This window comes from Nonomuraea sp. NPDC050790 (genome assembly GCF_044456745.1).
Classification (GTDB): Bacteria; Actinomycetota; Actinomycetes; order Streptosporangiales; family Streptosporangiaceae; genus Nonomuraea.
In genome coordinates, this window is the sequence record NZ_JBITGF010000005.1 from 451808 (window position 1) to 564049 (window position 112242).

The 112242-nt window shown below is 71.9% G+C and carries 107 protein-coding genes and 1 riboswitch (2 of these 108 only partly in view); of the genes, 57 read left to right on the forward strand and 50 right to left on the reverse strand.

The features are described 5' to 3' along the window. The 8 genes from ACIBEJ_RS27315 to ACIBEJ_RS27350 form a co-directional block, all read left to right on the forward strand. Positions 1-153 carry the 3' portion of a DUF3040 domain-containing protein gene (locus tag ACIBEJ_RS27315; protein ID WP_397185667.1) on the forward strand. The gene continues 90 nt to the left of window position 1, outside the view, so 153 of the gene's 243 nt are visible here — the last part of the coding sequence; the start codon falls outside the window, past its left edge; the stop codon is at positions 151-153. A 110-nt stretch (positions 154-263) separates the two neighbouring features. Continuing rightward, on the forward strand, positions 264-1661 hold the full coding sequence (locus ACIBEJ_RS27320; RefSeq protein WP_397185668.1) for an amino acid permease: 1398 nt from the start codon (positions 264-266) through the stop codon (positions 1659-1661). Positions 1662-1676: 15 nt separating this feature from the next. Continuing rightward, complete coding sequence (locus tag ACIBEJ_RS27325; RefSeq protein WP_397185669.1) at positions 1677-2921, forward strand: arginine deiminase; 1245 nt, start codon at positions 1677-1679, stop codon at positions 2919-2921. A gap of 24 nt (positions 2922-2945) precedes the next feature. Beyond that, on the forward strand, positions 2946-3950 hold the full coding sequence (argF, locus tag ACIBEJ_RS27330) for an ornithine carbamoyltransferase (RefSeq protein ID WP_397185670.1): 1005 nt from the start codon (positions 2946-2948) through the stop codon (positions 3948-3950). Between the two features lie 5 nt (positions 3951-3955). Continuing rightward, positions 3956-4891: a carbamate kinase gene (gene arcC / locus ACIBEJ_RS27335; RefSeq protein ID WP_397185671.1), complete on the forward strand. Its 936-nt coding sequence runs from the start codon at positions 3956-3958 to the stop codon at positions 4889-4891. 51 nt (positions 4892-4942) lie between these two features. After that, positions 4943-6364, forward strand: coding sequence for an amino acid permease (locus ACIBEJ_RS27340; RefSeq protein ID WP_397185672.1), 1422 nt, complete (start codon positions 4943-4945; stop codon positions 6362-6364). Next, positions 6361-7227: a universal stress protein gene (locus ACIBEJ_RS27345; protein ID WP_397185673.1), complete on the forward strand. Its 867-nt coding sequence runs from the start codon at positions 6361-6363 to the stop codon at positions 7225-7227. Before ACIBEJ_RS27340 ends, ACIBEJ_RS27345 begins: the two co-directional genes overlap by 4 nt. A 299-nt stretch (positions 7228-7526) precedes the next feature. Next, entirely contained in the window at positions 7527-8021 is a 495-nt protein-coding gene (locus tag ACIBEJ_RS27350; RefSeq protein ID WP_026214021.1) for a transcriptional regulator, read from the forward strand. A gap of 418 nt (positions 8022-8439) precedes the next feature. Here ACIBEJ_RS27350 and ACIBEJ_RS27355 read toward each other — a convergent pair whose 3' ends face one another. Then, a complete protein-coding gene (locus ACIBEJ_RS27355) occupies positions 8440-8814 on the reverse strand; it encodes a protein-tyrosine phosphatase family protein (protein WP_397185674.1) in 375 nt (124 codons plus the stop codon). A gap of 627 nt (positions 8815-9441) precedes the next feature. Beyond that, positions 9442-9888: an SAV_6107 family HEPN domain-containing protein gene (locus tag ACIBEJ_RS27360; protein ID WP_397185675.1), complete on the reverse strand. Its 447-nt coding sequence runs from the start codon at positions 9886-9888 to the stop codon at positions 9442-9444. Positions 9889-10868: 980 nt separating this feature from the next. On the opposite strand from ACIBEJ_RS27360, the gene ACIBEJ_RS27365 reads away from it, so the two are divergent. Then, positions 10869-12647: a bifunctional metallophosphatase/5'-nucleotidase gene (locus tag ACIBEJ_RS27365; RefSeq protein WP_397185676.1), complete on the forward strand. Its 1779-nt coding sequence runs from the start codon at positions 10869-10871 to the stop codon at positions 12645-12647. A gap of 7 nt (positions 12648-12654) precedes the next feature. Here ACIBEJ_RS27365 and ACIBEJ_RS27370 read toward each other — a convergent pair whose 3' ends face one another. Together ACIBEJ_RS27370 and ACIBEJ_RS27375 are read right to left on the reverse strand one after the other, a co-directional pair. Then, entirely contained in the window at positions 12655-12843 is a 189-nt protein-coding gene (locus ACIBEJ_RS27370) for a ferredoxin (protein ID WP_397185677.1), read from the reverse strand. A gap of 10 nt (positions 12844-12853) precedes the next feature. Continuing rightward, positions 12854-14038, reverse strand: a complete 1185-nt coding sequence (locus ACIBEJ_RS27375) for a cytochrome P450 (RefSeq protein ID WP_397185678.1) — start codon at positions 14036-14038, stop codon at positions 12854-12856. A 70-nt stretch (positions 14039-14108) separates the two neighbouring features. Here ACIBEJ_RS27375 and ACIBEJ_RS27380 point away from each other — a divergent pair, with 70 nt between their 5' ends. Then, positions 14109-14702, forward strand: coding sequence for a TetR/AcrR family transcriptional regulator (locus tag ACIBEJ_RS27380; protein WP_397185679.1), 594 nt, complete (start codon positions 14109-14111; stop codon positions 14700-14702). On the opposite strand, the gene ACIBEJ_RS27385 is transcribed toward ACIBEJ_RS27380, so the two are convergent. Genes ACIBEJ_RS27385 through ACIBEJ_RS27395 form a run of 3 tightly spaced genes read right to left on the reverse strand, consistent with a single transcriptional unit; the run spans position 14699 to position 19097 of the window. Continuing rightward, entirely contained in the window at positions 14699-15817 is a 1119-nt protein-coding gene (locus tag ACIBEJ_RS27385; protein ID WP_397185680.1) for an ROK family protein, read from the reverse strand. The genes ACIBEJ_RS27380 and ACIBEJ_RS27385 overlap by 4 nt on opposite strands. Before the next feature lie 5 nt (positions 15818-15822). Beyond that, positions 15823-17055, reverse strand: a complete 1233-nt coding sequence (locus ACIBEJ_RS27390) for a Gfo/Idh/MocA family protein (protein ID WP_397185681.1) — start codon at positions 17053-17055, stop codon at positions 15823-15825. Further along, positions 17052-19097, reverse strand: a complete 2046-nt coding sequence (locus ACIBEJ_RS27395; protein ID WP_397185682.1) for an alpha-galactosidase — start codon at positions 19095-19097, stop codon at positions 17052-17054. Before ACIBEJ_RS27395 ends, ACIBEJ_RS27390 begins: the two co-directional genes overlap by 4 nt. Positions 19098-19168: 71 nt before the next feature. Here ACIBEJ_RS27395 and ACIBEJ_RS27400 point away from each other — a divergent pair, with 71 nt between their 5' ends. Both ACIBEJ_RS27400 and ACIBEJ_RS27405 read left to right on the forward strand, forming a co-directional pair. After that, positions 19169-20353: an ROK family protein gene (locus tag ACIBEJ_RS27400; protein WP_397185683.1), complete on the forward strand. Its 1185-nt coding sequence runs from the start codon at positions 19169-19171 to the stop codon at positions 20351-20353. Beyond that, positions 20354-22135 carry a glycoside hydrolase family 36 protein gene (locus ACIBEJ_RS27405; protein ID WP_397185684.1) on the forward strand — a complete coding sequence of 594 codons (1782 nt, stop codon included), beginning with the start codon at positions 20354-20356 and terminating at the stop codon, positions 22133-22135. Here the strand turns inward: ACIBEJ_RS27405 and ACIBEJ_RS27410 are convergent. The 6 genes from ACIBEJ_RS27410 to ACIBEJ_RS27435 are packed head-to-tail and all read right to left on the reverse strand — an operon-like array spanning position 22122 to position 28771. Beyond that, entirely contained in the window at positions 22122-22493 is a 372-nt protein-coding gene (locus ACIBEJ_RS27410) for a VOC family protein (protein ID WP_397185685.1), read from the reverse strand. The genes ACIBEJ_RS27405 and ACIBEJ_RS27410 overlap by 14 nt on opposite strands. Next, positions 22493-22879: a VOC family protein gene (locus ACIBEJ_RS27415; RefSeq protein WP_397185686.1), complete on the reverse strand. Its 387-nt coding sequence runs from the start codon at positions 22877-22879 to the stop codon at positions 22493-22495. The genes ACIBEJ_RS27410 and ACIBEJ_RS27415 overlap by 1 nt, the downstream gene beginning before the upstream one ends. Before the next feature lie 57 nt (positions 22880-22936). Further along, positions 22937-24508 (reverse strand): right-handed parallel beta-helix repeat-containing protein, encoded by a 1572-nt coding sequence (locus ACIBEJ_RS27420; protein ID WP_397185687.1) that lies wholly within the window; start codon positions 24506-24508, stop codon positions 22937-22939. A gap of 10 nt (positions 24509-24518) precedes the next feature. Then, a complete protein-coding gene (locus tag ACIBEJ_RS27425) occupies positions 24519-25694 on the reverse strand; it encodes a hypothetical protein (protein WP_397185688.1) in 1176 nt (391 codons plus the stop codon). Then, positions 25691-27013 (reverse strand): BNR-4 repeat-containing protein, encoded by a 1323-nt coding sequence (locus ACIBEJ_RS27430; RefSeq protein ID WP_397185689.1) that lies wholly within the window; start codon positions 27011-27013, stop codon positions 25691-25693. The genes ACIBEJ_RS27425 and ACIBEJ_RS27430 overlap by 4 nt, the downstream gene beginning before the upstream one ends. An 18-nt stretch (positions 27014-27031) precedes the next feature. After that, the gene (locus ACIBEJ_RS27435) at positions 27032-28771 is read right to left on the reverse strand and encodes a glycoside hydrolase family 97 catalytic domain-containing protein (protein ID WP_397185690.1); all 1740 of its coding nucleotides are present in this window, start codon (positions 28769-28771) and stop codon (positions 27032-27034) included. A 246-nt stretch (positions 28772-29017) separates the two neighbouring features. Here ACIBEJ_RS27435 and ACIBEJ_RS27440 point away from each other — a divergent pair, with 246 nt between their 5' ends. The 7 genes from ACIBEJ_RS27440 (at position 29018) to ACIBEJ_RS27470 (ending at position 35057) form a co-directional block, all read left to right on the forward strand. After that, entirely contained in the window at positions 29018-30448 is a 1431-nt protein-coding gene (locus ACIBEJ_RS27440; RefSeq protein WP_397185691.1) for an ABC transporter substrate-binding protein, read from the forward strand. Beyond that, complete coding sequence (locus tag ACIBEJ_RS27445) at positions 30448-31329, forward strand: carbohydrate ABC transporter permease (protein ID WP_397185692.1); 882 nt, start codon at positions 30448-30450, stop codon at positions 31327-31329. The genes ACIBEJ_RS27440 and ACIBEJ_RS27445 overlap by 1 nt, the downstream gene beginning before the upstream one ends. A 10-nt stretch (positions 31330-31339) precedes the next feature. After that, positions 31340-32221 (forward strand): carbohydrate ABC transporter permease, encoded by an 882-nt coding sequence (locus tag ACIBEJ_RS27450; protein WP_397185693.1) that lies wholly within the window; start codon positions 31340-31342, stop codon positions 32219-32221. Between the two features lie 3 nt (positions 32222-32224). Continuing rightward, on the forward strand, positions 32225-33193 hold the full coding sequence (locus ACIBEJ_RS27455; protein WP_397185694.1) for an aldo/keto reductase: 969 nt from the start codon (positions 32225-32227) through the stop codon (positions 33191-33193). A 181-nt stretch (positions 33194-33374) separates the two neighbouring features. Further along, a complete protein-coding gene (locus tag ACIBEJ_RS27460; protein WP_397185695.1) occupies positions 33375-33674 on the forward strand; it encodes a cupin domain-containing protein in 300 nt (99 codons plus the stop codon). Continuing rightward, positions 33671-34558: an aldo/keto reductase gene (locus ACIBEJ_RS27465; protein ID WP_397185696.1), complete on the forward strand. Its 888-nt coding sequence runs from the start codon at positions 33671-33673 to the stop codon at positions 34556-34558. Before ACIBEJ_RS27460 ends, ACIBEJ_RS27465 begins: the two co-directional genes overlap by 4 nt. Before the next feature lie 85 nt (positions 34559-34643). Beyond that, on the forward strand, positions 34644-35057 hold the full coding sequence (locus ACIBEJ_RS27470; protein WP_397185697.1) for a PPOX class F420-dependent oxidoreductase: 414 nt from the start codon (positions 34644-34646) through the stop codon (positions 35055-35057). Between the two features lie 9 nt (positions 35058-35066). Here ACIBEJ_RS27470 and ACIBEJ_RS27475 read toward each other — a convergent pair whose 3' ends face one another. Both ACIBEJ_RS27475 and ACIBEJ_RS27480 read right to left on the reverse strand, forming a co-directional pair. Then, the gene (locus ACIBEJ_RS27475) at positions 35067-36065 is read right to left on the reverse strand and encodes an aldo/keto reductase (RefSeq protein WP_397185698.1); all 999 of its coding nucleotides are present in this window, start codon (positions 36063-36065) and stop codon (positions 35067-35069) included. Next, the gene (locus ACIBEJ_RS27480; RefSeq protein ID WP_397185699.1) at positions 36062-36490 is read right to left on the reverse strand and encodes a PPOX class F420-dependent oxidoreductase; all 429 of its coding nucleotides are present in this window, start codon (positions 36488-36490) and stop codon (positions 36062-36064) included. The genes ACIBEJ_RS27475 and ACIBEJ_RS27480 overlap by 4 nt, the downstream gene beginning before the upstream one ends. A 94-nt stretch (positions 36491-36584) precedes the next feature. Between ACIBEJ_RS27480 and ACIBEJ_RS27485 the strand changes: the two genes are divergently transcribed. The 4 genes from ACIBEJ_RS27485 to ACIBEJ_RS27500 all read left to right on the forward strand — a co-directional run bounded on the left by ACIBEJ_RS27485 (position 36585) and on the right by ACIBEJ_RS27500 (position 42103). Beyond that, on the forward strand, positions 36585-37409 hold the full coding sequence (locus ACIBEJ_RS27485) for a helix-turn-helix transcriptional regulator (protein WP_397185700.1): 825 nt from the start codon (positions 36585-36587) through the stop codon (positions 37407-37409). Between the two features lie 223 nt (positions 37410-37632). Beyond that, positions 37633-39081, forward strand: a complete 1449-nt coding sequence (locus ACIBEJ_RS27490) for an ATP-binding protein (protein WP_397185701.1) — start codon at positions 37633-37635, stop codon at positions 39079-39081. 28 nt (positions 39082-39109) lie between these two features. Continuing rightward, the gene (locus ACIBEJ_RS27495; protein WP_397185702.1) at positions 39110-40384 is read left to right on the forward strand and encodes a hypothetical protein; all 1275 of its coding nucleotides are present in this window, start codon (positions 39110-39112) and stop codon (positions 40382-40384) included. 123 nt (positions 40385-40507) lie between these two features. Then, positions 40508-42103 (forward strand): hypothetical protein, encoded by a 1596-nt coding sequence (locus tag ACIBEJ_RS27500; protein ID WP_397185703.1) that lies wholly within the window; start codon positions 40508-40510, stop codon positions 42101-42103. A gap of 19 nt (positions 42104-42122) precedes the next feature. On the opposite strand, the gene ACIBEJ_RS27505 is transcribed toward ACIBEJ_RS27500, so the two are convergent. Together ACIBEJ_RS27505 and ACIBEJ_RS27510 are read right to left on the reverse strand one after the other, a co-directional pair. Next, entirely contained in the window at positions 42123-43274 is a 1152-nt protein-coding gene (locus tag ACIBEJ_RS27505; RefSeq protein WP_397185704.1) for an NAD-dependent formate dehydrogenase, read from the reverse strand. A gap of 100 nt (positions 43275-43374) precedes the next feature. After that, complete coding sequence (locus tag ACIBEJ_RS27510) at positions 43375-44337, reverse strand: LysR family transcriptional regulator (protein ID WP_397185705.1); 963 nt, start codon at positions 44335-44337, stop codon at positions 43375-43377. Between the two features lie 217 nt (positions 44338-44554). On the opposite strand from ACIBEJ_RS27510, the gene ACIBEJ_RS27515 reads away from it, so the two are divergent. Next, positions 44555-45235: an HAD family hydrolase gene (locus tag ACIBEJ_RS27515; RefSeq protein WP_397185706.1), complete on the forward strand. Its 681-nt coding sequence runs from the start codon at positions 44555-44557 to the stop codon at positions 45233-45235. A 245-nt stretch (positions 45236-45480) separates the two neighbouring features. Here the strand turns inward: ACIBEJ_RS27515 and ACIBEJ_RS27520 are convergent, their stop codons facing one another. Continuing rightward, positions 45481-46281, reverse strand: a complete 801-nt coding sequence (locus ACIBEJ_RS27520; protein ID WP_397185707.1) for a L,D-transpeptidase family protein — start codon at positions 46279-46281, stop codon at positions 45481-45483. A 97-nt stretch (positions 46282-46378) separates the two neighbouring features. Here ACIBEJ_RS27520 and ACIBEJ_RS27525 point away from each other — a divergent pair, with 97 nt between their 5' ends. From ACIBEJ_RS27525 to ACIBEJ_RS27535, 3 genes are all read left to right on the forward strand, one after another. Next, a complete protein-coding gene (locus ACIBEJ_RS27525) occupies positions 46379-46855 on the forward strand; it encodes a YbaK/EbsC family protein (RefSeq protein WP_397185708.1) in 477 nt (158 codons plus the stop codon). 10 nt (positions 46856-46865) lie between these two features. Further along, positions 46866-47510, forward strand: a complete 645-nt coding sequence (locus ACIBEJ_RS27530; RefSeq protein WP_397185709.1) for a GNAT family N-acetyltransferase — start codon at positions 46866-46868, stop codon at positions 47508-47510. 86 nt (positions 47511-47596) lie between these two features. Then, positions 47597-48712: an aminotransferase class I/II-fold pyridoxal phosphate-dependent enzyme gene (locus tag ACIBEJ_RS27535; RefSeq protein WP_397185710.1), complete on the forward strand. Its 1116-nt coding sequence runs from the start codon at positions 47597-47599 to the stop codon at positions 48710-48712. 77 nt (positions 48713-48789) lie between these two features. On the opposite strand, the gene metF is transcribed toward ACIBEJ_RS27535, so the two are convergent. Continuing rightward, entirely contained in the window at positions 48790-49713 is a 924-nt protein-coding gene (gene metF / locus ACIBEJ_RS27540) for a methylenetetrahydrofolate reductase [NAD(P)H] (RefSeq protein ID WP_397185711.1), read from the reverse strand. Positions 49714-49783: 70 nt separating this feature from the next. On the opposite strand from metF, the gene ACIBEJ_RS27545 reads away from it, so the two are divergent. Next, the gene (locus tag ACIBEJ_RS27545) at positions 49784-50836 is read left to right on the forward strand and encodes a polyprenyl synthetase family protein (RefSeq protein ID WP_397185712.1); all 1053 of its coding nucleotides are present in this window, start codon (positions 49784-49786) and stop codon (positions 50834-50836) included. 156 nt (positions 50837-50992) lie between these two features. On the opposite strand, the gene thiE is transcribed toward ACIBEJ_RS27545, so the two are convergent. Genes thiE through ACIBEJ_RS27560 form a run of 3 tightly spaced genes read right to left on the reverse strand, consistent with a single transcriptional unit; the run spans position 50993 to position 53174 of the window. Continuing rightward, a complete protein-coding gene (gene thiE / locus ACIBEJ_RS27550) occupies positions 50993-51637 on the reverse strand; it encodes a thiamine phosphate synthase (RefSeq protein ID WP_397185713.1) in 645 nt (214 codons plus the stop codon). Beyond that, a complete protein-coding gene (locus ACIBEJ_RS27555; protein ID WP_397185714.1) occupies positions 51615-51989 on the reverse strand; it encodes an Rv2175c family DNA-binding protein in 375 nt (124 codons plus the stop codon). The genes thiE and ACIBEJ_RS27555 overlap by 23 nt, the downstream gene beginning before the upstream one ends. Positions 51990-52019: 30 nt before the next feature. Then, a complete protein-coding gene (locus ACIBEJ_RS27560; RefSeq protein ID WP_397185715.1) occupies positions 52020-53174 on the reverse strand; it encodes an NAD(P)/FAD-dependent oxidoreductase in 1155 nt (384 codons plus the stop codon). A 59-nt stretch (positions 53175-53233) separates the two neighbouring features. Continuing rightward, positions 53234-53350, forward strand: a riboswitch (TPP riboswitch). Here ACIBEJ_RS27560 and thiO point away from each other — a divergent pair. The 5 genes from thiO to ACIBEJ_RS27585 all read left to right on the forward strand — a co-directional run bounded on the left by thiO (position 53341) and on the right by ACIBEJ_RS27585 (position 58463). Beyond that, positions 53341-54453, forward strand: coding sequence for a glycine oxidase ThiO (gene thiO, locus ACIBEJ_RS27565; protein WP_397185716.1), 1113 nt, complete (start codon positions 53341-53343; stop codon positions 54451-54453). Its footprint overlaps the riboswitch before it by 10 nt. 33 nt (positions 54454-54486) lie before the next feature. Beyond that, positions 54487-54687 (forward strand): sulfur carrier protein ThiS, encoded by a 201-nt coding sequence (gene thiS, locus ACIBEJ_RS27570; RefSeq protein WP_397185717.1) that lies wholly within the window; start codon positions 54487-54489, stop codon positions 54685-54687. Next, a complete protein-coding gene (locus tag ACIBEJ_RS27575; RefSeq protein ID WP_397185718.1) occupies positions 54680-55435 on the forward strand; it encodes a thiazole synthase in 756 nt (251 codons plus the stop codon). The genes thiS and ACIBEJ_RS27575 overlap by 8 nt, the downstream gene beginning before the upstream one ends. Before the next feature lie 81 nt (positions 55436-55516). Then, positions 55517-57424, forward strand: a complete 1908-nt coding sequence (gene pknB, locus ACIBEJ_RS27580; RefSeq protein WP_397185719.1) for a Stk1 family PASTA domain-containing Ser/Thr kinase — start codon at positions 55517-55519, stop codon at positions 57422-57424. 46 nt (positions 57425-57470) lie between these two features. Beyond that, positions 57471-58463 carry a hypothetical protein gene (locus ACIBEJ_RS27585; protein ID WP_397185720.1) on the forward strand — a complete coding sequence of 331 codons (993 nt, stop codon included), beginning with the start codon at positions 57471-57473 and terminating at the stop codon, positions 58461-58463. 51 nt (positions 58464-58514) lie between these two features. Here ACIBEJ_RS27585 and ACIBEJ_RS27590 read toward each other — a convergent pair whose 3' ends face one another. Both ACIBEJ_RS27590 and ACIBEJ_RS27595 read right to left on the reverse strand, forming a co-directional pair. Further along, positions 58515-59624, reverse strand: a complete 1110-nt coding sequence (locus tag ACIBEJ_RS27590; RefSeq protein WP_397185721.1) for a serine hydrolase domain-containing protein — start codon at positions 59622-59624, stop codon at positions 58515-58517. A 75-nt stretch (positions 59625-59699) separates the two neighbouring features. Next, on the reverse strand, positions 59700-60851 hold the full coding sequence (locus ACIBEJ_RS27595; RefSeq protein WP_397185722.1) for a winged helix DNA-binding domain-containing protein: 1152 nt from the start codon (positions 60849-60851) through the stop codon (positions 59700-59702). A gap of 224 nt (positions 60852-61075) precedes the next feature. Between ACIBEJ_RS27595 and ACIBEJ_RS27600 the strand changes: the two genes are divergently transcribed. From ACIBEJ_RS27600 to alc, 7 genes are all read left to right on the forward strand, one after another. Then, entirely contained in the window at positions 61076-61453 is a 378-nt protein-coding gene (locus ACIBEJ_RS27600) for a gamma-glutamylcyclotransferase (RefSeq protein ID WP_397185723.1), read from the forward strand. Then, positions 61450-62205 carry a hydroxypyruvate isomerase family protein gene (locus tag ACIBEJ_RS27605; protein WP_397185724.1) on the forward strand — a complete coding sequence of 252 codons (756 nt, stop codon included), beginning with the start codon at positions 61450-61452 and terminating at the stop codon, positions 62203-62205. The genes ACIBEJ_RS27600 and ACIBEJ_RS27605 overlap by 4 nt, the downstream gene beginning before the upstream one ends. Then, the gene (locus ACIBEJ_RS27610; protein WP_397185725.1) at positions 62205-63035 is read left to right on the forward strand and encodes an NAD(P)-dependent oxidoreductase; all 831 of its coding nucleotides are present in this window, start codon (positions 62205-62207) and stop codon (positions 63033-63035) included. The genes ACIBEJ_RS27605 and ACIBEJ_RS27610 overlap by 1 nt, the downstream gene beginning before the upstream one ends. Before the next feature lie 2 nt (positions 63036-63037). After that, positions 63038-64738 (forward strand): glyoxylate carboligase, encoded by a 1701-nt coding sequence (gcl, locus tag ACIBEJ_RS27615; RefSeq protein WP_397186099.1) that lies wholly within the window; start codon positions 63038-63040, stop codon positions 64736-64738. A 94-nt stretch (positions 64739-64832) separates the two neighbouring features. Beyond that, complete coding sequence (locus ACIBEJ_RS27620; RefSeq protein ID WP_397186100.1) at positions 64833-66032, forward strand: glycerate kinase; 1200 nt, start codon at positions 64833-64835, stop codon at positions 66030-66032. A 1-nt stretch (position 66033) separates the two neighbouring features. Next, a complete protein-coding gene (gene allB, locus ACIBEJ_RS27625; protein ID WP_397185726.1) occupies positions 66034-67347 on the forward strand; it encodes an allantoinase AllB in 1314 nt (437 codons plus the stop codon). After that, positions 67348-68295, forward strand: coding sequence for an allantoicase (gene alc / locus ACIBEJ_RS27630; protein WP_397185727.1), 948 nt, complete (start codon positions 67348-67350; stop codon positions 68293-68295). It begins immediately after the preceding gene. Positions 68296-68358: 63 nt separating this feature from the next. Here the strand turns inward: alc and ACIBEJ_RS27635 are convergent, their stop codons facing one another. After that, the gene (locus ACIBEJ_RS27635) at positions 68359-69612 is read right to left on the reverse strand and encodes a hypothetical protein (RefSeq protein WP_397185728.1); all 1254 of its coding nucleotides are present in this window, start codon (positions 69610-69612) and stop codon (positions 68359-68361) included. Between the two features lie 45 nt (positions 69613-69657). On the opposite strand from ACIBEJ_RS27635, the gene ACIBEJ_RS27640 reads away from it, so the two are divergent. Further along, positions 69658-70164, forward strand: coding sequence for a CGNR zinc finger domain-containing protein (locus ACIBEJ_RS27640; RefSeq protein ID WP_397185729.1), 507 nt, complete (start codon positions 69658-69660; stop codon positions 70162-70164). Here ACIBEJ_RS27640 and ACIBEJ_RS27645 read toward each other — a convergent pair. From ACIBEJ_RS27645 to uraD, 9 genes are all read right to left on the reverse strand, one after another. Further along, positions 70154-71335, reverse strand: coding sequence for an XdhC family protein (locus ACIBEJ_RS27645; protein WP_397185730.1), 1182 nt, complete (start codon positions 71333-71335; stop codon positions 70154-70156). The two genes, ACIBEJ_RS27640 and ACIBEJ_RS27645, sit on opposite strands and share 11 nt — an antisense overlap. 53 nt (positions 71336-71388) lie before the next feature. Beyond that, positions 71389-72795 carry an NCS2 family permease gene (locus tag ACIBEJ_RS27650; protein ID WP_397185731.1) on the reverse strand — a complete coding sequence of 469 codons (1407 nt, stop codon included), beginning with the start codon at positions 72793-72795 and terminating at the stop codon, positions 71389-71391. 125 nt (positions 72796-72920) lie between these two features. Then, positions 72921-75218 (reverse strand): xanthine dehydrogenase family protein molybdopterin-binding subunit, encoded by a 2298-nt coding sequence (locus ACIBEJ_RS27655; protein ID WP_397185732.1) that lies wholly within the window; start codon positions 75216-75218, stop codon positions 72921-72923. After that, entirely contained in the window at positions 75215-76594 is a 1380-nt protein-coding gene (locus tag ACIBEJ_RS27660) for an 8-oxoguanine deaminase (RefSeq protein WP_397185733.1), read from the reverse strand. Before ACIBEJ_RS27660 ends, ACIBEJ_RS27655 begins: the two co-directional genes overlap by 4 nt. Then, positions 76591-77064, reverse strand: coding sequence for a (2Fe-2S)-binding protein (locus ACIBEJ_RS27665; RefSeq protein WP_397185734.1), 474 nt, complete (start codon positions 77062-77064; stop codon positions 76591-76593). The genes ACIBEJ_RS27660 and ACIBEJ_RS27665 overlap by 4 nt, the downstream gene beginning before the upstream one ends. Then, positions 77064-77924: an FAD binding domain-containing protein gene (locus tag ACIBEJ_RS27670; protein WP_397185735.1), complete on the reverse strand. Its 861-nt coding sequence runs from the start codon at positions 77922-77924 to the stop codon at positions 77064-77066. The genes ACIBEJ_RS27665 and ACIBEJ_RS27670 overlap by 1 nt, the downstream gene beginning before the upstream one ends. Before the next feature lie 7 nt (positions 77925-77931). Further along, positions 77932-78807, reverse strand: a complete 876-nt coding sequence (gene pucL, locus ACIBEJ_RS27675; protein WP_397185736.1) for a factor-independent urate hydroxylase — start codon at positions 78805-78807, stop codon at positions 77932-77934. Next, positions 78808-79101 (reverse strand): hydroxyisourate hydrolase, encoded by a 294-nt coding sequence (uraH, locus tag ACIBEJ_RS27680; RefSeq protein WP_397185737.1) that lies wholly within the window; start codon positions 79099-79101, stop codon positions 78808-78810. Continuing rightward, a complete protein-coding gene (uraD, locus tag ACIBEJ_RS27685; RefSeq protein WP_397185738.1) occupies positions 79098-79595 on the reverse strand; it encodes a 2-oxo-4-hydroxy-4-carboxy-5-ureidoimidazoline decarboxylase in 498 nt (165 codons plus the stop codon). The genes uraH and uraD overlap by 4 nt, the downstream gene beginning before the upstream one ends. 131 nt (positions 79596-79726) lie before the next feature. Between uraD and ACIBEJ_RS27690 the strand changes: the two genes are divergently transcribed. Continuing rightward, a complete protein-coding gene (locus tag ACIBEJ_RS27690) occupies positions 79727-81223 on the forward strand; it encodes a PucR family transcriptional regulator (RefSeq protein ID WP_397185739.1) in 1497 nt (498 codons plus the stop codon). A gap of 75 nt (positions 81224-81298) precedes the next feature. Beyond that, positions 81299-82144 (forward strand): deoxyribonuclease IV, encoded by an 846-nt coding sequence (locus ACIBEJ_RS27695; RefSeq protein ID WP_397185740.1) that lies wholly within the window; start codon positions 81299-81301, stop codon positions 82142-82144. On the opposite strand, the gene ACIBEJ_RS27700 is transcribed toward ACIBEJ_RS27695, so the two are convergent. Then, on the reverse strand, positions 82141-83190 hold the full coding sequence (locus ACIBEJ_RS27700; protein WP_397185741.1) for a LacI family DNA-binding transcriptional regulator: 1050 nt from the start codon (positions 83188-83190) through the stop codon (positions 82141-82143). The two genes, ACIBEJ_RS27695 and ACIBEJ_RS27700, sit on opposite strands and share 4 nt — an antisense overlap. Before the next feature lie 61 nt (positions 83191-83251). On the opposite strand from ACIBEJ_RS27700, the gene ACIBEJ_RS27705 reads away from it, so the two are divergent. Further along, positions 83252-83440: a hypothetical protein gene (locus tag ACIBEJ_RS27705; protein WP_397185742.1), complete on the forward strand. Its 189-nt coding sequence runs from the start codon at positions 83252-83254 to the stop codon at positions 83438-83440. Positions 83441-83533: 93 nt separating this feature from the next. On the opposite strand, the gene ACIBEJ_RS27710 is transcribed toward ACIBEJ_RS27705, so the two are convergent. Next, positions 83534-84925, reverse strand: coding sequence for a helix-turn-helix domain-containing protein (locus ACIBEJ_RS27710; protein ID WP_397185743.1), 1392 nt, complete (start codon positions 84923-84925; stop codon positions 83534-83536). A gap of 89 nt (positions 84926-85014) precedes the next feature. On the opposite strand from ACIBEJ_RS27710, the gene ureA reads away from it, so the two are divergent. The 4 genes from ureA to ACIBEJ_RS27730 are packed head-to-tail and all read left to right on the forward strand — an operon-like array spanning position 85015 to position 90171. Further along, the gene (gene ureA / locus ACIBEJ_RS27715) at positions 85015-85578 is read left to right on the forward strand and encodes an urease subunit gamma (RefSeq protein ID WP_397185744.1); all 564 of its coding nucleotides are present in this window, start codon (positions 85015-85017) and stop codon (positions 85576-85578) included. Continuing rightward, a complete protein-coding gene (locus ACIBEJ_RS27720) occupies positions 85575-87281 on the forward strand; it encodes an urease subunit alpha (protein ID WP_397185745.1) in 1707 nt (568 codons plus the stop codon). Before ureA ends, ACIBEJ_RS27720 begins: the two co-directional genes overlap by 4 nt. An 11-nt stretch (positions 87282-87292) precedes the next feature. Continuing rightward, entirely contained in the window at positions 87293-88564 is a 1272-nt protein-coding gene (locus ACIBEJ_RS27725) for an MFS transporter (protein WP_397185746.1), read from the forward strand. Continuing rightward, on the forward strand, positions 88564-90171 hold the full coding sequence (locus tag ACIBEJ_RS27730) for an amidohydrolase (protein ID WP_397185747.1): 1608 nt from the start codon (positions 88564-88566) through the stop codon (positions 90169-90171). The genes ACIBEJ_RS27725 and ACIBEJ_RS27730 overlap by 1 nt, the downstream gene beginning before the upstream one ends. A gap of 41 nt (positions 90172-90212) precedes the next feature. Here ACIBEJ_RS27730 and ACIBEJ_RS27735 read toward each other — a convergent pair whose 3' ends face one another. Next, positions 90213-91544: an aminotransferase class I/II-fold pyridoxal phosphate-dependent enzyme gene (locus ACIBEJ_RS27735; protein WP_397185748.1), complete on the reverse strand. Its 1332-nt coding sequence runs from the start codon at positions 91542-91544 to the stop codon at positions 90213-90215. Between the two features lie 37 nt (positions 91545-91581). On the opposite strand from ACIBEJ_RS27735, the gene ACIBEJ_RS27740 reads away from it, so the two are divergent. Continuing rightward, positions 91582-92208 carry an FMN-binding negative transcriptional regulator gene (locus ACIBEJ_RS27740; protein ID WP_397185749.1) on the forward strand — a complete coding sequence of 209 codons (627 nt, stop codon included), beginning with the start codon at positions 91582-91584 and terminating at the stop codon, positions 92206-92208. 32 nt (positions 92209-92240) lie between these two features. On the opposite strand, the gene ACIBEJ_RS27745 is transcribed toward ACIBEJ_RS27740, so the two are convergent. Further along, on the reverse strand, positions 92241-92756 hold the full coding sequence (locus ACIBEJ_RS27745; RefSeq protein ID WP_397185750.1) for a hypothetical protein: 516 nt from the start codon (positions 92754-92756) through the stop codon (positions 92241-92243). Between the two features lie 135 nt (positions 92757-92891). Between ACIBEJ_RS27745 and ACIBEJ_RS27750 the strand changes: the two genes are divergently transcribed. Next, the gene (locus ACIBEJ_RS27750) at positions 92892-93557 is read left to right on the forward strand and encodes a sensor domain-containing protein (RefSeq protein ID WP_397185751.1); all 666 of its coding nucleotides are present in this window, start codon (positions 92892-92894) and stop codon (positions 93555-93557) included. Between the two features lie 85 nt (positions 93558-93642). On the opposite strand, the gene ACIBEJ_RS27755 is transcribed toward ACIBEJ_RS27750, so the two are convergent. Next, positions 93643-94209: a TetR/AcrR family transcriptional regulator gene (locus ACIBEJ_RS27755; RefSeq protein WP_397185752.1), complete on the reverse strand. Its 567-nt coding sequence runs from the start codon at positions 94207-94209 to the stop codon at positions 93643-93645. An 84-nt stretch (positions 94210-94293) separates the two neighbouring features. Here ACIBEJ_RS27755 and ACIBEJ_RS27760 point away from each other — a divergent pair, with 84 nt between their 5' ends. Beyond that, complete coding sequence (locus ACIBEJ_RS27760; protein ID WP_397185753.1) at positions 94294-95148, forward strand: NAD(P)-dependent oxidoreductase; 855 nt, start codon at positions 94294-94296, stop codon at positions 95146-95148. A gap of 320 nt (positions 95149-95468) precedes the next feature. Here ACIBEJ_RS27760 and ACIBEJ_RS27765 read toward each other — a convergent pair whose 3' ends face one another. The 5 genes from ACIBEJ_RS27765 to ACIBEJ_RS27785 all read right to left on the reverse strand — a co-directional run bounded on the left by ACIBEJ_RS27765 (position 95469) and on the right by ACIBEJ_RS27785 (position 99818). Next, complete coding sequence (locus ACIBEJ_RS27765; RefSeq protein WP_397185754.1) at positions 95469-96932, reverse strand: cation acetate symporter; 1464 nt, start codon at positions 96930-96932, stop codon at positions 95469-95471. Beyond that, positions 96929-97231, reverse strand: coding sequence for a hypothetical protein (locus ACIBEJ_RS27770; protein ID WP_397185755.1), 303 nt, complete (start codon positions 97229-97231; stop codon positions 96929-96931). The genes ACIBEJ_RS27765 and ACIBEJ_RS27770 overlap by 4 nt, the downstream gene beginning before the upstream one ends. After that, positions 97228-97965, reverse strand: a complete 738-nt coding sequence (locus tag ACIBEJ_RS27775; protein ID WP_397185756.1) for a LytR/AlgR family response regulator transcription factor — start codon at positions 97963-97965, stop codon at positions 97228-97230. Before ACIBEJ_RS27775 ends, ACIBEJ_RS27770 begins: the two co-directional genes overlap by 4 nt. Positions 97966-98031: 66 nt before the next feature. Further along, positions 98032-99171: a sensor histidine kinase gene (locus ACIBEJ_RS27780; RefSeq protein ID WP_397185757.1), complete on the reverse strand. Its 1140-nt coding sequence runs from the start codon at positions 99169-99171 to the stop codon at positions 98032-98034. 44 nt (positions 99172-99215) lie between these two features. Next, entirely contained in the window at positions 99216-99818 is a 603-nt protein-coding gene (locus ACIBEJ_RS27785) for a molybdopterin-dependent oxidoreductase (protein WP_397185758.1), read from the reverse strand. A gap of 211 nt (positions 99819-100029) precedes the next feature. On the opposite strand from ACIBEJ_RS27785, the gene aroF reads away from it, so the two are divergent. Next, positions 100030-101058 (forward strand): 3-deoxy-7-phosphoheptulonate synthase, encoded by a 1029-nt coding sequence (gene aroF, locus ACIBEJ_RS27790; protein ID WP_397185759.1) that lies wholly within the window; start codon positions 100030-100032, stop codon positions 101056-101058. A gap of 61 nt (positions 101059-101119) precedes the next feature. On the opposite strand, the gene thiI is transcribed toward aroF, so the two are convergent. The 3 genes from thiI to macS form a co-directional block, all read right to left on the reverse strand. Beyond that, the gene (gene thiI, locus ACIBEJ_RS27795) at positions 101120-102337 is read right to left on the reverse strand and encodes a tRNA uracil 4-sulfurtransferase ThiI (RefSeq protein WP_397185760.1); all 1218 of its coding nucleotides are present in this window, start codon (positions 102335-102337) and stop codon (positions 101120-101122) included. A 40-nt stretch (positions 102338-102377) separates the two neighbouring features. Further along, positions 102378-103022, reverse strand: a complete 645-nt coding sequence (locus ACIBEJ_RS27800) for a response regulator (RefSeq protein WP_397185761.1) — start codon at positions 103020-103022, stop codon at positions 102378-102380. 81 nt (positions 103023-103103) lie between these two features. Next, positions 103104-104207: a MacS family sensor histidine kinase gene (gene macS, locus ACIBEJ_RS27805; RefSeq protein ID WP_397185762.1), complete on the reverse strand. Its 1104-nt coding sequence runs from the start codon at positions 104205-104207 to the stop codon at positions 103104-103106. Between the two features lie 115 nt (positions 104208-104322). Here macS and ACIBEJ_RS27810 point away from each other — a divergent pair, with 115 nt between their 5' ends. After that, complete coding sequence (locus ACIBEJ_RS27810; protein WP_397185763.1) at positions 104323-105171, forward strand: MHYT domain-containing protein; 849 nt, start codon at positions 104323-104325, stop codon at positions 105169-105171. Between the two features lie 63 nt (positions 105172-105234). Beyond that, complete coding sequence (locus tag ACIBEJ_RS27815) at positions 105235-106053, forward strand: MHYT domain-containing protein (protein WP_397185764.1); 819 nt, start codon at positions 105235-105237, stop codon at positions 106051-106053. A 164-nt stretch (positions 106054-106217) separates the two neighbouring features. Here the strand turns inward: ACIBEJ_RS27815 and ACIBEJ_RS27820 are convergent, their stop codons facing one another. Continuing rightward, complete coding sequence (locus ACIBEJ_RS27820; RefSeq protein ID WP_397185765.1) at positions 106218-107243, reverse strand: 6-phosphofructokinase; 1026 nt, start codon at positions 107241-107243, stop codon at positions 106218-106220. A 98-nt stretch (positions 107244-107341) separates the two neighbouring features. Here ACIBEJ_RS27820 and ACIBEJ_RS27825 point away from each other — a divergent pair, with 98 nt between their 5' ends. Further along, positions 107342-108793, forward strand: coding sequence for an FGGY family carbohydrate kinase (locus tag ACIBEJ_RS27825; RefSeq protein WP_397185766.1), 1452 nt, complete (start codon positions 107342-107344; stop codon positions 108791-108793). A 52-nt stretch (positions 108794-108845) separates the two neighbouring features. Beyond that, complete coding sequence (locus ACIBEJ_RS27830; protein ID WP_397185767.1) at positions 108846-109580, forward strand: Clp protease N-terminal domain-containing protein; 735 nt, start codon at positions 108846-108848, stop codon at positions 109578-109580. Here ACIBEJ_RS27830 and ACIBEJ_RS27835 read toward each other — a convergent pair. Further along, complete coding sequence (locus ACIBEJ_RS27835) at positions 109575-110906, reverse strand: N,N-dimethylformamidase beta subunit family domain-containing protein (RefSeq protein ID WP_397185768.1); 1332 nt, start codon at positions 110904-110906, stop codon at positions 109575-109577. The two genes, ACIBEJ_RS27830 and ACIBEJ_RS27835, sit on opposite strands and share 6 nt — an antisense overlap. Before the next feature lie 47 nt (positions 110907-110953). Further along, on the reverse strand, positions 110954-111865 hold the full coding sequence (locus tag ACIBEJ_RS27840; protein ID WP_397185769.1) for a lactonase family protein: 912 nt from the start codon (positions 111863-111865) through the stop codon (positions 110954-110956). Between the two features lie 31 nt (positions 111866-111896). Between ACIBEJ_RS27840 and ACIBEJ_RS27845 the strand changes: the two genes are divergently transcribed. Beyond that, positions 111897-112242, forward strand: the beginning of a protein-coding gene (locus ACIBEJ_RS27845) for a GNAT family N-acetyltransferase (protein WP_397185770.1). It continues 572 nt past the right edge of the window; only the first 346 of its 918 coding nucleotides appear in the window; its start codon is at positions 111897-111899; its stop codon lies beyond the right edge, outside the window.

The following is a 112242-nucleotide window of genomic DNA, read 5'->3' on the forward strand; positions in this document are numbered from 1 at the left end:
GAGCACGGCGACGGCGTCGTGACCGCCGAGCGCATCCCGCGCGCCTGGGACGCCTGGCCGGTGGCGCTGATCGCGGTCTGCCTCGCGGTGTTCGCGGTCGTGCTGCTGCTCAGCGGTTCACCGTCCGATCTGCCGCATGCCGTGATCAGGTAATTTCCGGACAAGGCCCCGTGTCAGCCCGCTGAGAGCCGGGCACGTCACCGTGAGCCGCACGCGTCTCCGCCTGCGGCTTTCCGGGGGAATGACGTGCACGGGGGCACCGCATGGGGGAACCACGACCGCCTGAGGGCGGTGTCACGACCGCGACGCCCACCGAGACGACGCCCGCCTCCGGCGGGCTCGGGCTCGGCTCGGCCATCGCGCTCATCATCGGCAACGTCGTCGGCACCGGGATCTTCCTGCTGCCGGCCTCCCTGGCCGCCTTCGGCACCGTCAGCCTCATCGCCATGGTCGTGGTCACGATCGGCGCGATCGCCATGGCCGTGGTCTTCGGCAAGCTCGGCGAGCGCATCCCCGCGGGCGGCGGCCCGTACGCCTACGCGCGCAGCGCCTTCGGCGAGTTCGCCGGCTTCTGGAACGCCTGGTCGTTCTGGCTGACGGCGTGGATCGGCAACGCCGCGATCGCCGTGGCCTGGGTCGGCTACGTCCAGTACTTCGCCCAGCAGGTCTTCGGCCTCAACTGGAACAGCGTGCCGGCCGCCATCGTCATCGGCCTGGTCGGCCTCTGGATCCCGGCGGTGGTCAACCTCATGGGCGCCAGGAACATGGCCGCCTTCCAGCTCGTCACCGCGGTGCTGAAGTTCGCCCCGCTGCTGTTCGTCGGCATCGTGGGGCTGTTCTTCATCCAGGGCGCCAACTTCGGCGCCTTCAACGCCACCGACGGCAACTGGGTCGGCGCCATCTCGATGGCGGGCGCGGTCGCCCTGTTCATCTACTCCGGCGTCGAGAGCGTGTCCATCGCCGCGGAGAAGATCAGGAACCCCGAGCGCAACATCGGCAGGGCCAGCGTCATCGGCGTGCTCGCCTGCGCGGTGCTCTACATCCTCAGCACCGTCGCCGTCATGGGCACCGTCCCGCACGAGCGCCTGGTCAACTCCACCGCGCCCTTCGCCGACGCGCTCAACAACATGTTCGGCGGCTCGGCGGGCGGCATCCTCATGGCCGCCTGCGCGATCATCTCCGGCATCGGCGCCCTGAACGGCTGGACCATGCTCGTGGCCGAGATGCCGCTGGCCGCGGCCAAGGACGGCATGTTCCCGCCGGTCTTCGGCAGGGTCTCGCGCCGGGGCGTGCCCGCCGCCGGCATCCTCGTGGGAACCATCCTGACCTCGGCGATGCTGCTGGTCGGCTACGCCTCGGAGAACGCCTTCAACACCATCGTGCTGCTGGCCTCCTTCACCACGGTCATCCCGTACTTCTTCTCCGCCGCCGCCCAGATCTTCTGGCTGGCCACCGGAGGCCGCCTGGTCGACAAGCGCCGCCTGGCCAGGGACATGGTCATCGCGGTGGTCGCGCTGTTGTTCGCGTTCTGGATGGCCTTCGGCTCCGGCGCGGAGGCGGTCCTCGGCGGGACGCTCATGCTCCTGGTGGGCGTTCCCGTCTACATCTGGGTCAAGTCCAAGAGGGGCGAGTACGGCCCGCGTGACGCCCGCGTTTCCTGAGGGGATAGAGAAGAAATGACCTTTCACGTCGATTCCGAGGTGGGCAGGCTCCACCAGGTGATGCTGCACAAGCCCGAGCTGGCCCTGAAGCGCCTCACGCCCACCAACAAGGACGAGTTCCTCTTCGACGACGTCCTGTGGGTGCAGCGGGCGCTGGAGGAGCACGAGGAGTGGCAGCAGGTCCTGCGCGACCGCGGCATCACCGTCTACATGCTGGCCGACCTCCTGCGCGAGACCCTCGACATCCCCGAGGCGCGCAAGCACGTGCTGGAGCACGTGGTCGACGAGCGCTGGATCGGCCCGCTGGCCGTGGACGCCGTGCGCAACGTCCTGGACGCCATGCCCTCGGCCGAGCTCCAGCAGTTCCTGACCGGCGGCATCACCAAGGGCGAGCTGATGGAGCGCGGGGTCGATCCCAAGAGCGTCGCCTACCACGTGCTGGACGAGTCCGACTTCGTCCTGCCGCCGCTGCCCAACCACCTGTTCACCCGCGACACCTCCTGCTGGATCTACAACGGCGTCGCCATCAACGCCATGAAGAAGAAGGCCCGCCAGGCCGAGACGATCAACCTGGAGGCGGTCTACCGCTACCACCCGGTCTTCGCCGCCGGGTTCCGCCGTCCCGAGGCGGGCGGCTTCAACGTGTGGATGCCCGGCACCGCCGTCGCGCCGGCCACGATGGAGGGCGGTGACGTGCTGGTCATCGGGCGCGGGGCCGTACTCATCGGCATGAGCGAGCGCACCCAGCCGCAGGCGGTGGAGATGCTCGCGCGCAACCTCTTCAAGCACAACGCCGCCAAGAAGATCGTGGCGCTCAACATGCCGAAGGCCCGCGCCTTCATGCACCTCGACACCGTGATGACCAACGTGGACGTGGGCGTGTTCACCAAGTACGCCGGCCTCGGCATGCTGCCCTCCTACACGATCGAGCCCGGCGACAACGAGAAGGAGCTCAAGGTCACCGACCACCGCCCCGAGGACATGCACAAGGCGATCGCCCGCGCCCTGGACCTGGACGACATCAAGGTCCTGACCGCGCACCAGGACGTCTACGCCGCCGAGCGGGAGCAGTGGGACGACGGCTGCAACGTGCTGGCCGTCGAGCCCGGCGTGGTCGTGGCCTACGAGCGCAACACCACCACGAACAACTTCCTCCGCTCGGAGGGCATCGAAGTGATCACCATCAGGGGCAGCGAGCTGGGCAGGGGACGCGGCGGGCCGCGCTGCATGAGCTGCCCGCTCGAACGCGACGGCATCTGACATCTCTGGCTTTCGGGGGACTTCATGGCTTTCAACCTGCGCGGGCGCAGCTTTCTCAAGGAACTGGACTTCACGCCAGAGGAGTTCGGCTTCCTGCTGCGCCTGTCGGCCGACCTGAAGGCGGCCAAGTACGCCGGCGTCGAACAGCAGCGGCTCAAGGGCAAGAACATCGCCCTGATCTTCGAGAAGACCTCGACCCGCACGCGGTGCGCGTTCGAGGTGGCCGCCCACGACCAGGGCGCGCACGTGACCTACCTGGACCCGTCGGGCTCGCAGATGGGACACAAGGAGTCGGTCAAGGACACCGCCCGGGTGCTCGGCCGAATGTTCGACGGCATCGAGTACCGGGGCAGCGCCCAGGCCAACGTGGAGGAGCTCGCCCAGTACTCGGGCGTACCGGTCTGGAACGGTCTCACCGACGAGTGGCACCCCACGCAGATGCTCGCCGACATGCTCACCATGCAGGAGCACAGCGACAAGCCGCTGCACGACGTCTCCTTCGCCTACCTCGGCGACGCCCGCAACAACATGGGCCACTCGCTGCTGGTCACCGGCGCGATGTTCGGCATGGACGTACGCCTGGTCGCCCCCAAGTCCCTGCAGCCCGACGCCAAGATGGTCGTCAAGCCGGCCAAGGACGTCGCCAAGCAGACCGGGGCCACGATCACCGTCACCGACGACGTGGCCAAGGGCGTCAAGGGCGTCGACTACCTCTACACCGACGTGTGGGTGTCGATGGGCGAGCCCAAGGAGGTCTGGGACGAGCGGATCAAGCTGCTCAAGCCGTACCAGATCAACGACAAGGTGGTGAAGGCCACCGGCAACCCCAAGGTGAAGTTCATGCACTGCCTGCCGGCCTTCCACAACCGGGAGACGAAGGTCGGCGAGGACATCTACGAGAAGACCGGCCTGGACGCGCTGGAGGTGACCGAGAGCGTCTTCGAGTCGCCGCGCTCGATCGTCTTCGACCAGGCCGAGAACCGCCTGCACACGATCAAGGCCATTCTCGTGGCCACCCTCGGGGACTGAGCGCGGTGCGCGTCATCGTCGCCCTCGGGGGCAACGCGCTGCTGGAGCGCGGGGACCGGCCCGACGCCGAGACCCAGATCGCCAACGTCCACATCGCGGTCAAGACGCTCGCGAGGCTGGCCGCCGAGCACGAGCTGATCATCACCCACGGGAACGGCCCCCAGGTCGGGATGCTGGCGCTGGAGAGCGCCGCCGACACCAACCTGACCAGGGCCTACCCCTTCGACACGCTCGGCGCCGAGACCCAGGGCATGATCGGCTACTGGATGCTGCAGGCCCTGCAGAACGCCCTGCCCGGCCGCCAGGTCATGGCGCTGGTCACCCAGACGCTCGTCTCGGCGGTCGACCCGGCCTTCGAGAACCCGACCAAGTTCGTCGGCCCGGTCTACGAGCAGGCCGAAGCCGAGAAGCTGGCCAAGGAGAACGGCTGGGTGGTCCGGCAGGACGGCCAGTACTGGCGCCGCGTGGTGCCCTCTCCCGCGCCGCAGCGCGTGGTGGAGACCCGGCTGATCCGCAAGGCCGTACGCGACGGCGTCGTGGTGGTCTGCGCGGGCGGCGGCGGCATCCCGGTCGTGCGCGACGCCCAAGGACGGCTGTCCGGGGTCGAGGCCGTCATCGACAAGGACCTCACCGCCTCGATGCTGGCCGAGGCGCTGGACTGCGACGCGTTCCTGATCCTCACCGACGTGCCGCGGGTCATGAAGGACTTCGGCACGCCGCGGCAGAGCGAGATCGGCCACACCACCCCGTACGAACTGCGCTCCATCGACTTCCCGGCCGGCTCGATGGGGCCGAAGGTGGAAGCGGTGTGCAGGTTCGTGGAGACCACGGGTGACATGGCCGCCATCGGCAAGCTCGACCAGGCCGTCGAGATCCTCGCCGGCAAGGCGGGCACGATCGTCACGCCGAGCGCCACCTGGCCGCTGACCAGCACGCTCTAGTCCGTACGCGGGGCGCTCCGCCGGGGGCGTCCCATCACCGTGGAGGTGGCGGTGGCACTGCGACAGTTGTTCCGCATCAAGCCGACCGACGAGATCGTCTCGGAGGCGGGGCAGGGCGAGGGCGGCGAACTGCGCCGCACCATGGGCCTGTGGCAGCTGACCCTGTTCAGCGTCGGCGCCACGCTCGGCACCGGCATCTTCGTCATCCTCGGCCAGGCCGTGCCGAAGGCGGGCCCGGCGGTGGTGCTGGCGTTCGTGCTGGCCGCCGTCACGGCCCTGTTCTCCGCGCTGAGCTACGCCGAGCTGGCCGGGACCATCCCGGTGTCCGGCTCGTCCTATTCCTACGCCTACGCCACGCTCGGCGAGATCGTGGCCTGGGTGTGCGGCTGGTGCCTCATGCTGGAGTACGCCGTGTCGGTCGCGGCCGTGGCCGTCGGCTGGGGCGAGTACCTCAACACGTTCCTGCAGGGCCTGTTCGGCTGGCAGCTTCCCGCCGCCATCACCCACTCCCCCGGCGACAAGGGCGGCGTGATCAACCTCACCGCCATCCTCATCGTGCTGCTGGCCATGTGGCTGCTGCTCGGCGGCTCCTCCGAGTCGGCCACCGCCAACGTGGTGTTCGTGCTCATCAAGGTCGCGGTGCTGGCCTTCTTCTGCATCGTGGCGTTCACCGCCTTCCAGTCGAAGAACTTCACCCCGTTCGCGCCGCTCGGCGCCCTCGGCATCACCGCCGCCGCCTCGCAGGTCTTCTTCTCCTACATCGGCTTCGACGCCGCCTCCACCGCGGGTGAGGAGGCCAAGAACCCCAAACGCGACCTGCCCCTGGCGATCATCCTGTCGCTGGTGATCGTGACGACGATCTACGTGCTGGTCGCGGTCGCCGCCATCGGCGCCATGCCCTGGACCGACTTCGACCCCGAGACCACCGAGGCCAGCCTCGCCGTCATCGTCGACATGGCCACCGGCGCCACCTGGCCGGGACTGATCGTCTCCTTCGGCGCGGTCATCGCCATCGCCAGCGTCGTCCTCACCGTCATGTACGGCCAGACTCGCATCCTGTTCGCCATGTCGCGCGACGGGCTGATCCCGAAGATCTTCCAGAAGGTCAACCCGCGCCGCCAGGTGCCGGTGGCCAACACGCTGATCGTGACGCTGTTCATCAGCGTCCTGGCCGGGCTCATCCCGCTCGGACAGCTCGCCGAGGCCACCAGCATCGGCACCCTGTTCGCCTTCGCGATCGTCAACGTGGGTGTGATCGTGCTCCGCCGTACCCGGCCCGACCTGCCGCGCAACTTCAAGACGCCGCTGTTCCCGATCACGCCGATCCTCGGCGTGATCATGTGCGTGCTCGTGATGGCGGGCCTTCAGGGCGTCACGTGGCTGGCGTTCGCACTGTGGATGGCCGTCGGCCTCCTCTGCTATTTCCTGTACGGCTACCGCCACTCCAGGCTCCGCACGGAGGTGCCCCGATGAAGATCGAGAACGTGCTGACCGGGTTCATCGCCGAGCCTCGCGGGCTGGATGGGCTGGCGCTGGCCGTACTGCTGGCCCGGCAGGCGCGGGCGAAGCTGACGGTCGCGACCGTGCAGCCGCCCGTCTGGAACACGCCGGGACCGGCCAAAGCCGACGAGAGCGCCTGGCGCGCCTACCTGCGCGAGCAGGCGAACGCGACGCTGGACCAGGCCCGCGAGCTGGCCGGGGACGAGGCGGACTACGTCGTCCACACCAACAGGGGCAGCGGCCGCGGGCTGGTGGACCTGGCGCGCAAGCGCGAGGCGGACGTGGTCGTGATCGGCTCGGCGCCCTCGGGCGGCAAGGGCCGCATCTCGCTCGGCAGCACCGCCGACCAGCTCCTGCACTCCTCGTCAGTCCCGGTGATGCTGGCGCCGAAGGGCTGGTCGGAGGAGCCGCCGCCCGAGTTCGAGCGCCTCACGGTCGCCTACCGGCGCGGCCCCGGCTGCGACCACGCGGTCTCCGAGGCGGCGCGCGCGGCGGTGAGCCTCGACGTGCCGCTGCGGCTGGTCACGCTCGTCGTCAGCAGCGGCAGGAAGGCGAAGATCGAGCAGGAGATGGCCGAGCGGCTGCGCGAGCAGGCGGCGGCGGACCTGAAGGCGGCCGCGCGCGGGCAGCGCCGCAAACTCCAGGTGGACGTGGAGATCCTGGAGGGCAGGACCGTGGCCCACGCCCTGGGCGAGACCACCTGGCTGCCCGGCGAACTGATCATCTGCGCGTCCAGTAGTTCCGGCCCGCTGCGCCGGGTGTTTCTGGGCGACACCTCGATCAAAATCGTCAAGGCCGCCACGTGCCCGGTGATGATCCTGACTCGAGAGCCATAGCTGGATATCCCTCGTCAAACTATGACGAAGTACTGTTATCAACGGGACAAGAGGGGCGTTTGAGGCGATCCATGCCGGACCGGATTCGGCATCTTTTTTCCAATCAGCTTGACCTTCGGCTTAACCCCCTTTACCGTCACTGTGCGTAACCACTCTGCGCGGCGTTCCGGGGTAAACCCGGGGCCATGGCTACCGATGGTGCCGAGCTCGGCACCACACCCCCCGGTGACCCTGGCAATCGCCGCAAAGGCGCACAATCTACTGAGAGCAGTACATAACACGAGCCGGGGGGCCACACGATGCCGTCTGAGTACGCAAAGTCGCTGGGTGCACGACTCCGCGCGATCCGCACCCAGCAGGGGCTGTCCCTGCACGGAGTCGAGGAGAAGTCGCGCGGACGCTGGAAAGCCGTGGTCGTGGGCTCCTACGAGCGGGGCGACCGGGCCGTCACGGTGCAGAAGCTTGCCGAGCTTGCCGACTTCTACGGGGTGCCGGTGTCCGAGCTGCTGCCGGGCGGCGCCGCCCCCAGCCCGCTCGGGCCCACACCCAAGCTTGTGATCGACCTCGAGCGCCTGGCCACGCTGCCGAAGGAGAAGGCCGGGGCACTCGCCCGGTATGCGGCGACGATCCAGTCGCAGCGCGGTGACTACAACGGCAAGGTGCTCTCGATCCGGCAGGAGGACCTGCGCTCCCTTGCCGTGATCTATGACAAGTCGCCGAGTGAGCTGACCGAGGAACTGATCAGCTGGGGCGTACTCGACGCCGAGGCCCGGCGGGCGGTCGAGTCGTTCTGATCCGTGGTTGGTGAAGGGGCGCGCCTGGATGCTTCCGGGCGCGCCCTTCGCATGCTTACGGGTGATTGGGGTGCATCCGTACCGTGGGGTGGCTCAGTGCCCAGAGGACGCCCCTCAGGGGCACACGGGGCACCCGAGCACACACCGGGCTGAGGCAGACGGCCACCGCCCTGGGTTGAGGCAGACGGCCGTCAACCATCACACCTGGCTGAGGCAGACGGCCTTTGATCTCCGCTTCTGGCTGAGTCGGTGGGACGCGTGGCCGCCTGCTGTCCTGAGCGCGCGAGTTAGGGGCTGTTCTAGGCCACCGGGTGGCTTTTGCCGCTTGGCCGGGCAACCGGGGCCGTGGCGGCGGGAACCACGTCCGGCGTGAGAAGCGACCCCCACGATCGGCGCCCGCGCACGGCGGCGGGTGGCGTCAGGCCGGCTCTGCCGTAACGGAGAGAAACCGAGAGACCCACCGACGCTGCCAGGGGGTTTCGACGGCGCGCGGGTGGTGATGGGCGCGCGTCCAGGCGATGGCGTCGCCGGGCGCGAGCCCGGACAGCACGACGAGACACGACAGCACCGTCCCGGTACGCCCCACCCCGCCCCCACACGCGACCTCGGCCCGCTCGCCCGCCAGGAGCCGCTCGTGCAGCCCCCGAATCAGGCGGACCGCCTCGGGCGTGTCACGTGGCAACAGGAAGTCCGGCCAGTCGATCCAGTCGTGCGGCCAGGCGTGTTCGTGCGCGCGCCGCAGCTTGGCGGTGCCGAGGTACAGGCCGTAGCCGGGCTTGGGCCCCTCAGGCACGGGCTTACGCAACCCTCGCCCACGCACCCAGCCACCGTCCGGCAACTGGATCGCGCCAGTAAGTCGATCGTCCATCCGGCGACCATAGCCCCGCCCAACCGACCAGAACCTGCCCCAGCCACCGGAACCACCCTGCCCACCGCCACCCCCACCCACCCGGACCAGGCAAAGGACACCCACACCAGCCCGACTCGGCCCATAGCGAAACCACAACCACCCGCAGTGCGGTTGAGCGGCACACGAAGCTACGCGGATCTCCGAGGCCGTGTGTGGGCGATGCTTGGCGGCCAGGAACCCCGAGGCCGCGCCTGGGCCGGGGCGGAAGGAAAGCGGGGCGGGGCACGCTCGGCGGATCGGGACCCGAGGCGGAGTGTGCCGGGCGATGCTTGGCGGCCTAGGACACCCCGAGGCGGAGCGGGATGGCGCCAGGGTGTGGGTGGGCGGAGCCGGTGGTGGTACCGGTAGGCGGGGTGGAAGCCCCCTCGCCGCTGGCGGGAGCGGGGTGGGTGGTGGCAGGAGCGGGTGGGTGGAGCGGGGTGGGTGGTGCCGGGGGGTGGGTGGGGTGGGAGCCCCCTCGCCGGTGGCGGGAGCTTGCATGGGGGAAGGCCATGCCGTGTGGCGCTCGTGCTAGCCGGCGAGGGGGATGTCTATGGGGAGCTGGGGCTGGGCGGGGACGCCCAGGAGGGTCTCGGCGGTGGTGACGAAGGTTTCGGACTCGGCCAGGAGTTCGTCGGCGTCGGCGGCGGTGATGCCGCGGACCACGCCGGCCTCGGCAGCGGCGCGCTTGGCGGCGCTCTGCGCGAAGTAGGCGGCCCACGGGGCGAGGTCGGGTTCGGCTTCGGGCAGGAGCTCCCAGGCGCTGCGCAGGCGGCGTCTGCGGCCCTCCGTCGGCCTGGGGTGGGCGGCCAGGATCGCGGCGGACGCTCTCAGCGCCGCCAAGTGGGCCGCCACATATCGGGTCGCCGGGGTGCGGGCCGTCATCGCCTCGGCCAGGCAGGCACGTGCATCCGCCAGGTGTGCCCGCACCGCGGGCGACAGCCGGGGGCCGGTGTTGTCTGTCTGCCGTCGGGACATCTTGCGCGCCTCCTTCGGGTTATGGGGGCTGCCGGCGTTTCCACCGGTGGTGCTAACAATCTCAGAGCCCACCGACATTTCCGCCGGGCGGCCGGACGAGGAGCTTCCCCTCACCCCGTCCGGCCGGGACGCGCCCACTCGTCTCCGCCGACGACGAGGACACGCCCTTCGCCCGTGGACCCTGATCGCGGACCCCGCCATGGGGGAGGCGGTACGCCCGCGACCAGGACCTGCAGACGCGAGCCGCGAGCCTCACGTCCAGGATCGAACATAATTTCGATCACTCTGGATGTCAACCGATTCTGCGAACACGGGTTCGATCACCGGCCCCACCCTCCCCCGGCCAACCCGGGCCCGGTATGGGACACACCAAACCGCCTGGATACAGAGACAGGACACGGGCCAACACACGGCGATGGAGCGACGCAGCCAGACCCCGGAGGGCGGTACGGCGGGAGCGCACGCCAAGGCCAGAGCGCAGGCGGTGGGACGCGGAGAGGGGCAGCCAGGCCGAAGGCGCAGGGCTAGAGGCAGAGCACGGAGGAGGCGGGCAAAGCGTAGGGGCGAGGAGGCAGAGGGCAAGCCGGGGACGCGAGGCGGGAAGCGCGAGGGCGGCGCGGGGCCGGGCACACGGAACGGCGCAGACATGGACGGAGGCGGGGCGGGGCGAGAAAGGGCGGGCGGGGCCGGGGTGGGGCACGGGCGAGGGGCAGGCCGGGGTGGGGCAGGTCGGGGACGGGGACGCGAGACGAGGGCGCAGCACGGGGCGCGGGGGCCAGGGCGCGAGGAGAGAGGCGGAGGCGGGGGCGCGGGGTGAGCGGGCGGAACGGCGCTGGCATGGGGTGGAGGCGGGGTGAAGTGAGGAGGGGTGGGTGGGGAAGCGTTGGTGATCGTTTGCCGGGGGTTTGGGGGTGCTTTACCCAAAGTAGGGGTAAGGCACGGAGGATCTGGCTCGCAATTACCGACAATAGGAGCATTGCGTGCGATTCCCCCTCAGAGGCGTGGTCATGGCCGCCGCCATCGCCGTCCTCGGCGGGACCCAAGCCCTCGCCGACACCCGCGCCGCCGAGCCGCCCCAGGCCCCCGCGGAGTCGGCCCACAGCCGGTCCATCGATGTGCAGTTGCTGTCCCTGACGGACTTCCACGGCTACATCCGCCCCCACACCGACGCCGGCAACGGCACCATCAAGGACGCCCAGGGCAACAGCATCGTGGTGGGCGGCGCGCCGTACATCGCGACGCATCTGAAGAACCTGCGCCAGGGCAGGCGCAACACCGTCACCTTCACCACGGGCGACAGCTTCAGCGGCTGGCCGCCGGAGGTGGCGAGGCTGGCAGACGAGCCGACGATCGAGTTCCTCAACAAGATCGACGTGGACTTCTCCGCCGTGGGCAACCACGAGCTGGACATCTCGCTGGAGTTCCTGCGCGACCACATGGGCCGCGGCCAGTGCTTCGGCACCCGTGGCCTGGACAGCTGCTTCACCGACTCCGACGGCCGCCGCTTCCGTGGCGCGCGCTTCGACTTCTCCGCGGCCAACGTGACGCGCAAGGGCAGCACGCGGCCGGTGCTCAAGCCGTATGTGATCAAGTACTTCCAGGGCGTCCCGGTCGGGTTCATCAACCTGACGACCACGACGACGGTGGAGGGCTCGACGTCGTTCCAGCCGTCGCTGGACAACCTGCCGCTGGTGGAGACGGCCGACAAGTACGTGGCCGAGCTCAAGCGCCGCGGCGTCGAGGCGATCGTCGCCAACGTCCACGAGGGCGGTACGGCAGGCGACGTCTACGACCGGTGCAACGCCAACCCGACCGGCCCGGTCATCGACTTCGCCCGCCAGGCCTCGGCCGAGATCGACGCGATCGTGACAGGCCACTGGCACGCGCCGTTCAACTGCTCGATCCCCGACCCCGAGGGCAACCCGCGCCCGGTCGTCGAGGCCGCCTTCCACGGCAAGCTGATCAACGAGATCAACCTGAAGATCGACCGCCGCACCCGCGACGTGGTCCGCTCGGCCACGGTCTCCACGAACCACCCGGTCACCAGGGACGTCACCCCCGACCGCGACATGGTCGAGCTGGTCGACCACTGGGTGGCCACCGAGAAGCGCCAGTCCGCGCGCCAGGTCGGCACGATCACCGGCGACCTGACCAGGACCCGCGACGCCGACGGCGAGAGCACGCTCGGCAACGTGATCGCCGACGCCGAGCGCGCCGACAGCGCCGACGCCGACCTGGCCATGGTGGCGGTGGCGCCGGTGAAGGGTTCGAACTCGCTCCGCGGCGACCTGCGCTTCGCCAAGGGCGCCGACCCGGCCGACGGCGACGGCAAGGTGCTGTTCGGCGAGGCGTGGAACACTTGGGGCTACGCCAACCCGGTGGTCACCGCGACCGTCAAGGGCAGCCAGATCGACCAGGCGCTGGAGCAGCAGTGGCAGACGCAGGCGGACGGGACGGTCCGGTTCGCCCCGCTGGCCGTTTCGGGAAATGTCCGCTTCTCGTATGACGTGAGCAAGCCGGTCGGCGAGCGGGTCACCAGCGTGCTCATCGACGGCAAGCCGCTCGACACCGCCCGCACCTACCGGCTGGCCGCCCTGGCCTACACGCTGATCGGCGCCGACGGCTACAGCGCCTTCGCCGGATACACCGGCGCGGTCCGCGGCAGCCGGGACTACGAGGCCTTCCGCGCCTACCTGGCGAAGGGCCCCGTCTCCCCGCCCGCCCTGGACCGCGCCGTCGCCGTGACCGCCGCGTCCTGAGCCGCGCTCAGACGCTGATCGCGCCCGAGGGGCACTGCTGGACGGCCCGCCGTACAGCGGCCTCCTGGCCTTCTGGAACGGGTGAGACGAGCACCACCACGGTGCCCTCCTCCTCGCTCTGGTCGAACACCTCGGGCGCGGTCAGCGCGCACATTCCAGCTCCGATGCAGACGTCCGTGTCTGCTTTGATCTCCATGCCTACCTCTCTACCAGGTCACGGGGAGGCGGTGCACACCGTAGATGGCCATGTCCGAGCGCATGGGCACCTCGGCGGGCGCGCACGCCAGCCGTAGCCCGGGGAAGCGCCGCAGCAGCGCGGGCAGGGCGATGCGCATCTCGATCCTGGCCAGTTGCTGGCCGAGGCACTGGTGGATGCCGTGCCCGAAGGTCAGGTGACCGGTGGTGGAGCGGGTGAGGTCGAGCCGGTCGGGCGAGGGGAAGTGCCCGGGGTCTCGGTTGGCGGCGGGGATCGAGATCGTGACCGACTCCCCCGCCTTAATCAGGCGGCCGTCGATCTCGACGTCCTCCAGCGCCGCCCTGATCGGTCCCGCGTGGATGATCGACAGGTGGCGGAGCAGTTCCTCGACCCCGTTGTCCACGGCCGAGGGGTCGTCGCGCATGATCGCGAGCTGGTCGGGGTTGGTGAGCAGGGCGAAGGCGCCGAGGCCGAGCATGTTCGCGGTGGTCTCGTGGCCGGCGATGAGCAGCAGGAAGGCCACGCCGAGCAGTTCGTCGTCCCCGAGGTCGTCGAGCAGCCCGCTGAGCAGCGCCCCGTCGGGCCGGGCGCGCTTGCTCGCGATGAGCCGGTAGAGGTATGCGGCCAGCTCCTGGTAGGAGGCGATCAGCACGTCGGGGTCGAGGTCGAGCGCGAGCAGCGTGGCCGAGTTGCGCTGGAAGGTCTCCCTGTCCTCGTACGGCACGCCGAGCAGCTCACAGATGACCAGCGAGGGGATCGGCAGCGCGAACTCACTGACCAGGTCGGCCGGCGGGGTCATGGCGTCGAGCCGCCCCTCGGTGATCTCGGCGATGCGCGGCTCCAGCGCCTTCATCCGCCGGACCGTGAACTGGCCGGTCAGGAGCTTGCGGAAGCGCGTGTGCTCGGGCGCGTCCATCCGCAGGAACATCCCAGGCTGCGGGCCGCTGTCCGGCATCCGCTCCTTGACCCGCTCCACGGTCTTCGCCCGCGCGGGGATGGCCTGGTGCTGCAGCTCGGTCCGGTTGCTGAAGCGGTTGTCGGCCAGGATGGCGCGGGCCACGGCGTGCGAGGTGACGAGCCAGCCCTCGTGGCCGTCGGGGTAGGTCATGCGGTGCAGGGACCCCTGCTCACGCAGGACGCCGAACTCGTCGGGCGGGTCGAGCGGCCGCTGCCGCCGCATGGGAAAGGTTGTCATGCCTCCAGAAAACCGCAATGAGTGCAATTTTTCAATGGATGCAAATCATAAATCAGTGTAGGGTTTCGCCATGACGGGGCTACGCGAGCGCAAGAAGATCCGCACCAAGCAGGCGCTGATCGAGGCGGCCCTCCGGCTCTTCGCGGAGAAGGGCTACGAGGAGACCACGCTGGCGGAGATCGCCGCGGCGGCCGACGTCTCGACGCGCACGTTCTTCAGCTACTTCGGCAGCAAGGAAGACGTGATCTTCCACGACGGCGGATGGCGGATGGACGCCGTCGTCGACATGATCGGGGAGCGCCGGCCCGGCGAGTCCGCCGGCGACCTCCTGCTGCGGGTGAGCCAGGCCAGCCTCGGCTGGGTGGCCGAGGACGGCCTGGCGATCGGCCTGAGCCCGGAGCGCGCCCGCCTGGTCATGACCGTGCCCGCGCTGCAGGCCAAGGGGCTGCGGTTGCTCTTCGACAGCCAGTTGCGGCTGGCCAAGGCGCTGCACGAGAGCTTCGAGGACGAGCTCGACCTCGTCGAGGCGGCGGCCCTGATCGGCGCCCTGGTGGGGGCGACCAAGCTCGCCGTCATGGCGGCCATGGACCGGGGCGACTCGCTGGAGGAGCTCTGGGCGGCCGCCCGCACCGCGGCCACCCGGACGATCACCAAGCTGGCCTAGCCGGGGCCCAGGCCGATGAGGGCCATGATGGTGACGGCCGCGGCGGCCCGCGCCCACGACTCCGGCGGCAGCGGCTCGACGATCAGCGGGCAGCCGCCCGCCGCCCCGAACGCCTGCGGCGCGTAGGCGGCGCGCAGGTCCTTCTCCAGCAGGGCCACGCTGTCGCCGGTGACCACGACCTTCTCCGGCCCGAACATGTTGACCAGGGCCGCGATCCCCCGGCCCACCGCCCGTCCCGCGGCGGCGAACGACTCCAGCGCCACCGGGTCGCCCGCCCGCGCCAGCGCCACCACGCCGGGCAGGCCGGTCGCGGCGGGCACCCGGGCCACGACCGCGGGCTCGGCGGCGATCGCCTCGACGCAGCCCCGGCCGCCGCAGTGGCAGCGCGGGCCGGCGTCGTCGACGGGGACGTGGCCGATCTCGCCGGCCACGCCGTACCCTCCCTCGACCAGCGCGCCGTTGACGACGAGCCCGCAGCCGACGCTCTCGCCCACCGTCACCAGCGCGAACGAGCGGGTCCCCGCGCCCTGCCCGAACCACTGCTCGGCGACGGTCAGCGCCCTGACGTCGTTCTCGACGGTGGCGGGCAGGCCGGTCGCCTCGCGCACGAGGGCCGCGAGCGGCACGTCGTGCCAGCCCGGGTACGGCCCGCGCCGCACCGTCCCCGAGACCCGGTCCACCTCCCCCGGCACCGCCACCCCGACCCGCCGCACCGGGGCGCCCGGCAGGCCGACGACGGCGACGGCCCGCGCGAGCGCGCCGACCACGGTGGCGACGTCCGGCCCCGGCAGGGGGACGCGGTGCGCGGCCCGCACCCCGGCCAGCAGGTCGGCCAGCACCACGACCAGCTCCCCCGCCCGCAGCCACACCCCGGCGAAGAACTCCCGATCGGCCCGTACGGCCAGCGGCGCCGCCGGCCGCCCCGACCCGGCCGAGGCCCGCCCCACGGGCAGTTCGTCCAGGTATCCGGCGGCCAGGATGGGCCTGACCACTTTGGTGACGGCCGCCGTCGACAGCCCCGTCACCCGGGACACCTCGGTCCTGGAGATCGGCCCCCGGGTGAGCACGGTGGCGAAGACGGCGGTGGCCGCGGGCGTCCGCGTGACGCGGTCCATGCGACTCAGACCCGCACCGGCAGGCCCGTCTCGATGGACGTGTTGGCCGCGATGCCGATCCCGGCGGCGCGGATGCCGTCGGCGTAGCCGGCGCGGCGGCCCAGCGGGTCGGGCGGCGGCGTGCCGAACAGGTCGTCGAGCAGGAGCCGGTCGCCGCCGCCGTGCCCGCCGGAGCCGGTCGGGATCTCGATCTCCTGGGCGGGCTCCCAGTGGCGCTGCAGCACGAGGCGCTCGCCGCGCACGCGGCCCTCGGTGAGCCGCCTGGCGCCCTTGCCGAGGCGGGCGGCGGAGTCGGGGTCGGCCCACTCGCGCTCGACCACGTCGAGCTCGATCCGGCCGAGGGTGCCGTTGAGCGCGACCCGGTAGCCCTCCCAGGGCGCGTGCGCGTGCAGGGAGTAGGTGAGCAGGGCTCGGGAGTCGTAGCGGACCAGCACCGCCATGTTGTCCTCGATGGTGACGCCGGGGGCGAAGACGTCCTGGTCGCGGTGGTAGCCGTCCTCGTGCTCGGCCTGGAGGTAGAGGCGTTCGAGGCGCGGGTCGGCGGCGAGGTCGATGGAGTAGCGGTCGGCGCCGACGAGGCCGGAGTCCCTGCTGCGGGCCGGGCGCGGGCCCGGGGCGTTGGCGGGACCGTAGAAGCGCAGGTCGCCCTGGGCGTAGACGGTCTGCGGGGCGGCGGCCAGCCACCAGTTGACCAGGTCGAAGTGGTGGCCGGACTTGTGCACGAGCAGGCCGCCGGAGTTGGCCTTGTCGCGGTGCCAGCGGCGGAAGTAGTCGGCGCCGTGCATGGTGTCGAGCAGCCATTCGAAGTGCACGGAGGTGACCTCGCCGATGGCGCCCTCGGCGACCAGGCGCTTGACCTCGGAGTTGCGCGGCGAGTAGCGGTAGTTGAAGGTGATCGTCACCTCGCCCGCGGCCTTGGCGATGGCCTGGCAGCCCTCGGCGGTGGTGGCCAGGGGCTTCTCGACGATGACGGCGCAGCCGCGCTCCAGGGCGGCGACGGTGTAGACGTGGTGGGTGCGGTCGGGGCTGGTGACGATGACGACGTCGGGGCGGGCCTCGTCGAGCATCTGGCCGAAGTCCCGGTAGGCGGGGACGTCGGCGCCGTAGGAGGCCATGCGGGAGGCGTTGGTGTCGCAGAAGGCGACCAGGTCCCCGCTGTGGCTCCAGTCACCTCTCAGGGCGTTGACGTACATCCCGGCGCGGTGGCCGAGTCCGACGATGGCGTGGCGGCGGGTCAAGGATGCTCCTTGCGCAGGCGGACGAGGGCGCTGGCGTAGTCCTCGGCGGGGAAGGGTGGCAGCAGGCCGCGGGAGGTCAGCAGCACGCCGTGGTGGACGGCGCCGGTGTCCTCGTCGCGGTAGCGGGCGTCGGGGTCGAGTCCGGAAAGGCGCAGGGGCAGGCCGGGCGCGCCGTACGCGCCGCGGCGTCTGAAGGCGAGCACCACGACGCGCTCGCCGAGCGTGTACTGCACGGCCTCGCGCAGCCGGCGCAGCTCGCCCTGTTGGACGACGGGGCGGATGTCCTTGTAGAGGGCGATCAGTTCGGCGGCCTCGGCGAGCTCCTCCTCGCTCCAGTGCCGCAGGTCGCCGCCGAGGCCGAGCACGCCGGCCATGGCCACGTGGAAGCGGAAGGCGAGCGGGACGCGCCGGCCGGTGATGGGGTTGGGGCTGTCGGTGACCCAGGCGGCCATGGCGCCGGCGGGGTAGATCTGGGTGAAGCCGTGCTGGATGGGCAGACGGTCGGCGGCGTCGGTGTTGTCGGAGGTCCAGACCTGGTCGGTGCGGGCCATCATGCCGAGGTCGGTACGCCCGCCGCCGCCCGAGCACGCCTCGACGCGCAGGTGCGGATGGTCGGCGCGCAGCCGGTCGAGGATGGAGTAGACGGCCCGCACGTGGCCGACCAGCAAGTCGCCGGGGCCGGCCTGGGTGAAGGTGCGGTTGCAGTCCCACTTGAGGAAGTCGATGGCGTGCTCGCTGACCAGCCGGTGCAGCCACTTGTGCGCCCAGTCGGCCACCTCGGGCCTGGAGAAGTCGAGCAGGAGCTGGTGGCGCAGCTCGGTACGCGGCCGTCCCGGCATGTGCACGACCCAGTCGGGGTGCTCGCGGTAGAGGTCGCTGTCGGGGTTGACCATCTCGGGCTCCACCCACAGCCCGAACTTCATGCCGAGCCGGTGGACCTCCTCGATGAGCGGCGTCAGCCCGTGCGGGAAGCGCTCGGGGTTGGGCCACCAGTCGCCGAGCCCCGCCCGGTCGCTGGTACGCCCGCCGAACCAGGCGTCGTCCATGACGAACACCTCGGCCCCGGCCCGCGCGGCCAGCGCCGCCATGCGCTTCTGGCCGTCCTCGTCCACCCGGAAGCCGACGGCCTCCCACGAGTTGTAGAGCAGGGGCCGCAGCTCGCCCGCGGCCGGCCGTACGTGCTGGTTGACGTGGCGGTGCCAGGTACGGCTGGCCTCCCCGAACCCGCCCGCGCTGTAGAGCCCCGCGAAGACCGGCGTGCTCCACTCGGTGCCCTGCCAGGAGACTCCCTCGTGGCCGAACCCGCCGCTCCAGCCGGTGCGCCCGGAGGGGGTGCGGCCGAGCGTGAGCCGCCAGCTACCGCTCCAGGCCAGGGCGGCGCTCCAGACCTCGCCGTGCTCCTCGCCGGCGTCTCCCGCGTCCACCATGACCCAGGGGTTGGCCTGGTGGCTGGTGATGCCGCGCCGGCTGGTCAGGACGGTCTCGCCGACGGGCAGTTCGACGCGGCGCACGGCGTTCTCCGCGGCCCATCCGCCGCTGGCGTGGCTGAGCCGGTAGCCGGGCAGCGGGGGAAGGTTCCAGGCGGCGGAGTCGCAGCGCAGCAGCGTGACGGGCTCCTGCGAGCGGATCTCCGTCCAGCGCTCGACCACGTCGCTGTCCGGGCGCACGCGGTAGTGCAGCGCGACCTCCAGCGGGTGGGCGCGGTCGCGCATCCGGATCGTCAGGTGGCCGTCCTCGATCTCGTGGCCGGTGTGCTCCCACTCCACGCCGGTGTCGCCGTTGGGGAAGCGGATCTGCAGGGAGGCGGCGCCGTAGCGGGCGCCGGCCTCGGTGAGCAGTTCCTCGGCCACGCCGGTCTCGTCGAAGCTGCTGGCCATGAACGGCGCGGCGCCGGGCAGCGCGGCCACCTGCTCGGGTGTGAGCCTCGGTCCCCAGTGCAGGCAGGCCGGCACGTCGTCGTCGGTGAGCCCGATGACGTAGCCGGTCCGCGGAGTGGTGAGTGACCAGCGGCGTCGCGAGGGGTCGAAGGCGATGAGGCTCATGATCTGGAGCCTAGGCACGGCCTGCGGCGAATTCAATTCTTGACGAAGTTAATTACTGCTACTATGCGGCCATGCTCGATCCCTCGCGCGGGCGGGCGGCCACGATCACGAGCCCCGCCTCCGCCACCGTTTTCACCATGGTCCTGACGCAGGGTCCGGTCTCCCGCGTGGAGATCGCCAGGCGCACCGGCCTGTCGTCGGCCGCCGTCACCAAGGCGGCCAGGCCGTTCATCGACGCGGGATACCTGCTTGAGATGGCGGCGACCGAGCGCACCGGGCCGGGCGCCGGGCGCCCGGCCAGCCCGCTGGCCATCCACCCGCAACGGGAGTTCTTCGTCGGGATCAAGATCACCGACGACGACCTCATCGGCGTCGTCACCGATCTGCGGGCCCAGATCGTCGAGACGGCCCACCGGCCGCTGACCTCGCACGGGCCCGAGCACGTGGTGGCAGAGCTCAAGGCGCTGGCCGACGAGCTGCTCGGCCGCGACCCCGCCTACCGCGAGCGCTGCCACTCCCTGGGCCTGGCCATCTCCGGCGACGTCGACAAGGGCACCGGCCTGGTGCGTTACTCCCCCTTCCTGCGCTGGCACGAGGTGCCGCTCGGCGAGCTGGCCGCGAGCGCGACCGGCCTGACCGTCACGGTGGAGAACGACGTCAAGGCGCTCACCGTGGCCGAGCACTGGTTCGGCGAGGGCGTGGGCGCCTCGTCGTTCGCGCTGGTGACGGTCGGGCTCGGCATCGGCTGCGCGGTCGTCGTGGACGACCGCCTGGTGGCGGGGGCGCGCGGGGTGGCCGGCGAGATCGGCCACGTGCCGGTCGGCGGCGACAGCCCGCCCTGCCACTGCGGCGGCCACGGCTGCGTGGAGGCCATCGCGGCCACCCCGGCGGTCGTCGCGGCGGTCCGCGCGGCGCTGGGCGACGACACGCTGACGCTCGACGGCGCCATGGCCGCGGCGCGCTCGGGCGCTCCCGAGGCCGTCGCGGTCTTCGCCCGCGCGGGCGAGGCGATAGGGCGGGCGATGGCGGCCATGGCCAACCTCATCGGCCCCGAGCGCATCATCGTCAGCGGCGACATGCCGGGGCTGGCCGCCTACGAGCTGTTCGAGGACCAGCTCCGCGCGGCCTTCACCCAGCAGGCGTTCGGCGCGGCGGCCGACTGCCGCCTGATCCTGCGGCCCTCGCCGTTCGAGCAGTGGGCCCGCGGCGCCGCCGCGGTGGCCATCCAGACCCTCTTCACCCTCCAGGAGAGATGAGTGACCGCGACCATCTGGCAGCCCCACGACACCGCCGCGGCCTCCGGCGTGGTGGAGATCCCCCTCGGCATCGGCGGCCTGGTGGTCCAGGCGAGCGCGGTGCCGGTGAGCGGCGCGGCCCTGGAGCTCACCTGGGAGGTCGAGCACACCGGCGACGGCGTGGCCGAGGTGCGGGTGACGCCCGCGGCGCCCGCGACCGTCCGGGTGGCGTGGCGGGTGCCGTGCGTGGACGTGACGGCCTTCTGGGTGCCCGACAGCGGCGAGCACCGGGGCCTGCCGCCGTTCTGGCGCCGCCCGCGCCAGACCTCCCTGGAGAAGGGCGCGCCGGTGGGCGCGCTGATCGGCGCGGGCGACGTGTCGCTGTGCACGTACGCGGTGGCCGAGGTCGTGCGGCCGGTGCTGATCCGCACCGGCGTGGTGGAGGAGACGGGCGACTTCGGCTTCTGGGCCGAGCACCGGGCCGCCCCGGGCTCCGGCCTCGTGCTGAGGCTCGACCTGAGCGGCCGGCACTTCGCCGACGCGCTGGCCGGGGTCGCCGCCTGGTGGTCGGCCGCGCAGTCCGCGCGGGAGGTGCCGCGCGCCGCCCGGATGCCGGCCTACTCCACCTGGTACGCCATGCAGCAGCACGTGAGCGCCGGGAGCGTCGAACGGCAGGCCGCCGCGGCCGCCGCCCTGGGCTGCGAGGCGATCATCGTGGACGACGGCTGGCACAGCGACGACCGGGGCCGCGGCTACGGCTACGTGGGCGACTGGCTCCCCTCCCCCGCCTCGTTCCCCGACATGTCGGGACACGTGGCCAAGGTCCGCGCCCACGGCCTCGCCTACCTGCTCTGGTACGCCCTGCCGTTCGTCGGCCGCCACAACCCGCTCTGGGACCGGGTCCAGGACTACAGCCTCACCTACAAGCCCCACATGAACGCCGTCGTCGTGGACCCCCGCTACCCGCACATCCGCGACCTGCTCACCGGCAACCTCGCCCGCGCCGTCGAGGACTGGGGCATGGACGGGCTCAAGATCGACTTCATCGACCAGTTCGCGGTCGAGAACCCGCCGGAGCCCGGCCCCGAGGCCGACTGCGCGACGGTCAACGACGGCGTGCGCCTCCTGCTGGACGAGCTGGCCGCGCGCCTGCCCGCGGACGCGCCGATCGAGCTGCGGCAGCCGTACATCAGCCCGGGGTTGTGGCGGCACGCCTCGATGGTGCGCGCCTCCGACTGCCCGCTCAGCGCGCTGCACAACCGCCAGCGCACGATCGACCTGCGCCTGATCGCGGGGCCGCTGGCCGTACACGCGGACATGATGATGTGGCACCCGGCGGAGAGCGCCGAGCGCGTCGCCGCGCAGCTCATCAACGTGCTGTTCGCGGTGCCGCAGATCTCCGTGGACCTGACCGCGCAGAGCGCGGAGCAGAGCGCGGCGCTGCGCTTCTGGCTGGGGTTCGCGAAGGAGCACGCCGAGGTGCTGCAGCGCGGCGAGCTGCGCCCGTCACGGCCAGACCTGCACTATCCGCTGGTCACCGCACGGGGCGACGGCGTGGTGATCGCCGCGCGCTACGCGCCGGTGCCGGTCGAGGCGCCCTCCTCGGGCACGCTGTGGCTGGCCAACGCCGACGACAGCACCGCCGTCCTGCTCACCTCGGCCCTCGCCGGTACGGCCCGCGCCACCGTCCACGACTGCCGGGGCGAGATCGTGGACAGGAGCACGCACGCGTTCGAGGCCGCCGGCACGCACCAGATCACGGTGCCCACCGGCGGCCTGCTGGAGCTCGTCAGATCTGGATGACCGACAGCACGTTGCCGGCCGGGTCCTTGAACCACGCGATCGGCGGCCCGCCGGCCCGCATCACGCCGTTGGCCTCGTGCTCGAAGCCCGGGTAGCGCTCGAACACCACGCCGCGCTCCGTGAGCTGCTCGACGGCCTTGTCGACGTCGTCGACGGGGAAGTTCAGGATCGTGTAGCCGGCCGGCTCGTGGGCCTCGCCCTTGGGATAGACGAGGATGTCGCGATCGCCGGCGACGTGCAGGGTGAGCATCCCGTTCTCCTCCGAGACCCGCAGGCCGAGGACGCCCTCGTAGAACGCCTTCGCCTTGGGGACGTCGTCGACGGAGAAGCCGCTGAACGCCTTGGTCTGACCGAACATCACTTCGCCTCCATGGCCGCGCGGTGCTCCGGGCTGAGCTGGATGACCTGGACGTAGTTGCCGTCGGGGTCGATCGCGGTGGCGAACAGGCTGCCGTCGCGTTCCTCCAGCGGCGCCAGCCAGGTCACCCCGAGCCCGTCCATGCGGGCGACGACCTCCCTGGCGTCGCCCACCTGGAAGTTGAGGATCATCCTGCCGGGTTCCTGGTTCTTGGCGCCGATGTCCTCGCGCCGGTCGAAGAGCACGCCGAACGTGCCGAAGCGCAGGTAGCGATAGTCGCCGGCGTCGGACGCCTCGTCCGGCTGCAGCGTCACCTCGTACCACTCGCTCAACCGGGCCGGGTCGGTGCTGGCCAGCAACATGCTGTCAAGAGCGGGGCTGCTCATGTCTTCCTCCGAGGTCGATTGCTCCTTTCCCGTACAGACCCCGGGGGAGGACGGAACTCATCGGTGGCGGTCGAAGAACTGTGCCTGATAGAGCGAGGGCGGCAGCAGGCCGGGCCGGTTGGCGCCCTCGATGTAGCCCGCGGGCTGGGCGAACGGGCCGTCGCCCGTGATCGTCCCGTGGCAGCCGATGGCGTAGTTCTGGGCCGTGGGCGGCTTCTGGACGATCAGCCTGCTGGTGGAGACGTCGCAGTTCCAGGCGACCGAGTGGGCCGCCGACCAGCCGTGCGAGGTGCCGTAGCGGCCGCGGTTGTACAGGCCGAGCGTGTAGTCGTAGTGCGGGTCGAGGTCGCGGTGGCCGTCGAAGAGCAGGCCCTGCGACCAGCGGCGGTGGCCCTCGCTGGAGTTGAGCGCGTACTCCGAGACGCCGCGCAGGAACACGATGCCGGAGACCGTGCTGTGGCCGTTGGAGACGAAGGCGTGCCTGGCCTTGTAGGCGTAGCAGTCCCTGAACAGGATCTGCTGGGAGTAGGTGTAGGTGTTGAAGTTGTAGCGCCTGCTGCCGGTGACGAGGCTGACCGGGTCGATCGCGCGGCAGTTCTGGATGGTGGCCCGGGTGGTCTCCTGGGTGGCGAAGCCGGCCTGGGTGAAGTGCAGGGCGGTGCAGTCGCGTACCCAGGCGTCCTCGCAGCGCAGCAGGTAGATCGCGTTGTAGGCGTGGTTCTCGTCCTGCTCGGGGTCGCCCGTGTACTCGATGTCGACGCGCAGGCGCTCCACGCCGACCTCGGTGACCAGCCCGGCCCGGTCCCAGGTGTGGAGGAAGGACGGGCTGTGGGCGCGGTTGAGGTGGTTGTAGAGCGGGACGTCGACCGTGACGAGGTTCCCCGAGACGTCGGTGACGCGGCGGTTGAAGTAGAGCGGGTGCTCGCCGGCCTTCCACGGCGGGCCGACGTCGTGGCCGCCGTGGTCGATCGCCTTCAGCCACTCCTCGGTGCAGGGATGGGTGATGACGACGTTGTCTCCGGGCCGCAGCGCGCCCGGCTGCGCGACCTGGAACCGCCGGGCGCCCACCTGGACGAAGTCGCTCGTGATGTCGGTGCGGGTGCCCGGCACCTCCCCGCGCCAGCCGCCGCCGGAAACGCCGCCGCCGACCACGATGACGTTGCGGTCCTTGGGCGTGTTGCCGGTGGCCTTGATGATCGTGTCCGCCGCCGGGTCGGCCCCGTCGCCCGTGCCGCGCAGCACGAGGCCGTCGGCGCGCACGTACAGGGTGCCCGCCACCGGATAGAGGCCCGGTAACAGCAGCAGGGCGCCGCGCCGCGTTCGGGGCAGGGCCGCCACCTCGTCGAGCGCGGCCTGGATGTGCGCGGTGTTGTCGCCCGCCACGGGCCTGATCACCTTGACCACGCGCACGTGCGGGATGGGCCGCTCGCCGCCCCGGTAGCCCGCGTGGCTGAAGTCGGGGACGCGGTTGCCCTCGGCGTCGGCGGTGTAGACGAGGCGGCCGCGGCGGTCGTAGCGGACGAGGGCGGACTGCCACAGGCCGCCCGCGCGGGCGGGCTCGGCGCCTGCGGTGGCGGCGAACGCGAGCGCGCCGCCCGCGGCCAGCAATCCGCGTCTGGTGAGATCCATGCGTCCGCTCCTACCTGATGACGATCTTGTCGAGCTCGGGCGTCCTGGCGGTGAGGTTGAAGAAGCGGATGTTGTTGACGCCCGCGATCAGCGGCACCTGGACCGTCGTCGTGGTGATCCGGTCGGGGGTGCCGGTCATGGGCACCTCGACGGAGTCGGCGCCGTTCACGCTGATGCGGAAGGACTGGGCGCCGTTGACGACCGCGTGGACGGTCATCTCCTTGGTCGCGGTGGTCTCGGACAGGATGCCCTTGACCGTGGTGTGGTCGTAGGTGTTGCCGCCGATGAGGATCGTCTTGAGCCCGCCGGAGCAGATCTTGCAGTACGCCGACTCCGCGGCGCCCTCGAAGACCGTGCCCTTGCGCTCGGCCTCGTACGCGGCCGGGTCGGGCGCGGGCAGCCGGACCGGCGGGTTGACCGGGCCCAGCGTCCACGCCTTCAGGTCCCTGACCAGCATGTGGGTGTCCTGGAGGCCGGAGCTGCGGATGCTGCGGTAGATGCCCCACTTGGGACGGTTGTACTGCTCCTCCGTCCAGTAGAAGTCGATGTCGTCGATCCGCTGGTCCACCAGCGTGCGGTGGCCGTCCTTCAGCACCCAGCGCATGTAGCCCTTGTCGCTGGACTTGATCTCGACCGTGGTGGTGACCCACCTGTTCTGAATCGCCTCCAGGTCGTAGGAGGCGAAGCCGTGCGTGGCGTTGTCGGCCAGCGTCCAGTAGCGGGCCTCGATCTTCTGCACGCCGTTCTTCACCGGCAGGGAGAGCTGGGCGACCGGGGTGCCGATGTCGGAGGTCTTGAGCTGCCAGATGTGGCTGAAGCCGGAGGTGGCGTCCAGGGTGTCGGGGATGTACATCTGCCAGCTCATCCGCCAGGTCTCGTCCTTGCGCATCTCCAGGGCGCGGCCCCGGCCGTCGCGCATGCCGCGTACCTCGTTGCGCTGGCGGTCGGAGCCGTCGCGGTCCACGGTGTGCATGTCGAAGCGCCACGCGCCGCGATCGGTGTAGACGTGGGGGGAGCCGTCGGCGTGCGAGCCGCGCCGGTCGTCCTCCAGCGCCTCGAAGGCGTTGACGCCGTCGCGCCAGGGGCTGGGGTTCCAGCGCAGCTCCCAGCGCTCGCCCGCGGCCTGCGCGGCCGTCGGGGTGAAGGCGGCCAGGAGGACGAGCGCCGCCGCGATGTGCCTGATCATCGAATCTCTCCCACGGCGTAGACGTTGCCGGTCTGCACGGTCTGGTCCTGGGTGCCGGTGTTGGTCTCGGCGACCATGCGGACCGGGTCCTTGCCGCCCTCGATCACGTTGCCCTTCTGCAGCTTGGTGTCGGTCCAGATGTACTGGGCCTGCCGCCAGTGCCGGCCGCGGTCGAGGGTGAAGGCGGTGATGCCGGACTCGCTGCCCCGGGTGGTGTAGACCCGGAGCGTGTGGGGTCCGGTCTTCTCGCTGTCGAGCAGGCCGTACTCCTGGGTGAGGCGGGTGAAGTCCCACGAGCGGCCGTTCCAGCGGCCCGCGGTCAGCCACGCGCGCCGGCCGCCGGTCTGGTTGTCGTAGAAGACGATCACCGGCTTGCCGTCGGCCATGACCTGGACCGAGTGGGTGAAGCCGGTGCCGTGCAGCAGTTCCCTGTTGCTGCGCCACACGATCGCCTTCCGCAGCATCTCCGTCTGGTCGAGCTGGGTGCCGAGGTCCTCGCCCGCGACCGTGGAGAAGTGCCGGGTGGCGGGGTCGAAGACGGCGTAGAACACGTCGTGGATCTGGGTGCCGTGGCCGTGGACGTCGGGTTTGCCGCCGCCGGCCATCGTCCAGAGCATGTGGAAGCGACCGTTGTGCTCGGTCATCTCGGCGACGTAGACCTCGTCCATGTTGTCCTCGCGCTCGGAGCCGAGGATGTACGGGTGGCCGGTCAGCTCGCCCGAGCTCTTCCACGTCACGCCGTCGTCGGCGGACATGAGGTACTGCATCGGCCGGTCGTCGACGAACTGCGTCGTGTCGTCCTCCTTGAGCGTGTCGCGGAAGAAGACGTAGACGTCGCCGTTGCGGGCCTTCAGCGCCATCGGGTAGGAGGCGTGGTACGGGGCGACGTCGCCGAGGCTGCGGTCGCTCCATGTGCCGTCGGCCGCCCGCGTGGCCAGGCGCAGCGGGGAGTTGTGCGCGCCGTGGAAGACCAGCAGCTTGCCGTCGTCGGCCTGGACCATGACCGGGTAGTTGTGCTTGTCCTTGAAGGAGGAGCCGATCTTGACCGGCGTGCTCCAGCGTCCGCTGCCGTGGTCGTAGTCCTGGAAGTAGGCGTCGGAGTCCTTGCCCATCCAGGAGATGTAGGTGCGGTCCGCCTTGCGGTCGTACAGGCCCGCGCCCATCGGGCGGCGGTCGCTGTGGACGCGGGCGTGGGTGGCGGTGGTCTGCGCGACGAGCGTACCGCCCCGGTCGTGCCGGGGTTCGGCCTGCGCGTTGGTGAAGACACCGAGGGCGAGGGCGGCCGCCGCCGTGGCGGCGCCGATCCGGGTGGGGTGCACGGGTCCTCTTTCCGGTCTCTACGGCCGGCGCGGGGCCAGCCGTAAGGTGAAACCGCCGTTGGCGGCCACGGGGATGTCGAGCTTGGCGCCGGGGGCGAGCAGGGCCTCCTCGACGGCTACGCGGTCGTCCGGCGCGTCCTGGTAGATCTCGGCCGCCCACTCCCCCTCGCCTTCGAGGAAGTCGAGCGGGACCGTGACCACGCGGGGGTCGCCCGCGGTGCCGCAGGCCACGTACCAGACCTCGCCGTCCCTGCGGGCCAGCACGAGGTGGTCGGCCGGGTCGCCGGACAGCAGGCGGGTCTCGTCCCAGGCGACGGGGACCTGGGTGAGCAGGCGCCGGGCTTCCGGCCGCGCGCCGTACGCCTCGATGCTGTCGGCGAAGTGCTGCACGCCGGACTCGAACAGGACGGCGAGCGCGAGCTCGAACCCGGCCGAGACGGAGCGCACGGCGGTGAAGGTGACGGGGGTGAAGTCCATCGGGCCCTGCACGTTGCGGGTGCAGGCCAGCGACAGGTAGTGCGCGGGCGGGTAGAGCGGCTCCTTGCCGGGTCTCGGCTTGATCCACTCGGCGCCCTTGACCGCTTCGGCGGTCATGAAGTGCGGCCACGTGCGCTCGGCGCCGCGCGGGATCGTGCCGCCGTGGAAGACGACCATCAGCTCCAGGCGGGCGGTGGCCTCCAGGATGGAGTCGAACCAGCGCATGCGGTCCTGGCCGTCGGACTCGGTGAAGTCGATCTTCACGCCGACCGCGCCCCACTCCTTCCAGAGCGCGAGCTTCTCGCGGTGCTCCAGCGGGGTGTCGACGTGCTGCCAGTGCGACCAGAGCCAGACGCCGACGCCGCGCTCGCGGGCGTAGGCGATGAGCTCGGGCATCCACTCCTTGTTCCATCCGGCGTCGGCCAGCACGTACGGCCAGCCCATCCCGGCGGCGAAGTCCACCCAGACCTTCTGGGCCTCCAGGTCGCGGGTCGAGGGGCCGTCCGACCACCAGGACCAGGCGGCGGCGCCCGGCCTGATCCACGAGGTGTCGGCCACCCTGGACGGCTCGGCCAGGCTCGTCACCAGGTCGCTGGCGACGACGCCGGCGAGGTCGCCGACGATCGCCGTACGCCAGGGCGTGACCAGCGGCGAGCGCGCGGTGACGTACGGGTCGGGCAGGTCGAGGCGGAAGGCGGCGCCGTCGAAGGCGAGGCGGGTGCCGGCGTAGCCGCTGTCCAGGTTCGACTCGGTGACCAGCATCCAGCTCTCGCCGATCCGGAACAGCGACGGGTAGCCGTACAGGATCGGCTCGGCCCGCTCGACGGTGGTGTGGTGGTGGATCTCCTCGTAGTCGCAGCGGCCGTTCTCGTAGGGCAGGAGGATGGCGCGGGCCGCCGCCGGCACCACATACTCCGAAATTTCCTCGCAAATCGTGACGGGGCCGGTCCAGGTCACGCGGTACCGGTACGCCACGCCACCCGAACCCACCCGGACCTGAAGTTCCAGGCCCTGGCTGAAGGAGAGGGTCCATTCGGTGGCGGTGTAGCGGTGCGCGCGGCTCTTGCCGGTCACCGTCTCGTAGGCCTCCTCGACGGCCCGGCTGGTGATCCCCTCGAACGCCAGTCCGCGGGTCAGGTCGGCGTGGGCCGCCTTCAGGCCGAGCCGGGACGGGCTGACGACGACCCGGCCGGCGTGCCGTACCTCCCATGAAAGCTCGCCGTCAGGCGAGAGCGCGATCACTGCTTCCAGATCGTCGGCAGCACAGGTCCATTTGGGCATGAAAGCCTCCATGGCTAGCTCACAGTGCGCCCGAGCCTAGGTTGCAAGCGATTGCAATTCAATTCTTGACGAAGTTAATTACCAGGTCTACGGTACGGCCATGCCCCTGAGTCATCGGACCTTTATGGCGAGACTGACCGAACGACGCTCCGGACTGTTCGCTCCCTGGGGCCAGGGTGCGCCCGGCACCTTCATCCTCCGACCGCCGGTGCGGCCATCGAGATCTTCCTCTGAAAGAGGTCATCCATGGACATGAACCGCCGCCGGATGCTGGCCCTCGCCGTAGCCGCCGCGTCCATGCCCGTCATCGCCGCCTGCGGGGGCGACACGCGCCAGCAGAAGCAGGCCGCCGCGCCGGTGAAGACGGGCATCCAGACCATCGACCCCAACCGGCCCGGCAACGACACCTGGCCCTTCGAGGAGGCCGAGCAGCTCAACAACTCGTTGCAATGGCCGAAGTCGGACGTGGCCGACCCGGCGGCGAAGGTGACGATCACCATCGCCTCCACCTCGGACATCATCGCCGAGGTGCGCAACATGCAGTTCGACTACTTCTTCAAGAAGCGCCACCCGAACATCGAGATCAAGCGCGAGACCTCGACCTTCGACGGATTCCTCACCAAGTACATGGCCCAGGCCGCGGGCGGCTCCCTGCCCGACGTCATGTACAACCACTACTCCTGGACCCAGAACTTCATCGCCAACGACATCGTCGCCCCGCTCGACGACTTCATCGCCAGGTCCCCCGAGTTCGCCAGGGACGACCTGCCCGAGGCGGGCCTCGCCTACTTCCTGCGCGACGGCAAGCTGTACGGCCTGCCCACCGACATGGCGCCCAAGCTGCTCTTCTTCAACAAGGACATCTTCGACAAGGCCGGCCTGAAGTACCCGGACGAGACCTGGACCTTCGAGAAAATGGTCGAGACCGCCAAGAAGCTCAAGAGCGGCTCGGGCGCCACGAAGATCTTCGGTTTCTCGCCGACCCCGAAGCCCGCCCCCGACCTGTCGACGGTCTTCCTCATGCCGTACGGCGGGCGGTTCCTGTCCGCCGACGAGACCCAGGTCCAGATCAACTCCCCCGAGGCGGTCAAGACGCTCACCATGTGGCTCGACCTGCTCCTCAAGGACGGCGTCACGCCGAGCCTGGCCGAGGAGCTCCTGCTGGAGAAGGTGGACCCGTGGAAGTCCGGCCACGCCGCCCTGCACATCAACGGCGCCTGGATCATGACGGAGCTGGCCAAGCAGAAGGCGTTCAAGTGGGGGGCCACGCACGTGCCCAAGGGACCGCAGGGCCGCTTCTCCCCCGCGGTCGGCAGCGCCCTGGTCATCACCCAGTCCTCCCAGCAGAAGGAGGCGGCGTGGCTCTACATCTACGAGTACCTGTCGTCCTCCGGCTACCAGTTCCGCCGCATCAGCGCCCCGGCCCGCCAGTCGGCGTGGCTGCCCAACGCCGAGGCGCTCGGCATCCCCAAGGAGACGGCGGAGCTGGTCAAGGAGATCCTGGCCGACTACGCGACCAGTGACGGCGTGCTGCGCCTGCCGGCCACCAAGAAGGCGGTCGACACGGCCAAGCCCATCTGGGAGCGCGCGATGCTCGGCAAGATCGACGCCAAGACCGCGCTCGACGAGATCGCCGCCAAGGTCGGCCCGCTGCTCGCCGAGAACAAGATCGCGTGATGGCCACGCTCGCCCAGCGCGAGGCGCGGCGCTTCCACCTGTTCGTCTCGCCGTGGCTGCTGGGGTTCATCCTGTTCACGGCCGGCCCGATCGTCGCGGCCATCGTCATCAGCTTCATGAGCTGGAACCTGCTGAAGGCGCCGCAGTGGGTGGGCCTGGCCAACTACGAGCGCATGTTCGCCGACCCCGAGTTCTGGGAGTCGATCGAGAACACCGTCCAGTACGGGGTCGGCTACGTCGCGCTCGGCGTCTCGTTCACGTTCGTGATGGCGCTGCTGCTCAACCAGCCGCTGCGCTTCCAGGGCCTGTTCCGCACCGTCATGTACATGCCGTCGGTGGTCTCCGGCCTCGCGACCGCGCTGCTGTGGCTGAACATCCTGCACCCCGACTACGGCCTCATCAACAAGGTCCTGGCCACGTTCGGCATCACCGGGCCCGGCTGGCTGGCCTCCCAGGAGTGGGCGATCCCCGCCCTGGTGCTCATGGCCGTGTGGGGCGCGGGCAACACCATCGTCATCTACCTGGCCGGCCTCCAGGGCATCCCGAAGTCCCTGTACGAGGCGGCCGAGATCGACGGAGCCGGATGGTGGCGGCGCTTCTGGAGCGTCACCGTGCCGATGATGTCGCCGGTCATCTTCTTCAACGTGGTCACCGGCTTCATCGGCGCCCTGCAGGGCTACGTGCTCATCCTGGCCATGACCGAGGGCGGCCCCGGCAACGCCACGATGGTGCTCGGCCTCTACATCTACCGGCACGCCTTCGTCTACTTCGACATGGGGTACGCCGCCGCGCTGTCGTGGGCCATGTTCGCCATCATCATCGCCGTCACCGCCATCCAGTTCGCCCTGGCCAGGCGCTGGGTGCACTACGAGTTCAAGTGAGGTCCCCCCGATGCTGCTGAAACGAGCGGAGCCGAGGACCCTCACCCCGGCGCAGACCGAGCGGATCAGGCGGGCCCAGCGGGCCGGCGCGTACGTGCTGCTCATCGCCAGCACCGTCGTGTTCGTGCTGCCGTTCCTGTGGATGATCACGACGTCGCTGAAGTCCGACGCGGAGAACCTCGCCTTCCCGCCGCAGTGGCTGCCCGACTCCTTCCACTGGGAGAACTACACCCGCGGCTGGTTCGGCTCGCTGGACTACACGCGGTTCATGCTCAACACCGTGCTGATCACCGCGCTGTCCATGGCGGGCAACCTGATCTCGTGCATCCTGCCCGCCTACGCGTTCGCGCGGATGCGGGCGCGGGCGGCCTCGCTGATGTTCGGGGCGCTGCTGGCCACCATGATGATCCCGCGCGAGATCACGCTGGTGCCGAAGTTCATCCTGTTCTCCAAGATCGGCTGGGTGGACACCTACCTGCCGCTGATCGTGCCGGAGTTCTTCGGCGTGGCGCTCTACATCTTCCTGCTGCGCCAGTTCTTCACCACGATTCCGCAGGAGCTCATCGACGCCGCCCGCATCGACGGCGCCTCCGAGCTGCGGATCCTCTGGCGGGTCATGCTGCCGCTGTCGAAGCCGGCGCTGGCGGCCATCTGCCTGTTCTCCTTCGTGGGCAACTGGAACCAGTACCTGGAGTCGGTCATCTACATCAGGACGACCGAGAAGTTCACGCTGCCCATGGGGCTCGGGCTGTTCACCGACCAGTTCGCCACGCAGTACAACCAGATGATGGCCGTGGCGCTGATCGCCATGATGCCCATCGTGATCATCTTCTTCATCGCCCAGAAGACCTTCATCAGGGGCGTCACCCTGACCGGAATCGCAGGAAGGTAGGACGTGGACTATCGACGGTGCGGGCGCAGCGGGCTGCTGCTGCCCGCTGTCTCCCTCGGGCTCTGGCACAACTTCGGCGACGGCCGTACGCCGGAGCTCCAGCGCGCGATCGTGCGCGCGGCCCTCGACCTCGGCATCACCCACTTCGACATCGCCGACCGGTACGGCCCGCCGCTGGGGGCCGCCGAGCGCACGTTCGGCTCGATCTTCCGGCTCGACCTGGTGGGCATGCGCGACGAGATCGTGGTCACCACCAAGGGCGGCAACCCCATGTGGGACGGCCCGTACGGCAAGGGCAACTCCCGCAAACACCTGCTGGCCACCCTGGACCACTCGCTCGGGCGGCTCGGCCTGGACCACGTCGACATCTACTACCTGCACCGCGACGACCGGGACACGCCGCTGGAGGAGCAGGCGGCGGCCCTGGACCACATGGTCCGCACCGGCAAGGCGCTGTACGTGGGCGTGTCGAACTTCTCCCCCGACCGCACCGCGGCCATCGCCGGGCTGCTGCGCTCCCTCGGCACGCCGCTGCTGGTGCACCAGCCCGTCTACTCGTTGCTGCGCCGGGACATCGAGGACGAACTGCTGGGGGTGCTGGAGCGGGAGGGCGTGGGCTGCGTCGTGTACTCGCCGCTGGCCCAGGGGCCGCTGACGGACCGGTATCTGGCCGGCATTCCGGCGGATTCGCGGGCGGCCGAGGGACGGTTCCTGACGGCTGACCGGGTGACGGAGGAGGTGTTGTCCTTCGTACGCCATTTGTCGGAAATTTCGGCTGATCGTGGGCAATCGGTGGCGCAGTTGGCGCTCGCCTGGGCGCTGCGCGACCAGCGGATCACCTCGGTGCTGGTGGGCGCCTCCAGCCCGGAGCAGCTCGCGGCCAACGCCGCCGCCGTGGACCGGCTCGCCTTCACCCCCGACGAACTGTCCGCCATCGAGCGCGCCGCCAAGGAGAGCGGCGTCCTGGCCTGACGCCGTCCGCGCCGAGCGCCGCCCCGGAGCACGGCGTTCCCCGAGCGCGGCGTTCCAGGACGTGGCGTTCACGCGCGGCGTTCCAGGACGCGGTGTTCACGGCGACATGGACCGCGTGCGCGCCCGGTGCCAGGGGCGCGCACGCACCCTCTTCCCCCCGATTCTCCGGAAAGGAGCCCCGATGCGCAGGAGCACGCTGGCCGAGCACGGCGGCGGGATCTCGTTACCCGGCTACCGGGTCGAGTCCGGCGGCGTCTCCACCCTGGCCCCCGGCCAGATCAGCCACAACCGCGGCCCGCACACCCACCCCGACCCCGAGATCTTCCTCATCCTGTCCGGCACGGGCCGCATCCACCTCGACGGCGAGGTGTCCGCCTTCGCCGCCGGGGACGTGCTGGTCGTCGAGGCGGGCGAGGACCACCACCTGGAGGCCGTCACCGAGGTCGTCACCACCTGGCTCCACCTGGAACCCGCCCCGTGAGCCCGGTCCCGCTGCCCGAGCTGGGGCTGGGCGGCGGACCGCTCGGCAACTACCTGCACGCCATCGGTGACGCCCAGGCCCGCGCGGTCGTGGACGCCGCCTGGGAGTCGGGCATCCGCTACTTCGACACCGCCCCCTACTACGGGCTCGGCCTGGCCGAGCGCCGCCTCGGCCAGGCGCTGCGCGGGCGGCCCAGGTCGGAGTACGTGCTGTCGACCAAGGTGGGCCGGCTGATCCGGCCGGGACCCGGCGGGCCGGGGATCTTCGCCGTCGCCGACGACCGGCACGCCGTCTGGGACTTCTCCCGCGACGGCGTCCTGCGCAGCCTGGAGGAGTCGCTGGACCGGCTCGGCACCGGCCACGCCGACATCGTGCTCGTCCACGACCCCGACCGCCACTGGCCCCAGGCCCTGGACGAGGCGTTCGCGACGCTGGCCGAGCTGCGCGCCCAGGGAGTGGTGAAGGCGATCGGCGTCGGCATGAACCAGCCGGGCATGCTCGCCGACTTCGTCAGGAACGCCGATCCCGACGTGCTGCTGGCCGCCAACCAGGCGACGCTGCTGCGCCGTACCGCGTTCGAGGAGCTTCTGCCGTTGTGCGCCGAGCGCGGCATCCCGGTGGTGGCGGCGAGCCTGTTCCATCGGGGGCTGCTGGCCGAGCCGCCCGCCGACCCGCCGGCCGAGGTGAGGGCGATCCTGGCGGCCTGCGCCGCGTTCGGGGTGCCGGTGGCGAGGGCCGCGATGCGCTTCCCGCTGCGCCACCCTGCGGTGCGCTCGATCCTGATCGGCGCCCACACGCCCGCCCAGGTGCTGGCCAACGTGGCGGACTTCCGTACCCCCGTGCCTGAGGGGTTGTGGGCCGCGCTTCAGGACGTCCGGACATGAGCCGCCGCGATTTACCCGTGTCCGTCGAGATCCGGCCCGCCCGATCGTGTAAAGGGAAAGGACACGGCAGAAAGGCGGAACCGGCATGACGTTCACCGACGAGGAGAGCGCCTACCTGCGCTCCCAGTCCCTCGCCCGCCTCGCCACGCTCGGCTCCGGCGACCAGCCCGACGTGATGCCGGTCGCCTACGAGTTCGACGGCGCGCACTTCTGGGTCGGCGGCGGCCAGAGCGTGGTGAACACCCGCAAGTTCCGCAACGTCGCCGCCGGACGCGCCAAGGTCGCCCTGGTGGTCGACGACCTGCCCTCCCTCGACCCGTTCGTCGCGCGCGGCATCCGCGTGTACGGCATGGCCGAGCAGCCCTTCGAACGCACCGGCATGGTCGGCCCCGGCGTCTACCTGCGCATCACGCCCACGACGTCGTGGAGCTGGAACCTGGCCGGCGAGCCGGTGGGCGAGACCTGGTACCCGTCGCGCCGCGCCGTACATCGGCCCTGAGACTGTTCTTCAGTCCAGGCGGCTGTAGGCGTCGCCGAACACCCACGGGTCGGCCTCGCACTCGGCCAGGAAGTCGCCGGGGAAGCCGATCTCGAAGGCGGCCGCCGACTCCAGGCGGGCCAGCGCCGCCTCCGGCAGCACGACCTCGGCCGCGCCCAGGTTGTCGGCCAGTTGCCGCGCGTCGCCGGCGCCCACGATCGGGTGCACGAACGGGTGCCGCGCGCGCGTCCACGCGATCGCCACCTGCGACGGGCTCGCGCCCGTCTCCCGCGCGACCCCCAGCACCGCCCGCGCCACCGCGTGGTCGCGCTCGCCGAGCGTGCCGGGGTCCACCCGCGTGGGCCCGTCAGGAGCCGCGCCGCCGCTGAACTTGCCCGACAGCACGCCTCCGGCCAGCGGCCCCCACGCCGCCACGCTGAGTCCGAGCGCGCCCGCCATCGGCAGCAGCTCCCGCTCGACGTCCCTCCTGAGCAGGCTGTACGGCACCTGCACCCCCGCGAACGGCGTCCACCCGCGCCACTCCGCCAGCGTTCCGGCCCGGCTCACGACCCACGCGGGAGCGTCCGAGATCCCGACGTACAGCACCTTGCCCGCGCGCACCACGTCGTCCAGCGCCCGCATCGTCTCCTCCAGCGGCGTGCGCCGGTCCCACAGATGGACCCAGAGCAGGTCCACGTAGTCGGTGCGCAGCCGCCGGAGGCTGCGCTCCAGCGAGTGGACGAGGTTCTTGCGGTGGTTGCCGGCCGCGTTGGGGTCGCTCTGGTCGCGCGACAGCGAGTACTTGGTGGCCAGGACGAGCCGGTCGCGCCGCCCGGCCAGCAGCTCGCCGAGGACGTTCTCGCTCTCGCCGTAGGCCGAGGCCGTGTCGATCACGTTCCCGCCCGCGCCCTCGTAGGCGTCGAGCATCGCGCGGCGCTCCTTGTCCACGCCGCCCTCGTAGAAGCTCATCGCGCCGAAGAAGAGCTCCGACACCCGCAGTCCGGTACGGCCCAGCGTCCGATACCTCATGCCGCCACCTCCCTGGCGGCGAACTCACCCTCGATGCCCCACGCGAGGATCCTCCTGGGCCGGATCAGCATCCACGCCTCCTCGAACGGGAACGGCGCCGCGAGCCGCTCCCCCACCCGCGCGCCGCCCTCGTCGAAGGTCTCGGCGACGCCCCTGATCTCGATGCCGCGCGGCGTCCACGGGTCGACCGAGGCCAGGTCGTCCACCACGAAGGAGACGTCCGGATTCCTCCTGGCGTCGCGGAACTTCTTGCTGCCCGCCATCCCCGAACCCACGACGCCGCCCACGATCAGCCCGCCGGAGCCGGGATCGTAGATCACCCCCACGGGCCGCGCCGACGGGCGGCCGTCGGCTCCGACGGTGGCCAGGCGGCCGAGGGGCTGGCCGGTCAGGTACTCGATCTCGGCTGGTGTGAATGCGCTCATGGGGACGAGACTGCCGGGCCGTACACGGGAGAGGGAGACCGCCCCAAGACTGGCACCCGCAGGGCCACCCTCCGCCCCGATTACACTCGTGGCCATGGGCAACAACGAGCTGGGGGCGTTCCTGCGCGCCCGGCGCGAGGCGGTGCCGCCCGAGGCGGTCGGCTTCCCGGCCGGGACGCGCCGGCGCACCCCCGGCCTGCGCCGCGCCGAACTGGCCACGGTCGCCGGCGTCAGCGTCGACTACCTCACCCGCCTGGAGCAGGGCCGCGACCGGCACCCGTCCACCGAGATCCTCACCGCGCTGGCCGACGCCCTGTCACTGTCGCAGGACGAGCGCGTACACCTGCACCGCCTGCACAAAGCCGAGGCGGGCGGCGTCTGCCAGGGCGGCCCGCCGCTGTCGCGCACGCTGCGCCCCACGGTGGAGGCGATGCTGGCCCGCCTGGCCCACACCCCGGCCCTGGTCGTCAACCAGCTCACCGAGATCCTGGCCCACACACCCGCGTACGCCCGGCTGGCCGCCCCCTTCGGCCTGCTCGACGGCGACCCGCCGAACCTGGCCCGCTACCTGTTCACCGACCCCCGCGCCCGCGACGCCTTCCCCGGCTGGGCGCAGGTCGCCGCCGAACACGCCGCCGGCCTGCGCGCCAGCGCCGCCCTGGGCGACCGGTACGCCGCGCTGCTGGCCGACGAGCTGTCCATCATGGCCGGGACCACGTTCACCGAGTCCTACGCGAAGGCGATGCTGCCCGCCCGGGTGGGCACCGAGCGCTGGGCGCATCCGGAGGGCGAGCTCCTGCTCGCCTACGAGACCCTGACGCTGGCCGGGACCGACGACCAGCGCCTGATCGTCTACGTCCCGGCCGACGAGGCCACCTCGGCGGCGCTGGCCGAACCGCGAACCACCCACCTGTCGTAGCACGCCCCCGCCCAAAGCGAGCGGGAACGTCAAGGCGCCAGCCCCGGAGCGGTGGTCAGACCCCAAACGGTTGCTGGACCCCGAAAAGGCGCCAGACCTGGAACGGTGCTACACCCCGAACGGCGCCGCGTACCGGATGGGTTTGCCTCATTGGTGATGTAGCCGTCTTTTACATTGGGTAGGATCTATCTATGTAGCTGTCATCTACCTAAGTGGAGGCCGGGTGGGCGGCTTCATCGGGCGGGTCGCGGAGCTGGGGTTGCTCGGCAAGCGGCTCCAGCGGGTGCGCGAGACAGGGGCGGGCGTCGCCGTCACCCTGCGCGGGCGGCGGCAGGTCGGCAAGTCCCGGCTGGTGCAGGAGTTCTGTGACCGTGCGGGCGTGCCGTACCTGTTCACGAGCGCGACCAAGGGAGCCTCCCCGGTCGAGGCCGTGGGGGCCTTCCTGGCGGATCTGCGGGAGTCGGAGCTGCCCCGGGACCCGGGACTGGTTCCGAGCGCTGCCGGGGGGAACTGGCCGGACGCCTTCCGGGCGCTGACCGCGGCGCTGCCCGCCGAGCCCTGCGTGGTGGTCATGGACGAGGTGCCGTGGCTGTCGGAACAGGACGGGCTGTTCGAGGGCGCCCTGCAGACGGCGTGGGACCGCCTGCTCGCCCACCGGCCGGTGCTGTTGCTGCTCCTGGGCAGCGATCTGCACATGATGGAGCGGCTGACCGCCTACGACCGGCCGTTCTTCGGGCGCGCGGACCACCTCGTGCTCGGTCCGCTGCATCCCGCCGACGTCGCCGACGCCCTCGGCCTCGGCGCGCGGGAGGCGATCGACGCGCACCTGGTCACCGGCGGGCTGCCCGGCATCATCAGGACCTGGCCCCATGGCATGCCCGCGCTGGACTTCCTCCGCCGGGAGGCCGATGACCCGGGCGCTGCGGTCTTCGGCGTGCCCGAGGCGGTGCTGATGGCCGGGTTCCCGAATCCGGACGTCTCGCGCCGGGTTCTGGAGGCCGTCGGGGCGGGGGACCGTACCCACGCCAACATCGCCGCGACGGCGGGCAGCCGCGAGGGGGCGCTGCCGTCCGGGACGCTCTCCCCGCTTCTGCGGAAGCTGACGGCGGAGAAGCAGGTGCTCGCCCTGGACGAGCCGCTGTCCGTCCGGCCGGGCAAGCCGGGGCTGTACCGGGTCGCCGACAGCAATCTGCGGCTTTATCTCGGCATGCTCCGCACGGTCCAGGAACAGGCCCGCCGCGGTCGCCCGGACGCCGGGTTCCGGCTGGTCGAGCGCCGCTGGAGCGCCTGGCGGGGCCGGGCGGTCGAGCCTCTGGTACGGCAGTCGCTGGAGCTGGCCACGCTGTCAGGGCGCCTGCCCTGGCCCGAGGCGGAGGTGGTGGGCGGCTGGTGGAACCGCAGGTTCGACCCCGAGGTGGACCTGGTCGGAGCCGACCGCGCGCCGGTCGCCGGCCGCATCCTGTTCGCCGGCTCGATCAAATGGCTGAACACCCCGTTCGACGCCCACGACCTCGCCACGGTACGCAGGTCCGTCGCCCAGGTCCCCGGCCACGACCCGGCGGCCACCGCTCTCGTCGTCGCCTCGCTCACCGGGCTGGCGCCGGACGTCGAGGCCCGATCCGTGGACCTCGTGTGGTCGCCGGGTGACGTCATTGATTCCTGGCGTTCTTGAAAGGGGGCCGCGGAGTAGGTTGGCGAACATGGCTGGATCACATGGGTTCCACCGGCGCAAGCCCGTCGTGTTAGCCGTGATCGCGGGAGTCGTCGCGCTCGGCTCACCGGTTCCTTCCCACGCCGCGAGTACGCAGCCGAATGCCGTCATCGTCTGGGACAGGAACGCGGAAACGGCGATCTGGGAGGTCGCCCGGCAGCAGCCGCAGGTCCAGGCGCGGAGTTTCGCCATGGTGCACGGGGCCGTGTACGACGCGGTCAACGCGATCGCGGGCCGGCCGTACCAGAGCTATCTGAGCGCGCCGCGCGCGGACGGCGGCGAGTCGACGGAGGCGGCCGTCGCGACCGCGGCCTCCCAGGTCCTGCGCTCGCTCTTTCCCGCGCAGGAGGAGAGGCTGCGGGCGCAGTACGACGAGGCGCTCGCCCGGATCCCCGGCGGCGACGCCAAGCGGCGCGGGATCGCGGTCGGAGCCCGGACGGCCGCCGCGATGATCGCCGCGCGGGAGAACGACGGCGCGTTCGGCGACCAGACCTGGCCCGTCGGCACGAAGCCGGGGCAGTGGCGGCCGACCCCGCCGACGCCGACCACGAGCGGCGCGTGGGTGGCCTATCTGAAGCCGTTCATGCTGCCGAGCGGGTCGATGTTCAGGACCTCGGGGCCGCCGTCCCTCACCAGCGGCCGGTACGCCCGTGACCTCAACGAGGTCAAGACCGTCGGCTCGGCCACCAGCACGGTCAGGACCCTCGACCAGACCCAGGCCGCCATCTGGTGGCACGACCGCCACCTCGCGGAATGGGAGATCAAGCGGCAGCTCGCGACCACGCAGCGCCTGAGCACGCTGCGGACGGCGAGGATGTTCGCGATGGTCGGGCTCGCGGAAGCCGACGCCACGACGGCCTGCTACAACGAGAAGGTCACCTGGAGCTTCTGGCGTCCCATCACCGCCATCCGCCTGGCCGACACCGACGGCAACCCCAGGACCGCCGCCGACCCGGACTGGACCCCGCTCCTGGCGACCCCGCCGCATCCCGACTACACCTCCGGCCACACCTGCTTCACCGGGGCGAGCATGTCGGCGCTGGCGCATTTCTTCGGCCGCGACGACCTCTCCTTCAGCGGCTACAGCGCCGACTCCGGGACCACCCGCCATTTCCGCGGTTTCTCCCAGGCGCTGGCCGAAGTCGTCGAGGCGCGCATCTGGGGCGGCATCCACACCCGGACGGCCGACACCGAGGGCGCCAAGATCGGCAAGCAGGTGACCGCCTATATGGTCAGGCATTTCTTCAAGCCGAGAAAGCACTAAACCCGGCCTGATGTGGACAGGCTCCTGCCGCGAGCAGGGCGGATCGGGGAATGCGTGGAGCACGGCCCGATCCGCCCCGTCCGTGGTCTGGGCGGGCGGGGAGTCCGGTGAGACCATCCGCCAATGGAATATCTGAACGCGGTCGAGGCCGAACTCAAGTCCGTCTCCCCCGGGATGGAGAACACGCTCTGGAGCCGTACCGCGGGAAACAAACTCGACGTCGTGGGCGACGACACGGCGTCCTGGATATTGCAGGTGCCCGACTGCTGGGGATGGACGACCTCGACCGGCGTGCCGATCGGCTCGGAAAAGCCGGGAATCAAGAAACTCCTCGCGAGGCTGCGGCACAACATCTCCCAGGCGAGCCGGAGCGTCGACATCACCGGATTCGGCCCGCCGGACATGGTGGGCTCCCCCGCCGGGCCGTTCCCTGACGGCGATTTCCTCGACGCCATGTTCAACGGCATCAACGACGCCGTCGACCGCCGCGACGACGGCGACCCCAAGCTGGTCGTGCGTTTCATGACCGGCGTCGTCGGCGTGGACCGCACGGCCGATCCGTGGGTGTTCCGCGAGGCGCTGATCAAGCGGCTCGGCACGCACGCCCAGCACGTCGACCTGCGGGTCTGCTCGATGACGACGCGCGGCATCTCCTCCTACAACCACACCAAGTTCGTCATCGTGGACGGCGAGTCCGTCATCCACGGCGGCATCAACTGGATGACGAACTTCTATATCGAGGAGGGGCCGTTCCTCAGCCGGGGATTCGGCGACACCGCGCCGGTCACCGACCTCGACATCGCCCTGCGCGGCCCCGCGGCGCTTTCCTCGGGCAGATTCCTCGACATGCTGTGGGAATGGGCCCGCACGCACGCCGGCTGGGTGAAGTCGGGCTGGGTCAGGAACCGCAAGCAGTATCCGGCCTGGATCGCCGTGGAAAAGGCCAGTCCTCCTGCCGAGGGATGGTCGTTGTACGACGACGAGGCCGAGCCCTACACGCCGGGCGACCTTGAGGTCATCTCCGTCGGCAGCCTCGGATACGGCATCCTCGAACGCGACAAGGATTCCACCTACGAACGTCCGCCCGCCCGCCGCGAGGACCAGGCCGCGAGCTATCTGAACAACGAGACCAACCTCGACAGCGCGTTCATGACGGTGAACCCGGATGCCAACGCCATTCGGGCGCTGGTCGCCCAGGCGAAGAACAGCATCGTGCTGTCCCAGCAGGACATCAACGGATTCACCGGGCTGCCGTTGATGCACGCGCTGTTCGACGTCCGGCTGTTCGACGTGCTCGCCGCGAAAATGATCGACGGGGTCAAGGTACGGATCGTCATCAGCAATCCTGGAAGCCCGGACTACTCCAACATCGGCAGCCTGGACGTGGCGTACAAGTCGCTGTACGAACGGGTCCGGCTCAGGACCACTTATGACGCGGAGGCGCACCGGATCCTGCGGCTCAGGCTTCAACTGGCGCCGTTGCGGGTGTCGGACGAGCAGACCTGGCCGGGGGGCTACAAGTACCGTCTGCACAGCAAGGTGGTGTGCGTGGACGAGACGGCCTTTTACGTGGGGTCGAGGAATGTGTATCCCGACACCACGCAGGATCACGGGTTCATCATCGAGGACCGGGCTGCGGCCGGGGCCTTGGTCGAGCACTTCCTCGACAAGCAGTGGCGCTATTCCAGGAACGCGGCGATCTGCGACTACGAGTGGTGACCCCGCCCGCGAGGAGCGCCTATCGGGTGGAGTAGGAGTGGGCGCCGGCCCCGGCCAGCGCTCCGCCCTCGACGATGAGGTACTCCTCGCGGATCGGCGTCCCGTCCAGCCAGCACTCCAGGATCTCCCGGGTACCCGCGGCATAACGGGCCTGCGCGCTCAGCGAGGAGCCGGAGATGTGCGGGGTCATCCCGTGATGGGGCATCGTGCGCCACGGGTGGTCGGCGGGCGCGGGCTGCGGGTACCAGACGTCCCCGGCATACCCGGCGAGCTGCCCGCTCTCCAGCGCGCGTACGACGGCGTCACGGTCGGCGATCCGGGCCCGGGCGGTGTTGATCAGGTAGGCCCCGCGCTTCATGGTGGCGATCAGCGTGTCGCCGAACAGCCCCTCGGTCTCCGGATGCAGCGGCGCGTTGACCGTCACCACGTCGCAGTGCGGCACCATCGCCGCCGCGGACTCGTGGAAGGTGAGCCCGAGCTCCTCCTCGACCTCCCGGGGCAGCCGGTGCCGGTCGGTGTAGTGCAGGTGCACGTCGAACGGCTTGAGCCGGCGCAGCACCGCCAGCCCGATCCGGCCCGCCGCGACGGTCCCGACGTGCATGCCCTCGACGTCGTAGGAGCGGGCGACGCGGTCGGCGATGTTCCAGCCGCCGTCCAGGACGGTCTGGTGGGAGGGCAGGTAGTCGCGCACCAGCGAAAGGATCATCATGACGGCGTGCTCGGCCACGCTGATGCTGTTGCAGTACGTGACCTCGGCGACCGTGACGCCGTGGGCGATGGCGGCCTCCAGGTCCACGTGGTCGGAGCCGATGCCCGCGGTGACGGCCAGCTTGAGCTTGGGCGCGCGGGCGATGCGTTCGGCGGTCAGGTACGCGGGCCAGAACGGCTGCGAGATCACCACGTCGGCGTCGGCCAGTTCCCGCTCGAAGGCGTCGCTGTCCTTGTCGGAGGTGACCACCAGCGTGTGCCCGCGCTCCTCCAGGAACCGGCGCAGCCCCAGCTCCCCGGACACGCTGCCGAGCAGGTGACCCGGGGTGAAGTCGACGCCCTTCGGACTGGGCAACGTCTGCCCGCCGGGGTATCCGGTCAGTTCGGGCAGCCCGTCGCGGGCGTAGGAGGCCGGGTAGCCGCCGATCGGGTCGTCGTACAGCACGCACAACACCTTGGCCATGATCTGCGCTCCTCGTGGGAGTGGGGGACGGTGATCCCAGCCTCCGGCGACACATAACCGCAGGTCAAAGCGTTTGTCTCTATGGGCCGATAGGCGGCGGCTATGCCAGGTGCTCGCGGGCCAGCCGGTCGAACACCTCGCGCAGGTCGAGGTCGCGGGCCAGGTCCAGCATCGCCCTGGCCATGACCGGCTCCGGCCCCGTCCCCGCCACCACGAGACCGACCCTCGGCTCCCGCGCGGGCCGCTCCAGCCGTACCACCCGCATCCCCTCGGGCACCCCGAACATGTGCAGCCACGCGTGCGCGATCACGCTCGACCACCGGTGGGTCGCCACGTGCGCGAACAGCGCCGAGACGGTGTCGGTCTCGATCGCCGGTACGGCTACCGCCCCCGCCTGCCGGAAGTTGGCATCCAGGATGCGGCGGTTGCGCATCTCGGGGGCCAGCAGGCACAACGGCAGCGCGGCGACCTCCGCCCAGCGTGCCGTCCGCCGGTCGGCCAGTTCCCCGTCGGACGGGGTCAGCAGCAGGTACCGCTCCTCGTACAGCGGGCGGGCGCGTACCTCACCCAGGTCTTCCTCGTCGTCGAGGTAGGTCATCGCCATGTCGATCTCGAACTCGCCCAGCCGCCGCGCGATCTCCCGCGACGACAACGACGTCAGCAGCACCCGCACGTGCGGATACCGCTCGCAGAACGGCGTCGTCAGCAGGGACGCCGCGGTCAGCGCGGTGGGAATCGCGCCCATCCGCAGCGTGCCCGACAGCCCCTCACGCATCCTGGACAGGTCCTGGCGCAGGGCGTCGGCGTCGGCCAGGATGCGCTGCGCCCACAGCAGCACCCGCTCACCCTCCGGCGTCAGCCCGGCGAAGCGCTGCCCACGCCGGACCAGCGGCACGTCCAGCTCGCGTTCCAGCTTCCTGATGGCCGCCGACAGCGATGGCTGGGAGACATGACAGGCCGCCGCGGCCCGCGCGAAATGCCGTTCGCGCGCCAAGGCCACCAGATACTCCAACTGGCGCAACAGCACGCCACAGCATGCCGCTTCCCCACCCCCGCCGTCCATCCCACCGAAGCGGCTGATCGCCCATCGCCTGTTTCACGTAGCTGGGCGCTTCTCCGGGTTGACATCGGGAGCCTCGCCAAGCAACTGGTGCCACCATGCGCCCCTCGACCCGAGGCCCCTACGATCAGCCGTGAAGCCAATGATCAGGAGGCCGGCCTTGACGAACACCAGAGTGCGGCCTCACGTCGCCCGAGTCCTGGAGCGGGCAGACACCATAGTGCTCTCCTTCAACGGCACGACCTGCGACCTGTACGCCGAGATGAACGCTGAGGCGCTTGCCGGCGACATCCGAAGCCGGCTCTATGCCGAGGGAGTCAGGATGTCGCTCCTGACCCTCGTGGTGACCGACCCGCTCTGGTGGGTCGCCATCGCCCACACCGTCGACGGTGACTCCGGAGCCAAAGCAGAAGAAGCCGTACGCGCCGCCGAGATGGCGGCGGCCCTGAAGGCTGTGCCGACACCGGGGACATCGGAGGTGTTGACAGCCTGCCGGGCCACGGGCAGACGCGTCGCGGTAGTGGGCGACACCTGCGTGCCCGCAATGGAGAGCTACCTCGATCTCCACGGTCTGCGGCACCTGGTGGGCCCTGTCATCGGACGCGATCACCGCCATCCCACCACTGAGACACCGGGTTTCGACCTTCTGTGGATCGCGGCATCGGCACTGAACGCCGAACCGTCCGACTGCACGCTGATCAGCGTGTCCTCTGACGAGCTGGTCGTGGCCTCGGACGCCGGTCTTCAGGGACTCGGAGTGGTGAGCAAATATGACAAGCGCAAGCACCTCGCCGCCAGCACCGCCGATTCAGCCGTTGTTTCCTCGATGCGGCAACTGGCGGAGGCCCTCATGTCAGTCCCGATCACGACGCCTCCGCCAGCCCAGATCGCCGGACTGTGAGCGTCTGACACTCAGGTCCTGCCCGGAGGCGCGCAAGAACCTCCGGGGGACTGGCCATTCGGCGCTACAAGATCAACAGGATCTTCCGAAAGGGCATCTGAAAACCCGGCTCCTGCATTTCGGGGTCAGGTGGCCTTCGCGTCGTGTCCGGGGGATCGGGGACAGGTTGGCTCCCGGCGGGGGCTCGGCTCCACTGTGAGGCCAGCCCTCCCCCGGACGCGCGAAGCGCCAAGGGAGGGCCGCCGTCAGCGTTTGAAGCCGCCGCGGACGTGGACGGGGACGCCCTTGCCGAGCATCGCCGGCAACGCCTGGGCCACGTTCATCGGCAGACGTACGCAGCCGTGGGAGGCCGGGTACAGCGGGACCGACAGGGCGCCGTGGAACGCGATGCCGCCGTTGAAGAAGATCGGGTTGTACAGCTGGCCCAGGTAGCTCTTGTGCCAGCCGCTCCGTCGCCACGTGGTCTTGTAGTTGCCCGTGGGGGTGCGGGCCGAGCCGCAGAAGCGCTGGCTCTTGCCCTGCCACGTCGTCGTCTCGCAGTACGGGATGCCGCTGCCCGACGAGATGTGGGTGATCAGCTTGGGCACGCCCTGCACGTACATGACCATGATCTGGGTGCTGAGGTTCACCTCGGCCCTGGTCGGCTTGCCGTTCTTGACGAGGATCCTGGGCGCCTTCGGGGCTTCCAGAGCGTTCCAGGTCCTGCTGCTGATCGTGCTGGTCGGCTTGATGCCGTTGACCTTCTGGAAGGCCCAGATGGCGGTCAGCGTCGAGCCGCCGTAGCGGCCGTCGGCCTTGCCGGGGCGGTAGCCCAGCTCGGCCAGGCGCTTCTGGAGCAGGACGACCGTCTTGCCCTTGGCTCCGAGCTTCAGCTTCTTCTTCGGAGCGGCGAACGTGCCGGCTCCCGTTACAGCGCTGTGCGCCGTGCCCGCTGCTGTCACAGCGCTGTCGGCCGCCTGCGCCGTACCCACTCCCGCGAAGGCGACGCCCCCCGCCGTCAGAAGAGCGGCAAGGCCGAGCACCCCGCGCCGACGAGGTCCCCCCACGTACATCACCCCTCATATCACTAACAATCGAATCAAGGGACCCTACACCACCACCATGTCGAGGTAATCCAAGGGTCAATCTGTTTAGAGTGTCGGCATGCCGGAGAAGTTGCCTGCCAACGCCGTCCATGTGGCCGATGTCCTGCGCGGACTCGGAGCGACGGGTGAGATCGTGATATTGCCGGAAAAGGCGCCGACGGCCGCGACCGCCGCCGCCCAGCTCGGCTGCGAGGTCGGCGCCATCGCCAACAGCCTGATCTTCGACGCCGACGGCGCCCCGCTGCTGGTGCTGACGAGCGGCGCCCACCGCGTGGACGTGGAGCTGATCGCGCGCACCGTGGGAGCGGCGAAGGTACGGCGGGCCGCGCCCGAGTTCGTCAGGGAGGCGACCGGCCAGCCCATCGGCGGCGTGGCCCCGGTCGGCCACCCCGCCCCGGTGCGCACCCTGGTCGACACCTGGCTCGGCAAGCACGAGGTCGTGTGGGCCGCCGGTGGACATCCGCACACGGTCTTCCCCACCTCGTTCGACGAGCTGGTCAGGATGACCGGCGGCACCCCCGCGGACGTGGAGTAGCGTGCACCGGGTGATCGAGTTTCGCGGCGCGGGGCCGGCGGAGTTCGTCGAGCGGCTGGACACCGTGATCGACGTCTACACCGCCGCCATGCGCCCGCCGGTGGAGCAGATCACCGGGCGCAAGGGCATCATGCACAACCACAGCAACTACCCGCTGTTCCAGTGCTATTTCGCCGAACTGCGACAGGTCCCGGCCGTCCGCGCGGGCGCCGTGGACCTCGGCCCCGACGCGCCGGACGAGCGGTGGGCGACCGGGCCGGGCCCAAGCCGGGCAGCGGCGGACGAGCACCGGGTGGTCGGCTTCGCCTACGGCTTCCACGGCACGAGCGGCCAGTGGTGGCACGACGTGGTCACCCGGGCGCTGGCCGAGAAGTCGGGCGGGGAGGTCGCCGACGCCTGGCTCGGTGACGCGTTCGAGCTGGCCGAGATCCACGTACACCCGGACTTCCAGGGCAAGGGCATCGGCAGGGCGATGATCAACACGCTGTGCGCGGGCAGGAAGGAGCGTTCGGGCGTGCTGTCCACGCACGACCGCCCCACCGCCGCCCGCCACCTGTACGCCTCGCTCGGCTTCACCGACCTGCTGACCCATTTCGTCTTCCCCGGCGGCTACGAGGAGTACGCGATCGTCGGCCGCCCCCTCCCCCTTTCTTGACCTGTGACGGCGTTTGACGGCGGACACGCGGGGCATCACGTCGATCACGGAAAGTAATCGTTCCTTGACTCTGCGGAGGGGTTGCCATGCCCAGCGCCCCTGACCGCCTCGACGAGCGGCTCAACGCCTTCCACCTGGAGCGCCTGTCCGGCACCTGGGCGGGGCCGCTCATGCTCGCCAGCCGCCCGCCCGACCCCGACGCGATCATCCTGACCGGCAGCGACTGCCTGGCGATCGCCCGGCATCCGCGCATCGTCTCGGCCATGGCGGGGGCGCTGGAGGCGGGAGCCGTACCGGAGAAGCAGGATCGTCTGGAGGCGGAGTTCGCGTCGTTTCTGGGCGCGTCGGCGGCGGTGCTGTGCCCGTCGGGATGGGCGGCGAACACGGGGCTGATGCAGCTCATCGCCGACCCGAACCTGCCCGTCTACCTGGACGAACGCGCGCACCACTCGCTGCGGGAGGGCGCGCACGCCGCCCGCGCGCCGGTGGTGTGGTTCCGCCACAACGACCCCGACCACCTGCGCGGCCGGCTGGGCAGGCACGGCTCCGGCGTGATCGCCGTGGACTCGGTCTACGGCGTGGACGGCGCGGTCTGCCCGCTGGCGGAGGTGGCCGCGGCGGCACGCGAGTACGAGAGCCTGCTGGTGGTGGACGAGTCGCACGCGCTCGGCACGCACGGGCCGCACGGCGAGGGGCTGGCCGCGCGGGTGGGCGCCGACTTCCGCACGGCGAGCCTGGCCAAGGCGATCGCGGGGCGAGCCGGGCTGATCAGTTGTGACCGGCCGGAGTTCGTGCCGTACTTCCGGGCGCGGGCGTTTCCCTCGGTGTTCAGCTCGCCGCTGCAGCCGCACGACATCGCGGGGCTGGCCGCGGCGCTGGCGCTGGTGCGCGAGGAGGACTGGCGGCGCACCCGCCTGCGCGAGGTGACCCGCCGCCTGCGCCACGAGCTCACCACGCTCGGCTACGCCCCCGAGCCCGGCCACGCCCACATCATCGCGCTGGGCGCGCCCAGCAGGACCGACGTCCTGCTCGCCCGCGACCTGCTGGAACAGCGCGGCGTCTACGGCTCGGCCTGCTTCCCGCCGTCCGGCTCGCACGAACGCGGCCTGGTGCGCCTGGCCCCGCACGCGGCCCTGTCCGACCAGGACGTGGACCGCGTGGTGGGCGCCTGCCGCGACATCCGCACGCTGTGCGGCTTCTGAGCGGGTACGGCAAGCCTCAAAGCATCTGAGCGGGTACGGCCGGCCTCAGCTCGACCAGCCAAGTCGAACAGCCCGGCTCAGACCGCCGCCACCGCCGAGTGGTTGAGCCGCTGGAAGACCTCGGAGGAGGCGCTGGAGCGGTTGAAGGTGATGAAGTGGATGCCCGGCGCGCCCTCGTCGAGCAGCCGCTGGCACAGCTCGGCGCCGTGGTCGATGCCCAGCCGCCGCACCGCCGCCGGATCGTCGGCCACCGCCTCGAAGCGCGCCGCCACGTCCGGCGGGAACGGCGCCCCGGACAACTGCTCGGACCGGGCGATCGTGCTCATCTGGGTGACGGGCATGATGCACGGGATGATCGGCGTGGCACAGCCCTTGGCCGCCACCCGGTCACGCAGCCGCAGGTAGTCCTCGGCGCGGAAGAACATCTGGGTGATCGCGTAGTCGGCGCCCGCGCGGCACTTCTGGACGAAGTAGTCGGTGTCGGACTCGATGGACGGCGACCGGGGGTGCTTGTAGGGGAAGGCCGCCACGCCCACGCAGAAGTCGCCGGACTGGCGGATCAGCCGGACCAGGTCCTCGGCGTACTGGACGCCTTCCGGGTGCTGGACCCATTCGGCGGTCGGGTCGCCGGGCGGGTCGCCGCGCACGGCCAGGATGTTGCGCACCCCGGCGTCGGCGAAGCGGCCCACCAGGTGGCGCAGCTCGCGCACGGAGTGGTTGACGGCGGTGAAGTGCGCCACCGGGGTGAGCGTGGTCTCGTGGGCGACGCGTTCGACGATGTCGACGGTGCGGTCGCGGGTGGTGCCGCCCGCGCCGTACGTCACGGAGACGAAGGTGGGACGGAGCGACTCCAGCTCGCGGATGGCTCGCCACAGCTGCCGCTCGCCCTCGTCGGTCTTCGGCGGGAAGAACTCGAAGGAGAACGACCGCCCACCAGAGGCGAGCAGCTCGCGCACGGTGGGAACACGATCGGGCAGGATGGAGGGTCGACCAAGCGCCATGGACCAAGGTTACCGCCCGCGGATCGAGCGGAGATCGAAGCCTGGTCCACCGCCCGTTAGTCTCATGAGCATGACCACTGACGCCCTGCGCCAGCAGGTGGACCGTTCGCTCAGGCAGTTCGTCGGCCGGCAGGAGCCTGCCCTCGGCGATCCCGACCTGGAGCCGCTGCTGGCGGCGGCGAACGACCTGCTGTCGGGGGGCAAGCGGCTGCGTCCGGCGTTCTGCTACTGGGGCTGGCGCGGCGCGGGCGGCGAGGACGGTCCCGGCATCTTCGCCGCGGCGGCCTCGCTGGAGCTGCTGCAGGCCAGCGCGCTGGTCCACGACGACGTCATGGACAAGAGCGATCTGCGCCGCGGCATGCCGTCCGCGCACCGCCGCTTCCAGGCGCTGCACGAGAAGGCGGGCTGGCACGGCGCGGCCGAGCAGTTCGGCGAGGGCGCGGCGATCCTGCTGGGCAACCTGCTGCTCATCTGGTCGGGCGAGATGTGGCGCACCAGCGGGCTGCCGCCGCGCTCGCTGGCGGCCGCGCAGCCGCTGCACGACCACATGCGCACCGAGCTGATGTGCGGCCAGTACCTCGACCTGCTGGAGCAGGCCCACGGCGAGAACTCCTTCGACTCGGCGCTGCGGGTGGCGCTGTACAAGAGCGGCAAGTACTCGGTGGAGCAGCCGCTGCGGCTCGGGCTCGTGCTCGCGGCCGGCAGCGTGGAGCCGTGGATCGACGAGCTCTGCGTCGAGTACGGCCGGCGCGTCGGCATCGCCTTCCAGTTGCGCGACGACATCCTGGGCGTGTTCGGCGACCCGGCGCAGACGGGCAAGCCGGCCGGCGACGACCTGCGCGAGGGCAAGCGGACGATGCTGGTGGCCAGGACGCTGGCAGCGGCGGCCTCCGACGACGCCCAGATCGTCCGCCGCCTGCTGGGCGACCCGGCGCTCGACGAGCAGGGCGTGGCGACGCTGCGCGGCATCATCGACGACACTGGGGCGCTGCAGGAGTGCGAGGACCTGATCGCGTCCTACCTGGACGAGGCGCTCGCGGCGCTGGCCAGGGCCCCGATCACGCAGGAGGCGCGGGCGGCGCTGGACGGGCTGGCCGTCGCCGCCACCACCCGCAAGTCCTGACCTTTCGCGACCCGGGCGCTGATCGGCGACCACACACGGTCGGTACGGGCGGAGACGGCTTGGGGCGACGTCGGCCTCGGCGGCGCGTGCGGCTGCCCGCCGATCCCTCGGCAGACAGCCGCACCGCGTACGGTCTCGGCCCCAAGCCCTACCGCGTCAGGAAGCCGCGCCGGCCAGGCGCTTGGCGAACTCGGCCGCCGCGGCGCCCGGGTCGTCGGCCTCGGTGACGGCGCGGACGACCACGGCCCGGCGCACCCCGTAGGAGAGCACCTCGTCGAGGTTGTCCAGGTCGATGCCGCCGATGCCGAACCACGGCCGGTCCGTGCCGAGCGCCGCCGCGTGCCGCAGCAGCGCGGGTCCGGGCGCGTGGCGTCCCGGCTTGGTCGGCGTCGGCCAGATCGGGCCGCAGCAGTAGTAGTCGACGCCCGGCTCCACCGCGGCGGCGGAAGCCTCCGCGGCGGAGTGGGTGGACCGTCCGATGACGATGTCGTCGCCGAGGATCTCTCGCGCGACCGTCACGGGAAGGTCGTCCTGCCCCAGGTGGAGCACGTCTGGGCGGGCCGCGAAGGCGACGTCGGCCCGGTCGTTGACGGCGAGCAGCTTGCCGTGCCGGTCGCAGGCGTCGCGGAAGACCTCGAGCAGCGCGAGCTCTTCGCGCGCCTCGAGTCCCTTCTCCCGCAACTGGACGATGTCCACGCCGTTGGCCAGCACGGCGTCGAGGAAGTCGGCCAGGTCGCCGCGTCCTCGCCGCCCGTCGGTGCAGAGGTAGAGGCGGGCCTCAGAAACCGAGGGCCTGGGCACGCCGCTTGACCTCCGTGTGCCGACCGGCCTTGATCGCGTCGACGGGCGATCCCGGCAGTGATTCGTCTGGGGTGAAGAGCCAGCGCAGGGCTTCGACTTCGTCGTAGCCGGCGTCCTGCAGCACGGTGAGCGTGCCGGGCAGGCCCTTCATCACTTCCTTTCCGTCGAGGAAGACCGCGGGCACCTGGGGCCCGCCGCTGCCTCGCCGTACGCCGAGGAGCTTGTGGTCTTTGAGGAGCTGCTTGGCCCGTCCGATCGTGAGATCCATGCGCGCGGCCACTTCGGGGAGAGTGAGCCACTCGCTGACGAGCTGGTCGGTCTCCCGGTCGATCTGTGCAACAGAAAGCGTCACGAAACCACAACTACCACATGCCGCGCTTGCTCAAACAACACAATCCCGTAGGGCGACATCCGGATCTACCAGGCGTTCCACATCAAGACGGGCGCCGGCTTCGATGAGACGACGGCCCTGCACGAGGTCGCGGGGCCGGTCGGCGGCCAGGACGGCGGTGATCCGGTCCTCCGAGGTCAGCCACACCGCCGACCACTTGGGCCCCTCGCGGTGGACGACGCGGGCGCCGGCGCGGTGGTAGCCGGCGTACTGCAGCATGTGGCCGAACTGCTCCGACCAGAAGTACGGCACCGGGTCGTAGACGGCCTTCTCCCCCATCAGGGTGGCGGCGGCGACGTCGGGGGCGTTGAGCGCGGTGTCCCAGTGTTCGACGCGCATCCGGGTCTGGAAGCGGCGTGACCACCAGTTGGCGCAGTCGCCGACGGCCACCACGCCGGGCAGCGACGTGCGCAGGTGCTCGTCGGTGACGACGCCGTTGTGCAGGTCGATGTCGGCGTCGGCGAGCCATTCCAGGACCGGGCGGGCGCCGATGCCGGAGACCACGACGTGCGCGGGCACGAACTCGCCGCCGACCAGCTCCACGCCGCCCTCGACGACCTCGCTGACCATCGTGTCCAGGCGCAGGTCCACGCCCTCGTACCAGGGCAGGGTGAGCGCGCCCATCTCGCCGATCGCGTGCGAGAGCGGCGTCGCGGCGGCCTCGATCACGGTGACCTCGCAGCCCGCCTTGCGCGCCGCGGTCGCCACCTCGGCGCCGATCCAGCCCGCGCCCGCCACCACGACGTGCGCGCCGGGCACCAGGGCGGCGCGCAGCACGTGGGCGTCGTCGAGCGTGCGCAGCACGAGCTGGGGGCCCTCCCCCGGCAGCCGGATCGGCTCGGAGCCGGTGGCGATCACCAGGCCGTCGTAGGGCAGCTCGCCCTCGGTGGTCTCCACCAGGCCCTCGCGCAGGGACTTCGCGGCGACGCCGGGACGGAAGTCGACGCGCAGCGCGGCCAGGTCGGTGTCGACGAAGCTGTCGTCGCTCGTGCCGAGCAGGACCGCCTTCGACAGCGGTGGACGGTCGTATGGCCGGTGCCGCTCCTCGCCGAGGAGGGTGACCCTTCCCTCGAACCCGCGCCCGCGCAGCGACTCGACGCTGCGCACTCCGGCCAGGCCGGCTCCCACCACCACGACGTGATCCACGGTTCCGACGATACCGGGGTCATTCGCGGGTGTGCCGGGCGAGGCCGTAGGGTGGGGGCCGTAAGACGCGCGGGAGTCCGGCCTTAACCGGACTGAGAGGAAGGCTTCATCGGGCCTTCGACCGTAAGACACCTGATCCGGATCATGCCGGCGTAGGGAGCGGATCATGGACGTGATCGTGGGCGGGGGCGTCGTCGGGCTGAGCGCGGCCTGGCGCCTGGCCCGCTCGGGACGGCCCGTCACCGTCGTCGACCCGGCGCCCGTCTCCGGCGCCACCCATGCCGCCGCGGGGATGCTCGCGCCGGTCAGCGAGGTCACCTTCACCGAGGAACCGCTGCTGCGCCTGGGCGCGGCCTCCCTCGCGCGCTGGCCCGCGTTCGCCGCGGAACTGGCCGCCGAGGCGGGCCTCGGCTCCGGTGCCCTCGACTACCGCGCCGACGGCACGCTCGACGTGGCCTTCGGCGCCGACGACCTGGCGGCCCTGGAGGAGACCGCGGCCTTCATGGAGAAGCTGGGGCTCCGGGTCGAGCGGCTCAGCGGGCGCGAATGCCGCCGCCTGGAGCCCATGCTCGCGCCGTCGGTGCGCGGCGGGCTCCTGGCGCCCGGCGACGCCTGGGTGGACCCGCGCAGGGTCGCCGCCGCGCTCCTGGCCGCTCTGGAGCGCCTCGGGGTCCCGATGGTGCGGGCGCGCGTGCGCGAGCTGCTGCGGGGCGATGAGGGCGTCCAGGGGGTACGGCTGGGCCCGGGTGAGGCGGGCGGCGGGCCGTACCCGGAGGAGCTGCGCGCGGAGCGGGTGGTGCTGGCGGCGGGGGCGTGGAGCGGCGCGCTGGCCGAGGTGCCGGTGCGGCCGGTGAAGGGGCAGATCCTGCGCCTGCGCTCGCCGCGGCCGCTGCTGGGCAGGTGCGTGCGCGGCATGGTGCACGGGCTGCCCGTCTACCTGGTGCCGCGCGGCGACGGAGAGCTGGTCGTGGGGGCCACGCAGGAGGAGCTGGGGTTCGACACCCGGGTGACCGCGGGCGGGGTGTACGAGCTGCTGCGCGACGCCCGCGAGCTGGTGCCGGGGGTGACCGAGCTCGAACTGGCGGAGGTGGTGGCGGGGCTGCGTCCCGGCACGCCGGACAACCTGCCCCTCATCGGTCCCGGCGGCGAGCCGGGGCTGCTGCTGGCCACCGGGCACCATCGCGGCGGGGTGCTGCTGGCCCCGCTGACGGCCGCCCTGTTGACGGGCGAGGAGGAAGAGCTGGCGCCGTTGTGTGCTCCCGGCCGGTTCGCCGCCTGAACAGGCATTTTTCATCCCGAAGGGGGATATTTCATGAATGTGACGATCAACGGGGCCGCCCATGAGGTGCCCCACGGGACCACGGTGGCGCAGGCCGTACGGACGCTGACGACGGCCACCACGGGCGTCGCGGTGGCCGTGAACGACGAGGTGGTCACGCGCGGCTCGTGGGAGACCACGGCGCTGGCCGAGCTCGACCGGGTCGAGGTGCTCACGGCGGTGCAGGGTGGATGAGCTGATCATCGGCGGGGAGAAATTCGCCTCCCGCCTCATCATGGGCACCGGCGGCGCCCCCTCGCTGGAGGTGCTCGACCAGGCGCTGGCCGCCTCGGGCACCGAGCTGACCACGGTGGCGATGCGGCGGCTCGACCCGTCCGCGCCCGGCTCCGTGCTCGACGTGCTGCGCGAGCGCGGCATCAAGGTGCTGCCCAACACCGCCGGGTGCTTCACGGCGGGCGAGGCCGTGCTGACCGCGAGGCTCGCCCGCGAGGCGCTCGGCACCAACTGGGTCAAGCTGGAGGTCATCGCCGACGAGCGCACGCTGCTGCCCGACCCGATCGAGACCTTCGACGCGGCGGAGCGGCTGGTCGCCGACGGGTTCGTGGTGCTGCCCTACATCGGCGACGACCCCGCGCTGGCCCGGCGGCTCGAACAGGCCGGCTGCGCGGCGGTCATGCCGCTCGGCGCGCCCATCGGCTCGGGGCTCGGCATCCGCAACCCGCACAACATCGAGCTCATCGTCGAGGCCGCCTCGGTGCCGGTCATCCTGGACGCCGGGATCGGCACGGCCAGCGACGCCGCCCTCGCGATGGAGCTGGGCTGCGACGCGGTGCTCCTGGCCACCGCCGTCACCAGGGCGCAGCGGCCCGACCTGATGGCCGCCGCGATGAGGTCGGCCGTCCAGGCGGGCCGGATGGCGCGCCAGGCCGGGCGGATCCCCCGCCGCCGGTATGCTGAAGCGTCCTCGCCCATGCACCCTTAGTGACGACGGAGTGCCACGTAATGGCATCGGTTTCGGATGGTCAGGCCCCTCCAGTGGCAAAACGACCGTAAACTCGGCCGCGTGGACACGACGACCGCGGACCCTCTCGTCGGGCGACTGCTCGACGGGCGCTATCGCATCGAGTCCCGGATCGCCCGGGGCGGGATGGCGACCGTCTACCTGGCGCTCGACGTCAGGCTGGACCGCACGGTCGCGCTGAAGGTCATGCACCGCTCGCTCGCCGAGGACCCGGCGTTCGTGCGCAGGTTCATCGGCGAGGCCAAGTCCGTGGCCAGCCTGTCGCATCCCAACGTGGTGCACGTCTTCGACCAGGGCACCGACGGCGACGTCGTCTACCTGTCGATGGAGTACGTGCCGGGCAAGACCCTGCGCGACATCCTGCGCGAGCGGGGCAGGCTGCCGGCCCGCGAGGCCCTGGAGATCATGATCCCGGTGCTGGCCGCGCTCGGCGCCGCCCACCAGAGCGGGATGGTCCACCGCGACGTCAAGCCGGAGAACGTCCTGCTCACCGACGACGGCCGGGTCAAGGTCGTCGACTTCGGCCTGGCCCGCGCCATCGAGGCCACCAACCAGACCCGCACCGGCGTGATGATCGGCACGATCGGTTACATGTCGCCCGAGCAGGTGACGACCGGCGGCGCCGACGTGCGCAGCGACGTCTACGCCGCGGGCATCATGCTGTTCGAGCTGGTCACCGGGCAGCAGCCCTACGACGGCGAGACGCCCATGTCGGTGGCCTACCGGCACGTCCACGACAGTGTGCCGCCGCCGTCGTCGCTGGTGCACGAGACGCCGCCGCTCATCGACACGCTGGTCACCCACGCCACCGCCCGCGACCCGCAGGACCGCCCGGCCGACGCGACCGCGATGCTCGTGGCCGCCGTCGACGCCCACCGGATGCTGCCGCGGCAGAGCATCCCTCCGCACACCGGGGCGCATGCCCGCATGTCGGGCCCGCAGCAGGTGCCGCCGCACCACACGCTCATCCAGCCGCGCGCCGACCTGCCCACCGCGCCGCCGCCCGCCAGTCCGCCGCGCGCCGCGCGCGGCAAGGGGGCCAGGCCGAGCTGGTTCCTGATCGGGCTGGCGGCCGTGATGGTCGCCGCGATCGCGCTGACCGGCGCGTACTTCTCGCAGACCCGTTACGTCAAGGTCCCCACGCTCATCGGGGAGAACGTCGACGTCGCCATCAAGAGGGCCCAGGGCATGGGCTTCGTCGTCAAGCCCGCCGAGGGCCGTCACGACGAGAAGTACGGCAAGGGCGTCGTGCTCAGCGTCGATCCCGTCGCCGGGTCCGAACTGGCCGAGGGCTCGACGGTGACGATCGTGCCGTCGCTGGGGCCCAAGCGCGTGGCCGTACCCAAGACCCAGGGCATGACGGAGGCCGACGCGCGCGCCGCGATCGCCGCGGCGGGGCTGCGGGTCGGCACCGTGCGGCGGATCGAGAACCTCCAGGTGCCCCGCGGCACCGTCACCCGCTCCTCGCCCGACGTGGGCGAGGCGGTCAAGGAGGGCACGAAGGTCGGGCTGTTCGTCAGCGCCGGGCTGATCATGCCGGACGTCAACGGCATGCCCAAGGACGAGGCCGCCGCCTACCTGGGCGAGCGCGGGTTCGGGGTGCAGGTCAACGAGGTCGACGACGACGCCGAGCCGTGCACGGTCATCGCGCAGAGCCCCAAGGCCAAGTCCGAGGTGGACAAGGGCACGCCCGCGCAGCTCACGATCTCGCGCTGCCGCGACTTCTTCGACTGGTTCCGCGGCGACGACGACGAGGCCAGCGACGACGCCGACTTCCGCATCGTGCCGCAGGTGATCGGCAAGACCGTCAACGACGCCAGGAGCGAGCTGTCCGCGCAGGGGTTCAAGGTCAGGGTGCGCAGCCTGATGGGCGGGGACGTGGTGCGCTTCCAGCGGCCCACGCCCAACAGCGAGCGGCCGCCCGGGTCGTGGGTCTACCTCTGGCGGTGAAACCTTTCTCCGTCTCGCGCGGTATGTGAGGCGGAGGTGGTCTTTCATGCGGATCGCCGTGGTCGTGGCGGCTCTGATGGTTCTGGCCGGGTGCACGGCGTCCTCCTCCGGTACGGCGGCGCCGCCTGCTCCCCGTGTGAGTGCTTCCTCCGGGGCGGATCGGCCCATGGCGCCGCTGGGCGGCAACCCGCTGGCCGGGAGTGGGCTGCGGGTGCTGGTGACCGGGGCCGGGGCGTACCTGCTGGAGGTGGACTCCGGGCGGCGCACGGCCGTGGCGGGGTTGCCGCGTGCCGATCAGTACTGGGGGTTCGCGGCCGGGCGGCGGACCGTGGTGGCGGCGGTCACGCCCGGACGGCCGTCGCGGTACTTCGTGCTGGACGGGGCGCGGGCCCGTCCTCTGGCCGAGGGTCTGTGGGCGTTCGCCGCCAGGGACGGGAGCGGGGTCTGGGTGACGCGCTCCTCGGGCGCGCGGTGCACGCTGCGCGAAGTGCCCTTCTCCGGTACGGCTGCGCGGCCCGGCTTCCCGATCGGGTGTGACGCGGCGGTGTTCGCCGACTCCGCCCTGGGGCTGCTGGTCAACCGGAGCGACGGGACCATGACCGTGCTCTCCCGGGAGAACGGACGGCCCCTGACCTGGTCGCGGGGCGAGGCCGGGTGGCAGGTGCTCGGGACGGCCGAACGGGCCGCTCCGGCGGGGCCGCTGGCGTTGGTGCGGTCGGTCGGCGGCTCATGGGGCGCGGATGGCCCAGGCGGCTCGGATGGCGCGGGGCCTTCGCGGGACCCCGCGAGCGAGTCGTTGGGGCTTCTGGATCCGGGGACCCGGCGGGTGGTGGCCGTGGGCACTCCTGCCACCGAGGGGCGTTCGATCGTGGCGGTGCCCGACGCGGGCGGGCGGATGCTGGCCGTGCGGTCCGAGGTCCACCCTGACGAGGCGGACTACGCGGCGATGGTGGCGGTGTGGCGGCCGGGGGACCCGGTGTTGCGGGTGAAGCGCCTGCCCCTCGCCCCGCGCGAACTCGCCGTCCTCACGCCCCAGTGATCCCCACGCGCGCTCGGCGCAGCCCCCGCGCCGCTCCGCCGGCCGCCGCGCCTAGGTCCCCGCGCCGTCCTGGGTTTCCGGGCAGAGGACGGACGCGGCGGCCTTGCTGATGGCGGTGATGACCGACAGGCTCTGCTGGGCGTCCAGCGTGGTGGAGATCGCGAAGTGCTTGCGGCCGTCGCGGGTGCTGACGGTGGCCGAGGTGAAGCCGGGGGCGCCGCCGTTGCTCTGCACGATCTTCCCGCCGCACGGCGGCGCGGGCGGCGGGGGCGCGCCCTCGGGCGGGTCGGTGATCACCCGCTGCAGGTCGGCCGGGAGCAGCCTGCCCTGGAGGAACGCCTGCCGGTAGGCGCTCATGTCGCGGGCCGTGGAGATGACGCCGCCGGCGCCGTGCCCCCAGCTCGCGTTGAGGCGGTCCATGTCGTGGAGCCTGCCGTCGGGGCCGGGGGTGTAGCCGTGGCCGTGCGGGCCCTTGATGCCCTGCGGCGGGCGGATCGGCAGGTATGTCCTGTCCATGCCCAGTGGCCGGAACAGCCTGCGCTCGAACTCGGCCGCCAGGCTCCTGCCCGCGATCCGTTCGATGATCATGCCGAGGAGGGTGTAGTTGGCGCTGGAGTAGGCGTACTTCTCGCCGGGCTCGCCGGTGCGGGGCTGTGTGCGGGAGAGCTTGAGCAGGTCCTCCGGGCGGTGGTAGGTGGTGAAGTCGAAGACGTCCACGAGATTCGGCCGGAACCAGTCCGGTACGCCCGAGGTGTGCCGGACGAGCTGCCGCACGGTGATCTCACCGGCCCGCTCGACCAGGTCCTTCTCGGCCACGACCGGCAGCACGTCGGCGACCTTGTCGTCCAGGCCGAGCCTGCCCTCCCGGACGAGCTGGAGGATCACGGTGGCGGTCATGCCCTTGGTCTGGGAGCCGATCCGGTAGCGGGCGTCGGTGGGGATCTTCCCGCCTTTTCCGCCGAGCAGGCGCGAACCCGCGCTCGCCCGGCCCACCCGCCTGCCGTCCACGTACAGCTCGCCGATCGCGCCCAGCACTCCCGGCGTCCGCGCGAGTTGGCCGACGGCCCGCCGTACATCGTCAGCGCCGGGTTGGGCGGTGGCGGGCTGGGCCAGGCCGAACGCGAGCACAGCCCCGGCCAGTCCCGCGGTCACACGTTTCACCACAATGGACCCCTTCCTCACATCGAGAACGAGGATCTTTGTAGGCCCACCGGTGCTAACTCCCGATAAACGGGGTCAGGCGGTCAGGGTGCGTTCCAGCGGGGTGCGGAAGCGGGGCGTCACCTTGGCTCCGCACAGCCACGTGGCCAGTCCCGCGGCCTCCGACTCGATCGCCTGGCGGGCTTCGGAGCCCGGGTCGGACAGGAGTTTCCACACGATCTCGCCGTCGGCCCTGGTGGCCCAGCCGCCCACCACCTGGCCGTTCCACCAGACGGTCGGGCCCACGTTGCCGCTGCGGTCGAACAGGGCGGCACGGTGTTCGGCGGGCAGGTACCAGTCGCGCGCCTGCCAGCCCATCGGGGTCGGATCCAGGGCCGGGAGCAGCGCGGCCCACGGGTCGGGGGCCGCGGGCGCGAGGTCGCCGGGCAGGACGTAACCGGTGCCCTCGTCCAGCGAGACCGGCACCGCGTGCACCGCCTTGAGGGCGCGGCGCGTGTCACCCAGGGTCCAGCCGGTCCACCACTTGAGGTCGGCCTCCGTCCCGGGGCCGAAGGACCGCAGCCACCGTTCCACCAGCGCCGCCTGCGCCTCGGCCACCGGCATGTCGGGCATCGGCCCCGCCAGCGCCCACCGGTGCTGTCCACTGATCCAGGAGCCCGCCGGGCGCCCCCGGCGGACCACGGTGCCGTCCATGGCCATCAGCGCCAGCAGCCGCGTGGCCACGCCCTGGCGGGTCTCGTTCGGGGTGCCGGGGGCGTAGACGATCTGGCTGCGCAGCGCGGGGACGGCCGCGCCGAGCTCGGTGGCGGCCGCCTCGCCCAGCTCGCCCAGCGCCGTCACCACCGCCGCCTCCGCGGCGGCGATCCACTCCTCGTCGTACGGCCCGCCCTCCGCGAAGTGCCTGACCAGCACCTTGCGCTCCCGGGCGGCGATGGCCGCGGTGGAGGAGTGGTGCACGACGGGTACGAGGGCCTCGGGCACGACGAAGACGGTGCGCCGCATGCCGGTCATCCGCACGAGGGTGCGGTCGGCGTACAGGGCCTTCTCGACGGCGGCGACGGTGGGCAGGCCGAGGCGCGCGCCCGCCGACAGGAAGACCGTGGCCGGATCGGTCGCGTGCAGGGCCACGACCGCCTCCACGGCCCGCTCGACGTCGGGCGCCTTGCCGGCCAGCGCATGGCGTACGCCCAGGCGGGCGCGCCGCTGCTCTGCCGTGATCCGCTCCACGAGTGCCTCCGTCCTGTGCCGAGGCCACCTTCGCACACAACGCGCTCTTCAGGCGCCCGCGCTTGGCACAACGCACAAGCTGATCGCGTACGGCACCCGCCGACTTCGGACGTCTGGCGGCTAGACCGGGCCCGAGGCCGCTGGGTGTACTGAAACGGCACTCAGGCACCGCGCTGCCCGCCACGGGCAGACCTACGGGCCCCGTCCACAGCGAAGGAGCCTGCATGACCCTGATGTTCCTGAACGGCGGCGCCATGCGGGGCGGGCCGCTGCACCACCTGCTCGGCGACGCGCCGCTGGTGGCCGAGACCCGTACGGCGGCCAAGTACCGCTTCTACTCCGTCGGCGGCCGCTGCCCCGCGCTGCAACCGGTCTCGCATGGCGGCGCGCAGATCGACGGCGAGCTGTACGACCTGGATCTGGACCGGCTGCGCGACGAGGTCCTGCCGGCCGAGCCGCCGGAGCTGGAGCTGGGGGTGATCGAGCTGGCCGACGGCGGCTCGGCGCTGGCCATGCTGCTGCGCCGGCCGAACACCTCGCACGCCGAGCTGGCCGACATCACCGAGTTCGGTTCCTGGAAGACCTACAAGGAGAGAGCGTGAGGTTCGACGTCAACTGCTCCATCCTGTTCACCGGCCTGCCCCTGCTGGAACGGCCGGCCGCGGCCAGGGCCGCCGGGTTCGAGGGGGTGGAGTTCTGGTGGCCGTTCGCGACCGCCGTACCGGATGACCGTGAGGTGGACGCGTTCGTCGGCGCGATCGAGGACGCGGGGGTGCGGCTGGTCGGGCTGAACTTCGCCGACGACCTCGCCGAGGGCGGGCGCGGGCTGTTCTCGCGGCCGGCCGACCGGGCGCGGCTGCGCGACAACCTCGACGTCGCGGTCGGCATCGCCGGGCGGCTGGGCTGCAAGGCGCTCAACGCCCTGTACGGCAACCGCGTCGCCGGCCAGGAGCGGCAGCAGGACGTGCTGGCGCTGGAGAACCTGGCCCTGGCCGCGCGCAAGGCGGCGCAGATCGGCGCGGTGGTGCTGGTCGAGGCGCTCAACAGCTACGAGTCGCCGTCCTACCCGCTGGTGTCGGTGAAGGGCGCGGTCGACGTGATCGAGAACGTCGGGGAGCCGAACGTGCGCTTCCTGTGCGACCTGTACCACCTGGCCCGGATGGGCGAGGACCTGACCGCGGCTCTCGCACATCCGCTGGTCGGCCACGTCCAGATCGCCGACGCGCCGGGCCGCGGCCGTCCCGGGACCGGGGAGATCCCGCTCAGGACCCTCCTGGACGGCTACGACGGGTGGGTGGGCCTGGAGTACAAGGACCCCGCCCTCGACTTCGACTGGATCAAGGAGTTCAGCTAGTGAAGATCGGTTTCATCGGGCTCGGGATCATGGGCAGGCCCATGGCCGGGCATCTGGTCGGGGCGGGTCACGAGGTGACCGGCTACGACCTGAACCCCGTGGAGTTCGGGGGCGCCCTCGCGGGCGGCGTGGCCGAGGCGGTGCGCGGGGCGGACGTGGTGGTCACGATGCTGCCCGCCGACCCGCAGGTCGAGGCCGTCTTCCCGGAGATCGCGGCGCATGCCCGGCCGGACGCCCTGTACGTCGACTTCTCCACGATCACCCCGCAGACCTCCCAGAAGATCGCCCAGCAGTGGAAGCGCAGCCTCGACGCCCCGGTCTCCGGCGGCGAGAAGGGCGCGGTGGACGCCGTCCTGTCGATCATGGTGGGCGGCTCGGCGGACGACTTCGAGGCCGCCAGGCCGGTCTTCGAGGCCGTCGGCAAGACGTACAAGCTGGTCGGCGGCCCGGGGGCCGGCCAGTACGTGAAGGCCGCCAACCAGCTCGTCGTGGGCGGCACCTACGCGCTGGTCGCCGAGGCGATCGTGCTGATGGAGGCGGCGGGGGTGGACGCCGCGGCGGGCCTTGACGTGCTCGCCGGCGGCCTGGCCGGCAGCCGCATCCTGGAGCTCAAGCGCGCCTCGATGCTGGCCCGCGACTTCCAGCCGGGCTTCCGCATCGACCTGCACCACAAGGACATGGGCATCATCCTCGACGCCGCCCGCGGCGCGGAGGTGGCCATCCCGATGGGCGCGCTCACCGCGCAGCTCGTCGCCGCCGCGCGGGCACAGGGGCACGGCGGCCTCGACCACTCCGCCCTGCTCAAGGTCGTCGAAGGGCTCAGCCGATGAAGATGCCAGCGATGGAGGCCGTCGTCCACGTGCTGCGGTCGGAGGGCGTCGACGTCGCCTTCGGCTGCCCGGGCGCGGCCATCCTGCCCCTGTACAAGGCGATGGAACGGCTCGGCGGCATCGAGCACCTCATCGTCAGGCACGAGGAGGGCGCCACCCACATGGCCGACGGCTGGGCGCGGACCAACGGCCGCGTCGGTCTGGCCATCGGCACCTCGGGCCCGGCGGGCACCAACATGATCACCGGCCTGTACACCGCGATCGCCGACTCGATCCCGATGATCTGCGTCACCGGCCAGGCCGCCTCCACCAAGCTGCACCAGGAGGCGTTCCAGGCGGTCGACATCGTGGAGATCGCCAAGCCGGTCACCAAGTGGGCCGTGCAGATCAAGGAGGCCGCGCAGGCCCCCTGGATCTTCCGCGAGGCGTTCAGGATCGCGCGCTCGGGCCGTCCGGGGCCGGTCCTGATCGACATCCCGGTGGACGTGGCCAAGCAGGAGATCGAGTACGACCCGGCCATCGACGCCCCGCTGCCCGTCAGCCAGGTGCACCCGCACCTGCCGCGGGTCGAGCGCGCCCTGGACATGCTGCTGGCCGCCGAGCGGCCGATCATCCTGTCCGGCGGCGGCGTCATCCTCGCCGACGCCGCACCCGAGCTGGCGGAGCTGGCCGAGCTGCTGCAGATCCCGGTCCAGGCCACGCTCATGGGCAAGGGCTCCTTCGACGAGGACCACCCGCTGTACTGCGGCATGACCGGCATCCAGACCTCCCAGCGCTACGGCAACGCCTCCTTCCTGGAGTCGGACCTGGTGCTGGCCCTGGGCGCCCGCTTCGGCGACCGGCACACCGGCACGCTCGACGTCTACCGGGGCGAGCGCGCGTTCATCCACGTGGACATCGAGCCGACCCAGATCGGCCGGGTCTTCGGCCCCGACCTGGGCGTCGTCTCCGACACGAGGCTGTTCCTGCGGGCGATCACCGCGCTGGCGCGGGAGCGCGGCGTGAGCCGTACACCGGGGGCGTGGGTGGCGCGCGTGCAGGAGCTCAAGCGCACGCTCACCCGCCGCGAGGACTTCGACGACGTGCCGATCAAGGCGCCGCGCGTCTACAAGGAGATCAACGAGTTCTTCGACGACGAGACCTACTTCGTCACCGCGATCGGCCTCTACCAGATCTGGGGCGGCCAGCACCAGAAGGCCGGCAAGCCGCGGCGTTACCAGGTGTGCGGGCAGGCCGGGCCGCTCGGCTGGGAGATCCCGGCGGCGATCGGCGTCAAGAAGGCCAGGCCGGAGGCGACCGTCGTCGGCGTCGTGGGCGACTACGGCTTCCAGTTCCTGGTGGAGGAGCTGGCGGTGGCGGCGCAGTACGACGTGCCGTTCGTGCTGGTGATGCTCAACAACGAGTACCTGGGGCTGATCAGGCAGGCCTCGATCGGCTACGACATGAACTACGAGGTGGACATCCACTACGACGAGCTCGGCACCGACAACGTCAAGATCATGGAGGCGTACGGCTGCGCCGGCACGCGCGTCCTCGACCCGGCCCAGATCCGTCCCTCCCTGGAGTGGGCCTCGAAGGAGGCCGAGCGGACCTCGCGGCCCGTGCTGGTCGAGATCATGATCGAGCGTGAGGCCAACACCCCGCACAGCCTGTCGTCCATCGACGCGGTGCGGGAGTTCGAACCCCTTCCGGAGCAGGTGTGATGATAGGCACGCCTTCCTGCCCGCTCGCACCGGGCAGGAAGGCGCGTCCGGCCATTCTGTAACAGCTCGCGAGGAGTTCGTAGTGGTGGAGCACGTGCTTGTTGCCCCCGACAAGTTCAAGGGGTCGCTCACGGCGGCCGAGGTGGCCTCCAGGGTGAGCGCCGGACTGGGTGTCGCGACGGTCGAGCTGCCCGTGGCCGACGGCGGCGACGGCACCGTCGACGCCGCCGTGGCCTGCGGTTTCGAGCGCGTGCCGCTGACCGTCACCGGTCCCACGGGCGAGCCCGTCGAGGCCGCGTACGCCTGGCGGGCGCCGGTCGCGGTCGTCGAGATGGCCGAGGCGTCCGGGCTGCGCCGCCTGCCCGGCGGGCCGGCGGCGCTGACCGCCACCAGCTACGGCACCGGCGAGCTGATCGCCGACGCGGTCAAGCGCGGGGCCACCAGGATCGTGCTCGGCATCGGCGGCAGCGCCTCGACCGACGGCGGCGCCGGGATGGCGCGGGCGCTGGGCGCCCGGTTCCTGGACGCCTCCGGCGCGGAGCTGCCCGAGGGCGGGGCGGCGCTGCGCGAGCTGGCCAGGATCGACCTGTCGGCCTTCCTCGACCTGACCGGGGTCGAGGTGGTGGTCGCCGGCGACGTGGACAACCCGCTGCTCGGCCCGCACGGGGCCGCCGCCGTCTACGGGCCGCAGAAAGGCGCCTCGCCCGAGGACGTCAAGGTGCTGGAGGCGGGGCTGTCCCGGCTTGCTGCCCGCGCGGCCGCCACGCATGGGCTGGTCGGCGCGCCGGAGCGCAGGAGCTCGGGAGGAGAGAGCGACGAAGGAGCCAACGACGAGCGAAGCGGGCGCGACCATGAGCACGTGCACGACGGCACGCCTCGGCCCATGGGCGTCGCCGGGGCGCCTGGGGCGGGCGCGGCCGGGGGCGTCGGCTTCGCGGCCCTGGCCTTCCTGAAGGCCGAGATCCAGCCGGGCATCGAGTACCTGCTCGACCTGCTCGGCTTCGGCGAGCAGGTGCGCGGCGCCCGCCTGGTCGTCACCGGCGAGGGCTCGCTGGACGAGCAGTCGCTGCGCGGCAAGGCCCCCGTGGGCGTCGCCAGGGCGGCGGCCAAGGCGGGCGTGCCGGTCGTGGCCGTCTGCGGCCGGCGCACGCTCACCGACGAGCAGCTCGACGCCGCCGGGATCCGCGCCGCGTACGCGCTGTCCGACATCGAGCCCGACCTGGACCGCTGCATGGCCGAAGCCGGCCCTCTGCTCGAACGGCTGGCGGCGCGCATCGCCGCCGACTGGAGGTGAGATGGACGACCTGGTGATCCGGTCGCGGCGCGTGGTGACCCCCGAGGGGGTGCGCGCGGCGGCGGTAGCCGTACGGGAGGGGAAGATCGCGGCGGTGCGCCCGCACGACGCGAGCGCGCCCGCCGCCGCGGAGATCGACCTCGGCACGCTCGCGCTGCTGCCCGGTCTGGTCGACACCCACGTGCACGTCAACGAGCCGGGCCGCACCCACTGGGAGGGGTTCGCCTCCGCGACGCGCGCCGCCGCAGCGGGCGGCGTCACCACGATCGTGGACATGCCGCTGAACTCGCTGCCGCCCACGGTGACGCCCGCCGCGCTGGCCGCCAAGCGGGCCGCGGCGGCCGGGCAGTGCTACGTGGACGTCGGGTTCTGGGGCGGCGCGGTGCCGGGCAACGTCAAGGAGCTGCGCCCGCTGCACGAACGGGGCGTGTTCGGCTTCAAGTGCTTCCTGTCGCCGTCGGGCGTGGAGGAGTTCCCGCCGCTGCCGCTCGACGACGTACGCCGCGCGCTGGCCGAGATCGCCGCCTTCGACGGCCTGATGATCGTGCACGCCGAGGACCCCGCGCTGCTGGCCGAACCGGCCGGCCCGAGCTACTCGGCGTTCCTCGACTCGCGCCCCGGCTCCGCCGAGCGCAGCGCCGTCGAGCAGGTGATCAAACTGACCCGCGAGAGCGGCGCCCGCACCCACGTCCTGCACGTCTCCAGCGCCGACTGCCTGGAGCCGCTGCGCGCCGCCCAGGCCGAGGGCCTGCCGATCACCGCCGAGACCTGCCCCCACTACCTGACCATCGCCGCCGAGCAGGTGCCCGAGGGCGCGACCGCGTTCAAGTGCTGCCCGCCCATCCGCTCGGCCGCCAACCGCGACCTGCTCTGGCAGGGACTCGCCGACGGCGTGCTGACCTGCGTCGTGTCCGACCACTCGCCCTCGCCCGCCGACCTGAAGGTGCCCGACTTCGCCGCCGCCTGGGGCGGCATCGCCTCGCTGCAGCTCGGGCTGAGCGCCGTCTGGACCGAGGGCTCGCGGCGCGGGTACGGCCTGGCCGACGTGACCCGCTGGATGGCGGCGAACCCGGCCCGGCTGGCCCGCGTGCCCGGCAAGGGCGCCATCCTGCCCGGCAACGACGCCGACCTGGTCGCCTTCGACCCGGAGGCCGGGCTCCAGGTCGACGCCACGGCCCTGCACCACAAGAACCCCGTCACTCCTTACCACGGGCGGGCCCTCAGGGGCGTCGTCCGCACCACCTGGCTCCGCGGCCGGCGCGTCGACGTGGCGGCGGAGCCGTACGGCACCTTTTTGCAGTTGGGAGCACACTGAATGCCCGCTTTCACCAGACTTCCCGACCTCGCCCTGCGCGGGTACGGCGGCGCCGTCCTGGCCGCCAGCGACGAGTCGTTCGCCGAGAAGGAGGCGCTCGTGCGGCCGGGCCGCCCGGCCTTCCAGGCGGAGACCTTCGGCAACAAGGGACAGGTGTACGACGGCTGGGAGACCCGCCGCCGCCGCGCCCCCGGCCACGACTGGGCGATCGTCCGGCTGGGGCTGCCTGGAACGATCCGGGGCCTGGTGATCGACACGGCGTGGTTCAAGGGGAACTACCCGCCGCACGCCTCCGTGGAGGCGTGCGAGGTGGCCGGGACCCCGTCGCCGGAGGAGCTCGCGACGGCCGGCTGGGTGGAGATCCTGCCGCGCGTGGACCTCAAGGGCGACGCCGAGCACCATTTCGAGGTCCACGACGAGCGGCGCTACACCCACGTGCGGCTGAACATGTTCCCCGACGGAGGCATCGCCCGGCTGCGCGTGCACGGCGAGGTGCGTCCCGATCTGTCGATCTACGAGGGGCTGAGCCTCGACCTGGCCGCGCTCGCCAACGGCGCCGTGGTGACCGAGTGCTCGAACGAGTTCTACTCCGCGCCCCACAACGCCATCGCGCCCGGCCTGGCCAGGCACCAGGCGGAGGGGTGGGAGACGGCGCGGCGGCGCGACGAGGGCCACGACTGGATCGTCGTGCGGCTGGCCGGGCGGGGCGTGGTCAGGCTGGCCGAGATCGACACGACCAACCTGCTGTTCAACGCCCCCGGCTCGATCGCGCTGCGGGGCAGGGACGGGGAGGGCGACTGGTTCGACCTGCTCCCCCGCACCGGCCTGCAGCCCGACACCCCGCACCGCTTCCGCCTCCAGGCGGCCGCGCCGGTCACGCACGTACGGGCCGACATCTACCCGGACGGCGGCCTGGCCAGGATCCGCCTGCACGGCAACCTGACCTGAGGACATCGGGCCTGAGGCTTCCCTGGGACCACCGGCCTCTCACCGCCCGGTCACCTGGGATGCTCAGCGGTCCGCGAGGGAAACCTGGTGGTCCTCCAGGGCGACGCGGCGGGCGGTCCGGGGAGGGCGGCGGTCCGCCATCGAGGAGCCCAGGGCGACCACGGTGCTCAGGGCCACGCACAGGCCGATCGCGCTCTGGGCGCCGACGCGCTCGACGAGCCAGGCCACGGTCATTCCGGCGGCGCCGTAGCCCAGGCCGCCCGCGGCGTACATGCCGGAGAAGCCAACCGCCCACTGCGACTCGGGCAGCCGATCCTGGAGTGAGACCGCGCGGGCGGTCAGCGCGGGCGTCTGCATCAGCCCGGCGACCGCGAACAGGGCCACGACCAGGCCCAGCACCGGCACCAGCGCCGCCGCGCCCAGCGCCAGGCCGATGCCCGCCGACAGCAGCGCGGCCTGGGCGAGCGGGGTGCCGGGCCAGGCGCGGGCGCCGTACAGGAGGCCGCCGCCGATGCCGGCCAGCGTGTACGCGGTCAGCACCGGGCCGGACAGCGCGGCGCCGGCGCCGTGCGCGGTCAGCAGGAGCGGCAGGGCCAGGCTCACGGCGCCGAAGGCGAACATCATCGCCCCGTCGTACGCCATCGCCGGCCAGCTCACCCGCCACACCCGCGCGGGGTGGCCGGTGGCGGTCCTGGGCGGATCGAGCAGGCGGCGTCCGGCCAGCGCGCCCGCCGCCGCCACGGCCACCATGAGCAGGATCGGGAGGCGGGCGTCGAGGGCCGCCAGGAGGGCGACGAGCGCGGGGGCCACGGTCCAGACCGTGGTGCTCGCCGCCGATTCGAGGCTGAGCGCGGCTACGCGGTGCTCGGGTGGCGCCAGCCGTACCAGGAGCGCACGCAGACCGCCGTGCGCGCCCGCGGAGACCGCGCCACCGAGCCCGGCCAGAACCAGCATCCCCGCAAGCACCCACAAGGACGCGGACGCCGTGGCTGTCACGGTCGTCGCGGCCATCGCGGCTGTGGCGAGCAGGGTCAGCAGAGCGAAGGCGACGGCCTCGACGCCCAGGACCAGTGCGGTTTCCGAGCGGGCGGGGCGGCGGTCGAAACGTCTGCCCAGGGGGCCCGCGGCCACCGCCTCGGCGAGGGCGTGGCCGCCACCCAGGAGGGCGCCGACGGCGTAGGAGCCGGTGACGGCGTGTCCGAGGAAGACCAGCGCGAGCGGCGCGGCGGCCACCGGGAAGCGCTGGCAGACCAGGACCGCGAACCAGGTGCCGATCCCCGGCGAGCGCAGGACGGCTGGATACTGTTTACCGGTCATATCTATAGACGGTAACAGTTACCAGCTATCGCGTAAACTGGTTACATGACGGAGAGCGAGGCGCCGGGGGCGCTGGAGAGGGTGCGGACGTTCCTCAACACGTGGTGGGTGCCCAACGACACGCGGGTGGCCGAGGACGGGCTGGCCGCCACGCTGGACGATCCGGCTGACCTGGAGGAGATGGCCGAGCTCAGGGCGGCGTTGCGGGGGGCGCTGGGGGTGGAGCGGCCGGGCGTGCTGGGGGCTTGGCTGGAGCGGCACCCGCTGCGGGCCGGGCTGTCCTCCGATCCCGGGGGGCCGCCGATCGTGCTGACCCCCGAGGACGGCACGGCGGCGGGCCGGGTGCTGGCGGTGGTGGCGGAGGCGGTGCGAGCCGGTCAGTGGGCGCGGCTCAAGGCGTGTCCCGACTGCTCGTGGGTCTTCTACGACCACAGCCGCAACGGCAGCCGCCGCTGGTGCGTGATGAGTCCGGGCGGTTCCGACGCGCGGGGGTGCGGGAGCATCGCCAAGGTGCGCGCCTACCGGGAGCGCAGGCGCGACCTCAGCGGGTGAGCGCGTGGACCGGGCCGGAGGTGGTGGCCAGCGGGTGGCAGGTGCCGCCGCGGCGGGTGGCGACGAGTTCGGCGGCTATGGCGACGGCGACCTCCTCGGGGGTGCGGGCGCCGAGGTCGAGCCCGATCGGGGAGCGCAGGCGGGACAGCTCCGCCTCCGACAGTCCCGCCTCGTGCAGGCGGCGCCACCTCTCCTCGTGGGTACGGCGGGAGCCAATCGCGCCCACGTAGGCGGCCTCCGTGCGCAGGGCGCGTTCGAGGAGGGGGAGGTCGAACTTCGGGTCGTGGGTCAGGACGGCGATGGCGGTGCGGCCGTCCACGGGGGTGCGCTCCAGGTAGCGGTGCGGCCATTCCACGACCACCTCGTGGGCGTCGGGGAAGCGCCGGCGGGTGGCGAAGACCGGGCGGGCGTCGCAGACGGTGACGTGGTAGCCGAGGAAGCGTCCGGCCCTGGTGAGGGCGGCGGCGAAGTCCACGGCCCCGAACACCAGCAGCCTGGGCGGGGGCGCGTGGGTCTCGACGAACATCCGCAGCCCGTCGCACCCGACGTCCCTGACGCCGGTCAGACCGGTGTCCAGCATGGCCGCGGCCTCCTGCGTGACGAGGCGGTCGAGGGCCGGATCGCCGACGGTACCGGTCGCGCGGGAGGGCGCGAGGGCCAGGGCGGTGGTGTAGGGCTCGCCACCGGCCGCCAACGCGGTGGTGCGGGGGTCGTCGGTGGCCGTCACCGCGGTGGGGACGGGGTTGTCGCCGACCGGAGTGACGGGGTCGTGGGTCGCCCTGGCCGGAGGCAGGATCCGGGCCAGGGCGACCGGCTCGTCGGCCGCCAGCGCGTCCAGGTAGGCGCGGAAGGCGGGGTCGCCGGTGAAGGGCCAGACGAGGATCTCGATGATGCCGCCGCAGGTCAGCCCGACCGCGAACGCCTCGTCGTCGCTGTAGCCGAACGTCTCGCGCAGCGCCCTGCCCTCCTCCAGGGCGCGCAGGCACAGCTCGTAGACGGCGCCCTCCACGCAGCCGCCCGACACGCTGCCGACGGCGGTGCCGTCCTCCGCGACGGCCAGGGCGGCGCCCGGCTCGCGGGGGGCGCTGCCGCCGGTCCCGATGACGGACGCGACCGCGTACCGCCTGCCTTCCCGGCTCCAGGCCAGGAGGTCCTCGACGAGGTCACGCATGTAGGTCTCCTTCGCAGCGGCCGGGGACGCCGGTCGGCGCCCCCGGCACGGGCTCAGCCGAACAGCCCCTCGATGAACGAGATCCCGAAATAGGCCACGAAGATGGCCGTGATCAGCCACAGCAGCCAGTGGATCTCGGAGAACCGGCCGCGGGCCGCCTTGATCACCGTGTACGCGACGATCCCCGCCCCGACCCCGTTGGTGATCGAGTAGGTGAACGGCATCAGCGCGATGGTGAGGAAGGCGGGGACGGCCAGTTCCAGGTCGTCCCAGGAGATCTTCCTGGCGGCCGTCATCATGAGCGCCCCGACCAGCACCAGCGCGGGCGCCGCCGCCTGGGCGGGCACCACGGCGGCCAGCGGGGTGAGGAACATGGCGCCCGCGAACAACGCGCCGGTGACGAGGCTGGCGAGGCCGGTGCGAGCGCCCTCCCCGACTCCCGCCGCCGACTCGACGACGACCGTGTTGGCCGAGGCCCCGGTGGCGCCGCCGATGATGGCGCCGAAGCCGTCGATGGTGAGGATCTTGCCGATGCCCTTGATCTGGCCCTTGTCGTCGGCCAGCCCGGCTTCCTCCCCGACGCCGATGATGGTGCCCATCGCGTCGAAGAAACCCGACAGCACCAGCGTGAACAGCACCACGGTGGCCGTCAGGATCCCGGCCTGCCCGAATCCGCCGAACAGGTCGATGGAGCCGAGCAGCCCGAAGTCGGGGGTGGCGACGATGTCCTTGGGCATGGCCGGGGTGACCACGCCCCACTTCAGCCCGTCCACGGCGGCGTTGACGACGATGGCCAGCGCGGTCGCGGCCACGATGCTGATGAGGATGGCGCCGGGCACCCGCCGCACGTACAGGGCGAGCATGAGCAGCAGTCCCGCGCAGAACACCACGACGGGCCAGCCCTGCAGGTGGCCGCCGGTGCCGAGGGTGATGGGCGTGCCCTCGCCCCGGCCGACGAAGCCGGCGTCCACGAGGCCGATGAGCGCGATGAACATGCCGATGCCGACCCCGATGGCGTGTTTCAGGCCGGTCGGGATGGCGTCCATGATGAGCTGCCTGATGCCGGTGAGGGCGAAGACGACGATCACGACGCCTTCGAGCACGACCAGGCCCATGGCCTGGTCCCAGGTCATGTACGGCGCCGCCTGGAAGGCCACCACCGGCGCCACGCCGAGCCCGGAGGCCAGCGCGAACGGGGCGTTGCCCACCAGGCCCATGAGGATCGTGGTGAGCGCGGCCGACAGGGCGACGGCGGTGGTCAGTTGCGGGATGGTGAGCTGGGCGCCGGTGACGTCCTTGGCGCCGCTGAGGATGATCGGGATGAGCAGGATGATGTAGGCGACGGCCACGAAGGTGGTGATGCCGCCGCGCACCTCCCTGCCGACGGTGCTCCCCCTGCCCGACAGGTCGAAGAACCTGTCCAGCGCTCCGGTGGGGGGTTTGGTCTGGAGTTGGGTCATGGTCGGGGCCCTCCTCGGGGCATGGTCGACCTGCGGCTGCGCTGCCGCTGGGTGCGGTTGTGGAGTCTCTCCCGCTGAGATGGGGGGTGCGGGCTGCCCCTGTTGATCAACTCACCCGGAGTGGTTCATCCCGTGATGTGCTCCGGACGCACAGGCACTCGGTGGAGTGCGAGCCCCGTGGCGTCGCGGATGGCCGCGACGATGGCCGGGGTGGAGGAGAGCGTGGGTGGCTCTCCGGCGCCGCGCAGCCCGTATGGGGCGCGCGGGTCGGCGTTCTCGAGGATTTCCAGCCGCATGGGCGGCATGTCGAGGATGGTGGGGATGAGGTAGTCGGTGAAGGACGGGTTGCGTACCTTGCCGTCGCTGACCACGATCTCCTCCATCACGGCGAGGCCGAGTCCCTGGGCGGTGCCGCCGTGGATCTGGCCCTCCAGGGAGAGGCGGTTGAGGATCTTGCCGACGTCCTGGACGGCGGCCAGCTCCACGACCTTGACCAGGCCGAGCTCGACGTCCACGTCGACCACCGCCCGGTGCACGCAGAGGCCGAGCTGGGCGTGGGTGTCGCCCTGGCCGGTGACCTTGTCCATGCCGGTGGTGGGCTGGTGGTGGTACTCGCGGGTCTCCTCGATGACCCGGTCGCCGAGCACGTCCTCGATGGCGGCGACCACGCCCTGCGTGGCCGACACGACTTTCCCCCCGACGAGCGACAAATCGTCGTATGTTCCGTCGAAGAGCTCGAAGATCCGATCACGTACGGCCCAGCACGCCGCCTGGACGGCCCCGCCGGTCATGTACGACTGCCGCGACGCCGACGACGACCCCGCGTCGCCCACCTGGTTGTCGGCCGGGTGGATGACGACGTTCTCGATTCCCAGCTCGGTGCGAGCGATCTGGGCCTCGATGGTCACCAGCCCCTGGCCCACCTCGGCCGCGGCCGTGTGCACCAGCGCCGTGGCGACGCCGCCGATGACCTCCAGCCGCACCTTGGCGGTGGAGTAGTCGTCGTAGCCCTCGGAGAAGCAGAGGTTCTTGATGCCGACGCCGTAGCCGACGCCGCGCCGTACCCCTTCTCCGTGGGTGGTCTGGGAGGCGCCGCCCGGCAGGTTGCGGATGTCGGAGTCGTCCAGCGGCGGCGGCATCGGCAGGTCGCGGGCCTGGGCGAGCATCTCCTTCATGGGCAGCGGCGCGTGGATGATCTGGCCGGTAGCCAGCGCCGACCCCTGGGAGGCGGCGTTTGTTTGCCTGATGGTCACCGGGTCCAGCCCGCAGGCTTCACCCAGCTTGTCCAGGATGGACTCGTAGGCGAAACACGCCTGGACCGCGCCGAACCCGCGCATCGCCCCGCAGGGCGGGTTGTTGGTGTAGACGCCATAAGCGTCGATCTTGATGTTGGGGATCACGTAGGGGCCGACGCCCAGCGAGGCGGCGTTGCCGATGACGTTGAGCGTGGACGAGGTGTAGGCGCCGCCGTCCAGGATGATCTCCACGTCGGCGTAGAGGATCTTCCCGTCCTTCGACGCGCCGTACTCGTAGCGCATCTGGGCCGGGTGCCGGTGCACGTGGCCGAAGAACGACTCGTGCCGGTTGTAGACCATCTTGACGGGCTTGCCGGTGTGCACGGCGAGCATGGCGGCGTGGATCTGCATCGACAGGTCCTCGCGGCCGCCGAACGCGCCGCCGACCCCGGACAGCGTCATCCGGATGCGGTCCTCGGGCAGGCCGAGGCAGGGGCCGATCTGCTTGAGGTCGTTGTGCATCCACTGGGTGGCGACGTAGAGCTCGACGCCGCCGTCCTCGGCGGGCACCGCCAGCCCGGACTCGGGGCCGAGGAAGGCCTGGTCCTGGATGCCGACCTCGTAGGTGCCCGAGACCACCACCTCGGCCAGCCCGCGCACCGCCTCGACGTCGCCGACCCTGACCGGCTGGTGGCGCGCCGGGTTGGGCCGGTCCTGGACCTGCGGGTAGGAGGGGTCGAAGGCGGCCCGCCTGGCGTCGGTCAGCGGCTCCAGGACCTCCCACTCGATGGCGATCTTGTCGAGCGCGCGGCGGGCGGTCTCCGGGTGGTCGGCGGCCACGAGCGCGATCGGCTCGCCCTGGTGGCGTACCTCGCCGATGGCCAGCACGGGCTGGTCCCAGGTGAGGTCGACCCCGTAGTGCTTGCGGCCGGGGACGTCCTCGTGCGTGAGGACGGCGTGCACCCCCGGATGGGCCAGCGCGGGAGCGATGTCGATGGAGACGATGCGGGCGCGCGGATGCGGGCTGCGGAGCGTGGCGCCCCAGAGCATCCCGTCGATCCACAGGTCGGAGGTGTAGGCGAACTCCCCCTTGACCTTGAGCGTGCCGTCGGGACGCAGTGGGCTCTCGCCCACTCCCCCGGTGCCGGGGGCGATGATGTCGCGCGGCGCGCGCAGCGGGGTCGTCACGTGTGTACCTCCTTGGCGACGGAGAATCCCTGTTCCCGTGCCAGCCGCATCAGGCGGCGGTGCGCCTCGGCGCCCGCCCGGCCGGAGGCGTCCTGGTCGACGGTCTTCAGCTCGTCGTTCTCCACGACGCTCTCGCCGCCGACCAGCAGGCGGGCCAGCGGCGGCTGCCGGGTGCCGAAGACGAGCTGGCAGACGGGGTCCTCCACGGCGCTGCCGAAGGCGCCGTCGACGCGCCACAGCGCGATGTCGGCGAGCTTGCCGGGCTCCAGCGAGCCGAGCTCGTCCGCGCGGCCGAGGTTGCGCGCGCCGCCCAGGGTGGCCATCTCCAGCGCCTGCCGGGCGGTGAGCGCGGTGGGCCCGTGCGCGGCGCGCTGGAACAGCAGCGCCTGGCGCATCTCGCCGGACAGCGTGGTCAGCTCGGAGGAGGCGTTGCCGTCCACACCGAGCCCCACGTTGGCCCCGCGCCGCAGCATCTCCGAGACGCGGGCGATGCCCGCGCCGAGGCGGCCGTTGGAGGAGGGGCAGTGGGCCGAGCCCGTGCCGGTGGCGGCGAACTTGTCGATGTCGGCGTCGCTCAGGTGCACGGTGTGGGCGAACCACACGTCGGGGCCGAGCCAGCCGAGCTTCTCCATGTAGTCGACCGGCCGCACGCCGAACGCCTCGACGCAGTGCTCGTCCTCGTCGAGCGTCTCGGCCAGGTGGGTGTGCAGGCGCACGCCCTTGGCCCTGGCCAGCTCCGCGGCCTCGGTCATCAGCTCGGCGGTGACGGAGAACGGCGAGCAGGGCGCGACCGCGACGCGCAGCTTCGAGGAGAAGGACGGGTCGTGGTAGGCGTCGATGGCCTCGGCGGTGGCGGCCAGGATGGTGTCGCGGTCCTCGACCACGACGTCCGGCGGCAGGCCGCCCTGCGACTGGCCGCGGTCCATGGAGCCGCGGGCGGGGTGGAAGCGGATGCCGAGCTCGCGGGCGGCCTCGATCTCGGCGGCGAACAGGTCGCCGCGTCCCTTCGGGAAGACGTAGTGGTGGTCACTGGACAGCGTGCAGCCCGACAGCGCCAGGTAGCCGAGCCCGGCGGCGGCGGCGCCCTTCACGACCTCGGCGTCCATGGCGGCCCACACCTGGTAGCTGGCCACCAGCCACTCAAACAGCGTGGCGTCCTGGGCCAGGCCCTGCGAGGCCCACTGGTAGAGGTGGTGGTGGGTGTTGACCAGGCCGGGCGTGGCCAGGCAGCCGGTGCCGTCGATCCGGGTCTCGCCGGGGGCCGCCTCCGGTGTCCCGGAGCCGACCTCGGTGATCCGGTCGCCCTCGATCCGGATGTATCCGGACGGGATCTCGGGGCCGGCGACCGGCGCCACGTGGACGTTCTCGATGATCATGGGGTGACGGCCTTTCTGGACGCGGCCAGCCGTACCGCGTCGAGGATCTTCTCGTAGCCCGTGCAGCGGCACAGGTTGCCCGCGAGCGCCTCACGGATCTCCGCGTCCGACGGGTCGGGCACGCGCTCGATGAGGTCGTGGGCCTGCACGATCAGTCCGGGCGTGCAGAAGCCGCACTGCACGGCGCCGCACTCGACGAACGCCTCCTGGACGGGGTCGAGGCGCTCGCCGTCGGCCAGTCCCTCGACGGTGCGGACCTCGCGGCCCTCGGCCTGCCCGGCGGCGACCAGGCAGGAGCAGACCGGGGTGCCGTCCAGGTAGACGGTGCACGAGCCGCACTCGCCCTGCTCGCAGGCGTTCTTGGAGCCGGGCAGGCCGACCCGCTCGCGCAGCACGTACAGCAGGCTCTCTCCGGCCCAGACGTCCTCGACGGACTCCTCGCGGCCGTTGACGGTGAAGGAGACCCTCATCAGGCGGCCCTCACTTTCCGGTAGTCGTTCCACGCCCAGGTGAGGGTGCGGCGGGCCATCACCGCGATGGCGTGTCTGCGGTAGTCGGCGGTGCCGCGCACGTCGTCGATCGGCGAGGCGGCCTGGGCGCACAGCTCGCCGAAGCGCCGCAGCATCCCGGTGTCGAGGCGGGCGTCCCAGTCGAGCTCGCCCGCGAGGAACTCCTCGGCCTCCAGCGCGCGGCGCGGCGTCGGCGCGGCCGAGCCGACCCCGGTCCCGACCCGCCGCTCGGCCGGGTGCAGCGCGACCGAGAACGAGCAGACCGCGATGACCATGGCGTTGCGGGTGCCGACCTTGGAGAAGTACTGCGGCCCGCCCGCGGCCTCGACGCGCACCGCCCTGATCAGCTCGTCCAGCTGCAGCGCGCTGCGCTTGACGCCCAGGTAGAACTCGTGCGCGGGGATCATCCGCACGCCCCGCGCCCGCGACTCCACCTCGACGACCGCGCCCGCCGCCAGCAGCGGCGGGTGGCTGTCGCCCGCGGGCGAGGCCGCGCCGAGGTTGCCGCCGACGGTGCCGCGGTTGCGGATCTGCGGCGAGCCGACCGTCCGCGCGGCCTGCGCCAGTCCCGGCAGCACCCCGCCGAGCTCCTCAATGATCTTCACGTACGGCAGGCCCGCCCCCACCCGGTAGGTCTCGCCCTCCCGCGACCAGGTGGCCAGCTCGGCCACCTGGTTGAGGTCGAGCAGCGCGGGCGGCCTGTGCACGTCGAAGTTGATCTCCACCATCACGTCGGTGCCGCCCTGGATGGGCACGGCCTCCGGCTGCTCCGCCTTGGCGGCCAGCGCCTCCGCCCACGTCGTGGGCCGCAAGAACTCCATCAGTCAGTCACTCCCAGGCGAAGGCGGCCTCGGGGGCGTCGTCCCGCAGGACGGCGCCCTCGATCAGCCCGTAGGGCCGGTCGGCCGCGTAGTAGACCTCGTTGTCGTTGTCGAGCCCGAACGGCGCCAGATCCACGAGGAAGTGGTGCTTGTTCGGCATCGCGAACCTGATCTCGCAGACCTCCGGGCGGCTTTCGAGCACCCGGCTGCCCATGGCGTAGAGGGTCTGCTGGAGGGAGAGGCTGTGGGTGTCGGCGAAGGCTTCGAGCAGGCAGCGCCGTACCTCGTCGTAGGACTTGCCGAAGTCGCCGGAGGCGCCGGTGTGGCGCCACCGGGCGGAGACGGCGGTCGCGAGGATGCGGTCGGTGGTGGGCTTGAGCGTCGTGTACTCGTCCTCGATGTAGCCGTGGAACTCCGAGCCGGTCGAGTTGAGCACGACGAGGTCCTTCAGTCCGGACACGACGGTGGTGCGGCCGTCCCTGTCGTGGTGGACCACGCAGGTGCGCACCTCCCCGCCGTCGCGGACGAAGGAGTGCCGCCGCTCGCCGGGCAGGGGGATGCGGCTCCAGGCGTACTCCTCGATCTCCACGCGGGCGTGGTGGATCGTGGGCTGGCCGGTGACGTAGTGCCGGGCCAGCAGGAGGGCGAAGTCCTCGATCTGGTCCACGCCGTGCTTCTTGGCGAAGGCATAGGCGGTGTTCTTCTGCGTGTCGGTCGGGAGGACGGCCGCGTTGCCTCCGGTCAGGTGGACGTCGGCCATGTCGCCGGACAGGGCCGAGCTGACGTTGATGTCCTTGATGTGGTGGACACCCCCGTCCCGCACGACCCGGACGACCCTGGTCTCCGCCTTTCCGTAGCGGTTGGGCCCGAGAATGACAGGCATCTAGCTCCCTCGGTAGGTGGAGTACGCGAACGGGCTGAGCAGGAGCGGCACGTGATAGTGCTGGTCCGGGTCCTCGACGGCGAACGTGATGACCACCTCGGGGTAGAAGGAGGTCAGCTCGCCGGTGTCGAAGACCACGCGGTGCACGCCCCGGCCGGGGTTCCAGCCCTTGATCCGGCCGTCGTCGTCGGTGCGTCCCTCGGCCACGACCTGGCCGTCCCGCTCCAGCCGTACGGGGACTCCCGCGGCGGGGCGGCCCGTCGCGGCGTTCAGGATGTGGGTGGAGAAGCTCATGCCACGCCCACCAGCTTCGCCATGCGCAGCCGGGTGATCTTGGCGAGCTCGTCGCGGACCACGCGGCGCTCGCTCTCCTCGTCGTTGAGCAGCCGCTCGTTGAGGCGGTCGAGCATCTGGCGGCCGGTCAGCCCGGTCGCGCAGATCAGGTACACGTGGCCGAACCTGTCCTCGTAGTCCCTGTTGCCGCGCGCCAGGTCGGCCAGCACGTCCTCGCCGACGCCCGCCTGCTCCTGACGCGACCACTTCTCGGTGGTGCGCTCGCCGATCCTCGGATGGGCGCCGAGCGCCTCCAGCACGTCGGGCCAGTCCAGCGCGCGCACCGCGGTGTCGGCGGTGGCGGTGAGCTGGGCCAGGTCCCGGTGGGGCCGGAGTGCGGCCACGGCCCTGGCGAAGGCGGGCGAGGCGCAGCAGGCCATCAGCTCGCGCTCGGCGTCGGCCGGGCTGAGGGCGTTGAAGTCGGCCAGCCCGGACACGGTCTGCAGGTTCGGCATGTCAGAAGTACACACAGGGCTCTCGTGCCCGGTCCATCCGCAAGAACTCCGAACTGCTCCAGGGGTTGGTCAGGACTTTTCGTGTCATGCTCCAAGTTCTGGCAGCCCCCGGGCACGGGTACTGTCCGTGCATGCGACTCAACGCGCTGCTGGAGATGCCGGAGCTGGGCCTGTCGACCGTGGCCGGACACGACGAGCTCGACCGGCCCCTGCGCTGGGTCGTCACCACCGACCTGCTCGACCCCGGCCGCTACCTGTCCGGCGGCGAGCTCGTCCTGACCGGCCTCATCTGGCGCAACTCCCCCGCCGACAGCGAGACGTTCGTGGCCGCGCTGGCCGCCGCCGGGGTCTCGGGGCTCGGCGCCTGCGAGGCGGCCTCGGGCGACCTACCCGCCGACCTGGTGGCCGCGTGCGAGCGGCACCGGGTGCCGCTGTTCCACGTGCCGCAGGCGCTCGGGTTCGCCGAGGTGACCGAGCACATCGTGCGGCGGCTGTCGGGCGCGCGGGCCTCCGACGTGAAGGCCGTGCTCGACCGGCACCGCCAGCTCGTCTCCGGCGCCGGGCTCGACCCGGTGATGGACATGATCGGGCGCGACCTCGGCATGCGCGGCTGGGTGCTGACCGCCTCCGGCCGCACGGTGGCCGGCGCCGACCCGCCCGCCGACCCGGCCATGCTGGCCAGGGCGTTCCTGACGGCCAAGCGGCTGCCGTGCGTACGCGGCGGCCACACGATCTTCCCCGTGGACGAGCAGACCACCTCGCGGGTGGCCGACTGGTTCGTGGCCTTCGAGGGCTCCATGGACGACTGGCCCGAGGAACGGCTCGCGCTGGCCGCGGAGCTGGCCGCCGTCGCCGCGCTGGAGCGCATGCGGCTGGACGACCGGCTCAGCCCCGAGGGCCGCATCGCCCAGGAGCTGGTCAGGCTCGTGGTGACCGAGGGCCGGCCCAGCGACATCCTGCCGCGCCTGCAGGTGACCGGCCTCGCCGACGCCTCCGGCTACGTCGCCGTCGCCGCCGCCGCGGGCGGCGGCCTGCGCCCCGGCGAGCTGCGGGTGATCGTCAAGGAGATCCTGTACGGCCTGCGCCCCGTCATCGGCGTCGTCGAGGACGAGACGATCGCCCTGGTTTCGGCCGGCGGCGAGGAGGACCTGACCGGCCGGGTACGCGACGCCGTGCGCGCCCTGGCCCCCGGGCTCGGCGGCAGCAGGCTCACCGTCGGCGTCAGCGGGCAGGCGCGGGTCGAGGGGCTGCGCGGCGCGGTCGAGGAGGCCCGCTACGCGCGCCGGATGGCCGAGGGCCGCGCCGAGCCGGACGCGGTCGTGGGTCACGACGAGCTGGCCACGCACGTGCTGCTGCTGGCCTCGGTGCCCGACGACGTGCGGCACATGTTCCGCGTCCGGCTGCTCGACCCACTGCGCTCCTACGACCAGGTCCACCGGGCCGACCTGGTGCGCACGCTGGAGGCGTTCCTGCAGTGCTCGGGCTCGTGGACGAAGTGCGCGGAGCTGCTCCACGTGCACGTCAACACGCTGCGCTACCGCATCCAGCGCATCCAGGACCTCACCGGGCGCGACCTGTCGCGGCTGGAGGACCGGGTGGACTTCTTCCTGGCGCTGCGGCTGGGATGACGCCGCGGCGCAGCGCGTAAAGACTGGTCATGGCGACGGGGCGGGACGGGACGCGGCGATAGACTGGACGCCATCATGACTCCCACTTCTCTCATCGGCGGGCACGTCTCCGTCGCGGGCGGCCTGGCGACCGGCGGCCTGAAGTTCATGGCCGACATCGGCGCCGAGATGATGCAGGTCTTCGTCACCAACCCGCGCTCGTGGGCGCTGACCGAGCGCAAGCCCGACGAGGACGACAAGCTCGCCGAGTCGGGAGTGGAGAGCTTCATCCACATCCCCTACCTGGTCAACTTCGGCTCGCCCAACCCCGACACCCTCGCCAACTCCGTCGCGCTGACCCGCTACACGTTGCGCCGCGCCGTCGAGACGGGCGCCAAGGGCGTGGTCGTGCACACCGGCTCGGCGGTCACGCAGCCGCGCGAGGCCGCCATGGCGCAGCTCCACGAGCACCTGCTGCCGCTGCTGGAGGAGATCCCCGACGGCGGCCCCGACCTGCTGCTTGAGCCGATGGCCGGGCAGGGCGCGATGTTGTGCGCGACGGTCCAGGACCTGGAGCCCTACCTCGCCGCGCTCGACTGGCACCCGAAGGCGGGCGTCTGCTTCGACACCTGCCACGCCTTCGCCGCCGGGCACGACCTGGCCGCCGAGGGCGGCGTCACCGAGACCCTCGACGCCCTCCACAAGATCGCGCCGGGGCGGCTGAAGCTGATCCACGCCAACGACTCCAAGGACGTCTGCGGCTCCAAGAAGGACCGCCACGAGAAGATCGGCCAGGGGCAGATCGGGCTGGCGGCGTTCGGCGAGCTGTTCCGGCACGACGTCGTGGCCGGAGTCCCGGTCTGCATCGAGACGCCGGGCAAGGCACCGGAGTACCGCGTGGACATCCAGGCGCTGAAGGACCTGCGCGACGGCCCGAGCTAGGACGGCGCGGGGGCGGTGCTGCCCCTGACGTGGAGCTCGTGCGGGAGCAGCAGCCGCTCGGAAGGCGGGTCGCCCGACAGCAGCAGGCGGCCCGCGGTCCTTCCGGCCAGGCGGCTGTGCTGCCTGACCGACGTGAGGTCCGCCTCCTCCGCGGCGCTGTCGGAGAAGCCGACCACCGACAGCTCGGCGGGCACCTTCACGCCCGCCTCGGCCGCCGCGTCCAGCACGCCGAGCGCCAGCACGTCGGTGTTGCACAGCACCGCCGTGGGCCTGGGTGAGCGGGCCAGCAGCGCCCGGCCGGCCTCGCGACCGGCCTCGCGCTCGTTGCCCACCACCTCGTAGACGGGCACCCGCGCCCAGTCGACTCCCCCGGCCTCGAAGGCGGCGCGGTAGCCGCGTACCCGGTTGCGCATGGCCTGGAAGACCGCGCTGTCCTGCCGCCGCACGTCGGCCCAGCCCTGGCGGCCGTCCTGGTGGAGTCCGACGACGGCCAGCCCGACCTGCCGGTGGCCCAGGTCGAGCAGGTGCCGCGCGGCCGAGCCCGCCGCGGCCATCTCGTCGATTCCCACGAACGGCACGCCCTCCACGAACGGCTCGTCCACCATCACCGCCGGAACCCGCCTGGCCAGGACGGCGTCGAGCGCCGCGTGCCCGTCGGGCAGCGAGAACACGCAGAAGGCGTCGGCCACGGCGTCGCGCACCATCTCGGGGCGTTCGACGCCGCGGGGCTGCGGCAGGATGAGCAGCCCGACCGCGGCCTCCTCGGCCGCGACGGCCAGCCCCTGGAGGAAGCCGATCGCGTACGGGTCGCCGAAGGCGTAGGGCAGCGTCTCGGTGAAGATCAGGCCCAGGGCGCCCGCCCTGCCGAGTCTCAGGGAGCGCGCGGTGGGGTTGGGACCGGCGTACCCGAGCTCGTCGGCCACCCGCAGGATGCGCTCGCGCAGTTCGGCGCTGAGCTGGTCGGGGCGGGAGAAGGCGTAGGAGACCGTGGCGCGCGAGACGCCCACGCGGTCCGCGATCGTCTGCAGTGTCACTCGCCCGGTCATCCCCACACCCTAGCGAACCCCTTCTTAATCAGTTAAGCTCTTAATGGATTAAGGAGGCAACATGGATGCCATGCAAGTGCTCGCCCACCAGACGGCGATGGGGTACGAGGACAGCCTTCGTACCGCCCTGCCCGGCGCGCCGCGGCGGCCCGGGCGTGACGTCGAGCGCGTACGGGTGCGGCTGGCCCGCACGCTGCGGCGCACCGCCGACCACCTGGACCCCGCCCCCGCCCAGACCGTGACCGGGTAGAACCCGGCGTGGCCGCGCTGGAACGCGGGCCTGGCCTGCTGGAGCGGGGCCTGTAGGGGCGGGGCTGCCGGGGCGGGGGCTGTCGGGGGCGTGTCAGAAGGCGGTGGCGCGCAGGGCCAGGGCGACCACCGCGGCGTCCTCGGGGGCGCGGACGTCGCGGCCGGTCAGCTCCTTGAAGCGGGCGAAGCGGTGCTGGACGGTGTTGCGGTGGCAGTACAGGGCCGCCGCGGTGGCCGCGATCGCGCCGTCCCCCGCCAGGTGTACGCGGACCGTTTCCAGGAGGCGTTCCCGCTCGGCCGCGCCCACCGCGTAGAGGGGGCCGAGGACCCGGGCCGCCAGTTCCGCCGACAGCTCGGGGTTGTGGGCGGTGAAGACCTCCAGCCAGCTCTCCTCCAGCCGGACCGGGCCGCCCGCCGGGACCGCGGCGCGGGCGGTGGCGGCGGCCAGCCGTACGGCGTGGGGGACCCGCGCCAGGCCCGCCACCTCGGGCGACAGGCCACAGGGGACGCCCGCCAGCGCGTCGAGCACCACGCGTTCGGCACCGCCCGCGCGGGCGGGGAGCTGGACCACGAGGATGTCGCCGGTCGGCGCGTCGTGGCGGTGCAGGCGCAGCCCGAGCGAGGTCAGCGTGGCGACCGCGGCCCTGAGCGAAGCGCCCGCCGCGGGGTCGGCCAGAGGCGCGGACGTGGCCGGGGCCGAGCCCGAAGCGGCCGAAAAGCCCGAGCCCCAGCCCGAGCCAGAGCCCGAGGCCGAGCCCGGGGACGAGGCTGGGGACGAGGCTGGGGACGAGGCTGGGGACGAGGCTGGGGACGAGGCTGGGGACGAGGCTGGGGACGAGGCTGGGGACGAGGCCGAGGGTGGTGATGACGGGGGCGGGGGCAGGGCTGGGCGGGGTGGGCCTGTGGTGCCGTCGGTGACGGCGGCGACGAAGGCGGCGGAGGCGTCGAAGCCGAGGACCCGGCCCGCGTCGCGCACCACGTCCGGGTTGCGGCCGTCGTTGTCCAGCAGCCGCGCGAACCAGGTGCGCCGCTGGTCCTCCCGCTGGCGCCCCATCTCCAGCACCGCCCGCTGGTAGCCGGTCATGAGCCCGGTGTTGTGCTGCTCGACCGCCTCCCACACCAGGTTCGCCGAGCGCAGCAGCTCGGGCAGGTCGTCCGGTTCCGCCTGGGCGATGAGGCCGTGCCACAGCACCTTCGCGTCGAGCCTGGCCGCGGCCAGCAACGACTCCAGGGGCACGCCCTGCCCGGCTCTGCGCTCGCCCATGCCCTCGGAGTGCGGCGCGAGCTCCTCCGGCGTACGCCCGTCGGCGAGGACGCGCAGAATCAGCGCGAACCCGACCCGCGCCCCCGCCCGAACCTCCTCCGGCGGCACGAGCCCGCGCGCGTAAGGCTCGATCGCCATCACCTCGGGCAGCCAGACGTCGATGAGGTCGTCGTAGTCACTCAGGCATCGCGTGGCGAGTCGCGCGACGACGTCGTTGGTCATATGCACAATCTAACGCGTTGTTTACGCGCCGTATCGCCGTTGGCCACCTCCGTGACCTGGCCTTACGGTGGCCGGAAGGGAGGAAGCACGTGCATCTGACGCCTCGTGAGCAGGAGCGGCTCACCATTTTCACGCTCGCGGAGCTGGCCCGCCGCCGCCGCGCCCGCGGCCGCCCGCTCAACGCGCCGGAGTCCATCGCGCTCATCTGCGACGAGATCCTGGAGCTCGCCTGGGACGGACTGTCCCTGGAGGAGGTCATCGCGGGGGCGAAGGCCGTACTGGAGGAGGGCGACGTCATGGACGGCGTCGCCGCGATCGTCACCCACGTCCAGGTGGAGGCGCTCTTCCCGAACGGCACCGCGCTCGTCGCCGTCGACGCCCCGATCGCCCCCGCCGGGACGGACGGCCCAGGCGCCGTCTGGACCGCCGCCGAGGCCGTCGAGATCAACCCCGGCCGCCCGCGCGCCCGGCTGCGGGTGACCAACGAGGGCGCGCGCACGGTCTTCGTCTCGTCGCACTTCCCGCTCGGGGAGGTCAACGCGGCGCTGACGTTCGACCGCGACCCGTCCGGCCTGCGCCTGGACATCCCCGCCGGTACGGCTACCGCGTTCCGCCCCGGCGAGAGCGTCGACGTGGAGGTGATCGAGCCATGAGCGGCATCGACCGCGAGACCTACAACGCGATCTACGGCCCCACGACCGGCGACCGGATCCGCCTGGGCGACACGTGCCTGTGGGCCGAGGTCGAGCGCGACGACGTGCCGCACGGCGACGAACTGCTCGGCGGCTGCGGCAAGACGCTGCGCGACGGCCTGCTGGCCCGCCCGCGCGGCGACCGCGAGTCGGCGCTGGACCTGGTCGTGGCCGGAGTCGTGCTGATCGACCCGGTGCTCGGGGTGCGCAAGACGCACATCGGCGTCAAGGACGGCCGGGTCGTGCCGTTCCACGACGCGATCATCGACTCGCACACGGCGATCGTGCCGGGCGAGGGCCTGATCGCGACGCCGGGCATCGTGGACTCGCACGTGCACCTGTCCTCCCCCGAGATCGCCCCGGCGGCGCTGGCCTCCGGCGTCACGACCGTGGTCGGCATGGGGCTGGGCGGGGTGTGGGACGTCGGCGTGAACCCGGCGCGCAACCTGCACATGCTCATGTCCGCCTGGCGCGGGACGGCGTTGAACGTGGCCTTCCTGGCCCGGGGTTCCTCCAGCTCGCGGCAGTTGCTGGAGGAGGCGGTGCTGGCGGGCGCCGGCGGCTTCAAGATCCATGAGGACTTCGGGGCGACGCCGCGGATCATCGACACCTGTCTCGGCGTGGCCGAGGACGCGGATCTTCCGGTGGCGCTGCACTCCGACTCGATGAACGAGTCCGGCTACCTGGCCGACACGATCTCGGCCACGCGGGGGCGGACCGTGCACGCGTACCACGTGGAGGGGGGTGGCGGGCATCCCGACCTGCTGGAGATCCTCAGCGAGGGCCACGTGCTGCCGTCCTCCACGACGCCGACGATCCCGTACACGACGAACACGGTCGGCGAGCTCTTCCCGATGACCATGACCGTGCACCGGCAGAACCACCACATCGGCAGCGACGTCGAGGTGACCAGGAGCCGGGTGCGCGCGCACGGCATCGCGGCCGAGAACGTCCTGCACGACCTGGGCGCGATCAGCATCGTGAACTCCGACTCGATGGGCATGGGCCGGGTGGCCGAGACGGTCCGCCGTACCTGGCAGCTCGCCCACCTGCACGAACTCCGCGACCGCGCCGCGACGGGCGGCCCAGGCGCCGGTACGGCGGGCAGTCTCGGCGACGCGGGCGGCGGTTCGGGCCGGAGCGCCAACGAACGGATCCTGCGGTATCTGGCCAAGCTCACCGTGAACCCGGCGGTGGCGCACGGGATGGCGCACGAGGTGGGCACGCTGCTGCCCGGCCGGATGGCCGACATCGTGCTGTGGCATCCGGCGTGGTTCGGGGCGAAGCCCGAGCTGGTCATCAAGTCCGGATTCGTCGCCCACGGGGTGTCGGGCAGCGGCTCCGGTTCCACCCGCCTGACCCAGCCCCGCGTCTACCGCGACTACTTCGGCGGCCTCGGCGACGCGCCCGCCCTGCTGTCGCGCATCTTCGTCGCCCACGACGCCCTGGACGCCGCCGACACCAGGGACGCGCTGCCCCGCGGCCTCCGGTACGCGGCGATCAAGAACGCACGCGGCCTCACCCGCGCCGACATGTACCGAAATATCGCGACGCCGACGGTGGTGGTGCCCCGCGAACCCGGACCCGTCCTCGTGGACGGCGCCGAGGTGAGCATGGACCCCGCCACCCAGGTGCCGCTGGCCCAACTCCACCACTTCGCCTAGGAACCCCCCTCATGAGCAATCCCCGTGGCGCCGGAATCGCGTCCTTCGTCGGAACCTCCATCGAGTGGTACGACTTCTACATCTACGGCACGGCCGCCGCGCTGGTCTTCGGCAGGCTGTTCTTCCCCGAGGCCAGCCCGACGGCCGGGGTGATGGCGTCCTTCGCCACGTTCTGGGTCGGCTTCCTGGCCAGGCCGCTCGGTGGCGTGATCTTCGGCCACCTCGGCGACCGCATCGGCCGCAAGGGCACCCTCGTCGCCACGCTGCTGCTCATGGGCGGCGCCACCACCCTGGTCGGCGTGCTGCCCACCTACGCCTCCATCGGCATCATGGCCCCGATCCTGCTGGCCGCGCTCCGCTTCGTGCAGGGCATCGCCGTCGGCGGCGAGTGGGGCGGCGCCGTCCTCATCGCCGCCGAGCACGCCGGGCCCAAGCGCATCTTCTACGCCGCCTTCGCCCAGCAGGGCTCCCCGGCCGGATCCATCCTGGCCACCGGCGTGTTCGCCGTGGTCAGCCTCATGCCGGAAGACGCCTTCCTGTCCTACGGCTGGCGCATCCCGTTCCTGATGTCGGCCGTGCTGGTCATCGTCGGCCTGGTCATCCGGCTGCGGGTGGAGGAGTCACCGGAGTTCGTGCGGATGCGCGAGCAGCGCGAGGTCGTCAAGCTCCCGGTGGCCGAGGTCTTCCGCACCTCCTGGCCGCTCGTCCTGCTCGGCATCGGCGCCAGCGGCGTCGGCATCGCCTCGGCGTACTTCACCAACACCTTCATCCTGTCGTGGGCGACCACCGATCTGGGCATCACCAAGAGCACCATGCTCAACGTGCTGCTGATCGTCTCCGTCACCCAGTTCGTCACCCAGCCGATCGGCGCGGTGCTCGGCCAGCGGATGGGCGCGGCCAGGTACATGCTCATCGCGTTCTCCGCGCTGATCGTGTGCACGCCGATCACGTTCGTGATGGTCGGCACCGGCTCGCCGGTGTGGGCGACGGTCGGACTCGCGCTCAGCGTCGTCTTCAGCGGCTCCTCGTACGCGGCGCTGGCCGGGTTCCTGGCCGAGGCGTTCCCCGCCCGGGTCCGCTACACCGGCATCTCGCTGGCCTACCAGCTCTGCGGCGCGCTGATCGGCGGCACCACGCCCATGATCGCCCAGGCGCTGCTCAGCTCGACCGGGACCATCTGGGCGGTCGTCGGACAGTACCTGGTCGTCATCCTGCTCACCATGGCCTGCGTGGTGGCGCTGAGCCGCCGCTCGGCCACCCGCCCGACTCCTGTGGAGGTGTGATGCGCCTCGACGCGCTCTACGTCAACGGCCGCTTCACCACGCTGGATCCCGACCGGCCTTCGGCCTCCAGGCTCGGCGTGTTCGGCGGCCGGATCGCGGGCCTGGACGAGGAGCTCGACGGGCTCACCGCCGAGCGGGTGGTCGACCTGGGTGGACGGCCTGCCGTACCCGGGTTCAACGACGCGCACCACCACCTCAGCATGCGCGGCCAGCGGCTGCGCGAGCTGGACCTGCGGGTCGCGACGCTCGACGAGCTCTACGCGCTCGTGGCGGCGCGCGCGGCCGAACTGCCGCCCGACGCGTGGGTACGCGGCGCCGGATACGACCAGAACAAGCTTGGCGCGCACCCCCGGCGCGAGGCCCTCGACCGCGCGGCCGGCGGGCGGCCGGTCTGGCTGCAGCACAACTCGGGGCACATGGGCGTGGCCAGCACCGCCGCGTTCGCGCTCATGGGCTTTCCCGGCCTGGACGTGCCGGACGTGCCCGGCGGTTCCGTCGGCCGGGGCCCGGACGGTCTGCCCGACGGCCTGCTGACCGAGCAGGCGCAGGACCTGGCGCACCGGGTGCTGCGGCCGGTGGCGCAGGAGGAGTTCGTGGAGGGCATCGGGCTGGCCTCCCGGGTCGCCGCGGCCGAGGGGCTGACCAGCTTCGCCGAGCCCGGCGTCGGCCGGGGCCTGGCCGGGAACGGGCCGCTCGACGTGGCGGCCTTCCAGGAGGCGCGGCGGCGCGGGCTGCTGCTCCAGCGGGCCGTCCTCATGCCGGGCTCGCCGAACCTGCACGAGGTCGGCGACGGGTTCGGGCTCGACCTCGGCATCGGTCCCGGGCTGGGCGACGAGCGGCTGCGGCTGGGGCCGGTGAAGGTGTTCTCGGACGGCTCGCTGATCGGGCGTACCGCGGCCATGTGCTGCGACTACGCCGGTGAGCCGGGCAACAGGGGCTTCCTGCAGGAGGAGGCGGACGCGCTGCACGGCTTCATCCTGCGCGCCCACCGGGCGGGGTGGCAGGTGGCCGCGCACGCCATCGGCGACCGCGCCGTGGACGTCGTCCTGGACGCCTACGCCGAGGCCCAGTCCCGCTGGCCCCGCCCCGACGCCCGCCACCGCATCGAGCACTGCGCCGTCACCAGCCCCGCACAGGTGGCCAGGATCGCCGCGCTGGGCGTGATCCCGGTGCCGCAGGGACGGTTCATCTCGGAGATCGGCGACGGCATGCTCGCCGCCCTGGGGCCCGAGCGGGCGGCCGGGTGCTACCGGCAGCGCACCTTCCTGGAGGCCGGGATCGTGCTGCCGGGCAGCTCCGACTGCCCCGTGGTCGAGGGCGCGCCGCTGCTGGGCATCCACGACCTGGTCAACCAGCGGACCTCCGCCGGGCGGCCGTTCAACCCCGGCGAGGCGCTGACCGCCGAGCAGGCCCTGCGCGCCTACACCACCGGTTCGGCGTACGCGGTCTTCGACGAGCACCTCAAGGGCACGCTGTCGCGGGGCAGGCTGGCCGACTTCGCGGTCCTGTCCGACGACCTGCTGGCGGTCGCGCCGGAGCGCATCGCCGACATCGCCGTCCTGGCCACCGCGATCGGCGGCGACCTGGTCCACGACCAGCTCGGCTGAGCCGTAGCGGCCCTGTGGGGCTTGTCGGGCTTTGTCGCGCGTCAGCCGTAGCGGCCCTGTGTGGTCGGGAGTACGGCGGCGGCCAGTGCGGTGGCCAGGGCGGGGATCTCCTCCAAGGCCAGGGCGGCCACCGTGACGCGGACGGCGGGCGGGCTGGCCAGGCGGTTGCGGGCGCCCGGAGCGGCGGCCCAGCCCCGGGCGAGCAGGCCGGTGACGGCGGTGGTCTCGTCGGCGACGGGAACCCAGACGTTGAGCCCGCTGCGGCCGTGCGCGGCCAGGCCGTGACCGGCCAGCGCGGTGATGAGGGCCTGGCGGCGCGCGCCGTAGGAGGCCGCGACCCGCGGGGTGGAGACAGCGCCGGTCCGCCACAGGTGGGCGACGGTGCGCTGCAGGAGGTGGCTGACCCAGCCCGCCGCGAGGCGCTGGCGGCCGCGCAGCCGCTCGACGGTCTGGGCGTCGCCGGTGACGACGGCCAGGCGCAGGTCGGGGCCGTGCGACTTGGCGGTGGAGCGGGTCAGGATCCAGTGGGCCGTGGTGCCGGTCAGCGTGTGGATGGGCAGGTCGGCCAGGCCCGCCGCGTGGTCGTCCTCGACGAGCAGGACCTGAGGGTACGCGGCCAGCAGCGGGCGCAGGGCGGCGGCGCGCGCGGCCGAGATGGCGGCTCCGGTGGGGTTCTGGGCGCGGGCGGTGAGAATGGCGGCCCGTACGCCGGAGGCCAGGGCGCGTTCCAGCCCGGCGGGGTCCGGCCCGTCGTCGTCCACCGGGACCGGTACCGGGCGCAGGCCCAGGGCGGTGACGAGGTCGAGCGCCGCCGACCAGCCGGGGTCCTCGACGGCCACCGCGTCGCCTGGGCGCAGCCGCATGGTCAGCACGCGTTCCACCGCGTCCAGCGTGCCCGAGGTGACCGCGGGACGGGCGCCGCCGGTGACGCCGTCGGCCTCGAAGGCGGCTTCGGCCAGGTCGACGAGGTCGGGCAGGTCGGCGGTGCCGTACAGGGCGGGGCCCTCGGCGTGGGCGCGGGCGGCGGCGGCCAGCGCGTCGGTGAGGTCGGGCAGCAGCGCGGGGTCGGGGTTGCCGCGCGACAGGTCGCGGGCGCCGGCCGGGACGGGGATGCGGATGTCCTCGCGGGTGGTGCTGGCCGGGCGGGGCCTGATGCGGGAGCCGCGACGGCCCGCGGTCTCGACGACGCCGCGCTCGCGCAGCAGGCGGTAGGCCGCGGCGGCGGTGTTGGCGTTGACGCCGGTCCTGGCGGCCAGCTCACGCACGGTCGGGAGGGCGGAGCCCGGCGCGAGCGTGCCCTCGGCCACGGCCGTCTCGATGCCGGCCGCGATCTCGCTGGCCGTGCCTCCGGTGAACGTGTAGTTTACTAGCACAAAGCATATTTTGTATTAGTACAAAGGGATTTTCAAGATGCTCATTCACCCTTGGGACGGCGCCCGCGACGAGGACGAGTGGCACGAGTGGCTGCGCGGGCGCGACTTCGGCCTGCTGGCGGCCAACGGGGTGGACGGCGGGCCGCCGGTGGTGGTCCCCTCGCACTTCCGGTACGACGGCGTGCGCGAGGTGTGCCTGCACCTGGCCAGGCCCAACCCGATCTGGCCCGCATTGGAGGCCGACCCGCAGGTGACCCTGACCGTCGCCGACGACTACGCCTACATCCCCTCCACCTGGCGCGCCCCCGTGGACGGCGTGCCGACCAGCTACTACGCCGCCGTCCAGCTCGTCTGCCGGGCCGAGATCGTGGACGAGCGGGAGGGCAAGGCCGACATCCTGCGCCGCCAGCTCGCCCACCACCAGCCCGGCGGCGGCTACGGCACGATGTCGGCCACCGAGGGCCCCTACCACAGGATGCTCTCGGCCATCCGGGGACTGCGGCTGGAGGTCGTCGAGACCCGGGCCAAGTTCAAGTACGACAGCCACAAGCCGGTCGAGCTCCAGGAGCGAGTGGCGGAGCACCTCGCCACCCGCGCCGAGGTCCGCGACGCGGGCGCCCGAACCCAGTTGCTGCGCCGCCTGGCCACCGGCACAAGCCGCTGAACCGCCCAGACGGACAGCCGAAGCCGTACCCCTCAGCTTGCGACGGGCTGGCGGCGCCTGACGGACAGGAGCATGCGGTCGGATCCCCTGGTCGCCCAGAGGGCGACCGCGATGAAGAGCACCTGCTCCGGCGTCCGGAACCACAGCGGCGTGGCCTCGTCGCCGCCGAGCGGGACCTCGGCGAGCGCGGCGTGGACGTTGGCCGGGAACATCGCCACGAACAGCAGGGCGAGCGCGTACCCGGCCGGCCGGCGGGTGCGGGCGAGCACGAGCCCGGCGGCGCCGAGCAGCTCCAGGACTCCGGTCAGGTAGACGACGAAGCTCGGGAACGGCACGAACGGCGGCACCATCGCCACCATGTCGGCATGACCGGGCATCGGCAGCGGCGAACCGGCGGGCACGAAGTGCGCGCTCGCGGTGACCAGCAGCAGCACGGCCATCCCGTGCGCCGCACTGACCGGCCACGACGCGAACCGGCGCACCCCGAGCGCCCCCAGCAGCCGGAACCCGAGCAGCGCGCCCACGAGCACGAAGACGGTGAGAAACATGACCCCTCCAGTGGATGACTGGATTAGATAGTACAGCTATCCAATCAATCCGCAAGAGGGTAGGGCCAGCCCTACCCTCACTCGGCCGGTACGCAGGCTCGCGGCGGCCAGGGCCCGATCCGTAGCGTTGACGACATGAGAACCCTCCAGCACCGCATCACCGGCGACACCCGTTACGTCCTGGCCGGGTTCCCGGTCACCGTCATCGCCTTCGCCCTGGTCGTCGCGGGCGTCGCGGCCGGTCTGGGCAGCGCCGTGGCCTTCGTCGGCCTGCCGGTGCTCGCCGCGACCGCGGTTCTGGCCAGGAAGTTCGCCGACGCCGAGCGGGCCGCGCTGCCCGGCGTCACCGGCCAGGCTCTGGCCGCCCCCTCCTACCCGCGGGCGCCCGAGGGGGCGGGCTGGTTCCGCCGCACGATGACCCCGGTCACCGGCGGCCAGGCCCTCCTCGACCTGCTGCACGCGATCGTGGCGCTGCCGTTCGCGATCGTGTCGTTCGTCCTGGCCGCCGTGTGGTGGGCCGGCGCGATCGCCGGGCTGACCTTCCCCGTGTACGGCTGGGCCCTGGCCCGCATCCCCGAGATTGACGGCGGCCTGCCGGCGCTGCTCGGGCTCGGTGCGGGCGACGGCGTCTTCGTCGCGTTCAACACCGGCCTCGGACTGCTGTTCGCGCTGACGCTGCCCGCGGTCGTGCGGATCGCCGCCATGATCAGGGCGAGCCTGGCCCAGGCCCTGCTCACCCGCCCGGCCCCGCAGCCGAGGGCCGTCCACCGCCCCTACGAGGAGAGCGTGCTCGCCGCGTGAGCCGCGCTCCCGCCGAGGCCGTCGCCGCACCCCGCGGCGGCGGCCTTCGCGTGTGACCACACCGCCGGATGCCCGGCGGGGGTTCCTATGGGCGGTACGAGGTGATGAGGCGGGCCAGATGGCGGCCCGCCAGACGCAGGGGCTCCTCGCTCTCGCCGACCTGCGCGGCCATCTCCGCCCCCTCCAGCGTGCTGATCACCGTGTGCGCGAGCTCACGCGCCACGTCCTCCGGATAGCCGGTACGGCGCAGCTTCCCGCTGACCAGCTCCCGCCACGCGGCGAACTCCTCCTCCGCCGCCCGCTGGATGTCCAGCGCCCGCCCGGCGCTCTCCAGCGCGGTGATGACGATCGGGCACCCGTCCTGCCACTGGGAGGCGCGCATCCCCTCCGCCAGTTCGTCGGCGCAGGCCGCGATCGCCGTCGCCGGGTCGTCCTCGCGCTCCAGCGTCTCCCGCAGCATGTCGGCGAACTCCTTGCCGCCGTGCCGCACGGCCGCGATCGCCAGCTCCGCCTTGCCGCCGGGGAAGAAGTGGTAGACCGAGCCGAGCGTCGCTCCGGACTCCTGGGAGATCTGCTTGAGGCCCGTGGCCGCGTACCCCTGCCGCTGCATCAGGCGGGCGGTCGAGCGGACGATGCGCTCCTTGGTCTTCATGACTCCGCAGTCTATTGGATAGAGCGTTCATTCTAGTGCTACAGTCCGTGATGCTAAATAGAACGTTCGTTTTAGGGAGGACGCATGTCCGTCACCGTCATCGGTCTCGGCCCCATGGGCCACGCCATGGCCGCCGCCTACCTGGACAAGGGCTACGACGTCACCGTCTGGAACCGGACCGCGGGCAAGGCCGACGGCCTCCTCGCCCGCGGCGCCCGCCTGGCCCCGAGCGTGGCGGCCGCGCTCACGGCCAACGAGCTCGTCGTGGTGAGCCTGACCGGCTACGACGCCGTCCACGCCGTCCTGGAGCAGGCGCCGGAGGCGCTGGCCGGCCGTACCGTGGCCAATCTGACCTCCGACACGCCCGAACGGGCGCGCACGACCGCGGCGTGGGTGGCCGGGCACGGCGGGGTGCAGATCACCGGCGGGGTGCAGACCCCGCCGCCGGGCATCGGCACGCCCGACGTCGCCACCTACTACAGCGGCCCGGCGGAGGCCGTCGAGGCCCACCGCCCGGCCCTGGAGGCGCTGACCGGGATCGACTACCTCGGCGAGGACCCCGGCCTGGCCGCCCTGTACTACCAGATCGGCATCGACATGTTCTGGACCGGGCTCGCCGGCTACCTGCACGGTCAGGCCGTGGCGCAGGCGTACGGGGTGTCGGCGCGGGAGTTCCAGGAGCAGGCGGTCAAGTCGCTGGACCTCTCGTACTTCGTGCGGTTCTACGCACCCAGGATCGACGCGGGCGAGCACCAAGGCGACATGGAGAACCTCGCCATGGCCGAGGCGAGCCTGGAGCACGTGGCGCGCACGGCCGAGGCCGCGGGGGTGGACGGGGCGATCCCGCGGGCCATCCTGGAGACCGTCCGCCGCGGCATCGCCGCCGGTCACGGCCAGGAGAGCCTCACGCGCCTCACCGGCGTGCTGACGGGGCGATAGAAGGGCGGGGACGCCCGCTCGCGCGATCCGGCCGCCCCCGTAAGGCCGGATCGCGGTCCGTATGGCACGGCTTCAGCGGGCGCCCCCACCTTCCGGCTGGCGGGCCCCCACCCCCCGGTCGAGGGCCCGTGCGCCGTGGTGACCTCGTGGGTCACCGGTGAATCCGCCACATCAGGCCTGTGTGAGCCTTGCGGCTCGTCCCCCCCGATGCGGCGGTGCGGCTTTCGATGCGGGCAACACTACGGTTGCGATCTTGTGGGCGAAACCCCGTTTACGGACAGCTCGTCGAACGGTCTGTAGTCATCGATATACGGAGCGTGTCAGGAGGATGAACGGTCACCGTGACGCGACGAACGGTCGATCAAGGGGCCCGCGACCGGCTCGGGAAGGTGCATGCGCGCCATCATCGCCGCCACCCCCACCGGGAGCCGACCGGGCGTGAGCAGGGAAATCATGACCATCACGGCGAAAGCCAGCGGCACACCGGCCGCCGGCGGGAGGAACGGGTTCACGCCCACCCATTCGAGCCCCACAAGCACCGCCGTCAAGCCCCCGCCCGCCGCGAACCCCGCGACGACCCCCGCCGCAGTCAGCCGCCGCCACCAGATCCCCAGCACCAGCAGCGGGCAGAACGTGGCCGCCGACAGGCTGAAGGCGGCCAGCACGAGCTCCACCGACCCGACCGGGACGCTCATCGCGGTCAGCAGCAGCGCCGCCCCGGTCACCGCAGCCAGCGCGACCCTGAAGGAACCCGTCCCCGCCCGCGCCACGCAGGCCGACACCGCCCCCGACACCGCCCCGAGCACCCCGCACGACGTCGCGAGGAACGCCGCGAAGGCCCCCGCCGACAGCGCCCCGGTCAGCACGTTCCCCACCACCCCCGGCAACATCCTGGACGGCAGCAGCAGCACGACCTCCTCGCCCCCCGCCCCGGGAAAGCTCACCTGCCCGAGGGTCCCGTATAACGGCGGAACCAGGGCGAACACCCCGAGCAGCACCTGTGCCGCCACGATCGACCGGCGCGCCCCGCGCCCGTCCGGCGCCGCGTAGACCCGGACCACGACGTGCGGCAGGCCCATGGTCCCGAGCGCGCAGGCCAGCAGCACCGTCAGCACGCCGGGCAACGACTGGTCGCCGGAGCCGTACCCGCCGGGAAGGCCGCCGCCGGGGATCTGGCCGCAGTGCCACGCGCACCACAGCACCAGCCCCACCCCGAGGAAGGCGACCAGCTTCACCCAGAACTGGGACGCCTGCACGCTGGTCACGCTGCCCATGCCGCCCGCCAGCGCCACGCACGCGGCCGTGCCCGCCACCGCCGCCCACCCCACCCAGGGCGGCAGCCCGGTCAGCATCCGCGTGACGATCCCGGCCGCGTGGAACTGCGCCATGAGGAACAGCAGCCCGATCCCCAGCACCCAGCACGTGGTGAAGCGCCGCAGCCGCGCCGAGCCCAGCCGCCACTCGGCGAAGTCGGGCAGCGTGAACGTGCCGGACCTGCGCAGCGGCGCGACCACCAGCGCCAGCACGACCACGAACCCGGCCGCCGCCCCCACCGGATACCACAGCATGGGCGCGCCGTGCGTCGCGATGAGCCCGGCCAGCCCCAGGCAGACGACGGCGCCGGTGAACTCCGCGCCGATGGCCGCCCCGTTGCGCCACGGCCGCACGGCGCGGGCCGCCACGTAGAAGTCGGCCACGCTGGTGTAGCGGCGCGGCCGTACGGTGCCCATCACCACGGCCAGGACGAGCACGACGGCGATCCCGGCCAGCGCCGCGAGCGTCACGGCCCCGCTCGTTCGGCCCGTTCGGCCCGCCGCAGATGACGTACGGCCAGCAGCACCCACACCGGCTGGACCCCCACCGACAGCACCACCCACCAGCGCGCGTCGGCCAGCCCCGCGGCCAGCACCGGGGCGCCGACCAGCACGCCCAGCCCGGTCCCCGCGGTCACCACGCCCGCCGAGAGCTGCCGCCGCATGGCCGCCCGCGTCTCGGCGTCGCGCGCGGCGCCGGCCGGCGGCGCGTGTCCGGCCCGCCCGACCGCGGCGGGACGGCGCTCGACCAGCACGCGGCGCGCGCTCACGGCACGGTCCTGTGCTGGTTGACGAGCTGCTCGCGCACCTGCCTGGTGTGGCGGCGGCTGACCGGCAGCGTCTCCGTGCCGACCGTGAGCATCACCTTGCCGCCCTCGAAGCGCAGCTCACTGACGTGGCGGGCGGAGACCAGCGTGCTGCGGTGGACGCGGATGAAGCCGACCCCGGCCCAGCGGCGTTCGAGCGCGGCCAGGGACATGCGCACCAGATAGCTGCCGTCGACGGTGTGCAGCCGCACGTAGTCGCCCTTGGCCTCGGCGAACCAGACGGCCTGCTGCGGCACGAACCTGGTGCGCCCGCCCAGCTCCACCGGGATGACGTCGTCCGGCCCGCACTCGTCGGGCGGGGCGGCGGCCTCCTCCAGCCTGCGCACCGCCTCGGCCAGCCGGTCGGCGCGGACCGGCTTGAGGAGGTAGTCGACGGCCCGCAGCTCGAACGCCTGCACCGCGCAGTCGTCGTGCGCGGTCACGAACACCAGGCGCGGCGGGTTGGGGAAGCCGCCGATGAGCCTGGCCAGGTCGAGCCCGTCGAGTCCGGGCATGCGGATGTCGAGGAAGACGCCGTCGAGCCGCTCCCCCGCGCCGATCATCTGCACCATGTCCTGCAGCGCCGAGACGCCGTCGGACGCGGTCAGGACCTGCTCCACCCTGCTGTCCCGGCGCAGCAGGTAGGCCAGCTCTTCCAGAGCGGGCACCTCGTCGTCAACGGCCAGCACGCGTAGCATGACGTCCACGCTGCCGCAAGAACGCCCTGCTCACAAGCGACACGCCTACGTTGGGTAAAGATTTGACTACAAAGAGCTAGGCCGGGTCTTGGGAACGCGCAGCCGTACGCGGGTGCCGGCGCCCAGCGCGGTCTCCACGGCGAGGCCGTACTCCTCGCCGTAGATCTGGCGCAGCCGCACGTCGACGTTGGCCAGGCCGATGCCGCCGCCCTCGCGGCACGGGCCGTCGTCGAGCACCTGCCTGGCGTGCTCGGGGTCCATGCCGGCGCCGTCGTCCTCGACGGTGATGTGCGCCTCGGGCCCGGCGTCGCGGACCACGACCCGCACCTCGCCCGTGCCGCCGGCGGCGCGCATGCCGTGCTTGATGGCGTTCTCGACGAGGGGCTGCAGGCACAGGAACGGCACCGGCACCGGCAGCACCTCGGGCGCGACCTGGACGGTGAAGCGGAGCTGGTCGCCGAACCTGGCGCGCTCCAGCAGCAGGTACCGGTCGACGCAGGTCAGCTCGTCGGCGAGGGTCGTGAAGTCCTGGGCGCGGCGCAGCGCGTACCGGGAGAAGTCGGCGAAGTCGAGCAGCAGCTCGCGCGCGCGGCCGGGATCGGTGCGCACGAAGGAGGCGATCGTGGTGAGCGCGTTGTAGACGAAGTGCGGCGAGATCTGCGCGCGCAGGGCGCGCATCTCCGCTTGGAGCGCGCGCTGCCGCGAGGTGTCGAGCTCGGCGAGTTCGAGCTGGCCGGAGACCCAGCGGGCGACCTCGGTGACGGTGCGCACGAGCGCCGCGCTCAGCTCCTCGTCGTAGGCGGCCAGCGCGCCGACGACCCGGTCGTCCACGGTGAGCGGCACCACGACCGCGCCGTGCGGCCGGCCCGCGAAGACCTCGGCCCTGCCCGAGGTCAGCGCCGCGCGGGCGTGGTCGAGCACCTCGTCGGTGCAGGGCCCGTCCCATGCCAGCGCCGCCTCGGTGGAGGTGATCGCGAGCGCGTGGGTGCCCAGCAGTACGCGCAGATGTCTCACGGCCTTGCGGGCGGACTCCTTGGTGAGCCCGCCCCGAAGGGACGGCGCGGCCAGCGCGGCGATGTGCAGCGTCATGAACGTCGCCTCGTCCTTCCAGCCGCCTTCGGGCAGCTCGGGGCGGCGGCGCGCCACGAGGAAGCCGACCGCGAAAGCCAGGAGGGAGGCGAGCGCCACGGAGGCGGCGATCGACATGCGGCAAACCGTAGCCCGTCACGCGGGGTGTTCGGGCGGAAACGCTACGGTGGGCCCTCCCCCGGTTCCTCTTGGTATGAGTAGCGCTGCTCCCGCCACGGGTCGGCCACGTTGTGATAGCCGCGTTCCTCCCAGAAGCCGCGCCGGTCCTCCAGCAGGTACTCGATGCTGCGCACCCATTTGACGCTCTTCCACGCGTACAGATGGGGGACGACGACGCGCAGCGGGAAGCCCCGGTCGGGGCTGATCGGCTTGTCGTCGAGCTCGGTGACGAACAGCGTCTGCGGGGCCAGGAAGTCGGACATGCGGACGTTGGCGCTGTAGCCGTACTCCGCCCAGATCATCACGTGCGTCACCCCCTCGGCGGGCGGCGCGGCGGTGAGGATCTCCTGGGGGCTGACGCCGCGCCACTCGTTCCCCATGATCGAGAACTTGGTGACGCAGTGGAAGTCGGCGAGCACGCCGGTACGCGGCAGCTTCTCGAACTCCGGCCAGGTCAGGCGGTGCATGTCTCCTGACGCGGTGGCGCCGAAGACGCGGAAGTCCCAGCTATCCGGCTTGAACTGCGGCACCCGGCCGTAGTGGATGACGGGCCGGCCGCGCGGGACGTACTGGCCTGGGGGCAGGCGCGACTCCTCCTCGTTCATTCGGCCATCCTGTCATCGCCGGGCGGGCGGCTCGTCGCCGGGTGGGAGTGCGCTACTATTGCGGCCTATGCGCACCGCATTCATCTTTTGGTATGGCGACGGACCCGTGAGGACCGATCGCCATGTGGCGCTGCGCTAGCACACACAGACGAGCGAAAGGCCCCGGGTCCGTAAGGATCCGGGGCCTTTCGCATGTTCAGAGGAGAAAACCATGGTCATCGTGATGGGGCCCGAGGCCACCCAGGACGACGTCGCCGCGATCGTCGCGGTCGTGCAGGCGGCCGGGGTGGAGGCGTTCGTGAGCCGGGGCGTGCGCCGCACGATCGTCGGGCTGGTCGGCGACGTCGCCCAGCTCGACCAGGGCAACCTGCGCGGCATGGCCGGGGTGCGGGACGTGATGCGCGTGTCCACGCCCTACAAGCTCGTCAGCAGGGAGAACCATCCGGAACGCTCCACGGTCCACGTGGGCGGGGTGCCGATCGGCCCGGACACGGTGACGCTGATCGCCGGGCCGTGCGCGGTGGAGACGCCCCAGCAGACGCTGGACGCGGCGCTGATGGCCAAGAAGGCGGGCGCGACGCTGTTGCGGGGCGGGGCGTTCAAGCCGCGCACGTCGCCGTACGCCTTCCAGGGGCTCGGCGAGGCCGGCCTGCGCATCCTGGCCGACGTGCGGGACGAGACGGGGCTGCCGATCGTCACGGAGGTCGTGGACGCGCACGACGTGGAGCTGGTCGCCTCCTACGCCGACATGCTGCAGGTCGGCACCCGCAACGCGCAGAACTTCGCGCTGTTGCAGGCGGTCGGGGCTGCGGGCCGGCCGGTGATGCTGAAGCGCGGGATGAGCGCCACGATCGAGGAGTGGCTGATGGCGGCCGAGTACATCGCGCAGCGCGGCAACCTGGACATCGTGCTGTGCGAGCGGGGCATCCGGACGTTCGAGACGGCCACGCGCAACACGCTGGACGTGTCGGCGGTGCCGGTGGCGCAGCGCCTGTCGCACCTGCCCGTCATCGTGGACCCGTCGCACTCGGGCGGACGCCGCGACCTGGTGCTCCCGCTGACCCGCGCGGCCATCGCCGTCGGGGCGGACGGCGTCATCATCGACGTCCACCCGGCGCCGGAGACCGCCCTCTGCGACGGCCCCCAGGCCCTCCTCGACAGCGATCTCGACGTGCTCGCCGATGTTCTGCGCACCTTCCCGCCGCTGCTCGGCCGCACTCCCGCGCTCTCGCTCTCGTAGCGGACCGCCGCCGTCGCCGCCCCAGCCCACCCTCGCCGGCCGGGTCGCGAGGGTGCCTGGATCAGGCGGTGGCCGGGACGCCTTCCAGGGTGTACTCCTGGATGGAGTCGGCCAGTTGGACGGCCAGTTCCTCGGCGTCGAGGCGCTTCTCGATCTGCTTCAGGTCCTCGATCTTGGCCCGGGTCTCGGCCCGCCGGGGCGCCAGCAGCGTGCAGCAGTCCTCGTCCGGCAGTTCGGAGATGGCCAGCGTGTCGATCCGGCGGGCCTCGGCCATGATCTCGGTCTTGTCCCAGCCGACCAGCGGCCGCAGGATCGGCAGGTCGACCGCGTGGTCCTGGGCGGTGATGTTGGCGAGGGTCTGGGAGGAGACCTGGCCGAGCGCGTCGCCGGTGATCAGGGCGGCGGCGCGGATGCGGTGGGCCACCTCCTCGGCGGTCTTGAGCATGAGCCGCCGCTGCGCGATGACGGCCAGCCGGTCCTGGCCGGAGTTGCGGATGGACTGCTGGGCCTTGCCGAACGGCACCACCCAGAGCCGCGACCCGCCCTGGAAGCGGTCCAGCTTGCGCACCAGCGCGTACGCCTTGTAGATCGACTCGCTCGTCGTGAACGGGATGCCGGAGAAGTGCAGGAAGTCCACGTGCAGGCCGCGGCGCATCATCCGGTACGCGGCGACGGGCGAGTCGATGCCGCCGGACATGAGCACCAGCGCCCTGCCGCTGGAGCCGACGGGCAGGCCGCCCTGGCCGGGCAGGCCGTCGGTGAAGATGAACACCTCGTCGCGGTCGACCTCGATGTGCAGGGTGAGCGCGGGGTTCTTGAGGTCGACGGGCAGGCCGTACTCGTCGTTGATGGCGCCGCCGACCATCCGGTCGAGCTCGTTGGAGCGCAGCGGGAAGCGCTTGTCACGGCGGCGCGAGCGGACGGCGAAGCTGGCCTTGCGCGCCACCTGCTCGGTGTCGCGCACCAGCTCGAGCCCGGCCTTGACGACCGTGTCCGGGTCCTTGGCGACGCGCCAGGCGCGGTGGATCCACACCAGCCCGGGAACGTCGGCGACCCGGGCGGCCACCGCGTCGGCCTGCTCGACGGTGGTGCCGGTCGGCAGGAAGATGGCGATCACGCCGTGCCGCTTGCGCACGTCGACCTTGATGTCGAGCTCGCGCAGCGCGTTGCGGATGTTGCCGATCAGGCGGCGTTCGAAGAGCTCGCGGTTCCTGCCCTTGAGGACGATCTCGCCCAGCTTGAGCAGTACGCACGGCTCGCCCAAGGCGGTCATCATCATGGGGGTCCTCCGAGATATCCAGTGCTTCGACCTACCGAGTTTAGTCCTCGTCCAGACCACGCTCGATCGCATATCGGACGAGCTCCACCCGGTTGTGGAGCTGAAGCTTGTTGAGCGTGTTCTGCACGTGGTTCTGCACGGTCCGGTGCGAGAGCACGAGCCGGTCGGCGATCTGCCGGTACGAAAGGCCCTTGGCGACCAGCCTGAGCACCTCGGTCTCCCGCTCGGTCAGCCGCGGCCCGTCCTCCTCCTGGGCCGGCTGGGCCGCCAGCCTGCGGTACTCGCCCAGCACCAGGCCCGCGAGCCCCGGCGTGAACACCGCGTCACCCTCGGCCGTGCGCCGCACCGCGTCCAGGAACTCCTCCCGGGACGCCGACTTCACCAGATATCCGGAGGCGCCCGCCTTGACCGCCTTCAGCACGTCGTCCTGTTCGGCGCTGGCCGACAGCACCAGGACCCGCGGCGGGCTCTCCAGCGCGCCGAGCCCCTGCGCGACCTCCGCGCCCGACAGGTCCGGCAGTTGCAGGTCGAGCACGACCACCTCGGGCCGCACCGCCCCGGCCACCCTGATCGCCTGCCGCCCCTCCCCGACGGCCGCCACGACCTCGTACCCGGCCTCGGCCAGATCCCTGGCCACCCCGTCCCGCCACATCGGATGGTCGTCCACCACCATGACCCGCACCATGCCCGCAGCGTACGACAGCGCCCCGGGCCCGGCGCCAGGTGCGGGCGGGCCGACAGCGGCCGATGTCATGACCGGGTACGGCTAGGCGTTTCCGGATGCCGGGATGGTGATCTCGATCTCGGTGCCCTCGCCGGGGCCGGTGACGATGGTGACGGTGCCGCCGGCGTCGGCGATGCGGCCCCTGATGGACTGGGCCACGCCCATCCGGCCGTCCCGTTCCGCCTCCTCCAGGCGGCCCTCGGGGATGCCGTCGCCCTCGTCCCTGATGCTGACGATGACGCGGTCGTCCTCCTGCTCGGCCAGCACCCAGGCGCGGGCGCCGGGGCCGACGTGGGCGCGGACGTTGTCCAGGGCGGCGCCGACCGCCGCCGCGACCTCCGCGGCCGTGGCCGGGGGCAGGACGATCGGGGTGGCGGGGGTGGAGACGGTGACGGTGGCGGAGCCGTACCTGGTGAGCAGGGAGCGCAGGTCGCCGGAGGGGGCGGGGCGCAGGGAGATGAGGTCGCGCAGGGCGGCCTCCTGCTCGCCGGCCAGGCGGCCGAGCTCCGCCGCCTCGCCGCCGATCTCCTGGCCGCGCCGCTGCACCAGGGAGAGCACCTGGAGCACCGAGTCGTGGATGCCGCGCGAGAGGCGGTCGCGTTCGCGCTGGGCGGCCTCCATCTCGGCGGCGCGCTGCATGCGTTCCTCGGCCTGCTTGGCCAGGCGGGCGACGTGGCCGACGACGACGCCGGACAGGAACAGCAGGACCGCTCCGTTGATGAGCAGGGGCGTGTCGGGGGTGCGCAGGCGCAGCCACACATCGCAGGCGGCGACGACGGCGGCGCCGAGCGCGCCCAGGCGCCGCCCGCCGTAGACGGCCCAGGCGAGCACGGGCGCGGCGATCCACGTGGCGGGCAGCGGCATGACGCCTTCGGCGTACTGGTAGGGCCCCTCCACGTACGGCGAGGCCAGCAGGCACGCCAGCGTCACCAGCATGTCGATGACCAGCAGCGGCCACCCGCGCAGCGCCTCGACGGAGTAGGCGAAGATCGACGCCGCGGTCCAGAGCGCCATGAGGCTGAGGACGAACCACCCCATGACCGGCCGGGCGTAGCCGTCGTGCTGGACCAGCAGAACACCGGCGTAGACCAGCGAGGCGATCCTGAAGACGGCGATCGCGCGCCAGAACGGTCCCTCGATACCCATGAATCTTTCTCACGTTTCCGACAGGGATAGTTGACAGATAGTCGAGGTATCCATGCGAATCGGGCCACACCACTGCCACAATCCGGTGATCCCTAATGCAAGGAAATATCGATACATGTCTTCCGCTGTTAATCATTTCACCCACGGCCCGCTCACCCCGGCCCTCGCCTACGTGATGTCGTGCATCGGGTCAATGCTCGGACTGCGGCTGACCGCTCAGGCCCACGCCTCGCGCGGGGGTTCGCGGGTGCGCTGGTTGCTCGGCGCGGCCGTATCGATCGGCGGCACCGGCATCTGGGTCATGCACTTCATCGCCATGATGGGCTTCGACGTCGAGGGCACCCCGATCCGCTACGACGTGCCGCTGACCGCGGCCTCCGCGGTGGTCGCGATCGTGGTCGTCGGCACCGGCCTGTTCCTCGTCTCCTACGGCGGCGGCCGGGTGCTGGCGCTGCTCGGCGGCGGCCTGCTCACCGGCCTCGGCGTGGCGAGCATGCACTACCTCGGCATGTACGCCATGAACATGTCCGCCCACGTCTCCTACGACCGCCTGACCGTGGCCCTGTCGGTGGCGATCGCCGTCGTGGCCTCCACGGTGGCGCTCTGGTTCACGCTGCGGGTCAAGCGGCCCGTCTGGATCGCCGGCGCCGCCCTGGTCATGGGCGTCGCGGTGGCCGGCATGCACTACACGGGCATGTTCGCGATGAGCGTCACCCCGCACCACGGCGCCGCGCCGGTGCCGGGCGCCGACGCGCTCGACTTCCTCGTCCCGCTCATGACCGTGATCAGCCTGATCACGCTGACCATGCTGCTCATGGTCATCCTGTCGCCCTCGGAGGAGGAGCTCCACGAGGACGCGGAACTCCTCGCCAGGCTGGAGCTGCGCAGGCGGACGTCGCAGCAGCTCACCTACCCCGCACCGGCCCCGAGGCCGCAGCCCGCGGGGAGGTCGCGCCGCCGATAGTTGCACAGGCAGCGACCTGGGCCCCATACTCCCCTTGCTTTACTCATCAAGGGACGAACGCCCATGTCAGCTGTCGATCATTTCTCCTTCGGGTTCCTGACACCCGCACTCGCCTACGTCATGTCCAGCGTCGGCTCCATGCTCGGTCTCCTGCTGACCTCGCGCGCCCGCCTCGTCGGCGGGCGCGAGGGGCGGTTCTGGCTGGCCGCCGCGGCGCTCGCGATCGGTGGCACGGGCATCTGGACGATGCACTTCATCGCCATGATGGGCTTCGCCGTCACCGGCACGCCCATCCGCTACGACGTCCCGCTCACGGTCGCCTCCGCGGTGCTCGCGGTGGTGGTCGTGGGCGCCGGGCTGTTCCTGGTGGACCGGGGCGGGGCCCGCGCGCCGTACCTGCTGGGCGGCGGCGCGCTGACCGGTCTCGGCGTCGCCGGCATGCACTATCTGGGCATGGCCGCCATGAACATGTCCGGCCACCTCCACTACGACCCGCCGGTCGTGCTCCTGTCGGTCCTCATCGCGGTCGCCGCCGCGACGGTGGCGCTCTGGTTCACGCTGCGCGTGTCGGGAGCCTGGCGCATCGGCGGGGCCGCGCTCATGATGGGCGCGGCGGTCTCGGGGATGCACTACACCGGCATGTTCGCGATGTCCGTCGAACTGATGCCCGCGGCCGGGCCCGTCACGGGCTCGCGGGCCATCGACTTCCTGCTGCCGCTCATCGTGGGCCTCAGCGTGGTCACCGTCGGGCTGCTGCTCCTGGTGATCCTGTCCCCCTCGGAGAAGGAACTGCGCGGCGAGATCGCCTTCCAGGCCAGAAAGGCCGCCGCGGACGGCAAAGGCGCGCCGGAAGTGGATCTCTTCGGCACGCCTCGCGCTTGATCTATGTCCTGGGTACGGCTCGCGCCCCGGTGGGCCGCCGATGCTTCCGCGGCGCGAGCCGTACCCTGAGAGGGGTTGCAGCGGTGTTTCTAACCCCGCTGCGCTGAACGGTACGGCCGGCCACTTGCAAGCCGCTTACGGATGATCACGGCCGGCTTGCAGGATCAGCCGAAGAAGACCTCGGCCTCGGCGTAGCGCTCGGCCGGGACGGTCTTGAGCTCGGCCGTCGCCTCGTCGAGCCCGACCCTGACGATGTCGGTGCCGCGCAGCGCGACCATGGTGCCGAAGTCGCCGTCGTGGGCGGCGTCGATCGCCTGCAGGCCGAACCTGGTGGCCAGGACCCGGTCGAACGCGGTCGGGGTGCCGCCGCGCTGGATGTGGCCGAGCACGGTGGTGCGGGCCTCCTTGCCGGTGCGCTTCTCGATCTCCTTGGCCAGCATCTCGCCGATGCCGCCGAGCCGTACGTGGCCGAAGGAGTCGAGTTCGCCGGTCTGCAGCGTCATCTGGCCCTCGATCGGGTGGGCGCCCTCGGCGACGACGATGATCGGCGAGTAGCGGGTGCGGAAGCGCGACTCCACGTACTCGCAGACCCGGTCGATGTCGAAGGGCTTCTCCGGGATCAGGATGACGTTGGCGCCGCCGGCCATGCCGGCGTGCAGCGCGATCCAACCGGCGTGACGGCCCATGACCTCGCAGATCAGCGCGCGGTGGTGCGACTCGGCCGTGGTGTGCAGCCGGTCGATGGCCTCCGTGGCGATGTTGACCGCGGTGTCGAAGCCGAAGGTGTAGTCGGTGCCCGACAGGTCGTTGTCGATCGTCTTGGGCACGCCGACGACCTTGACCTCGCGATCCCACAGCTGCTTGGCCACGCCGAGCGTGTCCTCGCCGCCGATGGCGATCAGCGCGTCGACGCCGGCCGTGACGAGGTTCTCCTTGATGCGGTCGACGCCGCCCTCGATCTTGATCGGATTGGTCCTGGACGAGCCAAGTATGGTGCCGCCGCGCGGCAGGATGCCGCGTACGGCCTGGATGTCCAGCGGCATCGTGTCCCCCTCCAGGGGGCCACGCCAGCCGTCACGGAATCCGACGAACTCATGTCCGTAAACACTGACACCCTTGCGGACGACAGCCCTGATCACAGCATTCAGACCGGGGCAGTCGCCGCCGCCGGTGAGCACTCCAATACGCATGGCGGGTTCCTCCCAATGGGGTTCACGACCCAGAATCGCATTGTGCCCGTGGGCCCGGGCAGTGGTCTAGACCAAATTAGCGACGACGAGGAGGTTCCGTGGCTGTTTTGGCGATCGACGCGGGTACGACCGGTGTCACCGCCCTGATCGTGACCGAGGACGGCCGGATCGAGTCCCGCGGCTACGAGGAGTTCCCGCAGCACTTCCCCGAGCCGGGCTGGGTCGAGCACAACCCCGAGGACATCTGGCAGGCCACGCTCGCCGCGTGCGCGTCGGCCCTGCGCGGCGCCGGGTCGCCGCCGTCGTGCGTCGGGATCACCAACCAGCGCGAGACCGCCGTCCTGTGGGACCGACGCACGCTGGCCGCGCCCCGCCGGGCCGTCGTGTGGCAGGACCGCCGCACCGCCGGGATCTGCGAGCGCCTGCGCGCCGCCGGGCACGAGCCGCGCGTGTCGGAGCTGACCGGCCTGCGCCTGGACCCGTACTTCACCGCCACCAAGCTCACCTGGCTGGCCGAGCACGATCCGGCCGCGTGGGCGGGCGTCACCTCGGGCCGCACCGCGCTCGGCACCGTCGACAGCTACCTCGTCGCCCGCCTGACCGCGGGCGCGCGCCACGTCACCGACCCGTCCAACGCCTCCCGCACCCTCCTGTACGGCCTGGCCTCCGCCACCTGGGAGCCGGAGCTGTGCGAGCTGTTCGGCGTGCCCGAGTCCGCCCTGCCGGAGATCGTCCCCAACCACGGCCCGATCGGGCGCACCGACCCCGGCGCCTTCCTCGGCCTCGACCTGCCCGTCAGCGGCATGGCCGGCGACCAGCAGGCGGCCCTGTTCGGCCAGACCTGCTTCGCGCCCGGCGAGGTCAAGTGCACCTACGGCACCGGCTCCTTCATCCTGGTCAACACCGGCGGGGAGATCGTCCGCTCGGACGCCGGGCTGCTGACGACGGTGGCGTGGCAGGAGCCGTCGGGCGAGCTGACGTACGCGCTGGAGGGCTCGATCTTCGTGACCGGCGCGGCCGTACAGTGGCTGCGCGACGGCCTGGGGGTGATCGGGACCGCGCCCGAGTCGGAGGCGGTCGCGCGGACGGTCCCCGACAGCGGCGGCGTGACGTTCGTGCCCGCGCTGACCGGCCTCGGCGCCCCGCACTGGAACCCGGAGGCGCGCGGCCTCATCACCGGCATCACCCGCGGCACCACGCGCGCCCACCTGGTGCGGGCGACGCTGGAGGCGATCGCGTTCGAGGTGCGCGACGTGGTGGAGGTGATGGGCGGCTCGGTGGCGGGACTGAAGGCCGACGGTGGCGCCAGCGGCAACGACCTGCTGATGCAGCTCCAGGCCGACCAGCTCGGCGTCCCGGTGGAGCGGCCGGTGGTCCAGGAGACCACCGCGCTGGGCGCCGCGTTCCTGGCCGGTCTCGGCTCGGGCGTCTGGGGCTCGGCCGAGGAACTGCGCGCGACCTGGCGCCTGGACCGCCGCTTCGAGCCCGGTGAGCGCGACGACGCCGCCTACGACCGCTGGCGCGCGGCGGTCGCCCTGACCAAGCACTGAAGCCGTCAACCCAAGGTTGACGATCGATGGATCGTCAACCTATCGTTGACGCATGGAAGAAACGGTTCGTCTCGACGACCTCATCAGCGCGATCAAGAAGCGCCACCCCGACGGCGACCCCCTGGGCCAGCTCTCCGACGCCGTGTACCTGGGCGAGCACCTCGGCGAGGTGGCCGACCATCTCATCGGGCACTTCGTCGACCAGGCCCGTCACTCCGGTGCCTCCTGGACGGAGATCGGCCGCAGCATGGGCGTGACCAAGCAGGCCGCCCAGAAGCGGTTCGTCCCCAAGGAGGGCTCGCTGGCCGACGACATGGCCTCCTACTCCCGCTTCACCGACCGCGCCCGCCGCTGCGTGGTCGGCGCCATGGAGGAGGCCAGGAAAACCGGCCACGGTCACATCGAGCCCGCCCACGTCGTCCTCGGACTGCTCCATGAGCCCACCGCGCTGGCGGGCAAGTGCATGGCCGCCCTCGGCGCCCCGCTCGACACGGTCAAGGAGGCGATGCTCAACACGCTGCCTCCCGGAACCGGCGTGCCGGGGCCCCAGATCCCCTTCTCCTCCCAGGCCAAGAAGATCATGGAGCTGACCCTGCGCGAGGGCCTGCGGCTCGGCCACAACTACGTGGGCACCGAGCACATCCTGCTCGGCGTCCTGTCCCTGCCCGAGACCACCGAGGCGGCCGACGCGCCCGCGGTGGTCGTGCTGGAGGGCCTCGGCGTCACCAAGGAGGCGGCCGAGCGGGAGATCCTGCGCATGCTCGCCGAGATCACCCGCGGGTCATAGCCGCCCGGCGGGCCCCTTGGCGAACCTGGCCAGGATGTTGGCGGTGGCGCGGCGGGTGAAGGCGGCGGCGTCCCGGGTGACGCCGTGCCCGCAGCGCCGCCCGCGCATCGCGCACACCCAGCGCATGGTCCCGCTGGCGAACACCCCGGCCGCGCTGGGCGCGACGTAGTAGGTGCTGTGGGCGACGGTCGGCCGTCCGCCGCAGTCGACCGGCGACTCGGCCAGCACCTCCACCCCGCGCGGCGAGCCGCGCGAGACCCGGTCGGTCTCCACGCCCGCCATGCCGGGGAAGCGCCTGCCGCGCGTGCCCGCGAAGATCCAGTGGCCCGGCCGGCGCACCACGTACGCCGCCTCCGCCGGGAAGCAGTCGTACATCTGCCCCACCAGCGAGCTCTCCGGCGCGACGCTGCGCCAGAGCGGGCAGCGCGTCTCCTTGTCGCACTCGACCACGCGCCCGTTCAGCCCGATCTTCCAGTAGACGGCGTTCGCGCCGAGGAAGGCCAGGTTGACGCCCCGGTCGCGGGCGCGGGTGACGACCTCGCGCATGCCGGCCGTCCAGTACTCGTCGTGGCCCAGCGAGACCACCGCCCGCGCCCCGTCCAGCGCGCCCGGCCGAAGATCCAGCGAGGTCAGGTACGCCGTCCTGAGCCCGCCGCGCTCGGCCACCTCGATGGCGTCCTTCTCCAGGTCGAGGAAGAGGCGGGCGCCGTTGGTGTCGTAGGGGCGGTCGAAGGTGACGGCGCGCGAGCGGGCCGCGAAGCCGCCGGGACCCTCGTAGAGGTTGCGGCCGCCCCAGCGGTTGTACGCCTGCCAGGTGGTGACCGCGTTGACGATCACCACGCGGCCCGCCGTGGAGGCCGACCTGACGGTCACCGGCACGTACCGCTGGCCGCCGGTGGAGGCGTCCAGGCGCAGCAGGTAGGCGCCCTCCCGCCAGCCGGTCGTGTCCACGCGCAGCGACGGCCTCCAGTGGGCGGCGGTGACCATGGCGCGCGCGCCGGTCCTGGGGGCGGCCTGCCGTACGCCGGAGACCTGGGCGGAGGCCCACACCTGCGTGACGGGCGCGCCCATGCGGAAGGCGCGCACGGTGAAGCGCGGCGCCGTCGTGGACACGCGCAGCCAGAACCGCTCGCCCGGCAGGACGCTGACGCGGTCGGCGTAGCCCTCGATCTCGTGCTCGGCGCCCTGGTGCGTGATCCGCCAGGCGGCCGCGCGCGGCGGCGGCTCGCGCGTGGCCGCGGGAGGGGCGTGGGGTGACGGGGCCGCGGCGGTGCAGCCTGCCAGCAGCCCCAGGGACAGGGCGGCGGCCGAGATGAGCGTGCGCACGAACGCTCATGATCATCGGCGCCGCCCGGGGTCGCGGGCCGCTTTGCCTAGACCGGCAGCACGCAGGCCGGACTCTTGACCTCGATCGACTCGCCGGTCGGGACGGGCGCCTCGCCCTCCAGGGTGAAGGCGTCGACCGTGCCGGACTTCTGGTTGGCGATCCAGAGGGTGGCGCCGTCGACGGCGAAGTGGCGCGGCCAGTCGCCGCCGGAGGGGACCTCGGCGAGCTTGTCCCCGTCCTCGGTGAAGACGGACAGGGTGTTGGGGCCGCGGTTGAGCAGGTAGAGGCGGCCGTGCGCGGCGTCGAGGTGGGAGGGGAAGTTGACGCCGTCCGCGGCGCTGGCGGGGGCCTGCCAGAGCTCGCGCCAGCCGGAGGAGTCGTAGGCGCGCAGGGTGCCGTCGAGCTCGCCCGCGACGTAGACCCGGCCGCCGGGGGTGAAGACCAGGTGGCGCGGGCCCATGCCGGGCGCAAGACGCACCGGCTCCAGGGCCTCGCCGGTCAGCGTGTAGCGGCGGATCTCGTCGGTGCCAAGGTCGGAGACGTGGAGCACGTCCTCGTGGAAGACGCACTGGTGGGCGTGCGGGCCCTGCTGGCGGTCGGGGTGGGGACCCGAGCCCGTGTGGGGCAGCAGGATCGGCTCGCCGGTGAATCGGCCCTCGTCGTCGAGCCGGTGCAGGCTCGCGACGCCGTCGCCGTAGTTGGCCGCGGCCAGCAGCGTGCCCGACGGGTGCACCGCCACGTGGCACGGGCTGTCGCCGCCGCTCGGCCGCCGTCCGGTCTCGCGCAGGCCGCCGCCGGTGGCGTACGACAGCAGCACGCCCTCGCCCAGCTCGCCCGCGGCGTACAGGACGGGCAGCGACGGGTGTGCGGCCAGGAAGGAGGGCGAGGGGGCGGGGGTGAGTCCTTCACCCACGGTGACGATGCCGTCGCCGTACCCGCCGACATAGAGCTGCTTCACAGGAGAATCCTCTTCATGGTTGACTAGGGCAATGAGTTCGTTGACTGAAGCAAGGGTTTCTGAGGTCAGGGCCTTCAACCGGTTCTATACGAAGGTGATCGGCGTCCTGCAGGCAGGGCTGCTCGACTCCCCCTACTCGCTGACCGAGGTGCGGGTCCTGTTCGAGGTCTCGCACGCCGGTGAGCTGGAGACGGGCGAGCTGCGGGCCCTGCTCGACGTGGACGCCGGTTACCTGAGCCGCATCCTCACCCGCTTCGACAAGGACGGCGTCATCTCCCGCCGCCGCTCCCCGCACGACGCCCGCAAGCAGCTCGTACGGCTCAGCCCCCTCGGCACCGCCACCTTCGCCCGGCTCGACGAGCAGGCGGCGGGCGAGA

Bases quoted from the DNA above. Each gene is read 5' to 3' on its own strand.
- ACIBEJ_RS27400 (WP_397185683.1), top strand. From the start codon at position 19,169: ATGCTCGATCCCTCGCGCGGGCGGGCGGCCACGATCACGAGCCCCGCC.
- alc (WP_397185727.1), top strand. From the start codon at position 67,348: ATGCCCGCTTTCACCAGACTTCCCGACCTCGCCCTGCGCGGGTACGGC.
- ACIBEJ_RS27410 (WP_397185685.1), bottom strand. From the start codon at position 22,493: ATGTTCGGTCAGACCAAGGCGTTCAGCGGCTTCTCCGTCGACGACGTC.
- ACIBEJ_RS27815 (WP_397185764.1), top strand. From the start codon at position 105,235: ATGTCAGCTGTCGATCATTTCTCCTTCGGGTTCCTGACACCCGCACTC.
- ACIBEJ_RS27725 (WP_397185746.1), top strand. From the start codon at position 87,293: ATGAGCAATCCCCGTGGCGCCGGAATCGCGTCCTTCGTCGGAACCTCC.
- ACIBEJ_RS27785 (WP_397185758.1), bottom strand. From the start codon at position 99,818: ATGAACGAGGAGGAGTCGCGCCTGCCCCCAGGCCAGTACGTCCCGCGC.
- ACIBEJ_RS27500 (WP_397185703.1), top strand. From the start codon at position 40,508: ATGGAATATCTGAACGCGGTCGAGGCCGAACTCAAGTCCGTCTCCCCC.
- ACIBEJ_RS27325 (WP_397185669.1), top strand. From the start codon at position 1,677: ATGACCTTTCACGTCGATTCCGAGGTGGGCAGGCTCCACCAGGTGATG.
- ACIBEJ_RS27740 (WP_397185749.1), top strand. From the start codon at position 91,582: ATGCTCATTCACCCTTGGGACGGCGCCCGCGACGAGGACGAGTGGCAC.
- ACIBEJ_RS27545 (WP_397185712.1), top strand. From the start codon at position 49,784: ATGACCACTGACGCCCTGCGCCAGCAGGTGGACCGTTCGCTCAGGCAG.
- ACIBEJ_RS27650 (WP_397185731.1), bottom strand. From the start codon at position 72,795: ATGACCCAACTCCAGACCAAACCCCCCACCGGAGCGCTGGACAGGTTC.
- ACIBEJ_RS27485 (WP_397185700.1), top strand. From the start codon at position 36,585: ATGGGCAACAACGAGCTGGGGGCGTTCCTGCGCGCCCGGCGCGAGGCG.
- ACIBEJ_RS27360 (WP_397185675.1), bottom strand. From the start codon at position 9,888: ATGTCCCGACGGCAGACAGACAACACCGGCCCCCGGCTGTCGCCCGCG.
- ACIBEJ_RS27800 (WP_397185761.1), bottom strand. From the start codon at position 103,022: ATGGTGCGGGTCATGGTGGTGGACGACCATCCGATGTGGCGGGACGGG.
- ACIBEJ_RS27385 (WP_397185680.1), bottom strand. From the start codon at position 15,817: ATGGACCGCGTCACGCGGACGCCCGCGGCCACCGCCGTCTTCGCCACC.
- ACIBEJ_RS27700 (WP_397185741.1), bottom strand. From the start codon at position 83,190: ATGACCGGGCGAGTGACACTGCAGACGATCGCGGACCGCGTGGGCGTC.
- ACIBEJ_RS27480 (WP_397185699.1), bottom strand. From the start codon at position 36,490: ATGAGCGCATTCACACCAGCCGAGATCGAGTACCTGACCGGCCAGCCC.
- ACIBEJ_RS27415 (WP_397185686.1), bottom strand. From the start codon at position 22,879: ATGAGCAGCCCCGCTCTTGACAGCATGTTGCTGGCCAGCACCGACCCG.
- ACIBEJ_RS27745 (WP_397185750.1), bottom strand. From the start codon at position 92,756: ATGTTTCTCACCGTCTTCGTGCTCGTGGGCGCGCTGCTCGGGTTCCGG.
- ACIBEJ_RS27820 (WP_397185765.1), bottom strand. From the start codon at position 107,243: ATGCGTATTGGAGTGCTCACCGGCGGCGGCGACTGCCCCGGTCTGAAT.
- ACIBEJ_RS27585 (WP_397185720.1), top strand. From the start codon at position 57,471: ATGCGGATCGCCGTGGTCGTGGCGGCTCTGATGGTTCTGGCCGGGTGC.
- ACIBEJ_RS27345 (WP_397185673.1), top strand. From the start codon at position 6,361: ATGAAGATCGAGAACGTGCTGACCGGGTTCATCGCCGAGCCTCGCGGG.
- thiS (WP_397185717.1), top strand. From the start codon at position 54,487: ATGAATGTGACGATCAACGGGGCCGCCCATGAGGTGCCCCACGGGACC.
- ACIBEJ_RS27695 (WP_397185740.1), top strand. From the start codon at position 81,299: ATGACTCCCACTTCTCTCATCGGCGGGCACGTCTCCGTCGCGGGCGGC.
- pucL (WP_397185736.1), bottom strand. From the start codon at position 78,807: ATGCCTGTCATTCTCGGGCCCAACCGCTACGGAAAGGCGGAGACCAGG.
- ACIBEJ_RS27810 (WP_397185763.1), top strand. From the start codon at position 104,323: ATGTCTTCCGCTGTTAATCATTTCACCCACGGCCCGCTCACCCCGGCC.
- ACIBEJ_RS27775 (WP_397185756.1), bottom strand. From the start codon at position 97,965: ATGCTACGCGTGCTGGCCGTTGACGACGAGGTGCCCGCTCTGGAAGAG.
- ACIBEJ_RS27665 (WP_397185734.1), bottom strand. From the start codon at position 77,064: ATGAGGGTCTCCTTCACCGTCAACGGCCGCGAGGAGTCCGTCGAGGAC.
- uraD (WP_397185738.1), bottom strand. From the start codon at position 79,595: ATGCCGAACCTGCAGACCGTGTCCGGGCTGGCCGACTTCAACGCCCTC.
- ACIBEJ_RS27475 (WP_397185698.1), bottom strand. From the start codon at position 36,065: ATGAGGTATCGGACGCTGGGCCGTACCGGACTGCGGGTGTCGGAGCTC.
- metF (WP_397185711.1), bottom strand. From the start codon at position 49,713: ATGGCGCTTGGTCGACCCTCCATCCTGCCCGATCGTGTTCCCACCGTG.
- ACIBEJ_RS27670 (WP_397185735.1), bottom strand. From the start codon at position 77,924: ATGGAGTTCTTGCGGCCCACGACGTGGGCGGAGGCGCTGGCCGCCAAG.
- ACIBEJ_RS27750 (WP_397185751.1), top strand. From the start codon at position 92,892: ATGAGAACCCTCCAGCACCGCATCACCGGCGACACCCGTTACGTCCTG.
- ACIBEJ_RS27660 (WP_397185733.1), bottom strand. From the start codon at position 76,594: ATGATCATCGAGAACGTCCACGTGGCGCCGGTCGCCGGCCCCGAGATC.
- ACIBEJ_RS27760 (WP_397185753.1), top strand. From the start codon at position 94,294: ATGTCCGTCACCGTCATCGGTCTCGGCCCCATGGGCCACGCCATGGCC.
- ACIBEJ_RS27525 (WP_397185708.1), top strand. From the start codon at position 46,379: ATGCCGGAGAAGTTGCCTGCCAACGCCGTCCATGTGGCCGATGTCCTG.
- allB (WP_397185726.1), top strand. From the start codon at position 66,034: ATGGACGACCTGGTGATCCGGTCGCGGCGCGTGGTGACCCCCGAGGGG.
- ACIBEJ_RS27720 (WP_397185745.1), top strand. From the start codon at position 85,575: ATGAGCGGCATCGACCGCGAGACCTACAACGCGATCTACGGCCCCACG.
- ACIBEJ_RS27425 (WP_397185688.1), bottom strand. From the start codon at position 25,694: ATGATCAGGCACATCGCGGCGGCGCTCGTCCTCCTGGCCGCCTTCACC.
- ACIBEJ_RS27705 (WP_397185742.1), top strand. From the start codon at position 83,252: ATGGATGCCATGCAAGTGCTCGCCCACCAGACGGCGATGGGGTACGAG.
- ACIBEJ_RS27640 (WP_397185729.1), top strand. From the start codon at position 69,658: ATGACGGAGAGCGAGGCGCCGGGGGCGCTGGAGAGGGTGCGGACGTTC.
- ACIBEJ_RS27435 (WP_397185690.1), bottom strand. From the start codon at position 28,771: ATGCCCAAATGGACCTGTGCTGCCGACGATCTGGAAGCAGTGATCGCG.
- ACIBEJ_RS27350 (WP_026214021.1), top strand. From the start codon at position 7,527: ATGCCGTCTGAGTACGCAAAGTCGCTGGGTGCACGACTCCGCGCGATC.
- ACIBEJ_RS27505 (WP_397185704.1), bottom strand. From the start codon at position 43,274: ATGGCCAAGGTGTTGTGCGTGCTGTACGACGACCCGATCGGCGGCTAC.
- ACIBEJ_RS27420 (WP_397185687.1), bottom strand. From the start codon at position 24,508: ATGGATCTCACCAGACGCGGATTGCTGGCCGCGGGCGGCGCGCTCGCG.
- ACIBEJ_RS27755 (WP_397185752.1), bottom strand. From the start codon at position 94,209: ATGAAGACCAAGGAGCGCATCGTCCGCTCGACCGCCCGCCTGATGCAG.
- ACIBEJ_RS27690 (WP_397185739.1), top strand. From the start codon at position 79,727: ATGCGACTCAACGCGCTGCTGGAGATGCCGGAGCTGGGCCTGTCGACC.
- thiI (WP_397185760.1), bottom strand. From the start codon at position 102,337: ATGATGATGACCGCCTTGGGCGAGCCGTGCGTACTGCTCAAGCTGGGC.
- ACIBEJ_RS27470 (WP_397185697.1), top strand. From the start codon at position 34,644: ATGACGTTCACCGACGAGGAGAGCGCCTACCTGCGCTCCCAGTCCCTC.
- ACIBEJ_RS27645 (WP_397185730.1), bottom strand. From the start codon at position 71,335: ATGCGTGACCTCGTCGAGGACCTCCTGGCCTGGAGCCGGGAAGGCAGG.
- ACIBEJ_RS27510 (WP_397185705.1), bottom strand. From the start codon at position 44,337: ATGGACGGCGGGGGTGGGGAAGCGGCATGCTGTGGCGTGCTGTTGCGC.
- aroF (WP_397185759.1), top strand. From the start codon at position 100,030: ATGGTCATCGTGATGGGGCCCGAGGCCACCCAGGACGACGTCGCCGCG.
- ACIBEJ_RS27600 (WP_397185723.1), top strand. From the start codon at position 61,076: ATGACCCTGATGTTCCTGAACGGCGGCGCCATGCGGGGCGGGCCGCTG.
- ACIBEJ_RS27375 (WP_397185678.1), bottom strand. From the start codon at position 14,038: ATGACAACCTTTCCCATGCGGCGGCAGCGGCCGCTCGACCCGCCCGAC.
- thiO (WP_397185716.1), top strand. From the start codon at position 53,341: ATGGACGTGATCGTGGGCGGGGGCGTCGTCGGGCTGAGCGCGGCCTGG.
- ACIBEJ_RS27440 (WP_397185691.1), top strand. From the start codon at position 29,018: ATGGACATGAACCGCCGCCGGATGCTGGCCCTCGCCGTAGCCGCCGCG.
- ACIBEJ_RS27380 (WP_397185679.1), top strand. From the start codon at position 14,109: ATGACGGGGCTACGCGAGCGCAAGAAGATCCGCACCAAGCAGGCGCTG.
- ACIBEJ_RS27495 (WP_397185702.1), top strand. From the start codon at position 39,110: ATGGCTGGATCACATGGGTTCCACCGGCGCAAGCCCGTCGTGTTAGCC.
- ACIBEJ_RS27450 (WP_397185693.1), top strand. From the start codon at position 31,340: ATGCTGCTGAAACGAGCGGAGCCGAGGACCCTCACCCCGGCGCAGACC.
- ACIBEJ_RS27635 (WP_397185728.1), bottom strand. From the start codon at position 69,612: ATGACCGGTAAACAGTATCCAGCCGTCCTGCGCTCGCCGGGGATCGGC.
- ACIBEJ_RS27780 (WP_397185757.1), bottom strand. From the start codon at position 99,171: ATGTCGATCGCCGCCTCCGTGGCGCTCGCCTCCCTCCTGGCTTTCGCG.
- gcl (WP_397186099.1), top strand. From the start codon at position 63,038: ATGCCAGCGATGGAGGCCGTCGTCCACGTGCTGCGGTCGGAGGGCGTC.
- uraH (WP_397185737.1), bottom strand. From the start codon at position 79,101: ATGAGCTTCTCCACCCACATCCTGAACGCCGCGACGGGCCGCCCCGCC.
- macS (WP_397185762.1), bottom strand. From the start codon at position 104,207: ATGGGTATCGAGGGACCGTTCTGGCGCGCGATCGCCGTCTTCAGGATC.
- ACIBEJ_RS27730 (WP_397185747.1), top strand. From the start codon at position 88,564: ATGCGCCTCGACGCGCTCTACGTCAACGGCCGCTTCACCACGCTGGAT.
- ACIBEJ_RS27395 (WP_397185682.1), bottom strand. From the start codon at position 19,097: ATGAGCCTCATCGCCTTCGACCCCTCGCGACGCCGCTGGTCACTCACC.
- ACIBEJ_RS27830 (WP_397185767.1), top strand. From the start codon at position 108,846: ATGGAAGAAACGGTTCGTCTCGACGACCTCATCAGCGCGATCAAGAAG.
- argF (WP_397185670.1), top strand. From the start codon at position 2,946: ATGGCTTTCAACCTGCGCGGGCGCAGCTTTCTCAAGGAACTGGACTTC.
- ACIBEJ_RS27535 (WP_397185710.1), top strand. From the start codon at position 47,597: ATGCCCAGCGCCCCTGACCGCCTCGACGAGCGGCTCAACGCCTTCCAC.
- ACIBEJ_RS27710 (WP_397185743.1), bottom strand. From the start codon at position 84,925: ATGACCAACGACGTCGTCGCGCGACTCGCCACGCGATGCCTGAGTGAC.
- ACIBEJ_RS27460 (WP_397185695.1), top strand. From the start codon at position 33,375: ATGCGCAGGAGCACGCTGGCCGAGCACGGCGGCGGGATCTCGTTACCC.
- ACIBEJ_RS27445 (WP_397185692.1), top strand. From the start codon at position 30,448: ATGGCCACGCTCGCCCAGCGCGAGGCGCGGCGCTTCCACCTGTTCGTC.
- ACIBEJ_RS27320 (WP_397185668.1), top strand. From the start codon at position 264: ATGGGGGAACCACGACCGCCTGAGGGCGGTGTCACGACCGCGACGCCC.
- ACIBEJ_RS27370 (WP_397185677.1), bottom strand. From the start codon at position 12,843: ATGGAGATCAAAGCAGACACGGACGTCTGCATCGGAGCTGGAATGTGC.